The 88053-nt window shown below is 49.3% G+C and carries 76 protein-coding genes, 5 tRNA genes, 3 pseudogenes and 2 riboswitches (1 of these 86 cut by a window edge); of the genes and pseudogenes, 35 read left to right on the forward strand and 49 right to left on the reverse strand.

What is annotated here, in order from left to right:
• From yccS to HNR75_RS08725, 4 genes are all read left to right on the forward strand, one after another.
• Positions 1 to 2134: the 3' portion of a YccS family putative transporter gene (yccS, locus tag HNR75_RS08710; RefSeq protein WP_188026586.1), read on the forward strand. It extends 41 nt beyond the left edge of the window; the window shows 2134 of its 2175 coding nt (coding positions 42-2175); its start codon lies off the left edge, out of view; its stop codon occupies positions 2132 to 2134.
• On the forward strand, positions 2135 to 2464 hold the full coding sequence (locus HNR75_RS08715; RefSeq protein WP_188026587.1) for a TusE/DsrC/DsvC family sulfur relay protein: 330 nt from the start codon (positions 2135 to 2137) through the stop codon (positions 2462 to 2464).
• 179 nt (positions 2465 to 2643) lie between these two features.
• Positions 2644 to 3591, forward strand: a complete 948-nt coding sequence (locus tag HNR75_RS08720; RefSeq protein WP_188026588.1) for a homocysteine S-methyltransferase family protein — start codon at positions 2644 to 2646, stop codon at positions 3589 to 3591.
• Positions 3592 to 3644: 53 nt separating this feature from the next.
• The gene (locus tag HNR75_RS08725) at positions 3645 to 4229 is read left to right on the forward strand and encodes a GNAT family N-acetyltransferase (RefSeq protein WP_188026589.1); all 585 of its coding nucleotides are present in this window, start codon (positions 3645 to 3647) and stop codon (positions 4227 to 4229) included.
• Here the strand turns inward: HNR75_RS08725 and HNR75_RS08730 are convergent.
• Entirely contained in the window at positions 4226 to 5179 is a 954-nt protein-coding gene (locus tag HNR75_RS08730; protein ID WP_223157834.1) for a TerC family protein, read from the reverse strand. The two genes, HNR75_RS08725 and HNR75_RS08730, sit on opposite strands and share 4 nt — an antisense overlap.
• A 225-nt stretch (positions 5180 to 5404) precedes the next feature.
• On the opposite strand from HNR75_RS08730, the gene HNR75_RS08735 reads away from it, so the two are divergent.
• Positions 5405 to 6604 carry a GGDEF domain-containing protein gene (locus HNR75_RS08735; protein WP_188026590.1) on the forward strand — a complete coding sequence of 400 codons (1200 nt, stop codon included), beginning with the start codon at positions 5405 to 5407 and terminating at the stop codon, positions 6602 to 6604.
• A 9-nt stretch (positions 6605 to 6613) separates the two neighbouring features.
• Here HNR75_RS08735 and HNR75_RS08740 read toward each other — a convergent pair.
• A tRNA-Thr gene (locus HNR75_RS08740) sits at positions 6614 to 6689 on the reverse strand.
• A gap of 251 nt (positions 6690 to 6940) precedes the next feature.
• On the opposite strand from HNR75_RS08740, the gene HNR75_RS08745 reads away from it, so the two are divergent.
• Positions 6941 to 8173 (forward strand): iron-containing alcohol dehydrogenase, encoded by a 1233-nt coding sequence (locus HNR75_RS08745; protein WP_188026591.1) that lies wholly within the window; start codon positions 6941 to 6943, stop codon positions 8171 to 8173.
• A 50-nt stretch (positions 8174 to 8223) separates the two neighbouring features.
• Here HNR75_RS08745 and cysB read toward each other — a convergent pair whose 3' ends face one another.
• Both cysB and HNR75_RS08755 read right to left on the reverse strand, forming a co-directional pair.
• Positions 8224 to 9198 (reverse strand): HTH-type transcriptional regulator CysB, encoded by a 975-nt coding sequence (gene cysB / locus HNR75_RS08750; protein ID WP_188026592.1) that lies wholly within the window; start codon positions 9196 to 9198, stop codon positions 8224 to 8226.
• A gap of 60 nt (positions 9199 to 9258) precedes the next feature.
• Positions 9259 to 9528, reverse strand: coding sequence for a helix-turn-helix domain-containing protein (locus tag HNR75_RS08755; RefSeq protein ID WP_188026593.1), 270 nt, complete (start codon positions 9526 to 9528; stop codon positions 9259 to 9261).
• 320 nt (positions 9529 to 9848) lie between these two features.
• Here HNR75_RS08755 and HNR75_RS08760 point away from each other — a divergent pair, with 320 nt between their 5' ends.
• The 6 genes from HNR75_RS08760 (at position 9849) to HNR75_RS08785 (ending at position 13543) form a co-directional block, all read left to right on the forward strand.
• Positions 9849 to 10868 (forward strand): OmpA family protein, encoded by a 1020-nt coding sequence (locus HNR75_RS08760; RefSeq protein ID WP_188026594.1) that lies wholly within the window; start codon positions 9849 to 9851, stop codon positions 10866 to 10868.
• Between the two features lie 79 nt (positions 10869 to 10947).
• Positions 10948 to 11193 carry a YciN family protein gene (locus HNR75_RS08765; protein ID WP_188026595.1) on the forward strand — a complete coding sequence of 82 codons (246 nt, stop codon included), beginning with the start codon at positions 10948 to 10950 and terminating at the stop codon, positions 11191 to 11193.
• 3 nt (positions 11194 to 11196) lie between these two features.
• A complete protein-coding gene (locus HNR75_RS08770) occupies positions 11197 to 11544 on the forward strand; it encodes a Spx/MgsR family RNA polymerase-binding regulatory protein (protein WP_188026596.1) in 348 nt (115 codons plus the stop codon).
• A gap of 25 nt (positions 11545 to 11569) precedes the next feature.
• Positions 11570 to 12712 carry a succinyl-diaminopimelate desuccinylase gene (gene dapE / locus HNR75_RS08775; protein WP_188026597.1) on the forward strand — a complete coding sequence of 381 codons (1143 nt, stop codon included), beginning with the start codon at positions 11570 to 11572 and terminating at the stop codon, positions 12710 to 12712.
• A complete protein-coding gene (locus HNR75_RS08780) occupies positions 12705 to 13391 on the forward strand; it encodes a M15 family metallopeptidase (protein WP_188026598.1) in 687 nt (228 codons plus the stop codon). Before dapE ends, HNR75_RS08780 begins: the two co-directional genes overlap by 8 nt.
• Complete coding sequence (locus HNR75_RS08785; RefSeq protein WP_188026599.1) at positions 13388 to 13543, forward strand: hypothetical protein; 156 nt, start codon at positions 13388 to 13390, stop codon at positions 13541 to 13543. The genes HNR75_RS08780 and HNR75_RS08785 overlap by 4 nt, the downstream gene beginning before the upstream one ends.
• Positions 13544 to 13589: 46 nt before the next feature.
• Here HNR75_RS08785 and bamC read toward each other — a convergent pair whose 3' ends face one another.
• The gene (gene bamC, locus HNR75_RS08790) at positions 13590 to 15119 is read right to left on the reverse strand and encodes an outer membrane protein assembly factor BamC (protein WP_188026600.1); all 1530 of its coding nucleotides are present in this window, start codon (positions 15117 to 15119) and stop codon (positions 13590 to 13592) included.
• 1 nt (position 15120) lies between these two features.
• On the reverse strand, positions 15121 to 15999 hold the full coding sequence (gene dapA, locus HNR75_RS08795; protein ID WP_188026601.1) for a 4-hydroxy-tetrahydrodipicolinate synthase: 879 nt from the start codon (positions 15997 to 15999) through the stop codon (positions 15121 to 15123).
• 164 nt (positions 16000 to 16163) lie between these two features.
• On the opposite strand from dapA, the gene bcp reads away from it, so the two are divergent.
• Positions 16164 to 16631: a thioredoxin-dependent thiol peroxidase gene (gene bcp / locus HNR75_RS08800; RefSeq protein ID WP_188026602.1), complete on the forward strand. Its 468-nt coding sequence runs from the start codon at positions 16164 to 16166 to the stop codon at positions 16629 to 16631.
• A gap of 51 nt (positions 16632 to 16682) precedes the next feature.
• Here the strand turns inward: bcp and HNR75_RS08805 are convergent, their stop codons facing one another.
• Genes HNR75_RS08805 through HNR75_RS08820 form a run of 4 tightly spaced genes read right to left on the reverse strand, consistent with a single transcriptional unit; the run spans position 16683 to position 19805 of the window.
• Positions 16683 to 17864 carry a hypothetical protein gene (locus HNR75_RS08805; protein WP_188026603.1) on the reverse strand — a complete coding sequence of 394 codons (1182 nt, stop codon included), beginning with the start codon at positions 17862 to 17864 and terminating at the stop codon, positions 16683 to 16685.
• An 18-nt stretch (positions 17865 to 17882) separates the two neighbouring features.
• Positions 17883 to 18254 carry a GtrA family protein gene (locus tag HNR75_RS08810; RefSeq protein WP_188026604.1) on the reverse strand — a complete coding sequence of 124 codons (372 nt, stop codon included), beginning with the start codon at positions 18252 to 18254 and terminating at the stop codon, positions 17883 to 17885.
• Positions 18251 to 19246 (reverse strand): glycosyltransferase family 2 protein, encoded by a 996-nt coding sequence (locus tag HNR75_RS08815; RefSeq protein ID WP_188026605.1) that lies wholly within the window; start codon positions 19244 to 19246, stop codon positions 18251 to 18253. Before HNR75_RS08815 ends, HNR75_RS08810 begins: the two co-directional genes overlap by 4 nt.
• 7 nt (positions 19247 to 19253) lie before the next feature.
• Complete coding sequence (locus HNR75_RS08820; RefSeq protein ID WP_188026606.1) at positions 19254 to 19805, reverse strand: hypothetical protein; 552 nt, start codon at positions 19803 to 19805, stop codon at positions 19254 to 19256.
• Positions 19806 to 20017: 212 nt separating this feature from the next.
• On the opposite strand from HNR75_RS08820, the gene HNR75_RS08825 reads away from it, so the two are divergent.
• On the forward strand, positions 20018 to 20518 hold the full coding sequence (locus HNR75_RS08825) for a YfbU family protein (RefSeq protein ID WP_188026607.1): 501 nt from the start codon (positions 20018 to 20020) through the stop codon (positions 20516 to 20518).
• Positions 20519 to 20571: 53 nt separating this feature from the next.
• Here the strand turns inward: HNR75_RS08825 and HNR75_RS08830 are convergent, their stop codons facing one another.
• The gene (locus HNR75_RS08830; RefSeq protein ID WP_188026608.1) at positions 20572 to 21018 is read right to left on the reverse strand and encodes a DUF6691 family protein; all 447 of its coding nucleotides are present in this window, start codon (positions 21016 to 21018) and stop codon (positions 20572 to 20574) included.
• A 10-nt stretch (positions 21019 to 21028) separates the two neighbouring features.
• Positions 21029 to 21427 carry a YeeE/YedE family protein gene (locus HNR75_RS08835; RefSeq protein WP_188026609.1) on the reverse strand — a complete coding sequence of 133 codons (399 nt, stop codon included), beginning with the start codon at positions 21425 to 21427 and terminating at the stop codon, positions 21029 to 21031.
• 330 nt (positions 21428 to 21757) lie between these two features.
• Between HNR75_RS08835 and sbcB the strand changes: the two genes are divergently transcribed.
• Together sbcB and folE are read left to right on the forward strand one after the other, a co-directional pair.
• Positions 21758 to 23173 (forward strand): exodeoxyribonuclease I, encoded by a 1416-nt coding sequence (sbcB, locus tag HNR75_RS08840; protein ID WP_246358826.1) that lies wholly within the window; start codon positions 21758 to 21760, stop codon positions 23171 to 23173.
• A 555-nt stretch (positions 23174 to 23728) separates the two neighbouring features.
• Complete coding sequence (gene folE, locus HNR75_RS08845; RefSeq protein ID WP_188026611.1) at positions 23729 to 24379, forward strand: GTP cyclohydrolase I FolE; 651 nt, start codon at positions 23729 to 23731, stop codon at positions 24377 to 24379.
• A 66-nt stretch (positions 24380 to 24445) separates the two neighbouring features.
• On the opposite strand, the gene uvrB is transcribed toward folE, so the two are convergent.
• Positions 24446 to 26458: an excinuclease ABC subunit UvrB gene (uvrB, locus tag HNR75_RS08850; RefSeq protein WP_188026612.1), complete on the reverse strand. Its 2013-nt coding sequence runs from the start codon at positions 26456 to 26458 to the stop codon at positions 24446 to 24448.
• Positions 26459 to 26656: 198 nt separating this feature from the next.
• Here uvrB and HNR75_RS08855 point away from each other — a divergent pair.
• The 4 genes from HNR75_RS08855 to HNR75_RS08870 all read left to right on the forward strand — a co-directional run bounded on the left by HNR75_RS08855 (position 26657) and on the right by HNR75_RS08870 (position 27427).
• A tRNA-Asn gene (locus tag HNR75_RS08855) sits at positions 26657 to 26732 on the forward strand.
• 447 nt (positions 26733 to 27179) lie between these two features.
• A tRNA-Asn gene (locus HNR75_RS08860) sits at positions 27180 to 27255 on the forward strand.
• Positions 27256 to 27271: 16 nt separating this feature from the next.
• A tRNA-Asn gene (locus HNR75_RS08865) sits at positions 27272 to 27347 on the forward strand.
• A 4-nt stretch (positions 27348 to 27351) separates the two neighbouring features.
• Positions 27352 to 27427: transfer RNA gene (locus HNR75_RS08870), tRNA-Asn, on the forward strand.
• Positions 27428 to 27492: 65 nt separating this feature from the next.
• Here the strand turns inward: HNR75_RS08870 and HNR75_RS08875 are convergent.
• Complete coding sequence (locus HNR75_RS08875; protein WP_223157835.1) at positions 27493 to 28968, reverse strand: aminotransferase-like domain-containing protein; 1476 nt, start codon at positions 28966 to 28968, stop codon at positions 27493 to 27495.
• 100 nt (positions 28969 to 29068) lie between these two features.
• Between HNR75_RS08875 and HNR75_RS08880 the strand changes: the two genes are divergently transcribed.
• Entirely contained in the window at positions 29069 to 29686 is a 618-nt protein-coding gene (locus HNR75_RS08880) for a LysE family transporter (protein ID WP_188026613.1), read from the forward strand.
• A 50-nt stretch (positions 29687 to 29736) separates the two neighbouring features.
• Here the strand turns inward: HNR75_RS08880 and phrB are convergent, their stop codons facing one another.
• Both phrB and HNR75_RS08890 read right to left on the reverse strand, forming a co-directional pair.
• Positions 29737 to 31134: a deoxyribodipyrimidine photo-lyase gene (gene phrB, locus HNR75_RS08885; RefSeq protein WP_188026614.1), complete on the reverse strand. Its 1398-nt coding sequence runs from the start codon at positions 31132 to 31134 to the stop codon at positions 29737 to 29739.
• A 12-nt stretch (positions 31135 to 31146) separates the two neighbouring features.
• Positions 31147 to 32112, reverse strand: a complete 966-nt coding sequence (locus HNR75_RS08890; RefSeq protein ID WP_188026615.1) for a YbgA family protein — start codon at positions 32110 to 32112, stop codon at positions 31147 to 31149.
• 545 nt (positions 32113 to 32657) lie between these two features.
• On the opposite strand from HNR75_RS08890, the gene HNR75_RS08895 reads away from it, so the two are divergent.
• The 4 genes from HNR75_RS08895 to HNR75_RS08910 all read left to right on the forward strand — a co-directional run bounded on the left by HNR75_RS08895 (position 32658) and on the right by HNR75_RS08910 (position 37021).
• The gene (locus HNR75_RS08895) at positions 32658 to 33752 is read left to right on the forward strand and encodes an ABC transporter ATP-binding protein (protein ID WP_188026616.1); all 1095 of its coding nucleotides are present in this window, start codon (positions 32658 to 32660) and stop codon (positions 33750 to 33752) included.
• Positions 33753 to 33787: 35 nt separating this feature from the next.
• Positions 33788 to 34822, forward strand: coding sequence for an ABC transporter substrate-binding protein (locus HNR75_RS08900; RefSeq protein WP_188026617.1), 1035 nt, complete (start codon positions 33788 to 33790; stop codon positions 34820 to 34822).
• 97 nt (positions 34823 to 34919) lie between these two features.
• Positions 34920 to 36179 (forward strand): ABC transporter permease, encoded by a 1260-nt coding sequence (locus HNR75_RS08905; protein ID WP_188026618.1) that lies wholly within the window; start codon positions 34920 to 34922, stop codon positions 36177 to 36179.
• Positions 36180 to 36196: 17 nt separating this feature from the next.
• Positions 36197 to 37021 (forward strand): ABC transporter permease, encoded by an 825-nt coding sequence (locus HNR75_RS08910; protein WP_188026619.1) that lies wholly within the window; start codon positions 36197 to 36199, stop codon positions 37019 to 37021.
• A gap of 83 nt (positions 37022 to 37104) precedes the next feature.
• Here HNR75_RS08910 and HNR75_RS08915 read toward each other — a convergent pair whose 3' ends face one another.
• Positions 37105 to 38031, reverse strand: a complete 927-nt coding sequence (locus HNR75_RS08915) for a LysR family transcriptional regulator (protein WP_188026620.1) — start codon at positions 38029 to 38031, stop codon at positions 37105 to 37107.
• A gap of 118 nt (positions 38032 to 38149) precedes the next feature.
• Between HNR75_RS08915 and HNR75_RS08920 the strand changes: the two genes are divergently transcribed.
• Complete coding sequence (locus HNR75_RS08920) at positions 38150 to 39613, forward strand: NAD-dependent succinate-semialdehyde dehydrogenase (protein WP_188026621.1); 1464 nt, start codon at positions 38150 to 38152, stop codon at positions 39611 to 39613.
• A gap of 40 nt (positions 39614 to 39653) precedes the next feature.
• The gene (gene gabT, locus HNR75_RS08925; protein ID WP_188026622.1) at positions 39654 to 40931 is read left to right on the forward strand and encodes a 4-aminobutyrate--2-oxoglutarate transaminase; all 1278 of its coding nucleotides are present in this window, start codon (positions 39654 to 39656) and stop codon (positions 40929 to 40931) included.
• Between the two features lie 67 nt (positions 40932 to 40998).
• Here the strand turns inward: gabT and HNR75_RS08930 are convergent, their stop codons facing one another.
• The 3 genes from HNR75_RS08930 to tamA form a co-directional block, all read right to left on the reverse strand.
• Positions 40999 to 42708: an FAD-dependent oxidoreductase gene (locus tag HNR75_RS08930; RefSeq protein WP_188026623.1), complete on the reverse strand. Its 1710-nt coding sequence runs from the start codon at positions 42706 to 42708 to the stop codon at positions 40999 to 41001.
• 96 nt (positions 42709 to 42804) lie between these two features.
• Positions 42805 to 46500, reverse strand: coding sequence for an autotransporter assembly complex protein TamB (tamB, locus tag HNR75_RS08935; protein ID WP_188026624.1), 3696 nt, complete (start codon positions 46498 to 46500; stop codon positions 42805 to 42807).
• Between the two features lie 23 nt (positions 46501 to 46523).
• Complete coding sequence (tamA, locus tag HNR75_RS08940; protein WP_246358829.1) at positions 46524 to 48200, reverse strand: autotransporter assembly complex protein TamA; 1677 nt, start codon at positions 48198 to 48200, stop codon at positions 46524 to 46526.
• A 207-nt stretch (positions 48201 to 48407) separates the two neighbouring features.
• A riboswitch (FMN riboswitch) is annotated at positions 48408 to 48573 on the forward strand.
• A gap of 75 nt (positions 48574 to 48648) precedes the next feature.
• Between tamA and ribB the strand changes: the two genes are divergently transcribed.
• Complete coding sequence (gene ribB / locus HNR75_RS08945) at positions 48649 to 49302, forward strand: 3,4-dihydroxy-2-butanone-4-phosphate synthase (RefSeq protein WP_188026626.1); 654 nt, start codon at positions 48649 to 48651, stop codon at positions 49300 to 49302.
• A 67-nt stretch (positions 49303 to 49369) separates the two neighbouring features.
• On the opposite strand, the gene htpX is transcribed toward ribB, so the two are convergent.
• From htpX to bioB, 5 genes are all read right to left on the reverse strand, one after another.
• On the reverse strand, positions 49370 to 50245 hold the full coding sequence (gene htpX, locus HNR75_RS08950; protein WP_188026627.1) for a protease HtpX: 876 nt from the start codon (positions 50243 to 50245) through the stop codon (positions 49370 to 49372).
• A gap of 156 nt (positions 50246 to 50401) precedes the next feature.
• A complete protein-coding gene (bioD, locus tag HNR75_RS08955) occupies positions 50402 to 51085 on the reverse strand; it encodes a dethiobiotin synthase (protein ID WP_188026628.1) in 684 nt (227 codons plus the stop codon).
• Positions 51082 to 51855: a malonyl-ACP O-methyltransferase BioC gene (bioC, locus tag HNR75_RS08960; RefSeq protein ID WP_188026629.1), complete on the reverse strand. Its 774-nt coding sequence runs from the start codon at positions 51853 to 51855 to the stop codon at positions 51082 to 51084. Before bioC ends, bioD begins: the two co-directional genes overlap by 4 nt.
• Positions 51848 to 52999 (reverse strand): 8-amino-7-oxononanoate synthase, encoded by a 1152-nt coding sequence (gene bioF, locus HNR75_RS08965; protein ID WP_188026630.1) that lies wholly within the window; start codon positions 52997 to 52999, stop codon positions 51848 to 51850. Before bioF ends, bioC begins: the two co-directional genes overlap by 8 nt.
• Positions 52989 to 54056: a biotin synthase BioB gene (bioB, locus tag HNR75_RS08970; RefSeq protein ID WP_188026631.1), complete on the reverse strand. Its 1068-nt coding sequence runs from the start codon at positions 54054 to 54056 to the stop codon at positions 52989 to 52991. Before bioB ends, bioF begins: the two co-directional genes overlap by 11 nt.
• A 100-nt stretch (positions 54057 to 54156) precedes the next feature.
• Between bioB and bioA the strand changes: the two genes are divergently transcribed.
• The gene (gene bioA, locus HNR75_RS08975) at positions 54157 to 55428 is read left to right on the forward strand and encodes an adenosylmethionine--8-amino-7-oxononanoate transaminase (RefSeq protein ID WP_188026632.1); all 1272 of its coding nucleotides are present in this window, start codon (positions 54157 to 54159) and stop codon (positions 55426 to 55428) included.
• On the opposite strand, the gene HNR75_RS08980 is transcribed toward bioA, so the two are convergent.
• A complete protein-coding gene (locus tag HNR75_RS08980; protein ID WP_188026633.1) occupies positions 55378 to 56385 on the reverse strand; it encodes a LysR substrate-binding domain-containing protein in 1008 nt (335 codons plus the stop codon). The genes bioA and HNR75_RS08980 overlap by 51 nt on opposite strands.
• 119 nt (positions 56386 to 56504) lie before the next feature.
• Here HNR75_RS08980 and HNR75_RS08985 point away from each other — a divergent pair, with 119 nt between their 5' ends.
• The 3 genes from HNR75_RS08985 to asnS all read left to right on the forward strand — a co-directional run bounded on the left by HNR75_RS08985 (position 56505) and on the right by asnS (position 60359).
• The gene (locus tag HNR75_RS08985) at positions 56505 to 57839 is read left to right on the forward strand and encodes a 6-phospho-beta-glucosidase (RefSeq protein ID WP_188026634.1); all 1335 of its coding nucleotides are present in this window, start codon (positions 56505 to 56507) and stop codon (positions 57837 to 57839) included.
• A 190-nt stretch (positions 57840 to 58029) separates the two neighbouring features.
• Entirely contained in the window at positions 58030 to 58827 is a 798-nt protein-coding gene (locus HNR75_RS08990) for a HAMP domain-containing protein (RefSeq protein WP_188026635.1), read from the forward strand.
• 131 nt (positions 58828 to 58958) lie between these two features.
• Positions 58959 to 60359: an asparagine--tRNA ligase gene (gene asnS / locus HNR75_RS08995; RefSeq protein WP_188026636.1), complete on the forward strand. Its 1401-nt coding sequence runs from the start codon at positions 58959 to 58961 to the stop codon at positions 60357 to 60359.
• 96 nt (positions 60360 to 60455) lie between these two features.
• Here the strand turns inward: asnS and HNR75_RS09000 are convergent, their stop codons facing one another.
• From HNR75_RS09000 to HNR75_RS15660, 22 genes and pseudogenes are all read right to left on the reverse strand, one after another.
• A complete protein-coding gene (locus HNR75_RS09000) occupies positions 60456 to 60929 on the reverse strand; it encodes a methylated-DNA--[protein]-cysteine S-methyltransferase (protein WP_188026637.1) in 474 nt (157 codons plus the stop codon).
• Between the two features lie 16 nt (positions 60930 to 60945).
• On the reverse strand, positions 60946 to 62130 hold the full coding sequence (gene purT / locus HNR75_RS09005) for a formate-dependent phosphoribosylglycinamide formyltransferase (protein WP_188026638.1): 1185 nt from the start codon (positions 62128 to 62130) through the stop codon (positions 60946 to 60948).
• 134 nt (positions 62131 to 62264) lie between these two features.
• Complete coding sequence (gene prc / locus HNR75_RS09010) at positions 62265 to 64274, reverse strand: carboxy terminal-processing peptidase (protein WP_188026639.1); 2010 nt, start codon at positions 64272 to 64274, stop codon at positions 62265 to 62267.
• An 11-nt stretch (positions 64275 to 64285) separates the two neighbouring features.
• Complete coding sequence (gene proQ, locus HNR75_RS09015; RefSeq protein ID WP_188026640.1) at positions 64286 to 64831, reverse strand: RNA chaperone ProQ; 546 nt, start codon at positions 64829 to 64831, stop codon at positions 64286 to 64288.
• Positions 64832 to 65045: 214 nt separating this feature from the next.
• A complete protein-coding gene (locus HNR75_RS09020; RefSeq protein ID WP_188026641.1) occupies positions 65046 to 66962 on the reverse strand; it encodes a SurA N-terminal domain-containing protein in 1917 nt (638 codons plus the stop codon).
• Between the two features lie 131 nt (positions 66963 to 67093).
• Positions 67094 to 67369 (reverse strand): annotated as a pseudogene (locus HNR75_RS09025) (HU family DNA-binding protein); the annotation flags it as partial.
• A 137-nt stretch (positions 67370 to 67506) separates the two neighbouring features.
• On the reverse strand, positions 67507 to 69855 hold the full coding sequence (lon, locus tag HNR75_RS09030; protein WP_188026643.1) for an endopeptidase La: 2349 nt from the start codon (positions 69853 to 69855) through the stop codon (positions 67507 to 67509).
• 139 nt (positions 69856 to 69994) lie between these two features.
• Positions 69995 to 71275, reverse strand: a complete 1281-nt coding sequence (gene clpX, locus HNR75_RS09035; RefSeq protein ID WP_188026644.1) for an ATP-dependent protease ATP-binding subunit ClpX — start codon at positions 71273 to 71275, stop codon at positions 69995 to 69997.
• A 75-nt stretch (positions 71276 to 71350) separates the two neighbouring features.
• On the reverse strand, positions 71351 to 71974 hold the full coding sequence (clpP, locus tag HNR75_RS09040) for an ATP-dependent Clp endopeptidase proteolytic subunit ClpP (RefSeq protein WP_188026645.1): 624 nt from the start codon (positions 71972 to 71974) through the stop codon (positions 71351 to 71353).
• Positions 71975 to 72059: 85 nt separating this feature from the next.
• Positions 72060 to 73370, reverse strand: coding sequence for a trigger factor (tig, locus tag HNR75_RS09045; protein ID WP_188026646.1), 1311 nt, complete (start codon positions 73368 to 73370; stop codon positions 72060 to 72062).
• Positions 73371 to 73553: 183 nt separating this feature from the next.
• Positions 73554 to 74288, reverse strand: a complete 735-nt coding sequence (mtgA, locus tag HNR75_RS09050; protein WP_188026647.1) for a monofunctional biosynthetic peptidoglycan transglycosylase — start codon at positions 74286 to 74288, stop codon at positions 73554 to 73556.
• Between the two features lie 71 nt (positions 74289 to 74359).
• On the reverse strand, positions 74360 to 74740 hold the full coding sequence (locus HNR75_RS09055) for an STAS domain-containing protein (RefSeq protein WP_188026648.1): 381 nt from the start codon (positions 74738 to 74740) through the stop codon (positions 74360 to 74362).
• Between the two features lie 249 nt (positions 74741 to 74989).
• Positions 74990 to 76132 carry a 2-iminoacetate synthase ThiH gene (gene thiH, locus HNR75_RS09060; protein ID WP_188026649.1) on the reverse strand — a complete coding sequence of 381 codons (1143 nt, stop codon included), beginning with the start codon at positions 76130 to 76132 and terminating at the stop codon, positions 74990 to 74992.
• Positions 76129 to 76908 carry a thiazole synthase gene (locus tag HNR75_RS09065; protein WP_188026650.1) on the reverse strand — a complete coding sequence of 260 codons (780 nt, stop codon included), beginning with the start codon at positions 76906 to 76908 and terminating at the stop codon, positions 76129 to 76131. The genes thiH and HNR75_RS09065 overlap by 4 nt, the downstream gene beginning before the upstream one ends.
• A 2-nt stretch (positions 76909 to 76910) precedes the next feature.
• The gene (gene thiS, locus HNR75_RS09070; protein ID WP_188026651.1) at positions 76911 to 77111 is read right to left on the reverse strand and encodes a sulfur carrier protein ThiS; all 201 of its coding nucleotides are present in this window, start codon (positions 77109 to 77111) and stop codon (positions 76911 to 76913) included.
• Positions 77096 to 77893 (reverse strand): HesA/MoeB/ThiF family protein, encoded by a 798-nt coding sequence (locus tag HNR75_RS09075; protein ID WP_223157836.1) that lies wholly within the window; start codon positions 77891 to 77893, stop codon positions 77096 to 77098. Before HNR75_RS09075 ends, thiS begins: the two co-directional genes overlap by 16 nt.
• Positions 77886 to 78524 (reverse strand): annotated as a pseudogene (thiE, locus tag HNR75_RS09080) (thiamine phosphate synthase); the annotation flags it as partial. The pseudogene thiE and the gene HNR75_RS09075, both read right to left, overlap by 8 nt.
• A gap of 17 nt (positions 78525 to 78541) precedes the next feature.
• On the reverse strand, positions 78542 to 80389 hold the full coding sequence (gene thiC / locus HNR75_RS09085; protein WP_246358830.1) for a phosphomethylpyrimidine synthase ThiC: 1848 nt from the start codon (positions 80387 to 80389) through the stop codon (positions 78542 to 78544).
• A gap of 102 nt (positions 80390 to 80491) precedes the next feature.
• Positions 80492 to 80592, reverse strand: a riboswitch (TPP riboswitch).
• Between the two features lie 75 nt (positions 80593 to 80667).
• Complete coding sequence (locus tag HNR75_RS09090; RefSeq protein ID WP_188026653.1) at positions 80668 to 81180, reverse strand: Slp family lipoprotein; 513 nt, start codon at positions 81178 to 81180, stop codon at positions 80668 to 80670.
• A gap of 16 nt (positions 81181 to 81196) precedes the next feature.
• Positions 81197 to 81913: a tRNA (adenosine(37)-N6)-threonylcarbamoyltransferase complex dimerization subunit type 1 TsaB gene (gene tsaB / locus HNR75_RS09095; RefSeq protein WP_188026654.1), complete on the reverse strand. Its 717-nt coding sequence runs from the start codon at positions 81911 to 81913 to the stop codon at positions 81197 to 81199.
• The gene (gene yoaA, locus HNR75_RS09100; RefSeq protein WP_484600387.1) at positions 81885 to 83813 is read right to left on the reverse strand and encodes a DNA repair helicase YoaA; all 1929 of its coding nucleotides are present in this window, start codon (positions 83811 to 83813) and stop codon (positions 81885 to 81887) included. The genes tsaB and yoaA overlap by 29 nt, the downstream gene beginning before the upstream one ends.
• 207 nt (positions 83814 to 84020) lie before the next feature.
• Positions 84021 to 84293 carry a phage integrase N-terminal SAM-like domain-containing protein gene (locus HNR75_RS15660; RefSeq protein ID WP_425506778.1) on the reverse strand — a complete coding sequence of 91 codons (273 nt, stop codon included), beginning with the start codon at positions 84291 to 84293 and terminating at the stop codon, positions 84021 to 84023.
• Between the two features lie 194 nt (positions 84294 to 84487).
• Here HNR75_RS15660 and HNR75_RS09110 point away from each other — a divergent pair, with 194 nt between their 5' ends.
• The 3 genes from HNR75_RS09110 (at position 84488) to HNR75_RS09120 (ending at position 87898) form a co-directional block, all read left to right on the forward strand.
• Positions 84488 to 84784, forward strand: coding sequence for a hypothetical protein (locus HNR75_RS09110; protein ID WP_188026657.1), 297 nt, complete (start codon positions 84488 to 84490; stop codon positions 84782 to 84784).
• Between the two features lie 445 nt (positions 84785 to 85229).
• Complete coding sequence (locus tag HNR75_RS09115) at positions 85230 to 86786, forward strand: AAA family ATPase (RefSeq protein ID WP_188026658.1); 1557 nt, start codon at positions 85230 to 85232, stop codon at positions 86784 to 86786.
• A gap of 2 nt (positions 86787 to 86788) precedes the next feature.
• Entirely contained in the window at positions 86789 to 87898 is a 1110-nt protein-coding gene (locus HNR75_RS09120; protein WP_188026659.1) for a hypothetical protein, read from the forward strand.
• Between the two features lie 22 nt (positions 87899 to 87920).
• On the opposite strand, the pseudogene HNR75_RS09125 reads toward HNR75_RS09120, so the two are convergent.
• A pseudogene (locus HNR75_RS09125) lies at positions 87921 to 88053 on the reverse strand (IS110 family transposase); the annotation flags it as partial.

The following is an 88053-nucleotide window of genomic DNA, read 5'->3' on the forward strand; positions in this document are numbered from 1 at the left end:
TACGCATGTCTTTTTCGCCTTAAAAGTATCGTGTGCTCTGGCCGGCGTGCTTCTGCCCGGACTTTATCTCGGCATGATCCATGAAACGGTAGCCATGTCGCTGGGCATTGTGGCTGGAGCGATTGCCGAGCCTGATGATTCGCCTGCCGGACGGGTCAAATCATTACTGCTGACACTAGCATGTTTCTGGATCGCCACTTTGTCGGTGCAACTGCTGTACCCCTACCCTTGGTTCTTTGCGGCCGGGCTTTTATTTTCCACCTTCTTCTTCGTCATGCTGGGTGGACTGGGTAAACGTTACAGCAGCATTAGCTTCGGCAGTCTGCTGGTTGCGGTATATTCCATGATGGGCGCAGCGCAGGCGCCGACCATCTGGTTTCAGCCAGTCTGGTTATGTACTGGTGCCCTGTGGTATGGATTTATTTCTTTATGGTGGTTGCAGTTAACCCCCAATAAACCATTACGTGAACAAATTTCGCAGACCTGCTTTTCGCTGGCCCGCTATTGCACCCAGAAAGCCTGGCTGTTTCCCAGCAATGCCGATGAACAGCAGAGTATTCATCAGAAACTGGCTATTCTGAATGTGGACTGCATGGCCTCGATTAACCTATGCCAGGAGATGATCGCTCGCCGGACTGATCCTTCCGATCAGGAATTACGGCAGTTAAAAGCGCTGCAGACGATTACCGAACAGATCCATGAGCGGATCACATCCAGTCACTACCTCTATAATCGATTGAAGGACGATGTGCACAGCAATCTGCTGCTCGACGGTTTCCGTGAATTACTCCGGCAACTCGGCGTTGCCGTGCAGCAACTCGGTTACGCGACCCTGTTGAACAATCCTTTCCAGCTTTCGCCGGGATTACTCTGGGGTATTCAGGCACTAGGAGATCAGCTGCAATTCAGTCATGAAAGAACGCCGTTTTCTGCGAATACCGTTAATGCGCTACGTTTCTTACAAAAGAACCTGCTCGAGATTGTGCTTTTGCTGAATTCGGTTAATGACGTGCTCTCCGCAGCAGGCATGCAGTCACCGGAAAGCAAAGACACGCCAGTGCCCCCTGCACCGTCAGTATTACAACAAATCAAACTGCAGTTCAGTTTTAAATCGCCGCTGTTCCGTCACGCCTGCCGCATGAGTCTGTGTCTGGTCGCCGCTTATGGTTTGCTGCAACTATTTGATATAAAACAGGGTTTCTGGGTATTACTGACGTGCTTGTTTGTTTGCCAGTCCAGCTATACCGCAACCCGCCGACGTCTTTATCAGCGTATTGCCGGAACCTGCAGCGGCCTGCTACTCAGTCTGCCTTTGCTATGGTTTTCACCGGAACCCGGCGTTCAGCTGATTCTGATGGCCATTGCCGCTGTCCTGTTTTTTGCCCAGTTAAGAAGTAATTACAGCGTAGCGGTCATCTTCATTACCTTATATGCCATGACCGCGTTCGGCCTGCTGGGTGTCGAAGAAAAAAGCATCATTCTGCCGCGTTTTGTCGATACCCTGCTCGGCAGTATACTCTCGTTCGGTGCGGTTACCGTCTTATGGCCGGAGTGGCAATATCAGCGCATTCCGGAGTTGCTGGCCAAGGCGACCCGCTGCAACTATGAATATCTGAAATCGGTTATTTCTGCCTTGCAAAACACCGGGCAGGACAAGCAATTCAGCCGGAAACGGATCGCCGCCCATCATGCTGACAGTGCGCTGGCTCAGGCATGGATAAATATGCAGACCGATCCGAAGCAGCAGCGACGGTACACCAATTTATGTGCTGCGCTGATATACCGTAACCACAGCCTGTTATCCTATGTCTCGGCACTCGGCATTCATCAGGAATTACATGGTTCCTTATTCGAGCCACAACTGATTAAATACGCTCAATCGTTGTTTGATGCACTGGATGAATCAGTCACAGCCTTATCAGGTAAACACAATACCCATCCGGTGGTGCTGGCATCGTTATCGCCGGCACTTTACATTGAATCAGTGGCTGATACCGATCAGCGCGCCGGTCTCATCCGGCAGGAAATGATGCATATCGGTATCATGACAACTGAAATACTGAAACTATCCCGATTGTTAAACCCGCTGATACAAAGCCACAGCGCAGATAAATCTTTTTTCCGGAGTAAATAGATGTTGGTTCTTGGCAACAAAGAGATCGAAACAGATACGTATGGCTACCTGAAAAACATGAGTGACTGGACCCCCGAACTGGCGGAGCTGATCGCCGCCGGTGAGCAGATCACACTGAGCGAAGCGCACTGGGAAGTGATCCATTTTGTCCGCGATTTCTATGCCGAATACAAGACCTCCCCTGCTATTCGTGCACTGGTAAAAGCCATGGCGCTGAAACTGGGCGAAGATAAAGGAAACAGCCGCTATCTCTATCGTTTGTTCCCGGAAGGGCCAGCCAAACAGGCCACCAAAATTGCCGGCCTGCCCAAACCGGCCAAATGCATTTAACCCGTCATACCGGGTCTCAACCTGCCTGATGCTGGCTACCGGCATTAGTGCAGGTTAAATATCATACTATTTTTGTCAAGTTTTCCCTCCCGTAACACATCAAACATATATACTTAATACATCAATGTAATGATGTTGATTCCTGTCAATGGTAACCTCTCTTTACTGAGGTGAACGCTATGTCAAAATACAGATCAGCCTTACCGCAATTAGCGGGTGATCTATACCTCACCGATGGCGGGCTTGAAACAACGCTGATATTTCATCATGGCCTCGAACTCCCGGATTTTGCAGCGTTCCACCTGCTGACCAGTCCGGCCGGGACAGAAACTCTCCGCAACTATTTCCGCGCTTATGCCAAACTGGCACATGAGTTAAAAACGGGTTTTATATTTGAAAGTGCAACCTGGCGGGCCAACCGGGATTGGGCCTATCCACTCGGTTATAACCGGGCAACCTTAGCGGCCGTGAATCATATGGCCATCACCATCATGGATGAAATCCGCCAGGAATACGAATCTGAACATTCGCCGATGATTCTTAGCGGTTGTATTGGCCCCCGGGGAGATGGTTATCTTCCGACCAGTGTGATGTCAGTGCAGGACGCACAAGACTATCATCAGGAACAGATCGACACCTTTGCCCGCACTCAGGCAGACATGGTTTGTGCGTTAACCATGAATTACCCCGATGAAGCATCCGGTATTGTGCTGGCCGCCAGACAGGCCGAATTACCTGTCGCAATCTCTTTTACGCTGGAAACAGACGGTAATCTGCCGGATGGACAGACATTGGCAGTGGCAATTAACCGGGTCGATGACATAACAGCCGGTTATGCCAGTTATTTTATGATCAATTGTGCTCATCCAACCCATTTTGAACATCTTTTTGCGGGCAATGATAAAAGCCTCATCCGGGTTCGCGGCGTCCGGGCCAATGCCTCATGTAAAAGTCATGCCGAATTAAACGACTCGGCTGAACTGGATATGGGAAATCCGGAAGAACTGGGAGAGCAATATGCAGCTCTCAAAAAACAACTCCCCAGCCTGAACATACTGGGAGGATGTTGCGGAACCGATCATCAGCATGTGGCTGAAATAGCCAAAGCCTGTTTACCGCTGTTTTAAATACAAAGAGTGGGCAATATCCGGCATTAAAATCAGTTAACAGGATGAAAATAATGAACATCAGAGATGCAACCAGAGACGATGCCAAAGCGCTGGCTTATCTGATCAATCTGGCTGGCGAAGGCATACCGGAGTATTTCTGGAAAACAATGGCTGCCGAAGGGGAACTGCCGCTGGCTGTCGGTGCAGAACGAGCAAGGCGTGAGGAAGGCAACTTTAGCTATAAAAATGCAAAAGTCTGCGTTGAAAATGATCAGGTCGCCGGCATGATTCTTTCCTATAAACTCCCCGCGCCCTATCTTTTGGGCAATCTTGCAGAATACCCGGAATTAGTGCATCCCTTAGTCAAGCTGGAAGCACAAGTACCCGGAAGCTGGTACATCAACGCTGTGGCAACTTTTGAAGAGTTCAGAGGTAGAGGCATTGCAACACTGCTACTCCGGCACGCGGAAGAGCAGGCGCATCAGGCAGCCTGTAATACCCTCTCGCTCATCGTCGCATCCGAAAATATTAATGCAGTAAAACTATATGAAAAACTGGGTTTTATCAGAATCAGTACACTACCCGTCATTTTATATGAAGGTTGCATGCATGGCGGGAAGTGGATTTTAATGACAAAAAATATAAGTACTATTTAGTTATCCTTATGCCGACGGTTATGCACAATACTGGCAATCACACTGATAGCCAGAATCACAGCTACTACTCCCAGCGATAGCATTATTGGAATTTTAACGATATTCATCAGTAACATTTTACAGCCAATAAATAACAGAATCGCAGCCAGCCCATATTTAAGAAAGACAAACCGGTCAGCAAAGTCTGCCAGCAGAAAATACATTGCCCGTAACCCCATGATGGCAAAGATATTTGATGTGAGAACAATAAAAGGATCAGTAGTAATCGCAAAGATAGCCGGAATACTGTCAACAGCGAAAATAAGATCACTAATTTCAACGAGTAACAGCACTAAAAACAAAGGTGTTACATAACGAACCCCTTTCTGAATCACAATGAATTTTTCATCATGTAACTTGTGAGTTATATTCAAATGATGCCGAAGCCATAATATCAGCGGATTATTGGCCCAATCCGGTTCTTTATCGGCAGCCCAGATCATCTTGATCGCTGTCATCACCAGAAATCCGCCGAAAACATACAGGATCCAGTGAAACTGTGATATCAGCCAGGTACCGGCAAATATCATCCCGGTACGCATCACAATGGCACCAAGAACACCGAATAACAGTACCCGTCGTTGTAATTCGGCCGGAATAGAAAAATATTTAAACAACATCAGCCAGACAAAGAAATTATCAATTGCCAGTGCTTTTTCAATCAGATAGCCGGTGAAAAACTCAAGTGCTTTCTCATTAGCCAGTTCCCGTCCGGCATGGATATCAAGATATACCCAGATAGCGGTATTAAAGATGCAAGCAACAACAATCCAGATCACCGACCAGATTGCGGCCTCTTTGAAAGAAACCCGGTGCTGTTTGCCACCACCAACAAACAGATCGATAAAAAAGATGAAGATAACCAGTACCGCGAAACCACTCCACATCCACCAGACATTAAGTAGTTCCATACCGGAAACTCCTTAACAGCCTTCTATCCGACCGGGTACATACACTGGGATAAAAGACCGTCAGTATTAAGTCACGCCGCTTGTTAAAATAAGGTTAATAGCTGATAAAAGGTTGTGCAACCGGAGATGAAGGGGACTTTGTATCAATAAACCCTACTTTAAGTATTGTTAATAAATTGCCGTTATATATGCTAGCCGAATGTATCTGTAGTGGAGCTCCATTAGTTGCATATCGTTTTCGATGCTCAGACCATGCTCTTCATGGATGTTGTTTTAGGGTTTTGCCTTTCCATCGCTTTAAGTTTCAGCATCCACGACCGTTTTGTTTGCCCCGGAGCCAAGGCTTGGGTTACAGCATTATTCTCATCCACAGCTGGGCTCCTTTTCTTGTGGCTGCGCCTTTTCGTCCCGCTATGGATTAGTGTGGCATTCGGCAATGGACTGATACTGATTGCTCATGCACTGCTCTGGCTGGGATTCAGACAATATACAAATCGACATACACCTAAAGATAATCTGGTGCTACTTACCCCCGTTGTGGTTTCGATGGTTTTACTATGGCTGACAAATATAGACCCTAATAACATCACATTAAGAAGCAATATTGCCGCTTACACCCTGATATGCCTCATCATCATGACGATATTCGAGGCATTGAAAAATAGAAAGGTCATTGAAACCGGTCGTCTTCTGTGTGCCATATCGCTCTCTTTCACCATCGCCTGTACCTTATTCAGAGCCTTAACCATCCAGAAATTTGCAGGAAATGTCAGTCTTTTTGAAAACAATCTGAACTCCCTGATTCTCATGGTTTCCTCAGGTATTTCTCTGGTGGGCACAGGTATTAGTGTGATGCTGATATCTTCCCAATGGTTACAGCAACGTCTATACATGCATGCCACTTATGACGCATTAACCGGATTGTATAATCGTTATGCATTGACTGAGTTAAGTGAAACAGGCTCAATCACCAAAAATGCATCATCCCGATGGAGCATTGCGATAATAGATATTGACCATTTCAAAAGAGTAAATGATCAATACGGCCACCCTGCTGGCGATGATGTTTTACGTGAAATTGCCAGCATTCTGAAAGCACATGTCCGGCATAGAGATATCGTGACTCGCTATGGCGGAGAAGAGTTCGTGGTTGTTTTAATCGATTGTGATTTACAGCAGACCCGAAACTGGGCTGAGCGGATCAGAGCACAAATCGAATCCCGGGAGATTCGAATCCAGGGGCACTCTATTCATGTGACCGTAAGCATCGGTATCGCTACATCATCAGATTCAGAATTAGATCCTGCCATCAATGCTGCAGATAGTGCTCTTTACCTGGCAAAGCGCTCAGGTCGAAATCAGGTTCATGTTTGTACCGAGGAGTCATGCGTGGGAATGAATGGGTCAATATCACTTAAAAACTGATGATTTCAATGGTGCCGGCAATAGGAATCGAACCTACGACCTTCGCATTACGGGTGCGCTGCTCTACCAACTGAGCTATACCGGCATTTGAGTCTTCTGACTTAATTTATTTTGCTACTGTTTATTAGCATTTCCAACTATTTTATCTGCAAAACTGATTCATAATTATAGAGTTAGAATCAAAAAATATACGGGCGATCACGTAAATAGCTCAAAATCTGCAGTTGCAAGCGTAAATCTGTTTGCATGCTGATTTATGAAAATCAGGTGATCTTAAGCTGTTAATGTTACTGTATATACCGGATATAAATTTATACACATTTATCGAGGGACCATATGCTGAATTTTGAATATCAGAATCCAACCAAAATTCTCTTTGGAAAAGGACAAATTGAAAAAATTGGCCAGGAAATCCCTTCTGATGCCCGCATCCTGATCGTTTATGGCGGGGGAAGTGTTATTGCCAACGGGACCATGGACATGGTCAGAAAAGCGTTAGCCGGCCGGAACATCTCGGAGTTTGGAGGTATCGAACCCAATCCGGATTACGACACGCTGATGCGGGCGGTGGAGCTGGTAAAAAAGGCGCGGATCAACTATCTGCTGGCCGTGGGCGGCGGTTCTGTCATTGACGGCACAAAATTCATTTCCGCAGCCTCTTGCTGGGAATTGGGCGACCCATGGGAAATACTGCGCCATCAGGGAAAAGGTATCCGTACCGTGATTCCTTTCGGATGCGTTTTAACACTGCCGGCCACCGGTTCAGAAATGAACCATCATGCGGTCATCAGTCGTAAAACCCGCCAGATCACGTTGCCATCAGCCAGCGGCAGCTCGGAAGGTTCTGGTGTCGTGTCGATTCACAGCCGCGTGGATAATGAAAAGCTCGCCTTCTCAAGCGAGAAAGTATTCCCGCAATTTGCAGTGCTGGATCCGGTTGTCACATTCACTTTACCTAAGGTTCAGATTGCAAATGGCATAACAGATGCGTTTTGTCATGTCATGGAACAATATTTGACCTATCCGGTTCATGCGAACCTGCAAGACAGATTCGCCGAAAGCATTCTGCTGACATTACTGGACGATGGGGTCAAAAGTTACCGACAGCCGGAGAACTATGACAGCAGAGCCAATCTGATGTGGTGTGCCACGATGGCATTAAATGGTCTGATCGGCGCAGGCGTTCCGCAGGACTGGAGTACACATGCCATTGGTCATGAGCTGACCGCCCTGTTTGGTCTGGCACATGCACAGACATTAGCCATCGTACTGCCGGCAACCATGCATGTCCGCCGGCATGAGAAAAAAGAGAAATTGTTGCAGTATGCTGATCGTGTCTGGGGTATCCGGGGAGAAAATCCGGATGAAGTTATTCAGCAGGCCATCAGTAAAACGGTCGCGTTTTTCGAGTCCATCGGCCTGCACTCCAAGCTTTCTGCCTACAATATCAGCGCAGACCAGCTCTCCGAGGTTTCTGCCAAGTTACTGAAACATGGCATGACCGGTATCGGTGAACATAGCTCGGTCACGTTGGAAGTTTGTGAGGAAATTCTGAACACCGCGCTGTAATGACGCTTCGCTCCGGAATGATGCTGAACAAACGTCACTCCGGAGTGCAGTTAATATGTCGGTAACTCAACATTGGCAAACAGGGCATCAACTTCATACGGCGTTTTCAGCGTCAAAGCCTTATCGACAACATCCCGCGTCAGGTGAGGTGCGAACCGTTCTATAAAATCATACATGTAACTACGCAGGAAAATCCCTTTCCGGAAGCAGATCTTGGTCGTACTGGGCTGGAACAGATGGCTGCCATCAATTAGCACCAGATCTTTATCTGTCTCCGCATCAACCGCCATGGTCGCTATCACCCCTACCCCCAGTCCTAATCGGACATAGGTTTTGATCACGTCAGCATCAGTGGCAGTAAAAACTATTTTGGGCACCAATCCGGCCCGGCTAAACGCAGTATCCAGTTCAGAACGCCCGGTGAAGCCAAAGGTATATGTCACCAGCGGATATTTGGCGAGTTCTTCAACGGTCAATTGTGGACACTGAGTCAACGGGTGACCTACCGGTACGATCACACTGCGGTTCCAGTGATAACAAGGTAAGGTGATGAGATCTTCATATAGATGCAAAGCCTCCGTCGCAATCGCAAAATCAGACGTTCCCTTGGCAACAGATTCACTGATCTGCGCCGGCGACCCCTGATGCATATGCAGGGAAACCATCGGATAACGCCGGATAAAGCCCTTAATCACTTCCGGTAAGGCATATCTCGCCTGGGTATGCGTAGTGGATATATTTAACGACCCCTGATCCGGATTGGTGTACTGACCGGCAACGGAACGGATGGATTCTACTTTAGCCAGAATTTCCTGGGCGATCTTGATGACATCATGACCGGCAGTCGTCACCTGAGTAAGATGTTTACCACTACGCTCAAAGATCTGAATACCCAGCTCATCCTCCAGCATCCTGATCTGCTTACTGATGCCAGGCTGTGATGTATACAAACTTTCTGCCGTTGCAGAGACATTCAGGCTGTGATTGGCAACCTCAACGATGTACCGTAACTGCTGGAGTTTCATAATATTCCAAAGGTCATAAAAAAAGAGCCAGTGTCATACTGGCTCTTTTTTCAATCAGACTTATTTTTCAGCGACATATTCAGCTGGGCTGATTTGGCCGATTTCAGGTGCGATCTTGTCCGATAATAGCCATAAAGTGAATTTATGCAGCTGTTCCTGGTGAGCCAGAGCCACCAGAAAAGCGCCGCCAACTTCACGATAACCTAATTCATAGTTTTTCAGTGTAGTTGGTGGTACGCCCAGCAGCTCCGCAAATTTCGGACGGCTGAGCCCCATAGTTTCACGAATATGACGAATTTTCTGACCAACAGACACAGGAGCGAGACTCATATATTTCCTCACGCATTTGCGAATTTCACTGTTACCAATAACGATCTAGTTTGGTGTTAAACAGCTTTATCCGGCTCCTTTTTATTATACTTTTATTATAGTCTGTATTTCTGCGATGCAAGAAAAGAGGCTCATATTAATCACTAAATAATGTTGCGTAAATAGTTGTTCTCATCGGAACTGCTAAGTTCCGTAAGAAAAAGTGTGGAGTGCGTAACATTTCAGCGAACGGTGAACCTCATCTTGCATAATTCGTAAGCTGATACATAATGAAAGATATAACAAACGTGGATTCTTCTGAGCATAGTCTGGAGACAATCATGAAAAAAGCAGTGGTTTTATCAGTAATTGCAGGTTTTGTTGCTTCTGCAATGTCAGTTTCAGCATCTGCAAATGACGCCGAAGGCGCATTCCTGGGTGCTGGTTTCGGTGGTAACAATTACTCGGAACTGGGTGATGTGGGTACAGCAGATAAAAGCAGCACTCCTGCCGCTCACGTATTCGGTGGTTACACCTTCAATGAATACATCGGTGCAGAAGCTGGCTATAACTGGCTGGGCAACGGCCGTGTAGACGGTGAGCGTTTCAAAGCTCACGGCGCCAACGTATCTTTACTGCCACGCTACCCACTGACAGAAGATCTGTCTCTGCTGGGTGAGTTGGGTGTGATGCGCTGGAATGTCGCCAACGAAGGAACTGATGTCAGCGATTTCGGCGTTTCTCCAATTTTCGGTATTGGTCTGGCTTACCGCGTATCTGACCCGGTAGATTTACAGGTTCGTTACCGTCACATTGATGGTATCGGTGATGCAAAAACCGGTGAATCTGATAGCGAAAGCCTTGGCCTGGATGTTGTTTACTATCCAACCCGTACCAGCGCTCCAGCACCAGTTGTAACTCCGGCTCCGGAACCAGCTCCGGCACCACAACCAGTTGAAGAAACCAAAACCTTCACCCTGACTTCAGACGTACTGTTTGATTTCGGTAAAGCAACTCTGAAACCAGCGGGTGTAACCGCGCTGTCTCAGCTGTACAACCAAGTCCAGACCCTGGAAATGGACGACAAAAACATTGTTGTTTACGGTTATACTGACCGCATCGGTTCTGACGGTTACAACCTGAAGCTGTCTCAGGAACGTGCTAAAACTGTTTCTGATTTCCTGACATCTAAAGGTGTGTCTGCTACCCGTATCACCGCGGTAGGTCGTGGCGAAGCAGATCCAGTAAGCCCGGCTAGCTGCAATGCGATCAAAGCCAAGAAAGAGCTGATTGTTTGCCTGGCACCTGACCGTCGTGTAAACATCGAAGTTAAAGGCACTAAGAAAGTTACTGTTAAATAATCTTTCTCAGCTATAGCCTGTACACAAAACCGCACTATATGTGCGGTTTTGTTTCATCTGCAGTCCACTGAGGTTATAAATGGAAAATAAACAACCTATCAGTAAAGAGTCCCTGCTCGAACTGGCAAACCATATCATGAAAGAGCATGACGATTATTTAGCCGGCATGTTAGTCACTGATGTTACAGAGAAAGCGGGTGTATTGGTTTTCAAAGGTGAATATTTCCTTGACGAACAGGGTTTGCCAACGGCCAAAACCACGGCTGTCTTTAATGTCTACAAAGGATTAGCTCACGCCCTTTCACCACAATATACGCTGGAGTAAGCCGTGGCAGTGACTATTTACGGTATCAAAACCTGTGACAGCGTCAAAAAAGCACAAAACTGGCTGAAGCAAAATAACATTGCATTTGAACTGGTCGACTTTAAGCAAACACCACCAGACGAAACACAGATATCTCAGTGGTGTCAGTCAGCCGGATGGGAAAAACTACTTAACAAACAAAGTAAAACCTTCCGGGAATTATCTTCCGAACAGAAAGTCATTGATAATGAAGTGCAGGCGATCGCGCTGATGCAACAGTTCCCGTTGCTCATTAAACGCCCGGTTCTGGTTTCAGAAGAAAAAATCATGATCGGATTTTCTGAATCTGCGTATAACTCATTGATAAATTAATCAGAAAAATGAATAAGGATTGTGCATGACCGACTCTCTCGTTTTATCTCTGGCCAAGGATCTGATTGCGCGTCCTTCGGTAACACCAGCCGATGAAGGTTGTCAGCAAATGATGGCCGATTTCCTGGCGCCATTAGGTTTTACGATTGAACCTCTGGTTTTTCATGACACAACGAATCTGTGGGCCCGGAAAGGAACCACTGGTCCGGTTTTCTGTTTTGCAGGCCACACAGATGTTGTTCCCGCCGGTCCGGCCGAAAAATGGAACACCCCGCCATTTGAACCAACCCTTATTGACGGCATGTTATATGGCCGTGGTGCTGCAGACATGAAAGGCTCCATTGCATCATTCATGGCGGCAGTACAACGTTTTGTCACTGATCATCCGGATCATCAGGGCTCAATTGCATTTCTGATCACCAGTGATGAGGAGGGTCCGTTCATCAACGGTACACCTAAAGTGGTTGAAACCCTGGAAGCCCGGCAGGAAAAGATTACCTGGTGTCTGGTCGGTGAACCCTCATCCACGGCTCATGTCGGTGATGTCGTTAAAAATGGTCGCCGCGGCTCTCTGACAGGTGATCTGACAGTTTTTGGTATTCAGGGACATGTTGCCTATCCGCATCTGGCTGAAAATCCGGTTCATCTTGCAGCTCCGGCAATATATGAACTGGCAACAAAACAGTGGGATAACGGAAATGAGTTCTTCCCGGCAACCAGTTTCCAGATCGCCAATATCAACGCCGGAACAGGCGCATCCAATGTGATTCCCGGCGAATTGCAGGTTCAGTTCAATTTCCGTTACAGCACTGAGCTGACGGATGAACAGATTAAGCAGCAGGTTGAGGACATTCTGACCCGCCATGGCTTACGGTATGAACTGAAATGGACGCTGAGCGGTCAACCATTTCTGACCGGCTCAGGCAAGCTGGTTGAAGCAACGCAACGCGCTATCAAAGCAATTACCGGACGGGAAACAGAATTATCAACCTCCGGTGGTACATCTGACGGACGTTTCATTGCGCCAACCGGCGCACAGGTTATCGAACTGGGTCCGGTGAATGCCACCATTCATAAAGTAAATGAGTGTGTTCGCGTGGCAGATCTTGAGACACTCAGCGATATCTATTACCACATGATGCAACAACTGCTGGTTAAACATGATTAAACGGGAACTGGTTGGACTGGACAGTTCTGCGCTATGCCCCATCACTCCGGGGCATTTTCTGACGCAGGCAACCAGCATAGCCTTCCAGCTGATGGCACAGGCAGCTCAATCTGACGGGATTAACATCGCTATCGCATCCAGTTACCGTTCATATGAGCGGCAATCATTGATCTGGAACCGCAAATTTCGTGGCGAAAGTGTTGTTCTCAATAGCGCAGGAGAACCCATCCCCGACTGGTTGTTTTTATCTGAACAGGAACGTATTTTTGCCATCTTGCGCTGGAGTGCCCTACCCGGTGCCAGCCGGCATCACTGGGGAACCGATCTGGATGTTTATGCGCCGGATCTGTTGCCTGAAGGACAAAAATTACAGCTGACCCCTGCCGAATATGATGAAGAACATGGTTATTTCGGCGCTCTGACCAAATGGTTGAATAATCATATGAATACGTTTGGTTTTTTCAGACCTTATGCTACCGATCAAGGTGGCGTGGCGCCGGAACCATGGCATCTCAGCTACCACTCGGAAGCCGTGCGATTACAGCAGCAACTGACGCTGGAAATGCTGCAGGAAGTTATCGCGGAAAATCCACTGGAAGGTCAGCACTGGATCCTGCAATTATTGCCGCAGATCCGGGAACAATTCATTATCAATATCAATGGGGAAAACAGTTTATGAGCCTGTGGCTGATTATTGGGATTCCGTTACTGTTTTTACTCGGGCTGTTTCTAAATGCCATCAAAGATATGAAACGGCTCGAAAAACAGTTACCAAAATATAAAGACAAAATACGGGAAGTTCCCAAAGACGACGAAGAAGAAGACAAATAAAAAGGGGGTGGTAACACCCCCTTTTTTCATCTGCTGGCCGGTAGAATCACTCTTTGGCCTTGACCTGCAATTTTTTCGCCAGCGCCTGATATACCTGGTCCGCCGTTGCTGCCGGAACGGCCTGTTGCGCCGGGGTCAGCAATTCAACCTGCGTTCCTTTCTCCAGTTGCGTCAGCTGGAAAATATAGGAGCCTGATTCCAGACCTTTATAATACGGTGCCAGCGGTTTCCAGATAGCAAACGCATCCAGCAAGCTGCCTTCCGGTACCGTATATTCAGCATCAATACGTTGCGCGGCTGTATTGGTCTGTTTAATGACCCACCCCAACTGCGACAATTCTGCCGACATGCGGCTGAGCACCTGATCCGCCGGCGCATCGGCAACCCATGCATCCTTCGTTTTCACCAGATGAATTGGTTGGCTGATAGCTTCTGGTTGTGGTTGTGCCGCCACCTTCTGCGCACCAGTTCCGGCTGTATCCGCTATCACGACAGGCGCCACGTTGGAGTATTTCTGCAACCGCTGGTACAACTTTTCGACAGCAGAGGCCAATACCGGTTTGTTACTGTCATCCAGCAAGGTAATGGATGTTTCATTACCCCGATCTGCCAGTTGCAGTCGATACTTGCCGGACGATAATGCCAGGCCGTCCGTTTCTTCAACAGGTTCCCAGAAAGTCAGTACCTGAAGCATGCTCACAGAGGCATCGCCTTCGTAATTAAATACAATCAATCCCTGTGATTGTGAGCTTTGCTCTATCGGCAAGCCTGCTTTCGGTAAGGCTGTCAGTAGCCACTGCCATGTATTTACAAAACTATTCTGTGCGACGATCGCCTTGGAGCCTGAGCTGTCTTCACCCAATACCAGCTGGATCGGGCCACTTGATGATGTCGTATAGGTATTGCGACTATGAGTATCAGCATAGGCACTAACATTATTCAGCAAGCGGGTCGCATAGCGGCGTTGCTCGAATATAGTGGGTGTCGCCTGCTGGTCATCAGCACTACGCAACCACTTGACCATCAACCCGGCACGGTGTGTCGACTGATCACTCCGGACCTGAAACCGAAAATGTTGTGCCGGTGCAGGCGGAATATCATCCTCTTTTTCACCTTCGAAGGTGACCGCTACCGGACCGGTTTCAATAACCTTATTCACTTCATCCCGGCGGGTTACCGGAATTTTATTTGCCGCCAGATAACCATTCAGCCATGCCCAGACATCGTCATCGATTTGCTGATTAAGTGTCCGCGCCGAAAACCAGAGCATCAGCGTATTACGGCTGCTATCAGCACGGCTGCTGGTAATGAACGGCATGATCTGTTCCGGTGGACGCACATCCACCTCTTCTGCCAGCGCACCTTTTCTGGTTTCAACAGGTAACTGATACTCCTGCGAAAATGAAGGCGCCTGCAATGGAGCCGGCGTCTTCAGCTGCGGATGCAAAACAGCTGCGGTATAGTCAAAATCCCGGTTAGCCTGCTTCTTTTCTACCTCTGAACTACAGGCAGAAAGCACACAGACACACAGAATACTGTAAGGCAACAGAGACAATTTCATTTTCTTATTTTGCACGCTAGATTAACTCCGCTTTCACAAGTGCCGCTTCAACTATTGCTTGTGCCGGGGAAGAAAGCAATGTCAATGGCAGGCGTAAACCGGCATGGTTGATCAGCCCCATTCTGGCAGCCGCCCATTTAACAGGAATCGGGTTAGATTCAATAAAAAGATCACGATGAAGAGGCTGCAAAGACATATCAATTCTGGTTGCCTGTTCACGTTCTCCTGCCAATGCCAGAGCACACATCCGGCTCATTGCCTTGGCTGCTATGTTTGCTGTCACTGAGATAACACCGTTACCACCTTGCAGCATAAACTCACGGGAAGAAGCATCATCACCACTATACAGCGCAAAATCACGCCCACACAGTTCCCGTAATTGAGTGACCCGGGATAAATCGCCGGTCGCCTCTTTTATACCACAAATACCAAAGTTACCGGCCAGTCGGGCCACAGTCTCAGGTTTCAGATCACAACCAGTACGGCCCGGCACGTTATACAAAATCTGTGGTAAACCGCTGTATTCTCCGATAGCAGCATAATGCTGGTATAACCCTTCCTGTGTAGGTTTATTATAGTACGGAGTCACTGAAAGACCTGCGGTAACGCCCAGTTTACTAAGCTGTTTCGCGATCTGGCTGGCATGTGCCGTATTATTTGAGCCGCAGCCGGCGATGACCGGAATACGTTCGGCACAATATTCAAGTGTTCGATCGAGGAGAGTAAAGAGCTCATCGTCTGTCAGTGTGACAGATTCTCCGGTAGTGCCGGCAACGACCAAACCATCAGTGCCAGACTGAATGTGATAATCAATTAACTGCTCTAAGGCTTGCCAGTCAACGGAACCAGAACAGTTCATAGGAGTAATCAAAGCGACAAGACTACCGGTTAACATAAAAGCACAGACTCCTTTTTGAGGGCAGCTAATGGTACGGCGCCCCATAGGCAAAAACAAGGCAAAACACCTCCCCTGTGACAAAATGCTGATCTCTCTCTTCTCTGATAGCGTATTGTTATCACGACGATTTTGATTTCAAAAATAGACGAGAGGATATGGCGATGAACACATTAACAGCCGGCACAGTTGCTCCTGATTTTGAGTTACCGGATCAAAATGGTTCTTTGAACAAACTGAGCTCATTTCGGGGCAAGAAAGTGCTGGTTTACTTTTATCCGAAAGCAATGACACCCGGTTGTACGACACAGGCCTGCTCCTTACGTGACAGCAAAGCCGAACTGGATCAGCGGAAGGTCGTTGTGCTTGGTATCAGCCCGGATGATTCTGCAAAACTGAAAAAATTTGAAGCCCGCGATGAACTGAATTTCACGCTGCTGGGCGATGAGGATCATCAGGTTGCAGAGGCCTTTGGCGTCTGGGGGCCCAAGAAATTTATGGGCAAGGAATATGATGGTATTCATCGGATCAGCTTTCTGATTGATGAACAGGGCGTGATCGCGCATGTGTTTGATGATTTCAAAACCAGCAATCACCACCAGATTGTCATCGATTATCTGGATTCGCTCTGAAAACAAGAAAGCCGGATATTCATCCGGCTTTCTTTTGCAAGATTCACCAACTTATACAGTGAAGAACTTGGCGTTAACCCAGGCAATAACAAAGTAACTGGACAACAGCGCTGAAATTGCAAGCATGATCGGTCTCAGATTAGGCCGGTTACGGGCAATCAGCACAATAGCCAGCGATGTCGGATAAAGGCCGAACATATAACGAGGCACTGTATTCGTACTGGTCGTAATGGGGACGAACGTACAAATAAACATAAACAGCGCTTCCGCATACCGTTTCTGTTTGATCAGATAAATGTTCAGAGCCCAGCCAACCACAATCATGACCGACAGATAGATTTTTCTGCCGCCGGTTTCAAAGCCTTCTAACCAGTATCCAAAAGGATTACCGAAAATACGGCCCCAGGCCAGCTGGATATTCTTGAAGGAGAAGGCATCGCCTACGTGGTAATGCATATAGTACATATACAGGAACATGATCAACGGAATAAACCAGATAGCGAGAATAACCCGCATCCCACGATCACCCAGTTTGACCAGCTCTTTCCAGCCATATGCCTGCAGCGCCAGGATTCCGACAGAGAACACAACCATCACACCGATATTGCGAGTACCAGTCATGATGATGCCGGCAACCGCCACCCACAGCCACTGATGCCGGTAAGCGAATAAAAACAGCGCCATTGTCGATGCGAGGAACAACGCTTCGGTATAAGGTGCAATGAAATAGACCGTATAAGGTGAGAAAGCCAGCATCAGCACACCAAAACGGGCGACATCCACCTCCTGTCCTAACTGACGCAGACACAGGAAGAACAATGGCAGCATCGCAAAGGAAGCGATGTTCGTTATGACATAAAAGCCATACAAAGATGGTACGCCTAACGCTTCTGCTATGTAATGCCCCAGCATCGGAAACAATGGAAAGAACGCCCAGTTTGCCGCATGCCCCGTTGTCAGACCATGCGGATAGGCGTCATACCCCACATCAGCAATACTTTTAAACCACGCACAATCAAACTGGCAAAATACACTCCATACGTCCGTTTCCAGTGAATCGAGCAGGTTGATCTGCCCGATCTGATCGGTTTCCACGTTGTAATGCATAGCGCCAAAATAACCGATCGCATACAACAGAATGCGGCTGACCACAAAGGCCAGCGCAATAATGCCCCAGTCCTGACGACTGATATGCAGAGGAGCGTAAATTACATCAATCTTATCTGTCTGCACGACTAACTCCTCTTTTACTCAGGCAAAAACCCAAATCCGGGATAAAACATAAGTCAGGATCGTGACCGCCAGTGTCGCTATTACGATTGGCAGCATTCCTGACAAACCAATCCACAGCAATCCCGATAACAACACGTTTCTGACCGCCAGAGAAAAAAGAGCCACAGCCAGAAAATTGGTCACTTTTCCATGTGACTGGAATGTCACGTAACGGTGGCCAAAAAATGAAACCCAGAAGGCAACAAAAAAACCGATGGAAGTGACCACATGTTCAGACATAGCGGGCCACATAAACAAACAGAATTTCGCTGTTGCCAGGTCCACCAGGGTTGCTCCGCCCCCGACAATGCCAAAGCGGAACAAACGCCAGAATTCATCTCTTGAAATCATGCCTGTTTATCTTCTTCTTTTTTGGATTCAACTGTGTTCTGTTGCGCATACTGACCGTATACCCCTTCAACCAGGAATACCGGGCGTTGTTTTACTTCCAGGAACATACGGCCAATGTATTCGCCCATAATACCGATAGAGAGTAACTGCACACCGCCGAGAAACAGAATCACACACATCAGAGAAGCATATCCCGGGCTGTCTACTCCGACGAAAATCACTTTTAATATAATGACCAGCATGTAGAGGAAGCTGATACCGGCAACTCCGGCGCCAACATAACTCCATACACGCAATGGCCAGCTGGAGAAGCTGAACAGACCGTCCAGTGCAAAGTTCCACAGTTTCCAGTAATTGAATTTAGTGGTCCCGGCAGCGCGTTCCGGACGGGCGTATGGCACACCAATCGAACGGAAACCAGCCCAGGCAAACAGGCCTTTCATGAAACGATTACGTTCCGGCAGTTGCTTGATTGCTTCCACAACCCGGCGATCCATCAGACGGAAGTCACCTGCGTTTTCCGGAATTTTGGTGGTAGTAGAAACAGCATTAAAGAAACGATAGAAGCCACCAGCGGTTAAACGTTTCATCGCGGTATCCGCGTTACGATCGGTACGGACACCGTACACCGTGTCATAACCCTCTTCCCGCCACAGACGCACAAACTCCAGTACCAATGCAGGCGGATCCTGCAAATCCACATCCATCGGTATGATCGCATCACCACGGGCATGTGCCAGTCCCGCTGTCATGGCTGCTTCTTTACCAAAGTTACGGGCCAGATTGATTAAAGTAACCCGGCTGTCACGTTCAATGGCTTTTTCCACAACTTCACGCGTTTTGTCACGACTACCATCGTTTACAAAGACAATCTGTAACTGATCACGCAGCGGAGCCAGTTCTTTATCGATGGTTTCAATAAAGGTATCAATGCTCTCTTCTTCGTTATAAACAGGTACTACCAGGGAAACAGTAAATGATTGAGTGCTCATAGTAACCTCATCCCGCGCGGGATAATTTGAATGTTTTAAACATAATTGGATGATTGCTTTGTAATGACAGGTAATTCGGCTCCGCCGGATCTGCTATGAATAAACCGGCCGGAAGCGATATTTCAAACTTCTGCGATCCTGCTTTATCAAATTTGACCGTCTGTGACCATTTGTCGCCGACACTGATCTTCAGCTCTGTATCTGCGGCATTCGCGGTCAGGGCACCTTCAAATGTCAGTTCTCCCGGCACACGATGTAATGAGAAATACAAACCGCCAGTACCGGCGAAAGCGGAACCGGAACCGTCTTTCTCCGGAATACTCCAACCTTCACGGGAAAGATAAGGACAACGTTCCCGCTCGTTAGTCAGGTCCATTAATGTACCGGGGATATAAGCCAGGGATTGATTACGATCCCAGATACGGGTTTTCTTCTCCAGGTAATACATACGGTATGCCATAGAAACATCCGGATGCTTCGCCAGATAGAGAACATAGAGATAAAAAGCGCTCAGGCCGAGAAACGTCAGAATAAAGATGAATTTAACACTGCGAGTCATAATGCTGCTGACCTCATTATTGTTTGCGCCAATCCTAATTCAGAACTCAGAGAAACAACAGAGAGTGACGGCTTGATCACATAAAAATATATCCATTCAGAGAACTTGACACTCTTAACAAACCTTTTCATCCGCTTTTTGATATAGATAAAGGTCTGTAACCCGTTATTACTTATACACTAAATACATCTATTATCAGCAGGATAGTACCTATGAATATGAACCATGCTCAGCGACTGATCCTCAGCAATCAATATGAGATTCTGAGTAAGCTGAATCCGGAAAAGGCTGATTATTATCATCGCTGTAAAACAATTGTAGAACGCGGCTACTGTTTACAGATGCTGGAACTGGAAAAAGAATTTGGTCATCTGACAGAAGAAACCTGTCGTGAAGTGATCGACACCCTTGAAATGCATCATGCACTGAAAGTCTCTTATGAAAATCTGCCACCAGAAGATCAGGCGCAGTTGGCCCCTTCCCGCCTCGATTTCATTGGCTACGCCCGTGGCTATGAAAAAGAGCTTGCCGATTATGTCTGCTATCTGCTGGATGTGGAAAAACGGTTCCCTGATTTAGGAAAATGCTGTGCCGGTCTGAACTCTGAAATTGCCATGCATGATAAATATCAGCGCATGCTGGAAGAATGGCGTGAATGTCCGCGTCAGTACAAATTATCCATTCAGGAAATCCGCAATATCGTTACCGCCTGATTTCCCGTTTTCAGCCAGACGCTTCGGTTTTTCTGAACGTCTGGCTGAATTGCTTATTTGCCTGTTGCCAGACTACCGCTCTGACTGACAACCGATTTTCTCTGCATCCAGCAACCCGCTAACCACATACCTGCAGCCATCGCCGCAATAAAGCCCACCGCTGGCCATCCGACAATTGCAGCCATTGCGATAGCCGGTCCTGGACAAATTCCTGCCAATCCCCAGCCTGCGCCAAATAGCAATGCGCCAATAATTAATTCCGGTTCCAGTGATTTTTTCACCGGCAACTGCATCATCGCACCATTCAGGGCTTTCTGACGTCCTTTGACCAGGAAATGGTAACCCGGCGTGAAAATAGCCAGAGCACCACCCATGACCAGCATCAGAGAGGCATCCCAGTTACCGGCAATATCCAGAAAACCAATGGCCTTTTCCGGTTGCATCATGCCGGAGAAAGCCAATCCAAAACCAAACAACACACCAGCAACTAAAGCAATCACATCAAACCTCTCAATGAACCAGGGCAACAATCAACATGCCGGAAAACATGAATAAACAGGTCGCAACAATTGAACGGACAGAAAAACGACCGATACCACAGATACCGTGGCCACTGGTGCAGCCATTCGCAAGGCGGGAACCCAATCCGACTAATAACCCTGCCAGCAAAAGCAGTGGTGACATTTCAGGTTTGACGATATTGAGCCGCAGACCATATACAGCCAGACCGGCCCCGGCTGCTGTGCCGGCAAGAAATAATGCTCTCCAGGATTGACGGCCGGAAAACAGAAAACCGGAAATGATACCGCTGTAACCGGCTATACGTCCTTTACCCAACAAAAGCATCAGCGCAGCCAGACCGATCAGAATGCCGCCGCCTAATGCACTCCAGGGTGTAAAATTATGCATAAATAAAGCCCAACTAAATTAGATAAACCTAATTTAATGGACCGGGCTATGAATTTCAACGAAATTTATGCTGAAAAAGCCAGCAATTAATTGCCATTGGATATACCGAAAATTCACACGCGTTCGGCTGATAGTTTATAACCTGAAAAAAAATCATATTTTTATGTCATTTCACGGAACTTTTTACGCTTAATGACCTCTAACCTAATGCCACTGCAATTAAACATTGAGTCTTTAGCCCAGTCTGCGTCAAAGTTGACTGGGTTTTTTTATTCTTCGATTTCATCCAGAATAGACGCCAGACACGTTTTAGCCACAAGTGGTGTTATTTTGACTGCCAAAACAGAAAATACTTTCCTGTTCCACGATTACGAAACTTTCGGCACCAATCCGGCCCATGATCGTCCGGCGCAATTTGCAGGCATCCGTACCGATGCCGATTTTAATATCTGTAGTGACCCGATGGTTATCTATTGTCAGATGTCGCCGGATTACCTGCCAGCCCCGGAAGCGTGTCTGATCACCGGCATTACACCGCAAATCGCCAATCAGAACGGACTTTGTGAAGCGGATTTTTTCCGTGCGATCCACCAGCAGTTTTCGCAACCAGCCACCTGCGTACTGGGCTATAACAATATTCGCTTCGATGATGAATTCACCCGCTACGGTTTTTACCGGAACTTTCTGGATCCGTATGCTTACAGCTGGCAGCAAGGTAACTCACGCTGGGATCTGCTGGATGTTGTCCGGGCTTTTTATGCTTTAAGACCGGATGGCATCAATTGGGTTTATGATGATGAAGGAAAACCCTCTTTCCGTCTGGAAAAACTGTCTGTTGCCAACGGTATCCAGCATGAGAATGCGCATGATGCCATGTCTGATGTGTATGCCACTATCGGCCTGGCGAAGTGTCTGAAACAGGCACAGCCCCGTTTATTCGAATACCTGTCACTGCACCGGGGAAAAAATAAGCTCAAAACGCTGATCGATATTATTAATATCAAACCACTGGTACATGTTTCCGGCATGTATTCTGCCGCACAGGGCTGTGTCAGCTGGATAGCACCGATGGCTTGGCATCCGGCAAATAATAATGCCGTGATTGTGATCGACCTTAATGCCGATTTATCTCCGTTGCTGGAGCTGGATGCCATCAGCTTGCGTGAACGTCTTTATACCAAGAAAAGTGATCTAACCGATGGTGCAGCCGTCCCGGCCAAACTGATTCATATCAATAAGTGCCCCGTACTGGCACCGGCGGCCAGTCTGAGTGAGGAACGGGCACAGCAATTAAATATTAACCGGGATCTGTGTATGCAAAATCTCGCTGTGTTACGTCAAAATCCTCAGATCAGAGAAAAGCTGGTTGAACTCTTCAATGATGAATACCTTCCCCCGAATGATCAGGATCCGGAACAGATGCTCTATCAGGGATTCTTTTCTGAGGCTGACCGGGCTGCAATCGAACTGATACAACAATCTTCGGCGGAACAGCTGGCAACCGGCGGCTATCAGTTCCATGATCCCCGGTTACCCACGCTCCTGTTCCGTTACCGGGCACGGAACTATCCGCATACACTCACACCGAAAGAGCAACAGCAGTGGCGCCAGTTCTGCGTTGATGCGCTCAACAGTCAGGCAGAGATGTATCTGCTGCGTCTGGAAAGTCTGCTGGAAGGAAAAGTTCAGGGTTCCCGCGAATGGAACATCATTAAGGCGCTGGCTTTATATCTGCAGGGAAAATAGCGGGCAAAAAAAAGGTCAACTACAAGGTAGTTGACCGAACTTCAGCTTTTGCTGAAGAGAGCACGGGATAAAACTGGTTTACGCAATTATATATGAAATAGTCATGCCAACTTTTCATTTTTTGCTTTTTTTTAAAAATCTTTTCGTTAAAGATACAAATCAGACGCTTTTTATGGCGTTTCCCCAATAAAATGGCTTCTTTGGAGTCTCTTTATTGGCGGTTATTATAACACAATATAAGTAAAACACTTTGCAAATTGCGTATATTTGCAATTTGCAAATGAATCCGAACCCGAATTGCATTTTTGCAAAACCGACTCACAATTCAAATTCACCTTAAGTATAGAGTGAATATAATTGCTGATACTTTGCCGACATAAAATATTTTTACCGGAAGCAATCTGCTGCCGAATGCGGTACGTATTCTAACCTTGCATTCCTTCTCGTCCCTCAAGCCCAATGCCTGCGGGATGTGTATAATAAGCTCAATAGTCGCAACTATGCGTCGGGAAAGATAGCCAGTCAGGGCTATCCGATGCAGGAGATAGAGAAATAATGACTCAACTAAGCAAAGAAGCCGTAATTGTTCGTTCTGCACTGGAAGCAAAGGGACTGGAAACACCTATGCAGCATTCATCCCTGTCTGCCCATGACAAGAAACAGCAGATTGAACAGCATATGACTTCAATTATGACCCTGCTTGGTCTTGATCTGGCTGATGACAGCCTTGCTGAAACGCCGCATCGTATCGCCAAAATGTATGTCGATGAGATATTTTCTGGTCTGGATTACAGTTCGTTTCCTAAAATCACGCTGATTGAAAACAAAATGGGCACAGATGAAATGATCAAGGTTCAGGATATTGGTGTCACCAGTACCTGCGAACATCATTTTGTGACTATCGATGGCAAAGCAACTGTCGCCTATATTCCGAAAGATAAGATTATCGGTTTATCCAAAATTAACCGGATCGTGAATTTCTTTGCCAAACGTCCGCAGGTTCAGGAACGTCTGACCCAACAGATCCTGGTCGCCTTACAAGTGTTGCTGGGTACCGACAACGTAGCCATCACCATGACCGCTGTTCATTACTGTGTGAAATCCCGCGGTGTGATGGATGCCTCCAGCCAGACTACAACCACCGCTCTGGGTGGCGTATTCAAAAGCAGCGCCGCAACAAGACACGAATTTCTCAGCCGCGCCTGATATCCGGTTCTAAAAATAAAGACCACCGCATTGCTGAGGTGGTCTTTTTCATTAGCCGTTTTCCCATTAACCCAGCGTCAGTTGCTGCTGTAACTCGTGGATCTGATCGCGCAGGGTTGCCGCCTGTTCAAATTCCAGATTGCGGGCATGTTCGAACATCTGGTTTTCCAACCGCTTGATCTCTTTTGCCAATTCATTCGGATGCAGCCGCTGATAATGTGCGCCGGATTCCGCCACTTTTCTGGCTGCTTTCCCTGAGGTTTTACTGCTGCTCACACCACCGAGCTGCATGACATCCACCACTTTCTTGTTTAACCCTTTCGGTGTAATGCCATGTTCTAGGTTGAATGCCTGTTGTACGGCACGGCGGCGATTGGTTTCATCGATCGCGGTTTTCATGGAATCGGTAATCCGATCTCCATACAGGATGGCCCTACCATTCAGATTTCGGGCCGCACGACCAATCGTCTGGATCAATGAGCGGGTAGAACGCAGGAAACCTTCTTTATCTGCATCCAGAATCGCGACCAGTGACACCTCCGGCATATCCAGCCCTTCACGCAGCAGGTTGATACCCACCAGGACATCAAACTCGCCCAGACGCAGATCCCGGATGATCTCCATCCGTTCAACGGTATCAATATCGGAATGCAGATAACGTACTTTGACATCATGCTCATGCAGGTATTCCGTCAGATCTTCCGACATGCGTTTGGTTAATGTGGTCACCAGCACCCGTTCATTAATCTGTACTCTCTTTCGTATTTCAGAAAGCAAATCATCCACCTGAGTGGTGACCGGACGAACTTCCACTTCCGGATCCAGCAGTCCGGTCGGACGGACGACCTGTTCAACCACATCGCCACCCGATTGGTTCAGTTCATAGGCTGCAGGCGTTGCCGACACAAACACGGTCTGCGGCATCAGCGCTTCAAATTCATCAAACTTCAGCGGCCGGTTATCCAGCGCGGATGGCAGACGGAAGCCATACTCCACCAGCGTCTCTTTACGGGAGCGATCCCCCTTATACATGGCGCCGATTTGCGGAACCGTCACATGCGATTCGTCGATAATCAACAGGCCATCCGCAGGCAGATAATCAAACAGCGTGGGTGGCGGTTCACCGGCAGCCCGCCCGGACAGGTAACGGGAATAGTTTTCGATACCGGAGCAATAACCCAGCTCCTGCATCATCTCGATATCAAACAGTGTCCGCTGCGTCAGCCGTTGCTCTTCCAGCAGTTTATTCGCCGACAGCAACTGCTCCCGCCGTTCCGCCAGCTCCACTTTAATATTGTCGATTGCCTGCAGGATGGTATCGCGCGGCGTGACATAGTGGCTTTTCGGGAACACGGTAAACCGGGGAATGACCTTTTCTACCGCACCGGTCAGCGGATCAAACAGACTAAGCCGTTCGACCTCTTCATCGAATAATTCAACTCTGACGGCCATCTTGTCCGATTCAGCCGGGAAGATATCGATCACATCGCCTTTTACCCGGAATGTCGCACGCTGGAACACAGCGTCATTGCGGGTATATTGCAGCTCGGCCAGTCGCCGCAAAATATCGCGTTGGTTGATGATATCGCCCTGCCGCAGGTGCAGCATCATGCTGAGATAAGACTGCGGATCGCCCAGACCATAGATCGCGGAAACGGATGCCACGATGACCACATCGCGCCGCTCCAGGAGCGCTTTCGTCGCCGATAACCGCATCTGTTCGATGTGATCGTTGATGGATGCATCTTTTTCTATAAAGGTATCGGTGGTCGGGACATACGCTTCCGGCTGGTAGTAGTCGTAGTAAGAAACGAAATACTCGACCGCATTCTCCGGGAAAAACTCCCGCATCTCGCCATACAGCTGTGCCGCCAGCGTCTTGTTCGGCGCCAGGATCATGGTCGGCCGGTTGAGTTTGGCAATGACATTCGCCATGGTGAACGTTTTGCCGGAACCGGTCACCCCCAATAATGTTTGGTGGGCAAGGCCAGCATCAATACCACTCAGCAATTGCGCAATGGCTTTGGGCTGATCGCCCCCAGGCTGGAATTGGCTGGCTAACTTAAAGGTTTTGCTCATACGACTATCGCACCAAAAATGATGGGCATATAGTATATGTTAGCTACCAGTTTGGTACTATTCCGCATTCAGCAATCCCGATGAATTGGTTATTTCAGCCGGGACACCGAAAATAGATTACTTTTCATCCAAACAGTGATCTGTGATCTATTTATGGCTTGACCCACCTGCCGCCCATGCGTAGTATTGTCCGCCCATTCCCTCGTAGTTCAGTCGGTAGAACGGCGGACTGTTAATCCGTATGTCACTGGTTCGAGTCCAGTCGAGGGAGCCATCTTTCCTGGCAGATCCTGCCACATTCCCCTACTTATCCACGGTTTTTTCGTCATGTGCGCCAAAATAATGCACATTTCGGAATGCTGTATTTTTGCTCAAACTTTATTCACCCCCTTCTTTCTCCTGGTCTGCACAAAAAAATAATTCATTGATTTTATTGTGTTTTAATTTTGCAATAATTTTACGATTGTTTTTTGAACGCCTTATGCCACGCGGCTTAGCACAGCATATAACAAAATAACACACAGGGTTATCCACAGATTCTGTGGGTAAACGACGCGAGCCCTTGCCATTACTGGCATTAGCCCGCTGTTGATAACAATGCGCCTGTTTGAAACTGCTCATCAATTCGGCAAACGAATCAGAAGCATCACTTTTTGCTGTTTCCTCGGTTGACAGTCACCATACCAATCAGTAACATGCGCCCCGTCTTGAAGAGAACGATTCCCTCGTAGTTCAGTCGGTAGAACGGCGGACTGTTAATCCGTATGTCACTGGTTCGAGTCCAGTCGAGGGAGCCACATCAAGACAAGCGATTCCTCCTTAGTTCAGTCGGTAGAACGGCGGACTGTTAATCCGTATGTCGCTGGTTCAAGTCCAGCAGGAGGAGCCACTTTTCCCTCGTAGTTCAGTCGGTAGAACGGCGGACTGTTAATCCGTATGTCACTGGTTCGAGTCCAGTCGAGGGAGCCATCTTCTTTTCTTCTCTGTTTTAACTTCTTATTTTTCCCTGATTCAAAAATCTCTTTTTTATCTGTTCAATTCGCCAGCTCGCATGCTATTTCCCCTAACCGCTTTAAACCCTGAATATATTTTTCCGACATCTCAAAACAGCAGGTCAGCCGTAAACAATTCTGATAACGCTGGCTGGTGGAATAGAGCAAACCGGGAATGCAGACGATATGCTCTGCCAGTGCCCTACGGGCCAGTTCCAGGCTGTTGATGTTGTCCGGTAGTTCCAGCCAGAGAATAAAGCCACCGGTTGGCTGGCTGGCGCGGGTACCGGCAGGAAAATATTGCGCAATGAGACTGCGGATATGGTTGATCTGCATGGAATACAGGCGCCGTAAATTGCGCAGATGACGCTCATAGCCACCATTTTCGAGAAATTGTGCTATCGCTTCAGAGAGCAGACTTGATTCCGCCACACTGGTCAGAAACTTCAGTTTGCGGATGGATTCATGAAACCGGCCCGGCGCGATCCAGCCAATACGAAAATCGGGCGCCAGTGTTTTGGTATAACTGGCGCTGGTCATCACCCAGCCGCCTTCATCGTAGGCTTTGAGCAGCGGCTCCGGCGGATTCACAAATTGTAGATCGGCGTGCTGCGCATCTTCTATCACCGGCACCTGATATTGATTGGCCATTTTTGCGAGACGCGCCTTGTTTTCGCGACTCATGGTAAAACCTAGCGGATTATGCACCGTCGGGATGGTGATGATCGCGGCGATCGGCGTCTGTTGCAGCGTCGCCTCCAGTTCATCCAGATCCATCCCTGTCAGCGGATGGGTGGTAATTTCAAGCCAGTTCACCCCCAGCGCTTCCAATAATGGATACAGATTAAAATAGGTAGGCGTTTCCACGATGACGGTGGCACCGGGTTTGGTCACGGCCCGGATAGCCAGATTCAGCGCATCAAGCACGCCATGCGTCAGGATCAAATCATCGGCACTGACGGAGACCCCCAGCTGGATCAGCCGCTGTGCTATTTGCTGCCGCAGGGTCAGTGAACCTGGCGGCAGTGCATATTTCGCCACCAGATCGCTTTGCTTGCGCAAAATTCCCGCTGTCAATCGAGATAGTCGTTCGGTTGGATAAAACGCTTTTCCTTTTGGACAGGCCAGACCAAAATCCACATAGTCCGGTTGATCCTGATGTGACAGGATCGCTTCAATAAACGCATTCAGGGTATCCGCCTGCCGTTCATCCGCCCGTGATGGCTTCAGTGGCTGTGTCGGCTCCGGTAATTGGGTGCGGACAAAATAGCCGGATTTTGGCCGGGCCTCGATCAGTCCCTTATCTTCCAGCAAACGGTAAGCTGCGGTTACGGTGTTAATGCTCAGTTTGCGTTGCCGGGCACAGTCGCGGACCGATAGCAACTTGCTGCCCGGGGCGATGATCCCCTGTTGAATGGCAGTTGCGATTTTATCGGCCAGTTGCAGGTAAAGCAGTGCGGTTTCTGTCATGGCGTCGGCGAATAGAGAGTGATGGTGACAGTATAAATCTGTACCCATCAAAAATCATAATATCTGCATCTGTTACCATCCGTTCGACATTCTTATACTGCCCGCACACCGGTGTTCATCTGTCATTGTTTTGCGGGAGTAGTTGCTCATGTTACTGAGTTTATTTGTGATCCATCTGTGCGCACTGGCGGCACCGGGACCGGATTTCTTTTTTGTTTCCAGAACAGCCCTGTCGGGCCGGCTTCGTCATTTAGTTGAATCGGCCAGTGGGGTCGCTATTGGTATTCTGATCTGGGCAACGCTGACTTTGCTGGGGCTCAACCTGTTGTTTGAGCGATTCCCGTATGCCAAGCTGGTGATCATGACGGCGGGTGCCATTTATCTGCTGAAACTGGCGGTGGATATTTACCGTTCGGCCAGACAGCCGCTGAATGAGCTCTCTGCATCCGGCGAACAATTACAAAATGTACTGCTTAAAGGCGTACTGACGAATCTGGCAAACCCGAAAGCCGTGATTTATTTCACCAGCATTTTTTCATCGATTCCGGGGATCGGAAACAGTTCTTCGCTGATTTCACAGATCCTCGTGCTGATCTTTATTGAATCGCTGCTCTGGTTTTTCCTGGTCGGCAAAATGTTTACTCTGGCTCGCATCCGGCAATATTACAGCGAGCATAAATGCTGGGTGGATTACTTTTCCGCCGCCGTGTTTGCGCTGTTTGCCGGTTTTATCCTGTTCGATGTGGTGCATCTGCTGATGGTGTAACTAACATCTCCTAGGGGAAATGCAAACTGCTTTCCCCCTTTCTGGTCAGATTATGGTTTAAACAAAGCCAGCGTGATTTCGCGGGCTTGTGCATGATCGACGATCGGAGCCGGGTAGCTATTCGACGGATCAAAGATCTTCAGCCAGTCATGCGGCGTATGAATATAGTTTTCCGGCACATGACTTAACTCCGGTAACCAGCGTTTGATAAAGATCCCCTGTTCATCAAATTTCTGTCCCTGCGCTGTCGGATTAAAGATCCGAAAATAAGGCGCGGCATCGGCCCCGGTACTGGCCGCCCACTGCCAGCCGCCATTATTGGCCGCCAGTTCGCCATCAATCAGATGCTGCATGAAGTAGCGTTCACCCCAGCGCCAGTCGATGTGCAGATCTTTCACCAGAAATGACGCCACGATCATCCGCAGACGGTTATGCATCCAGCCGGTCTGATTCAGACAGCGCATGGCGGCATCAACGATCGGATAACCGGTTTTACCTTCGCACCATGCAGTGAACAGCTGTTCATTGTTAGGCCAGCGGATGAGATCGGTCTCCGGCTTGAACCCTTTATGCATGCAAACCCGCGGATAAGCCACCAGCAGGTGCTGATAGAACTCGCGCCAGATCAGCTCATTCAGCCAGGTAAATCCCGGTTCGCTTTTCTCAAAGGGGATCTGTTCCAGCACTTCCTGCATCACAGCCAGACATTGCCGGATGGTGATGACGCCCAACGCCAGATAGGGAGAAAGCCGGCTGGTGCCGTCAATCGCCGGAAAATCGCGTTTCGTCGTGTAATCAATCTGTTTGTCGTAAGCAAATTGCCGTAACTGATTTAGCACCTCGTTTTCATTACCAAACCAGTTTTGGCTGGATACTTTGGGATAATCCACTGTTACCGGCTGCCATGCCAGCGTTTGCCCACGTGCCTGCGGTTGCGGCCAGACCTGATAGCCTTCTGCCATCAGCTTTTTCAGCCAGGCACGACTGAACGGCGTGTACACCTTAAACATGTCGCCACTACCCGTCAGGATGGAACCCGGCGCAAACAGGCAACGGGCATCAAACCAGTGACAGGCGATTTGCCACTGTTCACAGTGCGCTTGCACGGCGGCATCCCGGCTTAGTTCATAGATCCCGATATCCCGGTTGGCATACAGCTGGCTGATACCATGTTGCCGGCAAAAATCACCGAGCGCAGACGGGATTGCCGCGTAATCGGCAACCGTGATGACATGCATCGGAATGCCCCATTCAGCCAGCCTCTGACCGACGGCATTCAGGTGCCTCTCCAGCAGATCGGCTCGGATCGGTGCCAGATCATGCCGTTGCCATTGTTCCGGCGTGACAAAATAGATGGCGCGGACATTTCCTGCCTGCAGACTTGCCGCATATAACGCCGGATGATCAAAGGTACGCAGATCATCGCGGAACCAGACCAGTGATGACATGTTCCGCTCCCCTTATAATCCGTAACGCAGGGCAAGATCTTCCGGATGCGGATTCAGGTAAACCTGAGCTGCCAGATAAGGGTTCGGATATTCCCGCAGATAATGCGAAATCAACGCCATCGGCACCATCAGCGGCACCAGTCCCCGCCGGTATTTGTCGATGGTGTTGTGTAACTCGGCTTTTTGCGCGGCAGAGAGTTGTTTTTTGAAATAGCCCTGCAGATGCTGTAAGACATTGGTGTGGTTTTTACGGCTGACCCGCTGCTGCAACCCTTGCATCAGACCAGAAATATAACGGGCTGATAAATGATCAAGCGATAGATCAGATGCATCGCCAAGCAGTTTGCCCAGTGTTTTATACGCGGCAGGCTGGTGTGCAAACAGCAGATATTTGTAGCGGGAATGAAACGCGATCAGCTTCCCTTTGGTGATGCCTTCTGCTTTCAGCGTAAGCCAGTCATGATAGGCAAATACCCGTGTGACAAAATTTTCCCGCAGTACCGGGTCGCACAACCGGCCATCTTCTTCCACCGGTAGCAGTGGATTTTGTTCCATCAAAATGCGGGCATAGATACCGGTACCCTCTTTTACTGCGCCACTGCCTGCGCCCTGAGAGGAATAAATCTTGACCCGTTCCATGCCGCAGCTGGGCGATTTGGCACACAGGATGTAGCCCGCCAGATGAGCAAAACCAGCTGTTTTCTGCTGCGCAAATTCGGTGAGTTTATCGGTGACATCAAAGCTGCCATCGGTTGCCTCAACATGGATCACGTCATCCCGTTTCACCAGACGGATGGCTTTGCGGGGGACGCCAAGGCCAATCGCCAGCTCCGGGCAAACCGGCATAAACGAGAAGTAACGGCTCAGTTCTTTTTCGACAAACTCGGAACGTTTATGTCCGCCATCAAACCGGACTGGTTGCCCGAGTAAACAGGCACTGATGCCAACCTGTATTGGCTGTGTATTAAATTGAGACATCCTTCATCCCCTGGTTAAGCCGGCAATAACATGGCGTCGGCGTTGATTAACACACTGATTGAGCATGATTTTTAACTATACGTTTTACAGTATAGCCAGGATCAATCCGGAAATTATCCGGCTATGATTGCACCAATTTAAACAAAAAATCGGGCACCAGAAACCTGCAGCACCAAATTGCTACATGAATCCCATTATGGGGCTACCTTTCAGGGCGAAAAGCCGTATAATGCCTCCCTAAAGGCGAAAATCAGCGCCAGACAGCACTCAAAGTCCCATCTGAAAAACCTTTCTTTTTCTCATAGTGTCTTGTTCTTAACAATCCCCGAACGCTTCCTTTTTGTTCTGTTTTTCTCAATGTAAACATTTACAGATTACGGTTTTTACACCTAAACCCCGCCCCTATAGTGGTTTCCAGACTGCTGGCTACATCAACGGAACTGATAGGCACATTTGTGTCTCGGCCGAAAAGTTGGCGCTCTTTTAATTCTTTAGCACGCATCTTGCTGAAGCATCGTTAATCTAACGACGGGAAGAGAACCTTTATGAAACCACAAACGCCATTTGTTCAGTTTCGCAACGTACAGAAAAGCTATGATGGCGAAACGCTCATCGTCAAAAATCTTAATCTGAACATCCGTCGCGGCGAATTTCTGACTTTACTGGGGCCAAGCGGCTCAGGAAAAACCACCAGCCTGATGATGCTGGCTGGCTTTGAAACAGCCACCAGCGGTGAAATTACCCTGGGTGGGAAATTACTGAACAACCAGCCCCCGCATAAACGCGATATCGGCATGGTGTTCCAGAACTACGCGTTATTTCCGCATATGACCGTGGCCGAAAACGTCGCTTTTCCTCTGTTTGTCCGTCGCTTGGCGAAAGCGGACATTCAGGAAAAAGTGCAGGAAGCCCTGGCCATGATCAAAATGGACAGTTTTGGTCATCGCTATCCGGCACAGCTCTCCGGTGGTCAGCAACAGCGTGTTGCCCTCGCCCGCGCACTGGTGTTTGAACCGAAACTGGTATTGATGGACGAACCGCTGGGCGCACTGGATAAGCAGTTACGTGAACATATGCAGATGGAAATCAAACATCTGCATGAGAAGTTCGGTCTGACCATCGTCTATGTCACTCATGACCAATCCGAAGCGCTGACCATGTCTGATCGGGTCGCTGTATTCCATAAAGGTGAAATCCAGCAGATTGACAGCCCGAAAACGCTGTATGAAGAGCCGAAAAACGCGTTTGTGGCGCAGTTTATCGGTGAAAACAACCGTCTGCAGGGCGTGGTTGAAGGGATGGAGGGTAACCACTGTCTGGTGCGGATGCCTGACGGTTCACAAATCAAGGCACTGAGTGTCAATGTCGCCGGTCGCGGCGAACAGACCACGCTGTCAATTCGTCCTGAGCGGATCCTGCTGGGTGCGGCCAGTCAGCACTGCGACAACATCGTTCAAGGACAGGTCAAAGAATTTATCTACCTGGGCGATCACATCCGCCTCTGCATCAATACCTGCGGCAGTTCTGATTTTATCGTGAAAATGCCGGTCAGCCAGTTCGATCCAACCATCAAACTTGGCGACCAACTCTCTATCGGATGGCAGAAGGATCATGTCCGCGCCCTCGATATGCTGGATTAATGCTCCCTCTGAATAACTAAACAAGGATGATATCGATGAAAGCAACTCGTACTGTATTAGCGCTGTTGACTGCCGGCTCCTGTTTTGCGGCACAAGCGGATGAACTGTCTGTGATTTCTTTCGGTGGTGCCAACAAGGAAGCGCAGGTTAAGGCCTATTATGAGCCTTTTACCAAAGCGACCGGCACAAAAGTCGTTGCCGGTGAATACAACGGTGAAATGGCCAAACTGAAAGCCATGGTGGAAACCAAAAGCGTCTCCTGGGATGTGGTGGAAGTCGAATCTTCCGAGGTTGCCCGCGGCTGTGATGAGGGTTTCTTCGAAAAACTCGATTACAAAGTGATTGGGGCAAAAAGTGATTTCATTCCCGGTGCAGCAACCAAATGTGGTGTAGGGATGTTCGTCTACTCTACCGTCATCGCTTACGATTCCAGCAAGCTGAAAACTGCTCCAACCTCATGGGCAGACTTCTGGAATGTCGAGAAATTCCCGGGCAAACGCGGTCTGCGTAAAACCGCAAAATATGCACTGGAAGCCGCGCTGTTGGCGGATGGCGTTGCCCAGAAAGACATCTATACCGTACTGGCAACCCCGGCCGGCGTGGATCGTGCATTCAAAAAACTGGATGAGCTGAAGCCGAATATCCAGTGGTGGGAAGCCGGTGCACAGGCACCACAATATCTGATTTCCGGTGATGTGGTGATGACCTCCGCGTTTAACGGCCGTATCTCTAACGCGCAGAAAGAAGGTAATAAAAACCTGAGCATCGCCTGGAATGGCGGCCTGTATGAAGTCGAATACTGGGTTGTACCGAAAGGCACACCGAGAAAGGATCTGGCAATGAAGTTCATCGCTTCTACGGTAAAACCGGAAAGCCAGATTGAATACGCCAAACAGATCCCTTACGGCCCGACCACCAAAGGGGCTGCAGGCAAAATCGAACCCGCTTTGGCCTCTACGCTGCCATCTTCTCCGGAAAACCTGAGCATGGCTGTCGCGGTCGATCCAACCTTCTGGCTAGACCACGGTGAAGAGCTGGAGCGTCGTTTCAACGCCTGGGCTGCCAAGTAATGACTGTTCCGCGCCGGGTCAGTGACGCGGAGCGGACATTAATGCTGATTTTCACGGAATGAACCAGGCCTGAGAGCCGTCTGTCAGGAATATAACTATGCTGTCATCAACCATTACGGACACACTCCCCCAGCCTGTGGATACCGAATCCCTGAAGGCAAAATTACATCGGGCAGAACGCATTAACCGTCTGAAATCCTTCGGACTGATCCTTCCCTTAATCATCTTTCTCATCGTGGTATTTTTAGTACCGCTGGTGGTGATGCTGAAAAAAAGCGTCGATAACCCGGAAGTAGCCACGCTCTTACCTGCCACAGTCACTGCTATGGCTGACTGGGACGGCAAGGATCTGCCGCCGGAAAACGTCTATCAGGCATTGGCTGCCGATATCGAAACCGCGAATAACAACGATGTACTGGGTAATCTGGGGAAACGGTTGAACAACGAGATATCCGGTTACCGCAGTCTGCTGAATAACACCGCGGACAGCTTACCGTTTGATCCGGCACCTGAATCTTACAAGCAGGCGTTTACCGACCTGGATGAACGTTGGAGCGATCCCGCCTACTGGCAGGCCATTTACCGTAACAGCTCTTCCTATACGGCCGATTATCTGCTTTCTGCACTGGATCTGAAAAAAGATCAGGCCGGCGCAATCGTCAAAGTCTCTGACGATCAGGCGATTTATCAGAGTGTCTTTGTCCGCACCTTCTGGATGAGTCTGGTTATTACCGCCGTTTGCCTGATACTGGCTTATCCGCTGGCTTATCTGCTGGCAACCTTACCGGCGCGCACTGCCAATCTGCTGATGATTTGCGTTCTGCTGCCATTCTGGACCTCGGTACTGGTCCGCGTTGCCGCCTGGATCGTGCTGCTACAGAACAACGGACTGGTAAATACGTTGCTGGAAAATCTGGGGCTGATTGATTCACCGCTGCAACTGGTCTTCAACCGCTTTGGTGTCTATGTCGCCATGGTGCATATCATGCTGCCGTTCATGATCCTGCCGCTCTATAGCGTGATGAAGAACATTCCGTCCAGCTACCAGCGCGCCGCGATCTCTTTAGGTTGCCCGCCGATGATCAGTTTCTGGCTGGTCTATCTGCCACAAACCTATGCCGGCATCGGTGCGGGTTGTCTGCTGGTATTCATTCTGTCGATTGGTTACTACATCACTCCGGCCCTGCTGGGTAGCCCGAATGACCAGATGGTGAGTTATTTCGTGGCCTTCTATACCAACACCACCATCAACTGGGGTATGGCAACAGCACTGGGTGGTCTGTTACTGCTGGCGACACTGATTCTGTATGTAATTTACACCTGGCTGGTTGGCGCTAACCGCTTACGTCTGGGCTAACGGACAAGGATGACATTATGTTAAGACCTTATGCTTCTAACTTTGAACGAATCTGGTACTGGTCACATCGTAGTATCTGCGGACTGGTATTGCTGTTCCTGATGTTGCCGGTGCTGGTGATGATCCCGCTGTCATTCAATGGCGGGGCGTTTCTGGTCTATCCGCTGCAGGGCTGGTCACTGCGCTGGTATGAAACCTTCTTCACCTCGCCGGAATGGATGCGATCTCTGGCCAACAGTATGATCGTCTCACCGGCCGCCACCCTGGTGGCGATGATTTTCGGGACGCTGGCTTCCATCGGCCTGACCCGGGCAGAATTTAAAGGCAAAGCACTGTTGACCAGTATTCTGATCTCACCGATGGTGGTGCCTGTGGTGATTGTCGGGGTATCGTCTTACCTGTTCTTTGCACCGCTGGGTCTGTCTAACAGCTACTTCTCACTGATCATGGTACATGCGGTATTAGGCATTCCGTTCGTGATCATCACTGTGACAGCAACGCTGCAGGGCTATAACAAAAACCTGAGCCGTGCCGCCGCCAGCCTGGGTGCTGATCCTATGCTGACGTTCTTCAAAGTGACCTTGCCGTTGATCGGACCCGGCATGATTTCCGGCGCTCTGTTCGCCTTTGCGACCAGCTTTGATGAAGTGGTGGTAACACTCTATCTGGCAGGTCCGGATCAGGCGACACTACCCCGGGTGATGTTCAGTGGTATCCGCGAAAATATCAGCCCGGCCATTGCCGCCGCTGCGACGGTACTGATCCTGATCTCTGTGGCCATGCTACTGACGCTGGAATGGTTACGGGGTCGTTCGGAGAAAATGCGCACCACCGCGCATTAAGATAGGAAAAGAAAGATAGGAAAAGATTCAATCTGCAAGTTCCACCTGTTGCGCCGCCTAGCGGCGCTTTTTTTTATCCGGTATCAGCGGACAATCTGGTTCTGCAGCAATCGCATAAAGAAATCGCGAGGTTTGTTCAGACGGCCAAACTGATGCGTAATAGCGGCGATCCCCAGTTTATAGCACCGCTCCAGCGGTAAAAGTTTACGTAACTTCCCCTCGTCGACACTGCGGGCGGCATAGTGTTCCGGCAAAAAGCCGACATACGCGCCAGACAGAATCATCGTCGCCCGTGTTTCGTAATAATACGCCGTCGCCGACTTCTGCAGCCCGACCATCTGTATTGCCACATCCGGGTTACTCTGAATGCCAGCCTGCACCGAACGGGCATTCACCAATCCCTGCCGGATGGCATCCTCGTCCGTTTCATTGAACAGCGGATGACGGTCACTGCAATAGAGATAGCAGGTTTCTTCGTATAACGAATGGTAAATCAGACCATCCAGTTTGCGGTGATACGGGATAAATCCGACATCGGCTTCACCGTTGAGGATCATCCGCTCGATATCGCTCATCGGCGCAGTTTCAAACTGCAGGAAGACATCCGGAGCCTGATGGCAGAATTCTCCCAGCACCTGCGGAAAACAGCAGCGTTCATCCAGACTGATGGTATCACTGGCCACCAGTTTCAGTTCACCGGAAAGCTGCACATGCAAGGCATTAACCGTGGAACGAAAATCTTCCAGCTGAGAAAACAGACGGCGTACCGATTCATAGATAATTGCGCCTTCTTCGGTTAGCGAGAAACCGGAACGGCCCCGGCTGCACAACTTCAGCTTGAGCCGGTGTTCCAGATTCGCCATATGTACACTGATCGTCGAACGGCTGATATTCAGTACCGTTTCTGCGGCTGAAAAACCGCCGCACTCCACCACAGTCTTGAACACCTTCAGCAGACGAATTTCATAGTCGCCCACCTGCCCTAACTCAATCAGTGAAACCTGCACCATTGTTTAGTCTTCCTCAATGTAAGCGTTAATTGTTAGTCATTTATACAACGGTATAACCCGTTAGTATGAACCCATCAGCCCGAGATATCAGGGCATTCACTGTCACCGGAGATCCAGTATGTGCTATCCATCTATTGATCCGTTGCTGGCACCCTTCTGCCAATGGCAGGCCTCGCAATGGATGACGCCAAAAGTTGGCGCTACTTTCTCTGTTACCAATCCGGCGACGGGCGCGGTGATCGCTACGCTGCAGAATCAGACTGCCGGCGACGCCTTAACTGCCATTGATCGTGCCAGTGCCGCACTGCCAGCCTGGCAGGCACTCCCGGCCAGACAACGTGCATTACTACTGCGCCGCTGGTTTGACCTGATCATGGAAAATCAGGATGCGCTGGCGCTGCTGATGACGCTGGAACAAGGCAAACCATTGGCGGAAGCCAAAGGTGAAGTGGCTTACGGCGCAGCCTATATCGAATGGTTTGCCGAAGAAACCAAGCGCGTCTATGGTGACATCATTCCGGCAGCCAGTGGCGATCGTCGTCTCCTGACCATTAAACAGGGTATCGGCGTGGTTGCAGCCATCACGCCATGGAACTTCCCGAATGCCATGATCACCCGCAAAGTGGCGCCCGCCCTTGGTGCGGGTTGCACAATCGTGGTGAAACCCTCTGACGAAACGCCGCTCTCTGCACTGGCATTGGTCACGCTGGCGCATCAGGCCGGTATTCCAGAGGATGTCTTCCAGGTAGTGACCAGCCGCAAAGCCGTCGAAATTGGTCAAGTTTTCTGCGGTGACAGCCGGGTCCGCAAACTGACCTTTACCGGATCAACACCGGTAGGCAAGCAATTGATGAGCCAATGCGCGGCAACCGTGAAAAAACTGGGGCTGGAACTGGGCGGCAATGCCCCGTTCATCGTGTTTGACGATGCTGATATCGATGCCGCGATTACCGGCTTGATGGTGTCCAAATTCCGCAATGCCGGTCAAACCTGCATCTGTGCCAACCGCATTCTGGTGCAGGATGGCATCTACGATCGGTTCGCGGAAAAACTAGTGACAGCCGTGAAAAAACTCAAAATCGGTCTGGGCACGGAACCTGGCACTACCATTGGCCCGCTGATCAATCAGGCGGCCATGCACAAGGTGCAGCATCTGGTGTCGGATGCCGTTACCCGTGGGGCAAAACTACTGACCGGTGGCTCAGTGTATCCAACCGGCGATAACTTCTATCAGCCAACGGTACTGAAAGAAGTCACCAGTGACATGAAGATTTTCCACTCTGAAATTTTTGGCCCTGTTGCGCCACTCTATCGCTTCTCCACCGAAGCGGAAGCCGTCGTAATGGCCAACGACACCCCGTTCGGGCTGGCCGCTTACTTCTACAGTCAGGATATCAGCCGGATCTGGCGGGTATCTGAAGCACTGGAATACGGCATGGTCGGCATCAATGAAGGCGGCATCTCCAGCGAAGTCGCACCGTTTGGTGGTGTCAAGGAATCCGGTCTGGGACGCGAAGGTTCCAAATACGGCATCGAAGAATTTACCGAAATTAAATACCTCTGTATGGGCGGTCTGAAATAAGTCTGAACGGAATTTGACTGCATATTTGAAGGAGTCACAAATGAATAACGCTGAACTGCAACAACGTAAACAAGCTGCTTTTGCCCGTGGTGAAGGCAATGCCTACGGGATCTATGTCGCCAAGGCGAAAAACGCAGAACTGTGGGATGTAGAAGGTAAACGCTATATCGATTTTGGTGCCGGGATTGCCGTCGTCAATACCGGTCACAGTCATCCGAAAGTCGTTGCAGCCGTCAAAGCTCAGCTGGATAACTTCAGCCATACCTGCATGACTATCACCCCTTACGAATCGGCCGTGAAACTGGCAGAAAAACTGGTTAAAGCGGTGCCGGGCAACACACCGAAAAAAGCGATGTTTGTCACTACCGGTGCGGAAGCTGTCGAAAATGCCGTCAAAATCGCCCGCTCCTATACAGGTCGCAGCGGCGTGATTGCCTTCAATGGCGGTTTCCATGGCCGAACTCTGCTGACCGTTGGTCTGACTGGTAAAGTACAGCCCTACAAAGCCGGATTCGGCCCGTTCCCAGCAGAACTGTATCATGTGCCTTACCCGAATGCGCTGCTCGACATTACCGAAGATGACAGCTTCGAAGCCCTGAACCAGTTGTTCAAATGCGATATCGATCCAAATCGCGTTGCGGCAATTATTGTTGAATGTGTGCAGGGCGAAGGCGGATTCCATCCCGCACCTGCTTCCTTCCTGAAAAAACTGCGTGAACTGTGCGATCAGAAAGGCATCATGCTGATCTGTGATGAAATCCAGACTGGCTTTGCCCGCACTGGCCGCATGTTTGCGCACGAATATGCCGGTATCGAAGCCGATCTGGTCACCATGGCCAAAGGGCTGGGCGGCGGCTTCCCGATTTCTGCTGTGGTTGGTAAAGCCGAGATCATGGATGCACCACAACCGGGTGGTCTGGGTGGCACGTATGCCGGTTCACCGCTGGGCACCACCGCAGGTCTGGCTGTGTTTGATGTCATCGAAGAAGAAAAACTGTGTGACCGCGCACTGGCCATCGGCGAACGCATGGTTAACCATCTGCGTGATATCAAGGATGACCTCCCGGCTATCGTCGGTGATATTCGTAATCTGGGTGCGATGATTGCGCTGGAGCTGGTCAAAGACGGCGATATTCAGAAACCAAATCCTGAACTGACTAAAGCGATTTGTGCCAAAGCGGCAGAGAAAGGACTGATCCTGCTGTCCTGTGGTACCCGTGGTAACGTGATCCGCTTCCTGCCACCACTGACCACCGAAATGGAAATCATTGATGAAGGCATGACGCTGCTGAAAAGTATTATTAGAGAACTGGTTTAAACGCTCTCCTCCCGTATCAAAAAGGGCGACCAAGTTGGTCGCCCTTTTTCACTCAGAAAAACAAAAATTAAAATTTCTTCGTTGCCATCTGGAAAGTCTTGAAGCCGCCGGACAAGTTGCGCGCTTTGAAGCCGTTGTTAGCCAATATGCAATAGGCAACATGACCGCGTAAGCCGACCTGACAGGTGATCAGAATTTCCTTGTCTTTCGGTAATTCCGCCAGACGATTACGTAGCTGATCGACCGGGATGTTTACCGCTCCCGGAATCGCGCCGATATTGGCTAACTCCGGAGGATTACGCACATCCAGCAGGAACTGATCTGCCGTTATATTCAGTACATCGTCGGTATGACAAACGCGCTCATCCCCTTTGATGATATTGGTCGCTACCATACCGGCCTGGTTGATCACATCACGGGCGGAACCAAATGGCGGAGCATAGGTCAGTTCCAGATGTTCCAGATCCTGTACCTTCAGACCGGCACGCATGGCCACAGCCAGCACATCGATACGTTTATCCACGCCCTCTTTACCAAACGCCTGACCACCTAAGATCTGACCGGTTGCCGGATCAAAGATCAGCTTAAAGCTGACTGGAAACGCCCCCGGGTAGTAACCGGCGTGATTGCCCGGATGTACATAAACCTTTTCATAAGCGCGGCCCAGACGTTTCAGGCTCTTTTCGCTATGGCCGGTACTGGCAATGGCAAAATCAAACACTTTGCAGATCGCGGTACCTTGTGTGCGCTGATATTTTTCCTCACGGCCCAGCATATTATCTGCCGCAATGCGGCCCTGGCGGTTAGCCGGACCCGCCAGCGGAATCAATGCCGGCTGTTCAGTCACAAAATCCAGTGTCTCTACCGCATCACCCACAGCATAAATATCCGGATCACTGGTACGCATGCCTTCATCCACCTTGATGCCGCCGCGCGCTCCCAGTTCCAGACCGGCAGCAGAAGCCAGCATGGTTTCCGGTTTAACACCGATGGCCAGCACAACCAGCCCGGTGACCAGTTTTTCACCATTGCTCAGCGTTAATTCCAGATGATTAAGTTGATCTGGTTGAATCGTAAAATCACCGGTTGCATCCGGTTCGGCTGGTGTTACCGGAATTTCGGTGATAGCGGAGAGTCCTGTATTCAGACGCAAATCGGTTTTATTCTGTACCAGCACCTGATGCACGAAATTGGCCATCTCAGGGTCAACAGGGGCCATCACCTGCTCGGAAAGTTCCAGCAAAGTCACTTCAATGCCCTGCTGATGTAACGCTTCTACCATTTCCAGACCAATAAACCCGCCACCAACCACGGTGGCATGTTTAGGTTTGTTGAGCAGCATAGCCGCCAGAATACGATCCATGTCCGGAATATTACGCAGACTGAATACGTTTTCGCAGTTGATCCCCGGCAGCGGTGGACGCACCGGCGCCGCACCCGGGCTCAGTAATAATTTATCGTAAGATTCCTGATACGTTTCACCTGACAGCTGGTTCTTTACGGTGATCACTTTCTTCTGACGATCAATGGCAACCACTTCAGAAAAAACACGAACTTCTACATTAAAACGGGATTTAAAACTTTGCGGAGTCTGCAGCAGCAAGGCTTCACGCTGAGTGATATCGCCACTGATATGATAAGGCAAACCACAGTTCGCAAAGGAGATGAATTCACCGCGCTCCAGCATCAGAATTTCGGCATCTTCTGATAAACGGCGTGCCCGGGCAGCAGCAGACGCGCCGCCCGCAACACCACCAATAATTATAATTTTCGTCATTTCGCTTCCCCTGATGATTAATGTCATTAATTTAGATTTATCTAATTTAGATGACAAGTATATTTTTCACGGGTCTGTTTCCGGCACTGGCCCGGCTCAGAACTCAAACTTATAAAAAATATCGACCGCCTGACTAAGGCCGCTTACTGCCTGCAAGTACAACTGAGGTAACAGAAAATAACGCAGTTTTACTTCACTGACTGCGTCATACACCCCAACACCGTACTGCAACTGCAGATCTTTCAGCAGATAAGCCGAGAGATTGACCTTGGTATCTGTCCCGCTGCCCGTGGTATCAAACGCAGCGTCCTTCAGACCAAATGTCGAAGCGACATCGGATACAATCCCGTTGGTCTGTCCCAGTCCGGCACTGATCATCATGGCTGCCATCGCCTCTTCGGTCGAACCGTTCGTCGTCGCTGTCGAGCTTCGTCCACGCAGCAGATAGGACAATTTATCGGTATCTGGCAGGTCCGGTTCGGAGAACACCTGAGCACTGATCGCACTGATTGGCGCATTGATTTTCACCCCGACGGTCACACTGCTGTCTTCCATCGTGGCCGGATCCCGGATAGCTTCAGCCATGACATAAGGCTCGGTAATATCGCCACTGAACATCAGCTTGCCGCTACGAACCACCAGATTCTGGCCATAAGCTTTAAAGCGGCCATCCACGAGTCTGATTTCACCCTGCGTCAGTAAAGCTTGTCCCGGTTTCTGGCGGAAACGAAGTCCGCCGGCCAAGGCGGTCTTCAAGCCCATGGCACTGAACCGGACATCTGTCCCCAGTTTTAATCTCAGATCCATAAAGAACGGAAATGGCGCCGTGGTCTGCTGTTGCTGCAATGGCCGGACAATATGCACATCGTCTGATACTTCAATGCCATTCTCCGGCAGGCTCTTGATGTCAATCCGGGCCCATGGCACCAGGACATCGCCTTCCAGCGAAACCTTTTCCGCATCAAACTGCAATTGCAGGTCGGAGTCGATCTGGCCGTTGCCATAACCGGCAAAGGCCACTTCAACGGCCCGCCCCTGCAATGAGAGCTGGCCAGAAGGATGACCGCCTGGCCAGCGGGAACGGCCGGTGAGCGTGACCTTCCCTTTACCCGCCAGCATATCGGCGTTCAGTTCCGCCTTATCACCTTCAATGATCAACTTGCCATTGATTTGCCGCAGGCTAACCATTTCGGTGGCCGTATCAACCTCACCATCCTTCAGATTTACCTGTCCATAAAACAAAGGCACATCCAGCGTTCCCGCCAGACGACCATTAATATCAACCTGTCCTTTTGTGCTGTGCAGAGCATCGACCAATGGCGCGATACCATACAATTGCAGGTTGCTGACATTAACCGTTCCGCTTAATACCCGACGTTTGAGCGGATCCCTGACTTCTGCATTCAAATTGATATTACCCAGCATAGCTGAATCCAGCACAAACTGGCCTGTCGCCCTCACAGGGGTCACTTCAAGTTTTAACTGCATATCACGGTAAGGTGTATGGATCTGTTCCGTTATCAGCTCACCATACTGACTGCGCAATGACACATGCAGATCAGGACTGCCTTTCCGCCAGCCGAAAACACCGTTGGCCTGTAATGCGCTGCTCCATTTCAGCGTATCGGGTAGCCAGGGTTTAAGACGCTGAGTATCAAAATTGGTGACAGAGAAAGGAACTGAACCCTGAGAAGCAGCCAATGAAGCGTTTTCAAAACAAAGTTTCGCCGGTTCAGAACGCCAGCAATGCGATTTAAAAGTCAGCGTACTGGCTTTCCATTGCAGTACAGCCGGCGCTTGCAATTGCCACGCTCCGGCCAGCCCACCAATTTGACTGTCCAGCAGACGTCCCTGCCAGATGCCGTTCTGCCAGCTACCCGCCAGTGTCAGATTACTGTTGAGCTGTTTTCCATCATTTTTCAGCAATAACTGATGCTGCTGCGCACTCCCCCGAAGTGAAAGCGCCACATTCTGCAGACGGGTTCCGTTGATATTCCAGCGTTCGATATTTAACTGTAACTGACCTGGCAGGGCTTTATTCAGTGTGGCCTGTCCCGTCAGCTCAAGTTTACGCACCAGCTGGCCCGACATGATTATCCGGGGGGCAGCCACCCGCAGCGCCAGTACAGGCGCTTTTGCCGGACCGTTCAGACGAAAATCACCGTCGATGCTGCCATCCCACTGCGGATTGATCAGCGAAAGTTTGGGGAGCCGCAATTTACCAGCCAGTGACCACTCTTTATCCAGATTACCGTTCACAGCCAGCGAATTCGGACCGTTCTTGATCTCTATTTGCTGAAAATGCCAGTTCCCCTGCTCATCCCCCTGGATAGCCCCTTGTGTCGTTAGCGGAAAACCATTCCAGTCGCCTTTCAGATTTATCGCCGATAAATCCCCTTGCCAGCGTTCGTCCAGCCAATGGATCTCTTGCTTCAGACTGCCGGAAACTGCAGCCTTTGCCTCTGGCAGCCAGCGTTTAACCTCCGGCAATTCCAGCTCGGTCTGCCCTTGCCAGTGGAGACCTTTTTGCCAGTTCAGCTGACCTGCGACCAGTAACTTGTTTACGCCATCACCCAGTTGTAAACGTTGCAGATCGAGTCTGTCCGAGGAGCCATTTAAAGCAAGCTGCAACCAGGTTGAAGGCAAATCAAGCCACTTTCCTTCTGTTTCCAGTGCCAGCTTGTAGTTTTGCAGAGAACCGCGAAGATCGAGCTTCCCTTTTCCGACAGTCAGACCTTCCAGCGCCGGCGGTAAAGGCAAGGTCAGCCAATCCCCCATCAGAACAAAGGGTAAGCCATTCGTTAAAGGCTGCAGTTCCCCCTGCAGTTTCACCTTTTCTTTGCCTTCCAGCAGCGCCGTAAATTTTAATTTTTGCAGATCACCTTTGGCGGAAAGAGTTGCGTTTCTGGATACATCAGGAGATACAACCGGAATCGCCGATTGTGCATTGAGATCTGCATCTATCAGATAATTCTGGATAAATGTCATCTTCCCGGATAGCCCGGCTCGGCGCTTCTCCTGCTGAACCTGCAGTTGCTTAACCGTCAGTTCCGTGCCGTCAAATCTGGCCTGCAACGTGATATCCATCAGCCCGGTATCAAACGCCTGCTGATGATAACGCCCCTGCTTCAGACTTAATCCGGCAAGGCGAATATCAAACGGCACGAAGACCTCGGGTAATTCCGTGTCCGCCGGTTTTTCTTTAGGTGGTGCTATATTTTTTTTATCAGAGATGACGTCTTTGTCCACGGCAGCTGGCTTGAGCCAGACATCGACCGAGTCAGCATGAGACGGTTCAATATCAATCTGATGCCCCTGCCATTCGGCGACGGTTTCCAGATTCCCTACTTTTACCCGTACCACCGGATCATCATAAACAAAGCCAGATAATTTCAGCTGATGCAGCATGATAGAAACAGGGGTCGGAATATAGCGATCCGTTACCGGAAGCACTTCCGGAACGACATCAGCCACATCGGCAGAATCCGGCATATCCCGCCGGCTCACTGTCAATCCGTCCACTTCCAGTAAATCGATTTCAGCCTGACCAGACAGCAACGAAACCAGTTGCCACCGGGTTTGCACATGCTTCAAAGAAACGGTGACAGAATCGCTCTGCCAGCGGGTATCACGCAACTGCCAGCCATCGGCAAGAGAACCGGAAACCCATTCGCCCTGTAATCCGGGCACCCAACGGGTCAGTTGATTCCAGACTAACTGGCTACCCGATGCAGAAAAAAACAGGAAAAAGAAGATGGCCGCCAGAAAGGCCACCAGCAACATAGCAGACACAGCCCAACGCCGGCTTCGGAGACTCATAGCTCTGGCCCTAACGCAAAGTGTAACCGGAACGGAACCGATTGTTCCGAGACCCCAAATGCCAGATCAAACCGTAACTGTCCGACCGGTGTTAACCAGCGACCGCCGATACCCGTGCCGATTTTCCATGGATCCTGATAATCGTTGGTTGCCGTTCCGACATCGACAAAAGTGGCAATCCGCCATTTCGGCGCAATCTGATAGTTATATTCCAGGCTTCCGGCGGTCGTATTCAGCGCTCCCGAAAGTTGCCCCGATGAATCGATCGGAGAAATCGTTTCATAGCCGAATCCGCGAACCGTTTGATCCCCCCCGGTGAAGAAACGTTGTGACGCCGGAATCTCGCTCAGATTTCCCCAGAGTAATGCCCCCTGCTCCGCCCGGAAGATAAAACGGTGGTTACTGGCATAAGTTCGCAGCCATTTGGTCCGACCCCAAACTTTTACAAACCGGGTATCGGATGCCCAGAGCGGATCCGAAAACATGACGGAGACTGTCTGCAGATCACCCCAGTACGGGTCAATACCACCTTTACTGCGGACCCGGGTAATTGATGCGCCCGGCATGAACAGCAGGCTATTTCCGCTGTCTTCACCCTGTTCATATTTTTCGTACGCCGTTTTAAAGAAATAATCCCGTTGCCATTGCCCCATCAGCGTCGTCCAGTAATGCAGGCCCGTTTCGATTTTCTGTGATCGGGTATCATCCTGCGCCACATTTTCATAGGTTGTCTGCACCTGATAATAATCATCGATGGGATTTTTATTCGGAATACGATAGCTGAAATCCACCGTTTGAGTGGTTTGAGCAATTTTTATCTGCGAGGAGAAACGGTGCCCGTAATCATTTACCCAGGGACGCTCCCAGTTCCATTGCACACGCGGACCTTCATCGGTCGAAAACCCCAGACCGGTTTCCATCTGATTCGGCTTTTTCTTTTCCAGATGCACCGTCACCGGGATCCGGTAGTCCTCAGCCTGGCTGATCTGCGGATGAACATCCACCACCTGAAAATAGCGCGTCTGGGATAGTGACTGACTCAGCTCGGCCAGCTTGCGCGTATCGTAGGCATCACCTTGTTTGAAACGAAGCAGCGGCTGGATCAGTTTTGTCTGCGGAATACCATCAATGTTAATTGCGCCAAAACGGTAACGATGGCCGCTATTGAAGACAATATGGATATCCGCAACTTCATCTCGCGGATACACCTGCACATCAGAGCGAACAATTTTAGCGTCAAAATAACCATGAGTTGCCGCCAGTGTCTTCAGACGCCGTTTGATATTTTCATATTTGCCATGATGTAAAACGGCACCTGTTTCCAGATCCAGTGAAGAGAGAATTTTGAGGAAATCGGCATCCTTTTGCGCATCGTCATGGAGCTCAACCTGGATTTGACGGACTTTTACCGGTTTACCGGGCTCGATCTCAACCTGAAGGGTGTGTGACTTTTCAGCCGGATATTTAAAATTAATTTTCGGAGAGTAATACCCAACAGCCTGCAGAGACTTACGGATCGCTTCTGTGATCTTCTTTTCTCGGCCTTCAACCCGCTGGCTGTCGATCGCCGGCAATGCAGCAAGATAATATTCTACATTATCCAGTAATTCACCTTTCACACCGCGAACATCATAAGTGACCGGCGCTGCGCAAACAGGAGAAATCCCGGCCATAACAAGGCAGCCTGCGATCAGGTAATTTCGGTATTTTTTATACTTCAACGAATCCCCGCTCATTCTTTCGATACCAGAATGCCAGATTTGTTAATACGTTGTGACATCTTAAATCCTATCACAGCTATGCTTCAGCTGAGTCAGAAAAATGCCTTTGTTTCGATTCTATGACTTGGTTTTTTGAAAAATTGGGATTAACCTAGCAGAGCATATTCTCAGGGCGGGGTGAAAGTCCCCACCGGCGGTAAACAGTCTGAAGAGGTCTTCAACTGAAAGCCCGCGAGCGGTTGATGCGTCATGAAGCGCATTAATGTCAGCAGATCCGGTGTAATTCCGGAGCCGACGGTTATAGTCCGGATGGAAGAGGATACAACAAGCCTCCGCGTTCAGCGGGGGCTGTGTTATTCCATGCCCTGATTCTGGTAACTAAATAAACAGGAGTTTTACCATGAATCAGTCTTTACTGACCCCTTTTGGCAATCCCTTTCAACGCGTCGAACGTGCACTGACCGCTTTGCAGCAAGGTCAGGGCGTCTTGGTTGTTGATGATGAAGATCGTGAAAACGAAGGCGATCTGATTTTTTCGGCAGAAAACATGACATCACAACAAATGGCACTGATGATCCGGGAATGTTCCGGTATTGTTTGTCTTTGTCTGACCGAAGAACGCATCCGTCAATTAGCGCTGCCGATGATGGTAGAACACAATACCAGCGCCAATCAGACCGGGTTCACCGTGACTATCGAAGCAGCGCGTGGGGTATCGACCGGGGTATCAGCACAGGACCGTATCACCACTATCCGCACAGCAATCGCCGATGGCGCCGTCGCGTCTGATCTGAATCGTCCGGGACATGTGTTCCCGCTGCGTGCCCGGGCCGGCGGCGTGTTAACCCGCCGCGGCCATACAGAAGCCACCATCGATCTGATGAAGCTGGCAGGCTTAAAACCTTACGGCGTGCTGTGTGAAGTGCAGAACGAAGATGGCTCCATGGCTCGTCTGCCTGAAATTGTCGAGTTTGCCAATAAGCACGCTATGCCGGTGCTGTGCATTGAAGATCTGGTTGCTTACCTGACCGAGAACGCTAAAGCAGCGGGCTGAGTTTACAAGGCATCAGAAACAGAAAGGCCACTGAAATTCAGTGGCCTTTTTAGTATCCGGTTCAGGATTAACGCATTTCACGCAGCGCCTGAATACGTTTCTCCAGCGGCGGATGACTCATGAACAGCTCGGTCATGGATGACTTACCATTAATACCGAACGCCATCATGGTGCCGTCCAGCTGAGAATCCTGACTACGGGCCAGACGCTCCAGCGCAGCAATCATTTTCTCTTTGCCGACTAACTGGGCAGAGCCTGCATCCGCGCGGAATTCACGCTGACGCGAGAACCACATCACGATCATGGATGCCAGAATACCGAAGACCAGTTCAAACACCATGGAGATAGCAAAGTAGGCAATACCACCGCTTGCTGAACTCTCTTCATCATCGGAACGCAGGAAATTCGAAACAATACCTGCCAGCACACGGGAGATATAGATAACAAAGGTATTCACTACACCCTGAATCAGGGTCAGCGTCACCATATCACCGTTTGCCACATGGCTGACTTCATGCGCCAGCACCGCTTCGGCCTCATCACGGCTCATGTTGTAAAGCAGACCGGTACTTACCGCAACCAGCGCCTGATTACGATTAGCGCCGGTGGCAAACGCATTCATGTCCGGTGAATCATAAATACCGACTTCCGGCATACCGATGCCAGCCTGCTGAGCCTGACGCTGAACCGTGTTGAATAACCAGTATTCGACCTCTGATCGCGGTTGTTCAATAATCTGAACACCATATGAACGTTTTGCCATCCATTTGGACATCAGCAGAGAAATAATAGAACCACCGAAACCAAACACCGCGGCCATCAGCAACAGACCGCCTGAACCCCGGGTACTGATTCCGAAGAAACTACTTAATACACTCAGTACAATCGACAGGACCAGCATGACAGCCAGGTTTGTCGCAAGAAACAGCAACACGCGTTTCATTTCAGCTCCTTTAAACGTGCTCTAATGTGCAAGCGCACACACCATGATCATAGGGGTGCAAACAGGAAATTCAAGTAAATGAAATGTAAGAAATACAATCGATGGAATTCGGGATAACCGAAGCATTTTAATAAATACCTCGGTTATCCGGGAAGATTACAGCAACGCGGAAATATCCAGATATTTACCCAGATCATGCTCATCCGGTTTGCTGATATGAGGTATCTCACCCATAAACGGCGCTGGCAGCAGACTTTTCAGGGTTTCCAGATTCTGCTGATAATGATTCATGGACGGGCTGATCCGGTTCATGCACCATCCGGCCAGAGGCAACATATCATGATGAATGGCCTCATAGGTTAATACGGAATGGTTGATGCAACCTAAACGCGCGCCTACAACCATGATCACCGGCATATTCTCGTATTTGACCCAATCGGAAAGGAAGTGACCATTTCCGATAGGCACTCGCCAGCCACCAGCGCCTTCAACAAAAATGATATCAGCCCCGGTGCTTTTCTTCAGACGGGATAACCCTTCCGATAACACGTCCAGTTTAATCGTGACACCGGATTCTTCCGCCGCGATATGCGGTGACGAGAAGGCATCAAAAGAATAAGCAACAACCTGTTCGTATTGTAACGGCAAGGCGCTGTGCTTTTGTAACAACAGAACATCCTGATTACAGGGTTTGTTTTCTATCATTTCACACCCGGCAGCAACCGGCTTGTAAGCCACCGCCTTTAACCCTTTGGCTGCCGCTGCCTGCAACAAAGCCACCGTACAGGTTGTTTTTCCTGCATCCGTATCCGTACCAGTAACGAAATAGGTTTTGCTCATCGATGTAGAACTCCGTAGCACACGTTATAGGTGACCGGGAGCAATCCCGTGGGTAACCGGTATCGTTCATACGCCTGTTGCAGGCGAAACAGCTTTTGCCGGGTTAACAACCCCTGACACCGCTCGCCGTTAACCTGACTTGCACCAATCCGCTTCAGACTCTGCAGAATGGCACTCACATCAGCGTAATGCATGACATGACGGCGAATTTGCCAGGTTTTACATTGCAAACCTGCACTCTGTAATACCGAACGAAGTTCCGGTACAGCCATGAACTGATTGATATGTTCATGCTCATCCACAGCTGTCCATGCTTCCCGTAGCTCAAATAAACTGCCTTCGCTAAGCGTAGCAAAAAGCGCGTAACCCTGTGACGTCAATACTCTTTTTATTTCCCGGAATGCCTGAACCGGGTCATGACACCACTGTAGTGCCAGGCTGGTAAACACCAGATCCTGCGATTCACTGCTCAGCGGTAATGCTTCCGCATCACCACACACATACCCCTGTGCTTTCTCGCGCAAGGCAGCTTGTTTCAGCATGCCAGTGGAAATATCCAGCGCCAGCAAATAGCTGCACCATTGTTGCAGATCAGGCAGAAAAAAGCCGGAGCCACATCCCAGATCGAGACCATGCCCATATTTTTCATCCGGGATAAGACTCAACAGGTTACGCCCAACCTCTTTCTGTAACAACGCATATTGATCATACGACTGCGCCGCTTTACCAAAGCGCGAGGCTAATGCCTGTTTATCTACCGGCTCATGCATTTGTCGTACACTCTTTTAACTCTTTGAGCAATAAAGAAATATCAGCCTGTTGATGAGCGGCTGTCAGTGTAATACGCAATCGGGCTGATCCCTTGGGCACGGTTGGCGGACGAATAGCTGAAACCCAGAGCCCTCTGCTCCGTAACCGGTTTGCGGTATTCACCGCCTGCTCAGCATCACCAATAATCACCGGCTGAATCGCGGTTTCTGATTCCGGCACATTCAACCCCAGTTCTGCAGCTTCGGCGCGGAATTCTCTGATTAAAGACTGCAGATACGCCCGTTCGGAGTCTGCCTGCTTCACCCACTCGATAGCGGAACTGGTTGCATACGCCTGTGCCGGTGGCATATGAGTGCTGTAAACATAATCCCGGGCAAAGTTAACCAGATAGTCAATGAGTTTCCGGCTACCGCCGACAAAGGCACCAGCCGTACCGAGCGCCTTGCCAAAGGTTGCCATGCGGATGTGCACACGATCCGGTGGTACATGCTGATGAGACAACGTTCCCCGTCCCTCTGCACCCAGCACACCCAGCCCGTGCGCATCATCGATCATCAACCAGTTTCCGCTTTGCGCCGCAAGATCGGCTAATTGCCGGCACGGTGCCTGATCGCCATCCATGCTGAACACACCTTCACTGATGATCAGTCCGGACTGCGGTTGCAGCAGTGAGGCCAGATGAGCCATATCGTTATGACGAAAACGCAGCATTTTCGCTGGCGAATGCGCACCGGCTTCCTGCAGCGAAGCATGATTAAGCCGGTCCTGATACTGGATATGATCTTTCTGCAGCAATGCCTTAATTACTGCCTGATTGGCCGCGAAGCCGGTAGAAAACAGCAAAACCGCTTCGACCCCCAGCCACTCCGCCAGAGTCTGTTCTAAATCTGCATGCGCCTGCGTATAGCCGGTTACCAGCGGTGAAGCACCGGAACCTGCGCCCCAGCGATCCAGCCCTTCCTGCCAGGCTTTGGCTAGGAAAGGCTGCGAGGCTAATCCCAGATAATCATTGCTGGAGAAATTCAGATAGGACTGATCGTGAAGTCTGATGAAACGACTTTGCCCTGATTGCAGGATCTGACGCTGACGAAGCAGGCCCTCCCGGGCCCGCTCATCCAGTGCCGTTTTTAAATCAAACGGCATTAGCGGGTGTCCGTGGTTTACTCGCATCGTAAAACAAGGCACCTTCCGCCTGATCAGCAATCGCTTCCAACAGGGTATGTTCTTCCACCATATCCGGTTTCTGTGCACGCGCTTCCGGTTTCAGGCCTAAACGGGCAAACAGTTGCATATCTTCGTTGGCATCGGCATTCGGCGTGGTCAGCAATTTGCAGCCATAGAAAATCGAGTTGGCACCCGCCATGAAGCAGAGCGCCTGCATCTGATCGTTCATCTTTTCACGGCCGGCAGACAAGCGGACATGCGATTTTGGCATCAGAATACGGGCAACCGCGATAGTGCGGATAAAATCGAACGGATCGAGCTCGTCCTGATTTTCCAGCGGTGTGCCCTTCACTTTCACCAGCATATTGATCGGTACGCTTTCCGGCTGTACCGGCAGGTTCGCCAGTTGCACCAGCAGTCCGGCACGATCCTGCACCTGCTCGCCCATGCCGACGATACCGCCGGAGCAAATCTTCATGCCGGCATCACGCACATGCTGCAAGGTTTCCAGACGATCCTGATAGGTACGGGTGGTAATAATGGCGTTATAGAATTCCGGGGAGGTATCGAGGTTGTGGTTGTAATAATCCAGACCAGCTTCGGCTAGCTGTTTCGCCTGCTCTTCGGTCAGCATACCCAGTGTCATGCAGGTTTCCATGCCCAGATTTTTGACTTCCTGGATCATGCGAATGATATACGGCATGTCGCGGTCACGCGGGTTACGCCAGGCGGCACCCATACAGAAACGGGAGGAACCGGCATCTTTGGCTTCTTTCGCCCGTTGTAGCACTTTTTCTACTTCCAGCAACGTCTCTTTTTCCAGACCGGTGTTATAGCGCGCGCTTTGCGGACAGTATTTACAGTCTTCCGGGCAGGCGCCGGTTTTGATCGATAACAGCGTGCTCACCTGCACTTCATTCGGGTTGAAATGCTGACGGTGAACGGTTTGCGCCTGAAACAGCAGATCATTGAACGGTAATGCAAACAGTGCTTCTACTTCGTTGACTGTCCAGTTATGACGAATATTGGCTGACATTGTTATCGGTACTCTGCGACGGAAATAATTTGGATAGTCTATGTCTGGCCGGTAAACTGTCAATCAAAAATGAAATCTGATATTTACATCAGGACAAATAATGAACAATCAGCAATTTGATAGCCAGCATATCTGGCACCCTTATACTTCTCTGACAAAACCACTGCCGGTCTATCCGGTGAAACGCGCCGAGGGTGTTTATCTCGAACTGGAGGATGGTCGCCGCCTGATCGATGGCATGTCGTCCTGGTGGGCCTGCATTCACGGCTACAACGTACCGGAACTGAACAACGCGATTCAGCGCCAGCTACAGGATATGGCGCATGTCATGTTTGGCGGCATCACTCACCAGCCCGCCATTGATTTGTGCCATAAGCTGGTTGAATTGACGCCGGATGGTCTGGATCGTGTCTTTCTGGCTGATTCCGGATCTGTCGCAGTGGAAGTGTCACTGAAAATGGCCATCCAGTACTGGCACAGTAAAGGCACACCACGGCATCGTTTTCTGACTATCCGCAACGGTTATCATGGCGATACCTTTGGTGCGATGAGTGTCTGTGATCCGCAGGGCGGTATGCACGAACTCTATACCGGCTTTTTGCCAGAACACCTGTTTGCCAACGCGCCTCAGTGCAAACCAGATGAGGAATGGCAGGAAGACGATATCGCTGATTTCGCCGTAATGCTGGCTGAACATCAGCACGAGATTGCCGCCGTTATTCTGGAACCGATTGTTCAGGGTGCCGGTGGTATGCGCTTTTATCACCCGCAATATCTGCGCCGGGTAAGAGAGTTATGCGATGACTACCAGATCCTGCTGATTGTCGACGAAATCGCGACTGGCTTCGGCCGTACCGGTAAACTGTTTGCCTGTGAATGGGCCGGTATTACGCCGGATATCATGTGTCTGGGTAAAGCGCTGACCGGTGGCTACATGACGCTTTCAGCGACACTCACCACTGAAAAAGTCGCAACGACCATTTGTAACGGCAAGGCGGGTGTACTGATGCACGGCCCGACGTTCATGGGGAATCCGCTGGCCTGCGCCGTCGCCAACGCCTCGCTGGATCTGTTAGTGAATTCGCCCTGGCAGCAACGCGTCTGTCAGATAGAAAAACAGCTGCATGAAGAGCTGGCTATTTACCGGGATCATCCTGCTGTCGCAGATGTCCGGGTGTTGGGCGCCATTGGCGTGGTGGAAACCAGGAACCCCGTCAATATGGCAGAACTGCAGGCTATTTTCGTAGAACAAGGCGTCTGGATCCGCCCGTTCGGGCGACTGATCTACATCATGCCGCCTTTTGTTATGCCATCTGACGAATTAAGGCAGCTCACACACGCAATCGGCATCGGGCTCAATACCATGATCTGAATAAATAAAAGGATGCTCTGCTGATAACGATGCTTCCTTGATCTCCTCCCATTCCTGAATGGTACGCTGCAACCACTGTGCAAACGCCTGATAACGCGGGCGTTGAACATGTTCGCGGGAGCAAAAAAGCTGATAGCCCATGCCGGACGGAATTTTATAATCCACCGGCACAACCAGTTCACCTCGTAATACTGCCGGCATCGCCAGGAACCAACGCCCCATAGCCAGTCCCATGCCATGTTTGGCTGCTTCCAACGCCATGGCGTGCTGATTAAACACATATTTCCGGTTGGTATGCGGTAACACCACCCCGGTTGCCTGGCTCCAGTGCTGCCATTCATACCCAAACTCAAACTGTTCCAGCGATTCAGTACAATGTAGCAACGAGCATTTTCTGAAGTCCGTCTTGTCTTCGCTCAGCAACCCGTGGCTGGCCGCATATTCCGGGCTACAGACCGGTACCAGCCACTCCTCCAGTAACGGCCAGGAATGCAGATGCGGCAGACTGGCATTGCCATAATAAACGGCCATATCCACCGGCTCGGTTTCAAAATTCGGCAAACCATGCTGACCGTAAAACAACAGATCCAGCGAGCGGTACATGGTTTTAAAACTGGTAAGCCGGGGCATTAACCATAACTGACCAAACGCAGACGGCAAACCAATACAGAGCATGCCTCTGAGCTCGTTAAACCGGATATCTTCAATCACTTCATTGATCTGCTGCAATGAGCTGGTTAATGCCTGCAGCAACTGTTCTCCCTCCGGGGTCAGTACCAGTTTGCGCGTCAGCCGGATAAACAGCTTGAATTTCAGCAACTCCTCCAGACGACGGATCCGCTGACTAATGGCCCCCTGCGTCAGAAACAGTTCTTCCGCCGCCTTGGTGAAGCTCAGGTGCCGGGCTGACACCTCAAAGGTATGCAACAGCGCCAGCATGCTCTGTTCTACTAACATGGTTTTCTCTCCTACCTATACATTAATCATATTAATCCATAGTGTGATTTATTTCGCTTTTAGATTAGATGAAACCGGTTACACTTTTTTCATAGACACAAACAAAGGACAACGAAGTCATGAAAAAAGATCTGAAAATTGCCATTATCGGTGCTGGTTCCAGCTATACCCCTGAACTGATTGATGGCTTAATTGCCCGCAGCAGCCAGCTGCCAATCACTGAAGTGCGCCTGGTCGATATTGATGAAGGCTGGCATAAAGCAGAAATCATTCTTTCCCTGACCCGTCGCATGTTTGAACATGCCGGTCTGCCGGTAAAAGTCATCCTGACACAGGATCGTAAAGAAGCACTGACCGATGTCGATTTCGTCTGCTCTCAGTTCCGCGTAGGCTGTCTGGATGCCCGTATCCGTGATGAACGCATCTCCCTGAAATATGGCATGTTAGGTCAGGAAACCAACGGTCTGGGTGGTTTTGCCAAAGCACAACGTTCTATTCCGGCAACCCTGGATATCTGCCGCGATATCGAAAAATACAGCCCGAACGCCTGGTTACTGAACTTCACCAACCCGTCAGGCATGGTTACTGAAGCGGTCCTGCGTCATACCAAAGTTAAAACTGTGGGCCTGTGCAACGTACCCGTACTGATGCAAAAAGGCATGGCTCAGGTACTGAATGCCGAAGAACAAGATGTTTTCGTCCAGGTTGCAGGTCTTAACCACTTTATCTTTGCCCGTCAGGTGAATTATCAGGGCGAAGACAAGATGGATTATGCGCTGGAAGAGTTCCTGAATGACAACCAGGCCTTCAATCCGAAAAACATTCCGTCACTGAAATGGCCACGTAAATTGCTGGCAAACCGCCATCAGATCCCATGTCCGTACCTGCGTTATTACTTCAGCTCTGATGACACCTACCAGAAATCTGTCCATGAAGCAGAAACTGAAGGTACCCGTGGTGAAGTGGTAAAAGCACTGGAAGAAAAACTGTTCGAGATCTACAGCAATCCGGATCTGTACGTTAAACCAAAAGAGCTGGAAGGCCGCGGTGGTCAGTACTATTCCGATGCAGCCTGTGATCTGATGAGTGCCATCTATAACGACAAGCGTACTCTGATGCACGTTAACACCCGCAATAATGGCACCATTGCCGGTCTGCCGGATGATTGCGCAGTGGAAGTCACATCAGTGATCACCAAGTCAGGCCCGATGCCTCTGAACGTTGCGCCATTTGACCCGGACACACTGGCCATGCTGCAACTGATGAAAACGTTTGAACGCTTTACCATTGATGCAGCGGTAAACGGCGATTATCAGAGTGCACTGCGTGCCCTGACGCTGAACCCGCTGGTTAAAAATGGCAAAGTACTGGAAGCAGCACTGGATGAAACTATCCGTGAAAACATCCAGTATATGCCTCAGTTCCAGGCTTACTACGAAGCCAACCTGAAATAAGTTACAAAGGACGGCGCAATGCCGTCCTCCCGGTAGTTCTCTAAAGTGTACCCGTGTGTGTCAAAACGCAGGATGCGTTTTTTCCGGGAGTGTTAACTCCCGGTTTTCTTATTTGCAAATCCGAATTAAATATCGAACAGAAAAGTACGCTCTGTTAGACTAAACCCGTTTCAGGCAACGAGATTCTGTAATGCGTATTTCCATTACCGGAAAAATCTGTTTCATTCTGCTGATCATCTTCTCTCTGGTCTTAATCAGTACCACGCTGTATCAGGCTTTCCGTGAACGAGAGCTGGTTCTTAAACTGAGTACAGAACATGTCTCATCGCTGCTGCAAAGTCACCGGAATGGTCTGAATCAAATCATTAATGATCATCCTGAACGTGTGGAAGCATTTCAGCAAAACCTGCTCCGACAGGAATATGTCCTGAAAGTAAAATGGATCCAGGATCAAAACAGCGCCGCATCTGCTCCGGCTGATAACAAAAACCTGCCCGCAGATCAGCAGGAAAAAATGGCGTTACAGGGACAACAGCTACAACAAACCATCAGTCACAATGGCCGGACGACTATCGTCGCGCTGATGCCCTACTACAACCCGGAACAGACTGCTCCGAACGCCAAGCCTATTGCGGCAATCCGGCTGGAGTACTCACTGGATAAACAGCTGGATGCCGTGGAACAACACATTCTGATTTCAGCCATCATGCTTTCTGCGATTTTTAGTGGTGTCTTACTGATGACACTGACGATTATCCGTAAACAGATTGTTCTGCCGCTGCAAAAATTGCGGCAGGCAATTGATGATGTCACCGACTTTGATGACATATCCACTCGCCTGCCAATTGTTCAGAATGATGAAATTGATCAGCTGAATGACAGCTTTAATCAGCTGATGGAACGGCTGTCAGTGAAAGTCGGCGAAGGCAGACAGAATATCCCCCAAGCCGAATGGGATGATAACCAAAGACCCCCTCCGCTGAGCTAAAAAACACCGCTCCGGCATAAAAAGACGATTCAGTCATACATTAGCCTTGAGACATTCGCTCACCAAGGTAAGATGAGACATTTTCATATTGGCTAAGCCAAATATAATTATTAAATGGAGAAGTAATTCAGATGACTCACGTTCCCGTAGTTGACGTGCTGCAGGGTAAATACGCCGTTGGCACCACCCTGACAGTAAAAGGCTGGATCCGCACCCGTCGTGATTCCAAAGCTGGTATTTCGTTCCTGGCTATTCATGATGGTTCCTGTTTTGCTCCTGTGCAGGCCGTCGTACCAAATACCCTGTCAAATTACGAAAGCGATGTACTGCGTCTGACCACCTCCTGCTCTGTTGAAGTCACCGGCGTAGTAAAAGCGTCTGAAGGCTCAGGCCAGCAGTTTGAAATTGCTGCTGATGACGTCAAAGTGCTGGGCTTCGTTGAAGATCCGGACACCTACCCGATGGCACCAAAACGCCATTCTGTGGAATATCTGCGTGAACATGCCCACTTGCGTGTTCGTACCAACATGATGGGTGCCGTTACCCGCGTACGTAACTGTATTGCTCAGGCAATTCATCGTTTCTTCCATGATGAAGGCTTTATGTGGATCGCTACCCCGCTGATCACTGCTTCTGACTGTGAAGGTGCTGGTGAAATGTTCCGTGTCTCTACGCTGGACATGGAAAACCTGCCACGTACAGATAAAGGCGCGATTGATTACAACCAGGATTTCTTCGGTAAAGAAGCCTTCCTGACCGTATCCGGTCAGCTGAACCTGGAAACCTACGCCTGTGCCATGTCCAAGGTTTACACCTTTGGTCCGACATTCCGCGCAGAAAACTCCAACACCAGCCGTCATCTGGCCGAGTTCTGGATGGTTGAGCCTGAAGTCGCGTTTGCCGACCTGAACGATAACGCGGCACTGGCAGAAAAACTGCTGAAATATGTTTTCACCGCAGTTCTGAACGAACGTCGTGACGATATGGAATTCTTTGCCGAGCGTGTCGATAAAGACGCCATCACTCGTCTGGAACAGTTCGTCAAAGCCGATTTCGCGCAGGTTGATTACACCGATGCGATCGAAATCCTGAAAAACAGCGGTCGTACCTTTGAATTCCCGGTTGAATGGGGTATCGACATGTCTTCCGAGCACGAACGTTATCTGGCGGAAGAACATTTCAAAGCACCGGTCGTCGTTAAAAACTATCCGAAAGACATCAAGGCGTTCTACATGCGCCTGAACGATGACGGTAAAACCGTTGCCGCGATGGACGTACTGGCTCCAGGCATCGGGGAAATCATCGGCGGTTCACAGCGTGAAGAACGTCTGGACGTACTGGATGCCCGTCTGGCTGAAATGGGCCTGAACAAGGAAGATTACTGGTGGTATCGCGACCTGCGTCGTTACGGCACTGTACCTCACTCCGGTTTCGGTCTGGGCTTTGAACGCCTGGTAGTTTATGTTACCGGTATGGGCAACGTACGTGACGTGATTCCATTCCCACGTACCCCGCGTAACGCAGAATACTAATCACCGTATTCCGGAAAGAATAAAGGCCAGTCATCATGTACTGGCCTTTGTTTTATGTATTGTGGTTACTTTCGCCTGTAATAATCAGCTACCTGATCAGCGATACTTCTGTTCGTGCGCAAGCAACCACTGCTTCATGGCTAGTCCACCACCATAGCCAACCAGACTGCCATTAGCGCCAACCACACGGTGGCAAGGCACGATAATGGCTATCGGATTCCGGTTGTTCGCCATGCCCACAGCACGTACAGCCTTAGGTCGTCCGATTTGTTCGGCTACCGCCTTATAACTGACGGTAGAACCATACGGTATCGTTTGCAGGGCCTGCCAGTCTGCCAGCTGAAACTCCGTACCCTGCATAGCCAGCGGTACAGAAAATTCTTTCCGGCTCCCGGCAAAATACTCCTGCAATTGCTGATGAGCCATCACAAGAACAGGATGAGATGGGCTCTCTATGTTCTCAGCATCATCAGGAACGTAATTCAGATGCAACGATTGCAGACCGGACTCTGTCGCCTGTAAGCGAAAATATCCTACGGGAGACTGAAAAACACTCACTGCAATCGTCATAAATCACCTGTTCCTATCAGAATTTGACTTCTACCGCCGCAGCGACCTGTTTCGCCAGCCCGATTGCTTGCTCAATATTTTCAGCACGAACCAGAGCCACGCCCAGACGACGACGGCCGGCAATTTCCGGCTTACCAAACAGACGCAATTGTGAACCCGGAATTTGTGCCAGCGCGGCGGACAAATTACCATAGCGGATATCCGTTGAGGTGCCTTCGCGCAGAACAACGGCGGAGGCAGAAGATCCGTATTGCGTAATTTTGCCGATCGGCAAACCTAGAATAGCGCGTACATGCAGGGCGAACTCGGACATATCCTGTGAAATCAGAGTCACCATGCCGGTATCATGCGGACGAGGAGAAACTTCACTAAAGTAGACTTCTTCGCCTTTGATGAACAACTCAACACCGAACAGACCATAGCCGCCCAATGCTTTCACCACCTCACGAGCCACATGCTGCGATTTTTCCAGCAATGCATCACTCATCGCCTGAGGCTGCCAGGATTCACGATAATCGCCGTCTTCCTGACGGTGACCAATCGGGGCACAGAAATGAATACCATCAACAGCGCTCACGGTCAACAGTGTGATTTCGTAATCGAAAGGGACAAAACCTTCAACAATGACACGTCCCCGGCCAGCACGTCCGCCTTCCTGAGCGTATTGCCATGCTGCAGCTACCTGTTCGGCTTTGCGCACAACACTCTGACCTTTCCCGGAAGAACTCATGACAGGCTTGATCACACACGGGAAACCAATTTGTTCCACCGCCTGCTGATACTCTGCTTCTGTCTCTGCAAAGAAATAAGGAGAAGTTGGCAACTTCAATGTTTCTGCCGCCAGACGACGAATACCTTCACGATCCATGGTCAGACGGGTTGCTAAAGCTGTTGGTACGACATTGAAACCGTCCTGTTCCAGTTTTTGCAGCGTTTCTGTCGCAATAGCTTCGATTTCCGGAATAATGAAATGCGGTTTTTCCTGCTGCACTAACTGACTCAGCGCTTCTCCATCAAGCATAGAGATCACATGACTACGGTGCGCAACCTGCATTGCCGGAGCATTTGCATAGCGATCGACCGCAATAACTTCCACGCCAAGACGCTGCAACTCGATTGCAACTTCCTTGCCCAGCTCGCCGGAACCCAGCAGCATTGCACGGGTAGCGCCATTGGAATATGGAGTTCCTAGAAAAGACATAATCTCTGTTCCCTGAATGAAATAACGGAAGTTTAGCCTGCCGATCATACAAATATCTGACAGCAGAGCAACCAGAAGCGGAAAAGATAGCACAAAAAGAAAGGGGATGATTTCTCATCCCCTTTGCAGAATTATCAGGACTGGCCTAACCGGACCAGATCGGCGGTGATATTCGCCGCCTCGTGGAGATAACCATCCGGGAATTTTATATCAGTCGGAAGATCATTCAGCGATTTCACTACTGGTTTACCCATCCGGGTCAAACGCTCATTGGCTCGCTGCAGCGCTTTCGCATCCTGCTCGTCACGGGTCTTGATTCGCTCAGCCTCATTGAGAGAAATATACTTCTTGTTTTTCTCTGTCTGATACCATGCGATATCTTCTTCCGCATATTTGAACTCGGGGTCGGTTTTTACCCGCTGCTGATGTAACTCTTTCAGCTTCGGTAATAATGCGGTGAAATCGCCCAGTTTGGTATACTTGGCTGGTTCGATTTTGTCCCATGGCAACGCATTCCGCTCCACGCTTTCACCCGTTTCTGTCGGGTCAACCAGTGGTGGGAAGCCGATATCCGGCTGAACACCCTTATTCTGGGTACTGCCGCCATCAATACGATAGAACTTGGCAATGGTATATTGTACGTGACCTAATTCATTTTCGAAGAAATCATAGATTTTGCCCAAAGCCCGATGCTGCTGCACAGTCCCCTTGCCAAAGCTGTTTTCCCCGATGATCAGCGCACGGCCATAATCATTCATGGCTGCCGCAAAAATCTCTGAAGCTGACGCACTGTAACGATCAATCAATACCGTCATCGGACCATCATAATATGACTTACCATCAGTATCTTCGTTAACAGCCACCCGGCCCATGGTATCGCGGATCTGCACCACCGGCCCCTGTTTCATAAACAGGCCCGTCAGTTCAGTGGCTTCCGTGAGCGCGCCACCGCCATCGTTTCGCAGATCAATCATCAGCCCATCAATTTTCTGTGCGTTGAGCTTGGTCAGCTCTTTTTGCACATCCAGATGCAGATTGACATAGAAACTCGGCACTTCAATGACGCCAATTTTCTTACCGCCGGTCTTGATAACCTGTGATTTGGCGGCGCGATCTTCCAGACGGACTTTATCCCGGGTCAGTTCGATCACCTGAGTCTGATGTGTCGCCCCTTTACCACGCTGGATTTCAAGACGGACCTTGGTGCCTTTCCGGCCCTTGATCAGCTCGACTACATCATCCAGGCGCCAGCCGATAACATCGATGACTTTACCCTTGCCCTGCGCCACGCCGGTGATCCGATCATCCGGACGTAACAACTTGGTTTTATCTGCCGGGCCGCCCGGAATCAGTGAACGCACGACGGTAAAATCGTCATCCGCCTGCAAAACGGCACCAATCCCTTCCAGCGACAGATTCATTTCAGAATTGAACCGCTCTGCATTACGCGGAGAAAGATAGCTGGTATGAGGATCAATAGACCGGGCATACGCATTCATCACCGCCTGGAAAACATCTTCACTTTCATCCTGTTTCAGACGTTTAATCGCGTTGCTGTAACGTTTGGTCAGTAATTCTTTAATTTCTGATGGCTTTTTGCCAGCCAGTTTGAGGTTTAGCTGATCATACTTGACCCGTTGCCGCCAAAGCTCGTTGACCTCGGCTTCATCTTTCGGCCAGGCGCCCTTGCTACGATCAAACTCATATTTGTCTGTCACATCAAATGACATAGGTGTATCAAGCAAAGACAACGCATACGAATAGCGTTCATAGCGACGCTTCGTACTCAGGTTATACATTGCATAAGCATTTTTCAGATCGCCGGTTTGTAACGCATCATCGAACTGATTACGGAACGATTCGAAATTGGCGACATCAGCAGCCAGCAGAACACTACGGTTATAATCCAGCGCCTGGAGATAGAGATCAAAAATACGCTGTGAAATTTGATCATCGAGAACAAAATGCTTGTAGTGACTACGGGTAAATAAAGCGGAAATACGCTTGCTGGCAATTGAATGCTGTTCTTCCTGCGACAACGGCAGCAAAGAACTTTCAGAGATTGGAGGGGGCACCGCATATGCCAGCCCCACACAGAATACGCCAAGTGCAACTGCAGTGCTCTTGAACAAATTTACTCTCAAAATAGCGCTCCTTAAGGAACCAGGTGTTCCGCTTTTACGCGCACCTGCATACCCGAAGATAATTCAACTTGAACATCATCCCGGGTAATTTCTTTGATACTACCTGTAACAGGTGATTTACCAACCATCACTTTGATCTGCTGCCCGGTTTTCAGGGTAGAGAGATCGACAGTCGGTCTTTTCTGTTTAGCAGATTTACCGTTGCTGGTTTTACGGCGGGAAGAGAAAATTTTATCTTTGCTTTCTTTTAATGCACTTTTCGCATGAGTTACATGCTCTTCTGTCAATTCACCAGCCGGATTACCATCCAGATCAACACGCATCACACCCGGACGCAGGCCATGCAGATAACGCCAGCTGGAGGTGTATTGACGCAGTGCTGAACGCAGTACAGTTTTGGAAACTCTCGGGTCGTCAGCCAACCGGGCAGCCAAATCCTGGAAAATACCAATTTTCAGCGGGCGAGCTTCACCTGTAGCTATAAAACAAGCCGGAAACAGTTCTGAAAGATATGCAATCAATTCTTTGCTGTTGTTGATTTTTTCGTTGTTTTCCATTTACGACCTTAAAAAATCTAGATTGTTGTACCAGTAATTCATGTAGCAGACTTTATAAAATATAAGAACGTTATACTGTGCTTATATACTATTTTCAACGCCTGACTGCCTTTCACACATGCATTCTGACGAAAGCAGCGCATGTTTTACACATAATTTTTATCTATCGAAAAACAAGGCAGAAGATTTACTTCTGCCTTGACTCATCAACATATCAATCAGTCGACTCTTTGGTTTCAGCGGCATACTTGATATCCGCTTTCTGTCGCAACTGTTCGATCAGTGCGCCATAAGTCTCTTCTTGTTTCAGCTTGATGACTTGCTGAGACAAGCCTTGTTGTAACGGCGAATCAGCTGATTCCGGCGCAGAAATAACTTTCTCCAGCACCAGAACGGATTGGTTACCCAGTTCGTCGCTATACAAGCCCGCGCTTACCATCTTGTCCGCGGGTTTTGCCAGTCTGAAAACAACCTGAGCCAGAGAAGCCGGAATGTCAGTGCCAAAACGGGCCATTCCTTTTTTCTCCTCGACTTTGGCATTCAGTTTGGTCAGCTGTTCATCAATTGCCTGACCAGCCTTTACTTTTTCCAGTAAGGCGACTGCTTCAGCTCGTGCTTTTTCAGCTGCTTTAGTTGCTTTCAGTTTCGCTACAACCTGATCTTTTACTTCGGTCAGTGGTTTGGCACTGGCAGGTTTATAGTCAATGACATGCAGCATTACCGCCGCTGTATCAGAAACAGCAATGACCTCGGAGTTCGTGTTTTCATCACGCAGATTTTCGGCAAAAGCCTGTTCTCTGATTGCAGGTACATTGATCGCAGCAGGCAGTTGCTGTGCGGTAATGAAATCTGTTTTCTGCAGCGTCAGTTTCAGACTTTCAACAACAGCATCAAGCGAATCCGGGTTTTCAAAACCGATATCGGACAGCTTCTGTTGCTGATCAGCGAACAGCTCTTTTGATTTTTCATCCGAATACTTCTGACGAACAACCTGCAAAGCCTTGTCATATGGCGTGACAATGGCATCCTGCTTATCCAGCAGTTTGATGATGTGATAGCCAAAAGATGACTTAACAACAGCAGATAGCTCGTTTTTCTGATTTAACGCGAATGCCGCCTGTTCAAAAGCAGGATCCATAACGCCTTTTTCAAACCAGTCCAGTTCCCCACCCTGACGGGCAGATAAAGTATCAGCAGATGATTCTTTTGCCAGCTGGGCAAAATCAGCGCCGGATTTCAGCTTGGCCAGTAACTCGTCCGCTTTCTTCTGTGCAGCCTTGTCGTCTTTCTCTGTAATCAGAATATGAGCCACTTTACGTCGTGCCGGCTCAGTAAACTGATCCGCATTCTTCTGATAGTAAGCTTTCAGGTCACTGTCTGTTGGCTGGATAGTCTTTGCCAGTTCAGCTGAATCCAGCAAAACATAGTTCAGTTTTACCTGTTCTGACTGCATGAACTCATTACTATGTTCTTTATAAAATGCCTCTATTTCCTGATCGGTCACAGTAACCTGCTTGCTGAAGGTTTCGACCGGAATAGTGATCATTTTCACATCACGAGTTTGCTGATACAAAGCATCAAGACGTTTAACTTCAGCAGGCAATGCAAACTCGGTGGTCAATACACCATCCAGCCAGTACTGACGGGCCAGATCCTGGCGCATAGAGTTAGCAAATGATTCTGGCGTATATCCTGCCCGGGATAACACAGTCACGAACTTCTGGTTATCAAACTTATTATCCGTCTGGAATTCCGGCATCTGACGAATAATCTCTTTTACCTGCTCATCGCCCAGATGGATACCCGCTTTCTGAGCTTTGCTGTTCAGAATAGACTGGTTAACCAGACGTTCCAGCACTGATTTTTTCAGCTGAGTCAGATACTGCGGATTGTTCAGCAATTGTGCGGCAGCATCACCATACTGAGCCTGCATTCTTGCCCGCTCATTCTGATAGCTTTGTTCCAGTATCTGAGCAGAGATGACATCGTCATCAACGACTGCAGGATCGTTACTGGCCGGACGGTTAATGTAACTACCAACACCTGCCAATGCGAATGACAGAATAATTAACCAAAAAATAATTTTCGCGACACGGCTCTGGGCGCCATCGCGCAATTTATCCATCAGCATGTATCTAATGCTCCTGATGCAGTGGATATAAACACAAAAAGCGCATCAGAGGATGCGCTCTATGGTCGGCAGGAACAAAGAAAAACGTATTCCGGCCGATAAGACTATTAATTGAATTCATCCGGGACAAATTAATTAACAGAGTCCTTCAATGCTTTGCCTGCTTTGAAAGCAGGTTGCTTGCATGCAGCAATTTCAATGGTAGCACCGGTCTGAGGGTTGCGACCTGAGCGTGAGGCACGTTCCCGCACTGCGAAGGTACCAAAACCGACCAGAGAAACCTGATCACCTTCTTTCAGCGCTTCACCTACAGCTTCAATGAAAGCATCCAGAGCGCGACCTGCTGCAGCTTTGGAGATATCCGCGCTTTCGGAAATTTTGTCAACCAACTGTGATTTATTCACTTCTTTCCCCTTATGATTTTTTTGCGGCTGGTTATTCCGTTAGAAAACAGCTCTCGGTTATACAAAAGCCGGTTGCGGTTTGCAACCGGCTTTATATCAGTAATCGTCAGGATTCACGCTTTCGCGTAAAAAACATCTGATTATGCAACACTGACCCGCTCAACAGGGTCCTGCAGTGCCAGCTCAAGAACCTGATCAATCCAGCGAACCGGATAAATCTCAAGGTCTTGTTTTACGTTGTCCGGAATTTCTTCCAGATCTTTAGTGTTCTCAAACGGAATCACCACGCGTTTAATGCCACCGCGGTGAGCAGCCAGCAACTTCTCTTTCAAACCACCAATCGGCAACACTTCGCCGCGTAATGTAATTTCCCCTGTCATGGCAACATCCGCACGAACCGGGTTACCTGTCAGACTGGAAACCAGCGCGGTGCACATGGCGATACCGGCACTCGGACCATCTTTCGGTGTTGCACCTTCCGGTACGTGAACATGAATATCACGTTTTTCGTAGAAGTCAGGATTGATACGTAGGGTTTCTGCCCGGGCCCGGACCACGGTCATGGCCGCCTGAATAGATTCCTGCATGACATCACCCAGTGAACCAGTGAAAGTCAGCTTCCCTTTTCCGGGAACGTTGGTGGCTTCGATTGTCAGCAAATCGCCACCAACCTCTGTCCACGCCAGACCAACAACCTGCCCTACCTGGTTGTGTTCCTCTGCCTTGCCGAAGTCGAAACGTTGAACACCCAGATAATCTTTCAGATTGCCGGCATTCACCGTAACCTGCTTCAGATCCTTGTTCAGCAGTATCGCTTTCACCGCTTTACGACAGATTTTGGATATTTCACGTTCCAGACTACGTACGCCCGCTTCACGGGTGTAATAGCGGATAATATCGATAATGGCAGAGTCATCGACCGTGATTTCATTCGGCTTCAGACCATTACGTTCAATCTGTTTCTGTAACAGATGGCGTTTGGCGATATTCAGTTTTTCATCTTCGGTGTAGCCGGACAGACGAATAACCTCCATACGATCCAGTAACGGACCAGGAATATTCATGGAATTAGACGTTGCCACAAACATCACATCCGACAGGTCATAGTCCACTTCCAGATAATGATCACTGAATGTGTTGTTCTGTTCCGGATCCAGCACTTCCAATAAGGCAGAAGCCGGATCACCGCGCATATCGGAAGACATCTTGTCGATTTCATCCAGCAGGAACAACGGGTTTTTAACCCCGACTTTAGCCATCTTCTGGATCAGCTTGCCCGGCAGCGAACCGATATAGGTCCGACGATGGCCGCGGATTTCAGCTTCATCTCTGACACCACCAAGCGCCATACGGACATATTTACGTCCGGTCGCTTTGGCAATCGATTGGCCCAGACTGGTTTTACCCACCCCCGGCGGTCCAACCAGGCACAGAATCGGCCCTTTCAGCCGGTTAATGCGACTTTGCACCGCCAGATATTCAAGAATACGTTCTTTAACTTTCTCCAGACCATAGTGATCTTCATCCAGCACTTTTTCAGCCAGTTGCAGATTCTTCTTCACTTTGGTGCGGACTTTCCAGGGCACCGCAATCAGCCAGTCGATATAGCTGCGTACTACGGTTGCCTCGGCAGACATTGGCGACATCATTCTCAGTTTAGCCAGTTCAGCAAACGCTTTGTCTCTGGCTTCATCAGTCATACCAGCATCTTCGATTTTTTTATGCAGCGCTTCAAACTCATCAGGTGTGTTTTCATCCAGCTCACCTAACTCTTTCTGAATCGCTTTCATCTGCTCATTCAGATAATACTCGCGCTGACTTTTTTCCATCTGTTTTTTGACGCGGGAGCGGATCCGTTTCTCCACCTGCAACAGGTCGATTTCGGATTCCATCTTCGCCATCAAAAACATCAGCCGTTCTGAAACTTCAGGGATCTCCAGAACCTTCTGTTTGTCTTCCAGTTTCAGCGGCATATGTGCGGCCATGGTGTCAGCCAGGCGCACCGGATCATCGATCGCGGCAATGGAGGTTAATACCTCCGGTGGGATCTTTTTATTCAGTTTGATATAACCTTCAAACTGGCTAACCGCAGAGCGAACCAGGACATCGCTTTCTGCTTCCGGAATATCAACAGACTCCATCGGCAGAACGATACCAACGTAATAGGTTTCTTCGTCCGTCAATTCTTCCAGCAACACACGCTCTGCGCCTTCGACCAGCACTTTTACTGTGCCGTCGGGCAATTTCAGCAGTTGCAGAATGTTAGCAATGGTACCAACAGGATAAAGATCTGACAGCTCGGGATTATCCGTGCCGGCATCTTTCTGTGCCACCAGCAGAATTTTTTTATCCTGTTCCATTGCCACTTCCAGGCAACGGATCGATTTTTCACGGCCGACAAATAACGGGATCACCATGTGGGGATATACCACTACATCCCGGAGCGGCAGAACAGGTAACACTGTCCGATCTGAACGCTGTAAATTCATAGAATTATTCTCTTGGCTTGAGCCTGAAAGCTGAGCATAGAATCAGTATATGGGGCTATTTCTCTGATATTCAATCTCATTTGTGCCAAAAAATAAGAAAGGGGCCGAAGCCCCTTCCTTTTGCTCACATTTCAAACAATTACTCTGCTGATGCAGCCTGTTTTTCCGGATTGTCATAGATCATGATTGGCTGTGTTTCGCCATTAATGACATGTTCATCGACAACCACTTTGCTGACGTTGTCCACGGATGGAAGGTCATACATGGTATCCAGCAATACGCCTTCAACGATAGAACGCAGACCGCGGGCACCGGTTTTACGTTCCATTGCCTTGTGAGCGATTGCACGCAGGGCATCTTCACGGAACTCCAGCTCGGCGCCTTCCAGCTTGAACAGTGCCTGATACTGCTTGGTCAGTGCGTTTTTCGGCTCAACCAGGATCTGGATCAGTGCATCTTCATCCAGTTCGGTCAGGGTGGCCACAACCGGCAGACGACCGATAAACTCAGGGATCAGACCGTATTTCACCAGATCTTCCGGTTCAACCTTCGCAAACGATTCTGACAGGGAAACCTTTTTATCTTTTGATTTCACTTCAGCGTTGAAGCCGATACCTGCATTCTGTGCAGTACGCTGTTCAACGACTTTATCCAGACCGGCAAAAGCGCCGCCGCAGATAAACAGGATTTTTGAGGTATCAACCTGCAGGAATTCCTGTTGCGGATGTTTACGGCCACCTTGTGGCGGAACAGCCGCGATAGTGCCTTCGATCAGTTTCAGCAACGCCTGCTGTACGCCTTCACCAGAAACGTCGCGGGTAATGGACGGGTTATCGGATTTACGCGAGATCTTGTCGATTTCATCGATATAAACGATACCACGCTGTGCTTTTTCCACATCGTAATCACATTTCTGCAGCAGTTTCTGGATGATGTTTTCTACGTCTTCCCCCACATAGCCTGCTTCAGTCAGTGTGGTGGCATCAGCCATAGTAAATGGTACATCCAGCAGGCGCGCCAGTGTTTCGGCCAGCAACGTCTTACCACTACCGGTAGGACCAATCAGCAGAATGTTGGATTTACCCAGTTCAACGCCATCCGCCGCGCTACCGCTACGCAGACGTTTGTAATGGTTATATACCGCAACAGCCAGTACCTTTTTGGCCAGATCCTGACCAATTACATAATCATCCAGGTGCGCCCGGATCTTATGCGGTGTTGGCAGTTCCGTCGCATGAGGACGTGTACCACCAATATCACGGATCTCTTCACGAATAATATCGTTACACAGATCGACGCACTCATCGCAAATATAAACTGACGGACCAGCGATCAGTTTACGGACCTCATGCTGACTCTTGCCGCAAAATGAGCAATACAACAGTTTGCTATGGTCACTGTCTTTGCGTTTATCTGTCATTCAAAACCTCTTGTACTTACGATTCCGTGCTTATGGCTACACATCCTCTGAATGTAGCGCAGAAAGAACAGTCTGTCAGGTGCGTTTGTTCAGGATTGCGTCGACCAGACCATATTCAACAGCCTGATCAGCTGACATGAAGTTATCACGATCAGTATCACGCTCAATCCGTTCCAGTGGCTGACCTGTATGATCTGCCAGCAACGTATTCAGTCTTTCTTTGATTTTCAGGATTTCCATAGCATGGATCTGAATGTCGGATGCCTGGCCCTGGAAGCCACCCAGTGGCTGGTGAATCATCACCCGGGCGCTCGGCAGGCAGAAACGTTTGCCTTTGGTACCGGCAGACAGCAGGAACGCGCCCATGGAACAGGCCTGTCCCATACAGACGGTGCTGACGTCCGGTTTGATAAATTTCAGCGTGTCATAGATAGCCATACCTGCAGTCACTGACCCACCCGGAGAGTTAATATAGATATAAATATCTTTATCCGGGTTTTCAGATTCCAGAAACAGCAGCTGAGCCACAATCAGGTTTGCCATCTGGTCTTCAACCTGACCAGTCAGAAAAATCACTCGTTCTTTTAACAGGCGAGAATAGATATCGTAAGAACGCTCACCCCGTGCAGTTTGTTCTACAACAATCGGCACCAGAGAATTCAACGGAGATGAGATTTGATCATTGAACAAATTGGTCATAGTCAGAATACCTAAAAAAATGGCCCGAACACTTTCGCTTTCGGGCCATTATACGCATTAGATTGTGTGATCAGTCAATTTCTGATTACGCAGCAGCGCCAGCTTTGTTAATTACTTCATCAAATGAAGTTTCTTTTTCAGTAACTTGCGCTTTGCTCAGCAGGAATTCGATGGCCTGGTCTTCTACAGCCAGGTCACGCATGTTGTTCAGCAGGCGCTCGTTCTGGAAGTAGTAATCAACCACTTCTGACGGATCTTCGTAAGCAGTAGCCAGAGATTCGATCAGTGTCTTAACACGTGCGTCGTCAGCTTTGATGTCCTGTTCACGGATCACTTCGCCTAACAGCAGACCAACGCGTACGCGACGTTCTGCCTGTTCGCTGAACAGTTCGTCTGGCAGCTGAGGAACGTTTTTGCTGTTAGCAGCGCCGAAACGTTGCAGAGCCTGCTGACGCAGTGCTTCAACTTCACGGGTTACTGCCGCTTTTGGTACGTCGATCTGGTTTTGTTCCAGCAGACCAGCCAGAACCTGTTCTTTAACCTGGCCTTTCAGAGCCTGGGTCAGTTCGCGTTCCATGTTTTTGCGGATTTCAGCTTTCAGGCTGTCAACAGAACCGTCTTCAACGCCGAAACGTTTGATGAACTCAGCGTCCAGCTCTGGCAGTTCCTGTTTTTCCACTTTGGTCAGTTTGATAGCAAACTTGGCTGCTTTACCTTTCAGGTTTTCAGCGTGGTAATCTTCAGGGAAGGTTACTTCGATATCGAAAGACTCACCTGCTTTTTTACCCAGGATGCCATCTTCGAAACCAGGGATCATGCGGCCAGCGCCCAGAACCAGTGCGAAACCGTCAGCTTTACCGCCGTCGAACTCAACGCCGTCAACAGAACCAACAAAGTCCATGGTTACGCGCAGGTCGTTTGCAGCTGCTTCGTCAGTTTCAGTCCAGGTAGCGTGCTGTTTACGCAGAGTAGTCAGCATTTTGTCCAGATCAGCGTCAGAAACAGCAGCAACTGGTTTTTCTACCTTGATAGCGTCCAGGTTCTGCACTTTGAATTCAGGATAGACTTCGAAAGAAACAGTGAAAGTGAAGTCAGAACCAGGAACCAGCTGGTTTGGCTCCAGAGTTGGTGCGCCAACCGGGTTCAGTTTTTCGGCAACCAGTGCTTCAACAAAATGGCGTTGCATAACTGCATCAGCCACATCAGCCACAATAGCGTCACCGTACATTTTCTGGATCAGTGCTTTTGGCGCTTTACCAGGACGGAAACCATCGATACGGCGAGTTTTGGCAACCTGATTCAAACGGCTGTTGTACTCTTTTTCGATCTTGTCTGCTGGTACAGTGATGGTAAGACGGCGTTCCAGACCTTGGGTCGTCTCTACAGAAACTTGCATTGCATTACCTCGTAAAACTCAGCATCGGGTGCTGTTACTATTGTTGGTGGTCGGTTAACCACCACTAAATAAAATGCGCAAATTGCGACGGTTACAAAATGACGTGCCATTATAGCGATGGAGATTCTGCGAGTCGAGGGAGGTCTGCATAACCTGGCGTTTTTTCTGGCCGGATCAAATTAATCAGTCCGGAATATCGGACTGACGCATTCTTCTCAGGATGACACCGGCTTTATGTGACAGATGCGCCGAACGACGATGCGCCTGATAGTAACGTGGATTGGTCACCATGGCCGCAAGATAGGCGGACTGATACGCGCTGAGACGTTTGGCCGATACGCCGAAATAATATTTGGCAGCGGCTTCGGCGCCATAAATCCCCTCGCCCCATTCAATCACGTTCAGATATATCTCATATATCCGTTGTTTATCCAGAATAGTTTCCAGCATCACCGTAATCAGCGCTTCATCCAGTTTACGCCATGGTGTTTTATCCGAACTCAGGAACAGATTTTTGGCCAGTTGCTGGCTGATCGTAGAGCCACCCGCAACTATCTTTCCTTTTTTCAGATTTTTTTCCCAGGCGGTTTCAATGCCATCCCAGTCAAAACCGTCATGATCGAGAAATTTGGCATCTTCGGCCGCAATCAGAGCCCGTTTTAATGGTTTGGAAATGGAGGTGTACGGAACCCAGGTGTGACGTTTCTTTACGTTTGAATTCTCCAGCTGCAACATGGCTAGCTGTTCTTCCATAAACGACGTTGAGGATGGGTTATACCAGGTGTAGCTGACGATGCGTAACACAACCCACAGGTGCCAGACGCAAAACCAGATCAGCCCCAGAAGCAATAGCTTTTTCAGCCATGTTTTCCATGACAGGTCATCAAAACTCAGGATATTACGACAGACAGCCAGCATAGAGAAAAATCTGATAGTTCCAATGTGGCTAGTTTAACTAAACCGGAAAAATCTGGCGAGCATCCAGTGACCTAAATAACCAGTGAAACGCTGTCAGACAAACAGGTTTTTGATTGTTTATCTGAAATATCCGCCAGAAAATCACGGATAGACAGATAACAGGTGATGGAGCGATCAATATGCAGGATAGACAGTAACTCCCGGGGCTGTCCCGGTTTGCAGATGAGGCGCAGACGGCGGCCATTGGCCTGCAGCTGTTTATAAAGGTAAATCAGGGAACCGATTCCGGCTGAATCAATGAAGGAAACAGAACTCAGATCAACCAGCACGTCAGAATGCTTTTGTATCAGCGAGTTGAAAATCCGCCGGATCTCTTCAACTGTCGCATGGTCCAGCTCGCCATCGATCGTCAGCACCAGCGTATGATTCATCGTATAAGTAATGACAGGCATTTTAACCCCGGAATAGTTTAAGCCGATCACATCTGGCGAAATTGATCTTTCCGGTGAAACAAAGCACACAATATGCCAATAATTTAAATAAATTTTAACATTCAACATAACCAGCTGATAATTAATGAAAATTTAATATATCAATAGTAAATGCACTTTTGCCTGACACAAAAAAATGCAAAATGCAAATAAACCTTCGTTGGCTTTTCGCATTTTGCATTCATCATCGTTAACTCTAACTATATAGTTTTACTGAGAAATTTGATGGTTATGCCAGTGTTGCGGGCTGGATTCCTGCCAGATCACTTCCATCCCCTGCTTTTGAATGACAGACGCCACCTGGACGGCACTGCGCTCATCACTGACCGCAAACTGCTCCAGCTCCGGATGATCTTCAGCATAGCCACCTGGCTGGGTTTTGGAACCGGCGCTCATGGTGGTGATACCCACTTTCATCAGAAAATCGCGGAACTCCGGTCCTTCGCGGGTCGAGAGCGATAATTCCACTTCCGGATCAAACAGGCGATAAGCGCAGATCAGTTGTAACAACTGACGATCACTCATCGGGTCTTCAGGCTGGAAACCGCCGGTACAAGGCCGCAACCGCGGGAAAGAGATCGAGTAACGGCTCTGCCAGTAGGTTTTCCGCAGATACTGCAGATGACGGGCCACCATCAGGCTGTCGGTGCGCCAGTCACCTAGCCCCAGCAGAGCACCCAGTCCGATTTTATCGACCCCTGCCTCGCCTAAGCGATCGGGCGTTTCCAGACGCCAGCGGAAATCTTTCTTTTTGCCGCGCAGATGATGTTCGTCATACGTCGGCTCGTGATAGGTTTCCTGATAGACCATGACACCATCCAGCCCCATGCTGACCAGCTCGCGGTACTCTTCTGTGGCGAGCGGTTGCACTTCCATCATCAGGTAGGAAACATAGGGCTTGATGACCGGAAACACTTCCCGGAAATAATCCATGCCGGACTTCCGCTCATGTTCCCCGGTCACCAGCAGCAACGATTTGAATCCCATCTGGCGGATCACCTGACATTCACGGTCAATCTCTTCCAGCGACAGCACTTTGCGCTTGATCTTGTTGCTCATAGAGAAACCGCAATAGGCACAGTCATTCGCGCACAGGTTGGCCAGATAGAGCGGCAGATACATGTTGATGGTGTTGCCGAAACGCTGGCGGGTCAGTTTCTGCGACAACTCGGTCATCGGCAGCAGATATTTTTCGGCCGCCGGTGAAATGAGTGCAGCAAAATCGGCCATTTCCCGTTTTCCCGGACGGGAAAGGCGGGCTAAAGCGCGTTCTACATCGGCGTCAGTTTGCTGCAGCACCCACTGCTGCTGTTCTGCCCAGTCGAGCTTTTCCCATTCGTCGTAGAAGCTCATGCCAGTGTCTCCAGGAAGGCAGCCAGCGGACTGGACGCGATAGCCTGCTGATTGACCGCACCCAGACCGCTTTCATAGGCCATCCGCCCGGCTGTCACGGCCATCCGGAATGCCTGTGCCATCGCCACTGGATCACCGGCAACCGCAATCGCGGTATTCACCAGTACGGCATCAGCCCCCATTTCCAGCGCGGCGGCGGCGTGGGACGGCGCACCGATACCGGCATCAACGATGACCGGCACATTCGCCTGATCGATGATGATTTCCAGCATCGCTTTGGTGGAAAGCCCCTGATTTGAGCCGATGGCTGCGCCTAAAGGCATTACTGCCGCACAACCCACTTCTTCAAGACGTTTACAGAGCAATGGATCGGCGCCGCAATATGGCAGTACCACAAAGCCCTGTTTACACAGCTCTTCCGCAGCCTTGAAGGTTTCTATCGGATCGGGCATCAGGTAACGCGGATCAGGATGAATCTCCAGCTTCAGCCAGTTGGTACCGAGCGCTTCTCGCGCCAGTTGCGCAGCAAATATAGCCTCTTTGGCATTGCGGGCGCCGGAGGTATTCGGCAGCAGTTGCACGCCCATCTCCCGCAATGGCTCCAGGATCTGGATATCCGGTTCATCGAGCCGGACTCGTTTCAGCGCCATGGTGACAATTTCGGTCGAGCTGGCAGTCAGTGCCTGTTGCATCACCTGCGCCGAAGCGAATTTACCGGTGCCGGTCAGTAAGCGTGAGTTAAAAGTTTTGTCAGCAATTTTAAGGGGTTGAATCATGATTAACCTCCGGCAATGGCGCGGAAGAGATCCACGTCGTCGTGATCTGAAAGAAATGTAGTGGCCCACTGGCTGCGTGGGATCACCTGCTGATTAAGAGCAACGGCAACGCCGGCTTTCAGCTGATCCTGGGTAGTCAGTAACGCTTCAAGGCTGCAGGAGCCGGCAAGCTGCAACGGCTCGCCATTTAAGCGGATTTGCATGTTGGTGACTCCGGTTCGGAAAACGATAAGGGGGCAGATGATTGGCAGACAGGACAGGTTGGATCGGGTTGTGTCTGTAACCGTCGCCATTGCAGTGTCCGGCCATCAAATCGCTGCAGCACACCGGTTGGCCGCGGTAAATCGCACAGTAGCTGAATGGTCAGCAGTGCCTGCGCCGCCCCCAGCATGCCAACCACCGGCCCGACAATACCGGCTTCGCGGCAATTCAGGCCCGGTTCGGCGGATGACGGAAACAGGCAGTGGTAACAGGCAGAGCTTTGCGAGGGTTCACTGAGCAGCAGCTGACCATCCCAGCCGGTTGCCGCCGCCGTGATCAGCGGTTTGCGAGCAGCAACACAGGCGGCATTCACGCGCTGGCGGGTCAGCATATTGTCGGAGCAATCGAGGACTGCATCGACCTGTGGCACTATGCTGGCAAGCAATGCCTCGTCCACCGCCGGCAAGAGATGACAGCGGACCGCCGGATTCAGCGCGCCGAGATGGGACGCCGCCGTTTTGGTTTTCGCCTGATGACGATCGCCAGTGCGGTACAGCACCTGGCGTTGCAGATTGCTGCTGTCGACCTTATCGCCATCGGCCAGCCAGAGTTGTCCTACCCCGGCTGCCGCCAGATAGAGCGATGCTGGCGAACCCAGCCCGCCCAGTCCTACAATCAGTACCTTGCTTTTTTTCAGTCGTAACTGCCCTGCCTCTCCGATTTCCGGCAGCAGGATCTGTCGACCATAACGCAGGAATTCATCATCGGTCAGCAGGTCAGACATCAGCACTGCCCTCTCTGCTTTCTCCTTCCACCATTCGCAGTAAGCGTTTGGTAGCCTGTTCCGGATCGGCCGCTTTGGTGATGGCACTGACCAGCGCGACGCTACCGACACCCGTGGCCAGTACATCGCCCACCCGCTCTTCGGATATCCCGCCAATAGCCACCGTCGGGATGGCGCCAGCCTGTCCGACTGCCGCTGCCAGATTGATCAGCCCCTGCGGTTTTGAAGGCATATCCTTGGTTTGCGTCGGGAAAATGTGACCCAGCGCTACATAAGAAGGTTGCAGCGCCAACGCATCCGCCAGTTCCAGCGAGTCATGCGTGGAGATCCCCAGCCGTAAACCGGCGCTGCGCAGTGCGTCCAGATCGGCGATTTGGATATCTTCCTGCCCCAGATGCACACCATAGGCGCCATGCTTGATGGCCAGTTGCCAGTAGTCATTGATAAACAGGCGCGCCTGATAACGGCGCCCCAATTCAATGGCTTGCTTGATCTGCTGTTCCAGATCAGGGGTCTGCGGATCCTTGATCCGCAGTTGCAGCGTAGTGACACCCCATTCCAGCAGACGGGCAATCCAGTCCACCGAATCCACCACCGGATAAAGCCCTAACCGGTGATCGGTCTTCGGAAATGAAGCAATGTTCTCCATTACTCCACCTCTTTGGCCAGATACAGTTCCCCGCCCATTTCGCGGAAGGTCGCGGCCTGTTGTTCCATCCCGTGTTTCACATCATCAAACGCACCTTCGCTATCGAGCTGACGCACTTCCTGACTGATCTTCATGGAGCAGAATTTCGGACCGCACATGGAGCAGAAATGCGCCACTTTGCCGGATTCCTGCGGCAGATCTTCGTCGTGATACGCACGGGCAGTATCCGGGTCTAACGCCAGATTGAACTGGTCTTCCCAGCGGAATTCAAAACGCGCTTTGGACATGGCGTTATCACGGATCTGCGAACCCGGATGGCCTTTGGCCAGATCGGCGGCATGGGCTGCGATCTTGTAGGCAATCAGACCCTGTTTCACGTCTTCTTTATTCGGCAGACCCAAATGTTCTTTCGGCGTGACATAGCAGAGCATCGCACAGCCGTACCAGCCAATCATCGCCGCACCGATACCGGAGGTGAAATGGTCGTAACCCGGAGCGATGTCGGTGGTTAACGGGCCTAAGGTATAGAACGGGGCTTCATGGCAATGCTTGAGCTGCTCATCCATGTTTTCCTTGATGAGGTGCATCGGCACGTGGCCCGGGCCTTCGATGATGACCTGCACATCGTATTCCCAGGCAATTTTGGTCAGTTCACCCAGTGTGCGCAGTTCGGAGAATTGCGCTTCATCGTTGGCATCGGCAATCGAGCCCGGACGCAGACCGTCACCCAGTGACAGCGCCACGTCGTACTGCGCACAGATCTCACAGATTTCACGGAAATGAGTGTAGAGGAAGTTTTCCTGATGATGCGCCAGACACCATTTGGCGATGATGGAACCACCGCGGGACACAATCCCGGTGACGCGTTTGGCGGTCATCGGCACATAGCGCAGCAGCAGACCGGCATGGATGGTGAAGTAATCGACACCCTGCTCGGCCTGTTCGATCAGCGTGTCACGCATCACTTCCCAGCTCAGCTCTTCGGCAATGCCGTTCACTTTTTCCAGCGCCTGATACATAGGCACTGTACCGATCGGTACCGGGCTGTTACGCAGGATCCATTCACGGGTCGCATGGATATGACGACCGGTAGAAAGGTCCATAACGGTGTCCGCGCCCCAGCGGGTAGACCAGATCAGTTTTTCGACTTCCTCTTCGATACTGGAACTGATCGAGGAGTTACCGATGTTGGAGTTGATTTTCACTAGGAAGTTACGGCCGATGACCATTGGCTCGCTTTCCGGGTGGTTGATGTTGGCCGGAATAATGGCGCGGCCTTCAGCGACTTCCTTACAGACAAACTCTGCGGTGATCCCTTTTTCACCCGCATTCAGACGGCGCTGATTTTCACGAACGGCGATGAATTCCATCTCCGGTGTGATGATGCCTTTACGCGCATAGTGCAGCTGGCTGACACACTGACCGTCTTTGGCTTTACGGATCGGTGCTTTGACTTTCATCTGCGGCACCAGTTGCAGCTGTTCGGCCTGTGCGCGGGTAAATTCAGAAGTTGGCTCAGCCACCTCTTCGGTGTCGTTACGTTCCAGGATCCAGTTCTGACGTAATGGTTTCAGACCCACGGTCACATCGACAGCCTGATCCGGATCGCCGTATGGGCCTGACGTGTCGTACACCAGTACCGGCGCATTTTCTTCATAGATCGGCGCCTGTTTGGTGCCGCCGATCAGCGATGGCGTGAGGTGAATGCGGCGCATTGGCACGCGGATATCCGGGCGTGGGCCTTCCAGATATTCACGATCAGAGTTCGGAAATGTTTGTGCCGCCAGCGTAGACAGATACTCTTTCGCTGATTCACGACGTTCACGGGCAGATAAATTTTTCGACATAGCAAGCTCACCTTAAAAAGAATTCGGATGGCTTGCCGGAAGTGGCGTTGAGAGGGAGTCTGGCGGTGTAACAATTCAGGTGATCTGAATCCGGAATGGCTTCCTGTGCCAACTCTTGTTTCCCTTCGCAGGTTCTAGCCTGATCAGGTTCAACGGATCCCGAATAAACGGTCTCAGCCCTTAGGGCACTCCGACAAGTGAAGGCCAGTATGAAACGATGCGAAGAGAATGGCAACAATCAGATAACAATTACTGATCGTTGCCACAAAAATTAGTAATCAGCGTGGAACTATGGTGCGGTGATGATGGAAATAGAAGCCGTCATCAAACAGCGGGTCTTCATAACGGACCTCCACCTCTTTCACCACCGGCCAGAGTTTGTGTTGCGTGGCATTGATCACCGCGAAGCGATAGGTCATATCACCGATTTTGCCTTCGCGTGACGGTGCTGTTGCGCCGGAGACCGTGATACTGCGGCCTTTGGCATACAACACCGGATCCAGCAGTTGCGGGAACACGGCAATGAAACGGCCCGGTGATTGTTCTGCCTGCTGCGGCACGCCGTTATAACCCAGAGGCAGATAAACCACCTCTATCTCGGTTCCCGAGGCCAGATTGCGGGTCTGGGCGATCACCCCGCTCCATTTCACCTGCCAGCCCTGCGGATTATTGGGCTGGGCCATCTGAGCGAACTGCTGACGGATCAGGACCGAGTCGTCGGCATAATAACCGGTTTTGTTATTGGCGCAGGCCGTCAGAAACAGAACAAAAAACAGGGCAATCCACTTCATCGTAAGCTCTCACTTCTTATTCACGACCCGGCAGCTTTTTCCAGGTCACCTTGTCACGCAGATATACCGGGGTTGCCAGCGCTGGTTCACAGTAATCACCGGCACGGAACGCCGCCACGGCCTGTGGCAGCATATCCTGCGCCCATGGCAGATTACCTTCCTGTGTCGTCGCAGCCGGCAGTAAACCCAGTCCGGCTGCCAGTTCAGTATAGGCGGTAAAGCCGGTGCCCACTGCGATTCCTCCCGCAACAGTCACCGTAGACTGCGCCAGATAATCACCGGCCTGCTCCGGCAGGATCACCGCTTCCTCAGTCACGGCCTGCATCAGACCATCGCGCAGCATGAAGGCACCGATGTAGATCTCGTTCATCCGCGCATCAATTGCCGCCACGGCTTTTTCAACCTGATTGCGACGGTAAGCGCCCTGCGCCAGCATCTGTAAGGTCGAGACACCGATCAGCGGCACGCCGGCACCATATGCCAGCCCCTGCGCGGCACCGATCCCGATACGCACACCGGTAAAAGAACCGGGGCCCCGGCCAAACGCAATTGCGTCCAGACCAGATAACGTGGCACCGGCTTCCACCAGTAATTCATTCACCATCGGCAGGATCAGACGGGTATGCGCCTGCGGTGCCACCTGTTCGCGGGTTAATACAGCATCGTTCCATAATAAGGCAGCAGAACAGGCTTCGGTGGCTGTATCAATCGCCAGAATTTTCATTCGTTTCAATCTCTTTCCAGAATTCAGTTAAACGGGCTAAATCCCGGCAACGCGGGATCGGTGGCAGACTTTTCAGAAAAGCGGCCCCGTAAGGTTTATTGACCAATCGCGGGTCACACAGGATCAGGATACCACGATCCTGATAATCACGGATCAGACGTCCGACACCCTGTTTCAGCACGATCACCGCCTCCGGCAGTTGTAGCTGCTGAAACGGATCTCCCCCCTGCAGGCGGCAATCTTCCATCCGCGCTTTCAGTAACGGTTCATCCGGCGACATGAACGGCAGCTTATCGATGATGACACAGGAAAGCGCTGTTCCGCGTACATCCACCCCTTCCCAGAACGACGAGGTCGCCACCAGTACGGCATGGCCGTCGGCAACAAAATCGGCCAGGATGCGCTGTTTATTGTCATCACCCTGAACCAGTACCGTCCGATCCAGCTTGTCGCGCAACACCTGCGCAATCTGATTGACGCTGTGATAACTGGTACACAGGAAGAAGCAGCCGCCCGGCACCTGTTCGATCACCGGCAGCAGCCGTTCGGCCAGCTGAGTGGCACGCTGATAGACCGAGGTATCCGGCAGATTACGCGGTACACACAGCAACGACTGATGCGCATAATCAAACGGACTGTCCAGCAGACAGGTCTCGGCATCCGTCACGCCCATACGCTGCGAGAAATAGTCAAATTCCTCGCCGACCGTGAGCGTGGCCGAGGTAAAAATCCAGCCGCACCCCGCCCGCATGACTTCCTGTGAAAAGCGTTCTGCGATCGACAACGGTGTCACGTTCAGCGTGAAATGCCGTTTGGTGGTTTCATACCAGTAGGCCGCCCCCACTTCGGTGACCGCCGTGACATGATCCAGCGTGGTCATGAAACCGGCCAGACGCTCAAAGCAGTTATTGATCTGCTCGCCCCGCCCCAGAGCCAGTTTACAGACGTCGTAGCAGAACTTGATGGACTCCTGCAGACGCTGCAATTCACGCTGCATCAGCGGCTGAGCCAGCACCTCGCGCAGATTACCGCGGGAAGGATCGACCCCAAAGGCCAGACGCATCGCCTGACAATCCTGCACCAGCCGATCGGCCGCCTTGCCGAGCTGTGACATGTCCTTGGCTTCCAGACGGTAAGCCAGACGCAGCTCATCGGCCACATCCGTTAACTGACGGCTGGAGAGGGATTCGCCGAAATACTGGCTGGCAATATCCGGCAGCTGATGCGCTTCGTCGAAAATATAAACGTCGGCATCCGGCAGCAGTTCACCGAAGCCGGTGTCCTTTACCGACATATCGGCAAAGAACAGATGATGGTTGATCACCACGATCTGGGAATCCAACGCTTTACGACGGGCTTTGACCAGAAAACAGTTTTCGTAATCCGGGCATTCGCGCCCCAGACAGTTGTCGTTGGTACTGGTGACAAACGGCAGGATCGGCGCCTGCTCCTGCAGACCGGGAATATCGGCCACATCACCGCTCACAGTGCGGGCGCGGAACTGGCGCACTTTCGGCAGATCGGCAAACACATCCGCCGCCAGAAAATGCATCTCCTGCTCCAGCAGGGCAAGACGGTAAGTACACAGATAGTTGGAGCGCCCTTTCAACTGCGCCACGGGCTTGCCGTACTGCATCGCCAGCAGCAGCGTCGGCAAATCGCGCTCATAGAGCTGATCCTGCAGGGCTTTGGAGCCGGTACTGATAATCACCCGCTTGCCGCTATCCAGTGCCGGCACCAGATAGGCAAAGGTTTTGCCGGTGCCCGTTCCCGCCTCGACCAGCAAACGTCCGGCACTTTTTATTGCCTTGCTGACTGCTTCCGCCATCTGGACCTGTGCCTGACGCGGCGCAAATCCGGGAATGGCCCTGGCAAGCAGACCGTTTTCAGCAAAATAATCGGTATTCAAAAGCGGATCCCGGCACGAAAAAATGATGGGACGATTGTAACACATCCTGCCGCCACATCCGGGCCCGGTATATTTTGTACTTTTATTGCGTTAGGACAAAGATCCAGGCCAACTCTCATTTGAAGCCAGACCTGAACGGGCGTAGGATGATTCTATCTGCTGATAGTTCTATCAGCCCCCAGATCGCATTTTGTGGTCCTGCGGTAGCTATGCCGAAGATTTGATTACAGATCGGAAAATGGGCTTCGGACACTGGTGCCGTGTTGAATGCTGATTCACCAGAAATGAAAGCAACTGCTCAACCTCTGTATCCCCCATTTTTGATGGATGCGTGTTCTGGTGAAAACAGATAAACCAACGGATCCAATAAATATAAGCTTCTATCGTATTCATCGCGTAATGACGCGTGACCATATATTCAAAAATGGAAGCCAGGAATGGAGAAGAAGGTTTTCGCATAACAAAACCCAAAAAACACATAATATATTGATTTTAATGAATTTGCATATTCTTACAGGTAGAAATTAAGGACACCGTAAGCGGATATATTGCGGATTTTTGCGGCATAGTAAATTTTTAAATTTTTAGGAAACCATGATGAAAATGAGCTACCTAGAAATATTAGACACTGTGATAAAAATTGGATTGGGTGCATTAATCAGTGGCATTAGTACATGAAAAGTAACCAAGCTCTTAGTGAATCACAACTAAGAGAGTTAAAAGAAGCAAGAACCAAGATTTATAGTTCTTATGAAAATTTAACCAGTGCTGAATCAACGTTATTTTTGTTGGGTCTAAAAGATGCACAGAAACGTCTAAAAATATTAGGTGATGCTGTATCTCAATTTTATGCAGAAGTTTACATCGGTGAACATGGTAAATCTTTAGATGTAGTCAAGCGTTGGCGCGATGATATTCGCGCTAATCGAGAATTATTCTTTAACAACCTACACAAAGCATATACAAAATGAGCAGACGACGACGTTATTATCGAAAAAGTGCTGCAGGTTCAATAATATCTGATACAGCATTTATTACTTCAAGGCTATCTTGGTGGGGTTCTCTTCTTTTCGGCCTAATTAGTTTCATTATATTTTATTTCATTGTCCCTTCGTGGTTAGAGGCAAAACTAGCTGAGCAATCTAATAATATGTTTCTACCAATACTAAAGGCTGTATTCGAAAAACGTATCCATTGGTTTGAGTGGTTAGGGATTGTATGTGGCTTGATCAGCATCATATTCAGTTTGCGAAGTCTCATAATGACTAGCGAAGCAAGTTACCGTGAGAGAAGTCTTATCTCTATGCTGGCTCGTTTGATTGGTAGACATTTAGATTAATAAAAAATTAACAAAAACTTGGTGTGGGAATTTTCAACCGCCCCATAAGTCGAAGTTATATTTACTTGGAGATATTAATGCTTGATGCAATTGGAATTAGAAACTTAAGAAGCTTTAAAGAGACAACAATCGTTAATTTAAAGCCAATAACTGTTTTTGTTGGAAAAAACAGTAGTGGAAAAAGTTCTTTTTTACGTACTCTGCCTCTTTTAAGACAATCAGTAGAATCAAATACGACAGGGCCAATATTATGGTTTGGTCGTTACGTAGACTTCGGTGAATTTAGCGAGGTTATTTCAAATGACACAAAAGACAACACAATTAGTTTTATATTTAAATATAAATCAGCGTTAGATAGAAATGCCACTATAAGATTTAAAGACGAAGTAAAAAATGAAATCACATTGAATTTAACAGTAACAGCACAGAAACAAAAAACAACCATAGATAATCTTGAAATCAATATAAATGACAGCAACATTAAAATCAATATAATTAACAATTCATCTTCGGGTATAGCACAAGCACATCTAAATATAGATAACCTTATAAATGAAGACCTGCACATAGCAAAGAATGATAGCTTCATACCATTACTCTTAATCCAAAACAAAAAGGAGGATGCCAGCAACAATAGTAGGAATAAAATATTTTCATCATTTTATGATTACTACCATGATAATCTAGAAAAACATTTTCTTGATGAAGCAACAAAAATATTGAAGGTTTTTTTTCATTCCAAAACAGATGAAACAAAAATCAAATCGACACTAGCTCGAGTTCCTGTAACTTCGGTCGAAAGAGTCAATATAATTTTAAATGGATTATTTAAAGAACAAAAAACATTCATTAAAAACTTAAATAAAAACAATAATGAAATAGTTAAAAAACTATATCCCTATGTGATTGCTTGGAATTTAACCTCCATAATCAGAAGTATTAACAACGAACTTTCGCATATTTTTACCGGGGTGAAATATATAGCTCCTCTCCGTGCAACTGCCGAGAGGTATTATAGATTTCAAGATCTTCAAGTGAATGAAATTGATCATACTGGTTCAAATTTAGCAATGCTAATTAACTCATTAAAACCGAGTGAACAGAAAGAATTTTCAGCATGGACAAGGGAAAATTTTGGATTTTCTGTTTTTGTACGTGAAGTTGGCAATCACTATGCTGTAAAGTTACTTACGAATAATGAGTCAAAGGAGTACAATATAAGCGATATGGGATTTGGTTACTCACAAGTACTACCAATCATAACATCAATATGGTTTGAAACTGTCAGAAAAAGAACATCTCAACAAAGACCTTTAATATTTGTTATAGAACAACCTGAATTACATTTACATCCAGCATATCAAGCAAAAATTGGTGAACTATTTGCTAAAGTAATATCGCATGCTAAAGATAACTCCATTCCTTTGAAAATTATATTTGAGACACACAGTCAGTCTATTATTGATGCGTTGGGTGAAAAAATTGAGAATAATAATTTATCCATATCTAAGGATGATATATCAATTTTAGTATTCAATAAAAATAACGATGGCATAACTGATGTTTCGTTATCTTATTTTGATAACGATGGCTTTTTGAATGACTGGCCTATTGGTTTTTTTTCGGGTAGATAGTCATGATTATAAAAATAAAACCTATTGACCTGAATTCACTTGAGATGGATGAGAAAATAATATCTTCAATAGATAACATCCTGAAATCTTTTGGTGAAAAAAAGCATATTATATTAGCAGAAAAAGCATTTTTTAGTTTTATCATTGATAGAGCAGATCTGTTTGGCGTGAACTCTAGGCGTTATGCTAATGCAGCACTAAATCAACAGAGAGAACTGAATGCATTAACAAAAATCGTTAATTTTTACGTTGAGGTTGATTTCTCTCTGAATAAATTTAATAACTTTGACATTTCAAATGATGATAGAAATATTTTGACAATCAGTGCAGATTATTTTTCAGATACAAAACTAATCCAATCTGCATCTATAATTTGTGAAGATATCAATGATATCGACTTATATGAATTATTTTCCAATTATTTTGTAGAACAAGCAAGATTAAACCATCTGAGCACCAGTTTTAACAAAGTTAATGGAGGTGGTGCAAATACATCAAAAGTATTTGATAAAACTTCAGATGATGGCGTTATTGGACTATGTATCGTTGATAGTGATAAATCACATCCTCTTGGCGCCCGAGGATCAACAAGCAAGAAGCTTGGCACTACAAAATATAAAAATAGATGCAGATTGGTTATAATTAATGCACATGAAGCTGAATCTCTGATACCAGTTCACATTATAGATGAAATAATTCATAGAGACACCTATGAAAACCATGTAATTGATTCATTTGATACAATGAAAAACATTTTCAGTGCTTCTTTAAATACAAAATTATATTTTGATCATAAAGAAGGATTTAAACTAAAAGACGCGATTACCCTAGACAGTTCATATGGCCCTTTTTGGGTGCCAGCACTAAAATCAACTAAAAAATTCGATCATCTTCGGTGCGTCAATGAGCGTGCTTGTGGTGAAGACTGTAGTTGTGTATCTTTTTATGGCTTAGGTGATACTCTTTTAGAAAAAAGCTTAGTTATTCTGAAGAAAAATAAAATGTCATCAGTAGCTACTAAAACTTCAGAAAGTTTAGTGATGGAATGGTTATCACTTGGCAAGTTATTTTTCAGTTGGTTCTGTGCCCCACCGACAAAGGTTAGACAATAAATATTGTTAGTGACTGTGGTTCTTAGTCAACTGTTTTCGGTTCATTTAACTGCCATTGCAGCTGGTTTTTTACCATCGTATTTAAGATCACAATCAGCTTTCTCATACAGGCTATCAACGCAACTTTTGGTAACTTCCCAGCAGCTTTTAGATGC

The organism is Tolumonas osonensis, from assembly GCF_014202415.1.
In the GTDB taxonomy this organism is placed as follows: Bacteria; Pseudomonadota; Gammaproteobacteria; order Enterobacterales; family Aeromonadaceae; genus Tolumonas; species Tolumonas osonensis.

Coding starts and splice junctions, on each gene's coding strand:
- HNR75_RS08715 (WP_188026587.1), top strand. CDS start 2,135: ATGTTGGTTCTTGGCAACAAAGAGATCGAAACAGATACGTATGGCTAC.
- HNR75_RS08720 (WP_188026588.1), top strand. CDS start 2,644: ATGTCAAAATACAGATCAGCCTTACCGCAATTAGCGGGTGATCTATAC.
- HNR75_RS08725 (WP_188026589.1), top strand. CDS start 3,645: ATGAACATCAGAGATGCAACCAGAGACGATGCCAAAGCGCTGGCTTAT.
- HNR75_RS08730 (WP_223157834.1), bottom strand. CDS start 5,179: ATGGAACTACTTAATGTCTGGTGGATGTGGAGTGGTTTCGCGGTACTG.
- HNR75_RS08745 (WP_188026591.1), top strand. CDS start 6,941: ATGCTGAATTTTGAATATCAGAATCCAACCAAAATTCTCTTTGGAAAA.
- cysB (WP_188026592.1), bottom strand. CDS start 9,198: ATGAAACTCCAGCAGTTACGGTACATCGTTGAGGTTGCCAATCACAGC.
- HNR75_RS08755 (WP_188026593.1), bottom strand. CDS start 9,528: ATGAGTCTCGCTCCTGTGTCTGTTGGTCAGAAAATTCGTCATATTCGT.
- HNR75_RS08760 (WP_188026594.1), top strand. CDS start 9,849: ATGAAAAAAGCAGTGGTTTTATCAGTAATTGCAGGTTTTGTTGCTTCT.
- HNR75_RS08765 (WP_188026595.1), top strand. CDS start 10,948: ATGGAAAATAAACAACCTATCAGTAAAGAGTCCCTGCTCGAACTGGCA.
- dapE (WP_188026597.1), top strand. CDS start 11,570: ATGACCGACTCTCTCGTTTTATCTCTGGCCAAGGATCTGATTGCGCGT.
- HNR75_RS08780 (WP_188026598.1), top strand. CDS start 12,705: ATGATTAAACGGGAACTGGTTGGACTGGACAGTTCTGCGCTATGCCCC.
- HNR75_RS08785 (WP_188026599.1), top strand. CDS start 13,388: ATGAGCCTGTGGCTGATTATTGGGATTCCGTTACTGTTTTTACTCGGG.
- dapA (WP_188026601.1), bottom strand. CDS start 15,999: ATGTTAACCGGTAGTCTTGTCGCTTTGATTACTCCTATGAACTGTTCT.
- bcp (WP_188026602.1), top strand. CDS start 16,164: ATGAACACATTAACAGCCGGCACAGTTGCTCCTGATTTTGAGTTACCG.
- HNR75_RS08810 (WP_188026604.1), bottom strand. CDS start 18,254: ATGATTTCAAGAGATGAATTCTGGCGTTTGTTCCGCTTTGGCATTGTC.
- HNR75_RS08815 (WP_188026605.1), bottom strand. CDS start 19,246: ATGAGCACTCAATCATTTACTGTTTCCCTGGTAGTACCTGTTTATAAC.
- HNR75_RS08820 (WP_188026606.1), bottom strand. CDS start 19,805: ATGACTCGCAGTGTTAAATTCATCTTTATTCTGACGTTTCTCGGCCTG.
- HNR75_RS08825 (WP_188026607.1), top strand. CDS start 20,018: ATGAATATGAACCATGCTCAGCGACTGATCCTCAGCAATCAATATGAG.
- HNR75_RS08835 (WP_188026609.1), bottom strand. CDS start 21,427: ATGCATAATTTTACACCCTGGAGTGCATTAGGCGGCGGCATTCTGATC.
- folE (WP_188026611.1), top strand. CDS start 23,729: ATGACTCAACTAAGCAAAGAAGCCGTAATTGTTCGTTCTGCACTGGAA.
- uvrB (WP_188026612.1), bottom strand. CDS start 26,458: ATGAGCAAAACCTTTAAGTTAGCCAGCCAATTCCAGCCTGGGGGCGAT.
- HNR75_RS08875 (WP_223157835.1), bottom strand. CDS start 28,968: ATGGGTACAGATTTATACTGTCACCATCACTCTCTATTCGCCGACGCC.
- HNR75_RS08880 (WP_188026613.1), top strand. CDS start 29,069: ATGTTACTGAGTTTATTTGTGATCCATCTGTGCGCACTGGCGGCACCG.
- phrB (WP_188026614.1), bottom strand. CDS start 31,134: ATGTCATCACTGGTCTGGTTCCGCGATGATCTGCGTACCTTTGATCAT.
- HNR75_RS08890 (WP_188026615.1), bottom strand. CDS start 32,112: ATGTCTCAATTTAATACACAGCCAATACAGGTTGGCATCAGTGCCTGT.
- HNR75_RS08895 (WP_188026616.1), top strand. CDS start 32,658: ATGAAACCACAAACGCCATTTGTTCAGTTTCGCAACGTACAGAAAAGC.
- HNR75_RS08900 (WP_188026617.1), top strand. CDS start 33,788: ATGAAAGCAACTCGTACTGTATTAGCGCTGTTGACTGCCGGCTCCTGT.
- HNR75_RS08905 (WP_188026618.1), top strand. CDS start 34,920: ATGCTGTCATCAACCATTACGGACACACTCCCCCAGCCTGTGGATACC.
- HNR75_RS08910 (WP_188026619.1), top strand. CDS start 36,197: ATGTTAAGACCTTATGCTTCTAACTTTGAACGAATCTGGTACTGGTCA.
- HNR75_RS08915 (WP_188026620.1), bottom strand. CDS start 38,031: ATGGTGCAGGTTTCACTGATTGAGTTAGGGCAGGTGGGCGACTATGAA.
- HNR75_RS08920 (WP_188026621.1), top strand. CDS start 38,150: ATGTGCTATCCATCTATTGATCCGTTGCTGGCACCCTTCTGCCAATGG.
- gabT (WP_188026622.1), top strand. CDS start 39,654: ATGAATAACGCTGAACTGCAACAACGTAAACAAGCTGCTTTTGCCCGT.
- HNR75_RS08930 (WP_188026623.1), bottom strand. CDS start 42,708: ATGACGAAAATTATAATTATTGGTGGTGTTGCGGGCGGCGCGTCTGCT.
- tamA (WP_246358829.1), bottom strand. CDS start 48,200: ATGGCCGGGATTTCTCCTGTTTGCGCAGCGCCGGTCACTTATGATGTT.
- ribB (WP_188026626.1), top strand. CDS start 48,649: ATGAATCAGTCTTTACTGACCCCTTTTGGCAATCCCTTTCAACGCGTC.
- htpX (WP_188026627.1), bottom strand. CDS start 50,245: ATGAAACGCGTGTTGCTGTTTCTTGCGACAAACCTGGCTGTCATGCTG.
- bioD (WP_188026628.1), bottom strand. CDS start 51,085: ATGAGCAAAACCTATTTCGTTACTGGTACGGATACGGATGCAGGAAAA.
- bioC (WP_188026629.1), bottom strand. CDS start 51,855: ATGCATGAGCCGGTAGATAAACAGGCATTAGCCTCGCGCTTTGGTAAA.
- bioF (WP_188026630.1), bottom strand. CDS start 52,999: ATGCCGTTTGATTTAAAAACGGCACTGGATGAGCGGGCCCGGGAGGGC.
- bioB (WP_188026631.1), bottom strand. CDS start 54,056: ATGTCAGCCAATATTCGTCATAACTGGACAGTCAACGAAGTAGAAGCA.
- bioA (WP_188026632.1), top strand. CDS start 54,157: ATGAACAATCAGCAATTTGATAGCCAGCATATCTGGCACCCTTATACT.
- HNR75_RS08980 (WP_188026633.1), bottom strand. CDS start 56,385: ATGTTAGTAGAACAGAGCATGCTGGCGCTGTTGCATACCTTTGAGGTG.
- HNR75_RS08985 (WP_188026634.1), top strand. CDS start 56,505: ATGAAAAAAGATCTGAAAATTGCCATTATCGGTGCTGGTTCCAGCTAT.
- HNR75_RS08990 (WP_188026635.1), top strand. CDS start 58,030: ATGCGTATTTCCATTACCGGAAAAATCTGTTTCATTCTGCTGATCATC.
- asnS (WP_188026636.1), top strand. CDS start 58,959: ATGACTCACGTTCCCGTAGTTGACGTGCTGCAGGGTAAATACGCCGTT.
- HNR75_RS09000 (WP_188026637.1), bottom strand. CDS start 60,929: ATGACGATTGCAGTGAGTGTTTTTCAGTCTCCCGTAGGATATTTTCGC.
- purT (WP_188026638.1), bottom strand. CDS start 62,130: ATGTCTTTTCTAGGAACTCCATATTCCAATGGCGCTACCCGTGCAATG.
- proQ (WP_188026640.1), bottom strand. CDS start 64,831: ATGGAAAACAACGAAAAAATCAACAACAGCAAAGAATTGATTGCATAT.
- HNR75_RS09020 (WP_188026641.1), bottom strand. CDS start 66,962: ATGCTGATGGATAAATTGCGCGATGGCGCCCAGAGCCGTGTCGCGAAA.
- lon (WP_188026643.1), bottom strand. CDS start 69,855: ATGAATTTACAGCGTTCAGATCGGACAGTGTTACCTGTTCTGCCGCTC.
- clpX (WP_188026644.1), bottom strand. CDS start 71,275: ATGACAGATAAACGCAAAGACAGTGACCATAGCAAACTGTTGTATTGC.
- clpP (WP_188026645.1), bottom strand. CDS start 71,974: ATGACCAATTTGTTCAATGATCAAATCTCATCTCCGTTGAATTCTCTG.
- tig (WP_188026646.1), bottom strand. CDS start 73,370: ATGCAAGTTTCTGTAGAGACGACCCAAGGTCTGGAACGCCGTCTTACC.
- mtgA (WP_188026647.1), bottom strand. CDS start 74,288: ATGCTGGCTGTCTGTCGTAATATCCTGAGTTTTGATGACCTGTCATGG.
- HNR75_RS09055 (WP_188026648.1), bottom strand. CDS start 74,740: ATGCCTGTCATTACTTATACGATGAATCATACGCTGGTGCTGACGATC.
- thiH (WP_188026649.1), bottom strand. CDS start 76,132: ATGAGCTTCTACGACGAATGGGAAAAGCTCGACTGGGCAGAACAGCAG.
- HNR75_RS09065 (WP_188026650.1), bottom strand. CDS start 76,908: ATGATTCAACCCCTTAAAATTGCTGACAAAACTTTTAACTCACGCTTA.
- thiS (WP_188026651.1), bottom strand. CDS start 77,111: ATGCAAATCCGCTTAAATGGCGAGCCGTTGCAGCTTGCCGGCTCCTGC.
- HNR75_RS09075 (WP_223157836.1), bottom strand. CDS start 77,893: ATGTCTGACCTGCTGACCGATGATGAATTCCTGCGTTATGGTCGACAG.
- thiC (WP_246358830.1), bottom strand. CDS start 80,389: ATGTCGAAAAATTTATCTGCCCGTGAACGTCGTGAATCAGCGAAAGAG.
- HNR75_RS09090 (WP_188026653.1), bottom strand. CDS start 81,180: ATGAAGTGGATTGCCCTGTTTTTTGTTCTGTTTCTGACGGCCTGCGCC.
- HNR75_RS15660 (WP_425506778.1), bottom strand. CDS start 84,293: ATGTGTTTTTTGGGTTTTGTTATGCGAAAACCTTCTTCTCCATTCCTG.
- HNR75_RS09110 (WP_188026657.1), top strand. CDS start 84,488: ATGAAAAGTAACCAAGCTCTTAGTGAATCACAACTAAGAGAGTTAAAA.
- HNR75_RS09115 (WP_188026658.1), top strand. CDS start 85,230: ATGCTTGATGCAATTGGAATTAGAAACTTAAGAAGCTTTAAAGAGACA.
- HNR75_RS09120 (WP_188026659.1), top strand. CDS start 86,789: ATGATTATAAAAATAAAACCTATTGACCTGAATTCACTTGAGATGGAT.